Raw genomic sequence first — 113,473 nt, 5'->3', positions numbered from 1 at the left:
CGAGTCCGGCGGTCAGGTCGGTGACAGCGGTTATCTCGCTGCGCCGGGGCTGCGCTTTGACGTGCGCGATACCACCAAGGCCGGTGGCGCCTTCCTGCACCATGGTGTAGTGGCCAGCGGCGTGCTCAAGGCGGCCGCGGCTGTAACCGCGCAGGTGGATGCTTCGGTGCGCCAGGCAACGGCACTGAACCACTCGGCCACGCACCTGCTGCATGCCGCGCTGCGTCAGGTGTTGGGTGAACATGTGCAACAGAAGGGCTCGCTGGTCGACAGTCAGCGTCTGCGTTTTGACTTCAGCCACTTCGAGGCCATCAAGTCCGAGCAGATCAAGGCGCTGGAAGATCTGGTCAACGCTGAGATCCGCAAGAACAGTGCGGTGGAAACCGAAGTCACCGATATCGACACGGCCAAGCAGAAGGGGGCCATGGCCCTGTTCGGTGAGAAGTACGGCGACAGCGTGCGCGTGCTTACCATGGGCGGCGGCTTCTCGGTCGAGCTGTGCGGCGGTACTCACGTGGCGCGTACCGGTGATATCGGCGTGTTCAAGATCACCAGTGAAGGTGGTGTGGCCTCCGGTGTGCGCCGAATTGAAGGCGTGACCGGTTCCGCGGCGCTGGCTTACCTGAATGCGGCTGAAGAGCAGCTCAAGGAAGCGGCGACGCTGGTCAAGGGTAATCGCGACAACGTCCTGGAGCGCCTGGCTGGTGTTCTGGAGCGCAACCGTCAGCTGGAGAAAGAGCTGGAGCAGCTTAAGGCCAAGGCTGCCAGTGCGGCTGGTGATGATCTGGCGGGCTCTGCTGTCGATACCAAGGGTGTGAAAGTGCTGGCTGCCCGTCTCGACGGTCTGGATGGCGATGCCCTGTTGGCCCTGGTCGATCAGCTGAAGAACAAGCTTGGCAGTGCGTTGATCCTGCTCGGTGGCGAGCTGGACGGCAAGATCACGCTGGTTGCCGGTGTGACCCAGAACCTTACGGCGCAGCTCAAGGCCGGCGACCTGATGAAACAGGCTGCTGCAGCTGTGGGCGGCAAGGGCGGTGGTCGTCCGGATATGGCGCGCGGTGGTGGTACCGATGTTGCCAAACTGGACGAGGCACTGGCGTTGGCTAGGGCTTACGTCGAACAGACCGTTTAAACACCATTCAGCCAGGCTCGCAGCGCGTCCGACGAGCCTTGGCAGTGTGACCCGTTGTGGGTGTAATGGGCGCCCTCGCAGAATCAGGCGGCTTTGAAATGGCTTTGATCGTACAGAAGTTTGGGGGCACCTCCGTCGGCACCATCGAGCGTATCCAGCAGGTGGCCGACAAGGTGAAGAAGTTCCGCGAAAACGGCGACGACATCGTGGTCGTGGTTTCCGCAATGAGTGGTGAGACCAATCGCCTGATCGATCTGGCCAAACAGGCCAGTGACGGCAATCCGGAGCCGCGTGAGCTGGATATGATGGTGTCCACCGGTGAGCAGGTGACTATCGCTCTGCTGGCCATGGCGCTGATCAATCGTGGTGTTCCGGCGGTTTCCTACACTGGCAACCAGGTGCGCATTCTTACCGACAGTGCCTTCAACAAGGCGCGCATTCTGCAGATTGATGACGAGAAGATTCGTGCCGATCTGAGTGCCGGGCGTGTTGTTGTTGTGGCCGGCTTCCAGGGTGTGGACGAGCAGGGCAACATCACCACTCTGGGTCGTGGCGGTTCCGACACCACAGGCGTGGCTCTGGCGGCGGCGCTGAAGGCTGACGAGTGCCAGATCTACACCGACGTCGATGGCGTCTACACCACCGATCCGCGTGTTGTGGCCCAGGCGCGTCGCCTGGAAAAGATCACTTTCGAAGAAATGCTCGAGATGGCCAGTCTCGGCTCCAAGGTGCTGCAGATTCGTTCGGTCGAGTTTGCCGGCAAGTACAACGTGCCGCTGCGCGTCCTGCACAGCTTTCAGGAGGGTCCGGGCACCCTCATTACCCTTGATGACGAGGAATCCATGGAACAGCCGATCATTTCCGGTATCGCCTTCAACCGCGACGAGGCCAAGCTGACCATCCGTGGCGTGCCGGATACTCCCGGTGTGGCTTTTAAAATTCTGGGCCCTGTCAGTGGTGCCAATATCGAAGTGGACATGATCGTGCAGAACGTCTCGCACGATAACACCACCGATTTCACCTTCACTGTGCACCGCAACGACTACCAGAAGGCTCTGGATGTACTGAAGCAGACTGCAGAAGCTATCGGCGCTCGCGAAGTCAGTGGTGACACCAACATTGCCAAGGTTTCCATCGTCGGTGTTGGCATGCGCTCCCATGCGGGTGTAGCCAGTCGCATGTTCGAGGCGCTGGCAAAAGAGAACATCAACATCCAGATGATCTCCACTTCGGAAATCAAGATTTCGGTGGTGATCGAGGAGAAATACCTCGAGCTGGCGGTCCGCGCTCTGCATACTGCTTTCGAGCTGGATGCTCCGGCCCGACAGGGTGAGTAAGGTTTGACTCGAAAGGCGCGGCTAGTCCGCGCCTTTTGTCTTTTTTGGCTTGCTGGCGGAACTTTCTTTTTGCCAGTCGTGGTCAATACTTGGGTGAAGGACTTGGATGGTCTTGAGATCGCTGGGTTTGACACCATTTTTCTTGCAGATCGAACGTGTTGTCCTGAACAGATATCCGAAAGGAGAAAGGAATGCTTATTTTGACTCGTCGGGTTGGAGAAACCCTGATGGTGGGCGATGACGTTACTGTCACCGTTCTGGGTGTCAAAGGTAACCAGGTGCGCATTGGCGTCAATGCTCCCAAGGAAGTCGCGGTGCACCGCGAAGAGATTTATCAGCGGATCCAAAAAGAAAAGGATCACGAACCAAACCACTAATTTTTCTGCATTTTTTGCTTTGCAAACGGGGAAAAGCTGGTTATTATGCGCCCCGTGTTGCGGAGAGGTGGCCGAGTGGCCGAAGGCGCTCCCCTGCTAAGGGAGTACACCTCAAAAGGGTGTCGGGGGTTCGAATCCCCCCTTCTCCGCCATATTTGTTTTATAGGTGTTATCGATCATCTTTAAGTTGTTGAAATTTAAAGAAAAAGATTGAGATATGATTTAAAACACCTATAATTCATGCCCTCAGCGCACTCATAGCTCAGCTGGATAGAGTACCCGGCTACGAACCGGGCGGTCGGAGGTTCGAATCCTCCTGAGTGCGCCATTTTTCAAAAGGCTCGCAGTGATGCGGGCCTTTTGTTTTTCTAGCGTTTGCTTCTGACGCAGCCGTTTTCATCAAAGCTGACTTGCCGCTTTCGGCCGTTCTGGTCCTGATAGGTGTAGCGGGTCTGGCCATTTTGTTCGTTGCTGCTGTTGGGCTTGCCAAGCGCGCTCTCGATGTCACTGCGCGCCATGCCGCGCCGGACCTCTTTGCGGATGATGGCGCTGCGCTTTTCACTGCTGCTGAGCTGATTGCCGCAGCCGTCGTCTCGTGTTCCAACAACGGTGGGCTGCTGATTGTCTGAGCGTTCGCTTGTTCTTGTGCTTTTGCTTGGCGCTGCCATGAGGGTGGGGCGCCCTGAGCTGGGTGTGGGATTGTTGGCTTGCTGTATTGCCTGGTCATGGCTGGTTGGGCAGCCGCTCAGGGTATAGGTCACATGCCCATTGGCGTCCTGACAGCGAAACACGCTGGTGGCAAATGATGTTTGAGGGATGAGTAGGCTCAGACTGAGCAAGCCTGATTTCAGCGATCCGTGCATAAGGCGTCCTCCTGACGACAGTTTCAGCGTAGATCGGCTCAGGGTGCTGTCCAGTTCTTCTTGGTGCTTTAACTTTGCGTTGCAAATGCTTGTTCTTGCCGTGATTTTGACAAGCCTGTCTTCAGATGAGCTGTTATTATTGTCGTGTCAGCCCCGTCGGGGCTTGTGGAACCCAACCATGGACTTACCCAGTAGTCACTCAGAACCTCGATTGTTCAGCGTACTGACTGTTTGATTCCCTCTGTAGCGTGCTCGCCTACTGGGGGAGGAGCACGCTATGTCCGAAGTAGAATTCAAGAAGGCTCCAGATAGCCTGCAGGATCGTTTGGCCCAAGTGGTCGATCTCCTGCATCGGCATAAACTGGTCGAAGATCTCGCACACCGCCAGGAAGGCCATCAGCACGCGCGGGTAGAAAATCTGGTGCATCGGCAGAATCTGGCCGAGCTTCAGCGCAAGCTGGATGAGCTGCACCCTGCAGATATTGCCCACATTCTCGAAGCCTTGCCGCTTGGCGACCGTCTGACTGTCTGGCAGTTGGTCAAGGCCGAGCGCGACGGTGACATCCTCCTCGAAGTCTCGGATGCCGTGCGTGAATCACTGATCGCCGACATGGATGATCACGAGATTCTCGCCGCTGCGCGCGACATGGATGCCGATGAGCTGGCCGATCTTGCGCCAGAGCTCCCTCGCGATGTGGTTCATGAGCTGATGGACTCCCTGGATGCTCAGGATCGCGAGCGGGTCCGCTCGGCGTTGTCCTATGAAGAGGATCAGGTTGGCGCGCTGATGGACTTCGAAATGGTGACTATCCGTGAGGATGTCAGTCTCGAAGTAGTGCTGCGCTACCTGCGTCGTCTGAAAGAGTTGCCGGGTCATACGGACAAGCTGTTTGTCGTCGATTATGACGGCATCCTCAAGGGTGTTCTGCCGGTCAAGCGATTGCTGGTCAATGATCCGGAAAAGCTGGTTGTCGAGGTGATGGCCAGTGATCCGGTGATTTTCCATCCGGATGAGGATGCCCATGACGCAGCTCAGGCTTTCGAGCGTTATGACCTGATTTCCGCTCCGGTCGTTGATCGTACAGGCAAGCTCACCGGGCGTCTGACCATCGATGAAATGGTTGACCTGATTCGTGAAGAAAGCGAAACCGAAGTGCTCAACATGGCGGGTCTGCGCGAGGAGGAAGACATCTTCGCCTCGGTGTGGAAGTCTCTGGGCAACCGTTGGGCCTGGCTGGCGGTGAACTTGATTACGGCCTTCGTGGCATCGCGCGTGATCGGCATGTTCGAGGGCTCGATCGAGAAGCTGGTGGCGCTCGCGGCTTTGATGCCTATTGTCGCGGGCATTGGTGGCAACTCCGGTAATCAGACCATCACCATGATCGTGCGCGCGATGGCACTTGATCAGCTGGGCACCAGTAATACCTCGCGACTGCTGCGTAAGGAGCTTGCGGTGGCGTTGATCAATGGTCTTGTCTGGGGCGGGGTCATTGGTGTGGTGGCCTACCTGCTTTATGACAGTTGGTCGCTTGGCGTGGTGATGACAGGGGCCATGACCTTGAATCTGCTCTTGGCGGCATTGATGGGGGTTCTGATTCCCATGACGCTGGCGCGGTTGGGGCGTGATCCGGCGATGGGTGCCAGCGTGATGATCACGGCCATGACCGACAGTGGTGGTTTTTTTATATTCCTGGGTTTGGCCACGTTGTTTTTGCTTTAGGAAACAGAACAAAAAAGCCGCTCTGTGAGCGGCTTTTTTGTTCGTGTTAAATGTGTTCAGTCGTCACTAGCACTAATTTCAGCGTCGTGAGCAATCAGAGCGACCAAGGCGTTTTGCTGGCGGCGGCTGAGCTGGCGGAAGCGCTGCAGTAGTTCGCGCTCGGCCAGGGTCAGATCGCTGCTGTCCAGGGTTCGCGGGCTGTTAGCATCAAGTGCGCCTTCCTGTACGAGGCTTTGCTCTAGGCGCGAAATGATTTCGGAGTTCATGCTCCGGTGATGATCACGAGCCACGTCGGATATGCGCTCGCGCATACCTTCAGGGAGTCGAACCACAAATTTGTCAGCCGTACGGCTGGAGTAGGATGCCTGTTTCATAGGGCGCATACATTAAACCGGTTGGCAGGTTAAAGCGATACTGGCAATCCGCTACAGGGGTGTTATCGCTGTTAATTGCAGGGTCATTCCGTTGACGCCAACATATAGGCGGATTCTCGTTGGCATGGCGGCGATTGGCCAGCACCAATTGTCTGAAATGTGCTCAATCTGACAAATGCGCGGGCCTGACACTTATATGCGTGGTGTTGCTGCAGGCATGACAAATGCCCCGTGGGTCGTTACCATGCCGCACGTCCGGCGTCCGTCGGCGCCAGTGTCCCAGTAGCTCAATTGGATAGAGCATCCCCCTCCTAAGGGGAAGGTTGGAGGTTCGACCCCTCTCTGGGACACCAGTTCCCTCCCTTGCCTATTTTCTCCTGCACGTCTTGGTGCAAACTTGATACCTCAAGCATCCGCGGCATTTGCTTGAATTGCTGTGGGTACAGTCATTTCAAGGATTATCTGATGTTGACTAGCACAGAGTTGACCGCTTTGCGTGAACAGTTGTCTGGGGTCGTCGAGATCGAGTGCGTGACAGCGGATCTCAATGGTATCCCGCGTGGCAAGGTCATGACGGTCGAGGGTTTTCTCTCGGGGAGGCGCCTGCAGTTAGCGCGGGGCGTGATGTTGCAGTGTGTTATGGGTGGCTACCCGGCGGCGCGGTTCTATGGTGGTGATGACGGTGACTTGGTGCTCAATGCTGTGCCCGGGCAGGTGCATGTGCTGCCTTGGTCAAAGCCTTCGCGTGCCCTGGCCATTTGCGATGCTGATGAACTGGCAGGTCAGGGTTCCGGTCTGTCTACGCGCAATTTGCTCAAGCGCGTTGTGGCGAACTATCGGGCCAAGGGGTTGGAGCCTGTGGTGGCGACCGAGCTGGAGTTTTTCATTTTCGATCGGCATGGCGATCCGCAGCAGCCGTTCCTGCCTCCGGTAGGTGTCGATGGGCGGCGGGAGTCAGGGTTCTCTGCTTTCAGTGTCACTTCGGGCAACGGCTTGCGTCCTTTTTTCGAGGATGTCTATCGCTGTATGGATGCCGTAGGTATCCCCCGTGACACCTTTATGCATGAAATGGGCACCAGTCAGTTCGAGATCAATCTGATTCATGGTGAGCCCCTGCTGATTGCCGATCAGACCTTTCTGTTTAAGCACCTGTTGCGGGAAGTGGCGCTTCAACATGGCTTGCTGGCGGTGTGTATGGCCAAACCGCTGGCTCATACCGCTGGCAGTTCCATGCATATTCATCAGAGCGTGGTGGATGCGCAGGGGCGGAATATCTTTACGGCCGACGATGGAGAGGCGACGCCGGCGTTCTATCACTTCATCGGCGGGCTGCAGGCTTCTCTAGCCGACTTTACGTTGTTGTTCGCGCCGAACATCAATTCGTTCCAGCGTCTTTGCAATCCCTATGCTTCGCCCAATAACGCGTGTTGGTCGTACGATAACCGTTCGGCTGGGCTGCGCATTCCCGCCAGTGGGCCCGAGGCTCGTCGGGTGGAAAACCGTCTTCCGGGAGCGGACGCCAATCCTTATCTGGCGCTGGCTGCCAGCTTGGCTGGGGGGCTTTATGGGATGGAGCAGCAGCTGCAGCCATCTACACCTGTGAGTGGCGAGGTTGAGGCGCCATCGGAGTTGCTTCTGCCGGACAGCTTGCAGGAGGCGTTGCGCAGACTGCGAGGAAGTCTGCGAGCGCGCGAGGTGTTTGGTGAAGAGTTCATCGAAGGTTATCTGGCTTGCAAAACGATGGAGCTGGGTGATTTTCTCGGGGAAATCTCGCCCTGGGAGAGAAGGGTACTTGCGACGCAGATTTGATCTGTTGGCGACGCCCGCTCAGCGGGCGTCGCTATTTCAGTCGTCCAGTCCCGTGCGGCGGGATTCACGCTGCAACTGATAGACGAAGCGCTCGATATGGCGTTGATCGAGGCCGGCGACTTGGTGGAAGCGCACTCCGGCAAAGGTTGTATTGACCTTGAGTTGGAAGTCCAGATGGCGCAGTTCAATTGCGACATTCAGCTTGCCAAAAGGCGTGGCAAAGTGCAGGCATTCATAGATCTGCCCGGTTTGCAGGCGATCACCTAGGTTGCCTGGGAAGCGGAGGCGACAGCCGGTAGCGGAAATGTCCAGCATCTGTCCGCGTACGGGCATTCTGAGGTGTTTGCCAGACATTTCTACAGCAATCGACTGGCTATGTTTGATGCTGGCACGAAAGGCGTTTCTGCGTTGGTGATAGGTGATTTCTTTGGGGATCGTGGCCCAGAAACAGCGGCTCCCTTCATGTTCCCCGGCTTTCACCTGTGTGCACTCCCAGGCGATACGAATTCCTTCGTGGTAACCCTCGACGTGAAAGCTTTCGCCGCTGTTTAGCAGTCGCTCTGCGTCGGTAGGGAACATTTCATCCAGAGCCAACCGGCCGCGCTCGCGATCAAGGTGTACGAGGTAGCTCTGAAAGCGTTGGCTACGACCTTCAAAGGTGACGACCAGCGCATCATGATTCTGCTCAAGCATGCGTAAGCTGGCGCAGACCTCCAGCGGTGTTTTGAGGACTTTAGGCGGTTGAGGACCATCATCCTCGGCAAAAGGGCTGGACACGCTGCGAACATCTCCCAGAAAGCTAAGTCCCCGCACGCTTGTAGTGGGGCTTCTTAGTGCGTCGTCAGGCTTGGCTGATCGGTCTTTTGCTGGCGATTCTAGCTGCGCCACCGCGGCTATCATAGAGGCCTTGGCCATGAGTGCCGCGAATAATATTGAGTAGACTGGAGGTGCTGCTCTGGTTGGCCTTGATTAAGCGGCCGTTGCGCACATTCGCTTTCTGGCACTCACTGATCAATTCTGCCAAATGTTCGCTGTCTTGGATCAGTGGTTCACCGCTAGTGGACTGCTCTGCGTAACGCTTGAGGCCTGCAGCGTCGGGACTCAGGTGCTTCTCAATCAAGATGCGACTGCGTTGCTGGCTATGCTGATCGAGTGATGTGAGCAGAGGGAGTTTCTCAACTAGCAGCTTTTCTAGTGCCTGAAGGTCGCGCGCTTGCAGCGCCTCATATTCGGCATCTATTAGCTTGAGCAGTTGCTGTGCATGCTCAATGTCGTCGAGAAGGAGTTGATGCAGGGCATCGGTTGACATGGCTGCCTCGGGAAATAGGTTGTCACCAAGCGCAGCCAGAGGCTTAACGCTGGGATTCGAAGTCCAGAAGTTTGCTGGCAACTTTTTGGCTGTCTACTGCATAGCTGCCGTCAGCGATGGCTTGCTTCAAGCGAGCAACCTTTTCTTTATCAATGCTCGGCAGGTCGCGAAGCTTGTCTGCCACTTTCTGCAGTTGCTGCGCTTCGTTGCTTAACATCACGGATTCGCCACCCTTGCTACTGATCTTAGGCTCAGTCTGCGACTGGGTCTGAGTCGAAGGGATCTCAGCTTTCCCGCTACTTTGGTTGGCACCGGCTTTGCCAGCTTGGGCTGCGCCGCTGCCAAGGGGCCTATTGAAGTCGATGACCATGGTGTGAACCTCGAAGAATTGGACGCTTGCCACTGTTTCGGTTGCAGGCGGAAAAACTTTAGCGACAAGCTTCGTCAAAAATCAGTCTAAACAATTGGGCTGATTATGCATAACAAGATTCATGCCTACATGCTCACTTCAACTTGGCCAGGCCCTGTCACCCGAGCCTTGATTACCCTCTGTGAGCTCAGGTTACGCACCCTTATTTGCTCCCCTGGTGCTCCATCGGATAGTGCCTCGCCGGGCATTTTTACACTCATATTGTGGGTGCCTGCGCTTATAACTACCTGATCACCCTTGCTAATGACATCCGCCATTTCGACCATATTGGGGGTGAGTGCCTGATCTGCCAACAGTGGCCGAGTACTTTTGTTGCCAATAGCTTGCGTAAGCTCCGTCAGATATCCAGCGTTGAGAGTGCCCACATCGCGTTCGGCGAGGTGAACGTCCGCGTTACCCAGCAGCGTTTGCCTTTTCAGGGGGCGGCTGGCTACAACTATCTGTCTGTAGAGCTTGACTTGGGCGGGCACAAAGACCGTCCACTGTGTCGTGCTATCGCAGCGAACACGCAGGCTGATACGCCCAATAGGCTCACTGGGCGTTTCGAGCCGAATGCTCAAGGGAGTATCGCAAGCAGCCAGGCGCAGGCGGCTGTCGAGGCGATTGATCTCTATTTGGGGGCGGCCATCTATGCCGCCTTGTTGTAAATATTCGGCGACCCGTTGCTCAAGAAAGCTCTGGCTGGCGCCGATAAGCATTTCGCTGGTGGTGAAGGCAGGGCTTGCCTGAGCCAAATCCTCGAGCACGAAAGTGCTCAAGGCTCCGATAAGTAGTGCCAGGGCTGGCTGTCGACGTAAAACTGACGAATACTTTTTCATGCCGGTGAAAAAGCAAGCAGCGTGCCGCACTGCTACTCTCAATTGCGTGCAGACCATACATTCCCATTAAGGAGTCAGGGCATGGCCGGTATTTTGGACTCGGTTAACCAGCGAACTCAGCTGGTGGGGCAGAATCGTCTCGAGCTGCTGCTGTTTCGTTTGGACAGCTCTCAGCTGTATGGCATCAATGTGTTCAAGGTCAAAGAAGTCCTCCAGTGCCCCAAACTCACGATCATGCCGAAGTCGAGCCCGGTCGTTCGCGGGGTGGCCAATATCCGTGGGGGCACAATTCCCATTCTCGATCTGTCGATGGCAACCGGGCGCCGTGGGCTGGATGACCTGAAGAACAGCTTCGTCATCATTACCGAGTACAACTCGAAGATTCAGGGTTTCCTCGTTCAGTCGGTTGAGCGAATCGTCAACATGAACTGGGAGGAGATTCATCCGCCACCCAAGGGGACTGGTCGCGAGCATTACCTGACTGCTGTAACGCGGGTTGATAAACAGCTGGTTGAAATCATTGACGTGGAGAAAATCCTTGCCGAGGTTTCCCCGACTAATGAGGCCATTTCTGATGGCGTCGTAGATGTCGCGACCCAGAGCAAAGCAGTATCCAAGCGCGTGCTGATTTGTGACGACTCCTCCGTGGCGCGCAAACAGGTTGTGCGCTGCCTTGAGACGGTTGGCGTTGAGGTGGTGGCACTTAATGACGGTAGGGAGGCTTACAACTATCTGCTGAATATGGTGCAGGAGGGCAAATCACCGGAGCGTGAATTGCTGATGCTGATATCTGACATCGAGATGCCGGAAATGGATGGCTACACCCTCACGGCGGAGATTCGCAATGATCCGCGCATGCAGAAATTGCATATCATCCTGCATACTTCGTTGTCTGGGGTGTTCAACCAGGCCATGGTTAAAAAAGTCGGTGCAGATGATTTCCTGGCGAAGTTCAAGCCCGATGAACTGGCAGCACGGGTAATTGACCGCATCAATGCCGTGGATGGGGGCTGAGATGGATTTCTCGGCAGGTTTAAGCAGTGGGCGAGGCCTGACTAGTGTCTGTAAACGCTGATTTTGAGCTGTTCCGCGTATTTCTGGAAAAGGCCTGCGGTATCCTGCTGGGCAGCAACAAGCAGTATCTGGTGTCCAGTCGTCTGAATAAGCTTATGGAGCAACAAGGTATTAAAACCTTGGGTGAGCTTGTTCAGCGCATGCAGGCTCAGCCGCGTGGAGGTCTCAAGGAGCAGGTGGTCGATGCCATGACCACCAACGAGACGCTGTGGTTTCGAGATACCTATCCCTTTGAGGTGATGAAGACGCGCGTTCTGCCTGAATTGATCAAAGCCAATCCTGGCCAGCGATTGCGGATATGGTCTGCGGCCAGCTCCTCCGGCCAGGAGCCCTATTCGCTGTCGATGACGCTGGATGAGTTTGAAAGAACCAATCTTGGCCAGCTCAAGGCGGGTGTTCAGATTGTGGCTACTGATCTTTCCGGTTCCATGCTCAATGCTGCGAAGTCTGGTGAGTACGACAGTCTGGCAATGGGGCGTGGCTTGTCGCAGGAACGCTTGAATCGCTACTTTGATGCCAAGGGGCCTGGACGCTGGGTGCTAAAGCCTGCGATCAAGAATCGCGTCGAGTTTCGCGCGCTGAACTTGCTGGATAGCTATGCCAGTCTGGGCAAGTTCGATGTGGTGTTCTGCCGCAATGTGCTGATCTATTTCTCGGCTGAGGTTAAGAAGGACATCCTGACGCGCATCCATGCCACGCTGAAGCCGGGTGGCTATTTGTTCCTGGGGGCGTCTGAGGCCCTTAATGGTCTGCCGGACCATTATCAGATGGTGCAGTGCAGTCCGGGGATCATCTACAGGGTGAAATAACCGCTGCGGCGTGACACATGAGAACGGAAGGCTGAGCCTTCCGTTTTTTTTGCCGGCATTTTTCCGGCTTTGCCGGTGGGCGGATAAGGATTGCCGCTTTCCTTTGCTAAAACCAGTGAGATTTTATTAAGTTATTGAAATATATGGGAAAATAAAGATGGCACGGGGGTTGCTAAAGTCTTGTCGTCACCACAGAACGGCAGGTTGCGGCCATGAGCATCAGCTTCGACAAAGCACTCGGAATCCATGAGAAGGCGCTGAACTTTCGCGCTCAGCGTGCCGAAGTGCTGGCCAACAACATAGCCAATGCCGACACCCCCAATTTCAAGGCGCGCGATCTGGATTTCTCGGCTGTGCTGGCCGAGCAGGCTCAGCAGCGCGAGAGCGGCATGCGCATGCAGCGCACCCATGAGCAGCACTTTGCTCTGGAGGGCGTAGAGCTGGCAGACCCGGCTCTGCGCTTTCGCAGTCCGATGCATGCGGCCCTCGACCAGAACTCGGTGGATATGCAGCAGGAGCAGGCGCGCTATGCGGAGAATGCCGTGCAGTTTCAGGCCAGCTTTACCTTCCTCAACAGCAAGTTCAAGGGCCTGATGGGCGCCTTGCGCGGCGAATAACGGAGAGCAGTCATGTCCTTGTCGAGCGTCTTCAATATCGCGGGAACCGGCATGAGTGCCCAGAGCACTCGCCTGAACACCATCTCCAGCAACATCGCCAACGCCGAGACCGTCTCGTCAAGCATTGATCAGACCTACCGGGCGCGTCATCCGGTGTTTGCCACGGTATTTGATCAGGCGGCCAATGGTGATCGTGGCTCGCTGTTTGCCGATCAGGACAATTCCGGTGCCGGGGTGCAGGTGCTGGGCGTGATTGAGGATCAGGCCAGTCTGATGCCGCGTTACGAGCCCAATCACCCGGCCGCCGATGCCAATGGCTACGTGTACTACCCCAATGTCAACGTGGTGGAAGAAATGGCGGACATGATCTCTGCCAGCCGGGCTTTCCAGACCAATGTGGAAATGATGAATACCGCCAAGCAGATGATGCAGCGTGTGCTGACCCTGGGTCAGTAAACGTAAGGAGTTGAGCAGTCATGAGTATTAGTAGCGGCGTCAATGCAACCGGAAGCGTGCTGGATCAGTACCAGCTGAAAACCGAGAGCAAGACCAATAAGGATCTGGGCAAGAACGAGTTTCTCAACCTGCTGGTGGCTCAGCTCAATAACCAGGATCCGCTTTCGCCCCAGGAAAATGGCGAGTTCATTGCCCAGCTGGCGCAGTTCAGTCAGGTGGAGGGTATCGAGAAGCTCAATACCAGAATGGAGTCGCTGCTGTCTGGCTATCAGTCATCCCAGGCTCTTCAGGCATCTTCCCTGGTCGGGCGCAAGGTCATAGTTCCGACCGACAAGGCGCAAGTCGACACTTCGCAGACATTCAGGGCAAGTGCGGTTCTGCCCGCCAGTAGCGGCAATGTGTATGTCAATGTTTACGACAGCAAGGGTGTTCTGGTCAGTCGTGTGAATCTGGGGGCACAGGCGGCAGGAAATGTCAGCTTCATGTGGGATGGCAAAGACTCCGGCGGCAATACCTTGCCGCCTGGTTCCTATCGATTCGAAGCTCAAGCTTCCTACGGTAAAGAGACCAAAGGGCTTACCACGATGCTGCCTGCCAATGTCGATAGCGTCACTCTTGCTCAGGGTGGTGGAGAGCTCATGTTGAATCTGGCTGGGCTGGGTAGCATCGGCCTGTCGAAGGTACAAGTGATTGGTCAGTAATGACTGGTGAGCCGGTCTAGGAGTTTGCGATGTCATTCAATATCGGTTTGAGCGGCCTTAGGGCTGCAACCAGTGACCTCAATGTCACCGGCAACAATATTTCCAACGCGGGAACCGTTGGCTTCAAGCAGTCGCGGGCTGAGTTCGCCGACGTTTATGCGGCCTCGGTGCTGGGCTCGGGCTCCAACCCGCAGGGTAGTGGTGTGTTGCTGGCTGACGTTTCTCAGTTGTTCAATCAGGGGAACATCAACTACACCAAAAACTCCCTTGATCTGGCTATCAATGGCAATGGGTTCTTTACCGTCAGTAATAACGGGGCGGTCAGTTACACGCGCGCTGGTTATTTTGGTACGGATAAATCCGGCTATATCGTGGATAACTTCGGCTACCGCTTGCAGGGCTATGGGGTTGATGCGAACGGCAACCTGATTAACGGCGTGCAGACTGACTTGCAGGTCCAGACGGATAGTCAAGAGCCGAAACCGACCTCCGCCATTACGCAGAACTTCAACCTGAATTCGACCAGCTTGCGCCCAGCGAATGCGGCGACGTTCAATCCCAACGATCCGCTGTCTTACAACTCGTCGACGTCGGTTAATATCTACGACTCACAGGGCAACTCGCATGTGCTGACCCAGTACTTCGTCAAGAATGCTGCCCCAGCGACGAACCAGTGGACAATGCATGTGCTTATTGATGGCGTGAACCCGGCTACGCCAACTGTCGCAGGCCCGCCCGTTGCTGCAAACGTTTCTCCCTACAGTTATACAGTGAGCTTTGATTCCGCGGGTCAGTTGCAATCTATTGCGGCTATTGGTGGTGCTCCAGCTGTTAGCGACCCGGCAGGTATCTTTAATTTTCCCGCTGCTAGTTGGACGCCAACAGCACCTGATCCGGTCAATACAGGTTTACGTATCGCCAATGGTGCTGCGCCAAATGCAACAGGCTTCACGATGGACGTCAGGGGCTCAACGCAGTTTGCCAGTACCTTTGCGGTTAATAGCATTACTCAGGACGGCTATACCACAGGCCAGCTGGCTGGCTTGGAAATCGACGATACAGGAGTGATTTTTGCCCGCTACACCAATGGTCAGTCCAAGACCCAGGGGCAGGTGGTGTTGGCCAACTTTGCCAATGTTCAGGGTTTGACGCCTCAGGGCAAGACTCAGTGGGTGCAGTCATTTGAATCCGGAGAGCCTGTGGTAGGGACGCCTCGTTCTGGAACACTGGGTGCCTTGCAGTCCGGTGCACTGGAAGATTCCAACGTTGAGCTGTCGGACCAACTCGTCAATCTGATCGTGGCTCAGCGTAACTACCAGGCAAATGCCAAGACCATTGAGACCGAAAGCGCCATTACCCAGACGATCCTCAATATCCGCTGATGAGATTGCCGCCACCGGCAGGTGGCGGCAAAAACGTCTTGCCGCTGCCGGCATGTGCTGGCCGGTGACTTTCTTCTATCTAGAATATTTCCTTTTTAATCAATTGCTTGTGTTCTCATTCTGATGCTGGCACAGGCTTTGCTCATGTCTCTTTAACAGCACGGGGTCAGCCCCATTGCGGAGAGTGACATGGACAAGATGCTTTACCTCGCCATGAGCGGTGCCAGCCAGAACACCCTGGCTCAGCGCGCTCATGCCAACAATCTGGCCAACCTGTCGACCAGTGGGTTCCGTCGTGATTTCGAGCAGGCGCGCTCCATGCCGCTGTTCGGTGACGGCTACCCGGCGCGGGTGTACGCCATGAGTGAGCGGCCGGCCACCGATTTCACTCCGGGTACCCTGCAGGAAACCGGTAATGAACTGGATGTTGCGATCGAGGGGCAGGGCTGGCTGGCTGTGCAGGCGCCTGACGGCAGTGAAGCCTATGTACGCACTGCCAGCATGAAAATTGACGCTCTGGGTATGTTGCGCACCGGCAGTGGTTTGCCGGTGCTCGGCAATGCCGGGCCGATTGCCGTGCCGCCGCAGCAGCAGATCGAGATTGGCCAGGATGGCACCATCAGTATCCGCTCGCTGGGTGAGGCGCCTAACGTGGTGGCGCAGGTTGACCGCATCAAGATGGTCAATCCCGACCCCAAGAGTCTGGTCAAGGGTGAGGACGGCATGATCCGTCTGAAGGAGCCGGCTACCCAGCCGGCCGACGCCAATGTTCGGCTGACCTCGGGCTTTCTGGAAAGCAGCAACGTCAATGCGGTGGCCGAGATGACCTCGATGCTTGCGTTGGCCCGCCAGTTTGAACTGCACGTGAAGATGATGCGCACTGCCGAGGACAATGCCTCGGCGGTGGCACGGGTCATGCAACTTAGCTAATCAGTAGAAGAGGGCGCCATTAACTTGGCGCCCGAGGAGAGCTGCGATGTTACCGGCACTGTGGGTCAGCAAAACGGGTCTGTCCGCCCAGGACATGAACCTGACGACCATTTCCAACAACCTGGCCAACGTTTCCACTACGGGCTTCAAGCGTGATCGCGCCGAGTTCGAGGATCTGCTGTACCAGATCCGGCGTCAGCCAGGTGGCCAGTCGACCCAGGACAGCGAGCTACCGTCCGGGCTGCAGCTGGGTACCGGTGTGCGCATCGTCGGCACCCAGAAGATCTTCACCGAAGGCAGCCTGCAGACCACTGAGCAGCCGCTGGATATGGCGGTCAATGGACGCGGCTTCTTCCAGGTTTTGCTGCCCGATGGCACCACGTCCTATACCCGCGATGGCAGCTTCCATCTGAGTTCTGATGGGCAGATCGTCACTTCACAAGGTTTTGCTCTGGAGCCGGCCATCGTCATTCCGCCGGAGACCCAGACCTTCACCGTGGGTGAAGACGGTACCGTGTCGGTGACTACCTTCGGCAATCCGACGCCGCAGGTGGTGGGCAATATCCAGACTGCCGACTTCATCAATCCAGCCGGCCTACAGGCCATCGGCAACAACCTGTTCCTGGAGACCGGTTCCAGCGGTGCGCCGCAGGTCGGCACTCCGGGACTGACCGGTCTGGGTACGGTGCTGCAGAACACACTGGAGAACTCAAACGTCAGTGTGGTGGAGGAACTGGTCAACATGATCACCACCCAGCGCGCGTATGAAATGAACTCCAAGGTGGTTTCCACCGCCGACCAGATGCTCTCGTTCATCACGCAGAACCTCTGAGTCTGATCCCGTCGCAGTGAGGTAGGGGACATGAAACGGCTGACACTTTGCTCCACGCTCCTCGGCGCCAGCCTGCTGTTGGGCTGTGTGGCGCCGGCGCCAAAGCCGAATGACCCTTACTACGCACCGGTGCTGCCGCGCACGCCGCTGCCCGCTGCGCAGAACAACGGGGCGATCTTTCAGCCCGGCTTCGGCATGGATCTGTACAACGACCGCAAGGCGTTCCGCGTTGGTGACATCATTACCATCACCCTCAACGAGAAGACCCAGGCCAGCAAGAACGCCAACTCGGCAATGGCCAAGGACAGCACGGCGAATATCGGCCTGACCTCGCTGTTCGGTGGTTCGGTTTCCGTGGATAACCCGGATATCGGCCTCAACCCGATCAATGGCAGCAACCTCAGTCTGGGCGCGCAGTACAACGCCACCCGTGAGACCGAAGGCGACAGCAAGGCCGGGCAGAGCAACAGCCTGACCGGTTCGATCACCGTCACCGTTTCCGAGGTGCTGCCCAACGGCATCCTGGCCGTACGAGGCGAGAAATGGCTGACGCTGAATACCGGTGACGAACTGGTGCGTATCTCCGGGATGGTCCGCGCTGACGATATCGCCACCGACAATACCGTGGCTTCGACCCGGGTGGCGGATGCGCGGATCACCTATTCCGGCACTGGTGCCTTTGCCGATGCCAGTCAGCCGGGCTGGCTGGATCGTTTCTTCATGAGCCCGCTGTGGCCGTTCTGATCAGGTGCAGCTCATGAGCAGACAACCCCGTGCCGATCAAGATGGCATTTCCTACAGCCTGGTAGCCGTGCTCTGCCTGCTGTGGCTGCTGCTGGCGCCTCCTGCTCACGCCGAGCGGCTGAAGGATATCGCCAGTATCCAGGGCGTGCGCAGCAATCAACTGATCGGTTATGGCCTGGTGGTTGGTCTGAACGGCACGGGTGACCAGACGACCCAGACGCCGTTCACCCTGCAGACCTTCAACAACATGCTGGCGCAGTTCGGCATCAAGGTGCCGCCGGGTGGCAGCGTGCAGTTGAAGAACGTAGCGGCGGTGTCGATCCATGCCGACCTGCCGCCCTTTGCCAAGCCGGGCCAGCAGATCGATATCACCGTGTCGGCTATCGGTAATGCCAAGAGCCTGCGTGGCGGCAGTCTGCTGATGACGCCAATGAAAGGTATCGACGGCAATATCTATGCGGTGGCCCAGGGCAATCTGGTGGTCGGTGGTTTTGACGCCGAGGGCAGTGATGGTTCGCGCATTACCGTCAACGTACCGACGGCGGGCCGCATTCCTTCCGGGGCAACCGTAGAACGCCCGGTGCCGAGTGGTTTCGAGCAGGGCAATACCCTGACCCTGAACCTCAACCGCCCGGATTTCACCACGGCCAAGAACATCGTCGACAAGCTCAACGAACTGCTCGGACCGGGTGTGGCCACTGCCGTGGACGGCGGTTCGGTGCGGGTCAGTGCGCCGATCGATCCAAACCAGCGGGTCGACTACATGGCCATTCTGGAAAATCTGGAAGTCGATCCGGGCCAGGCTGCAGCCAAGGTCATCATCAATTCGCGTACCGGCACCATCGTCATCGGTCAGAACGTCAAGGTGTCACCAGCGGCGGTCACCCATGGCAGCCTGACCGTGACCATCACCGAAGACCCTATCGTCAGCCAGCCGGAAGCACTATCGGGAGGGCAGACGGCCGTGGTGCCGCGCTCCAAGGTGGATGCCGCGCAGGAGGCCAAGCCGATGTTCAAATTCGGTCCCGGCACCACGCTGGATGAAATTGTGCGGGCGGTCAATCAGGTGGGCGCAGCGCCCTCGGACCTGATGGCCATTCTTGAAGCTTTGAAACAGGCCGGCGCCCTGCAAGCCGACCTGATCGTGATCTGAGGAGGCCAGTATGGATTCTCGTCTGATGGCCGGAATCGGCGGTGGTGTCGACTCCGGCGCCTATACCGATCTCAATCGCCTGAATCAGCTCAAGGTCGGCAAGGACCGCGACAGCGAGGGCAACCTGCGCAAGGTGGCGCAGGAGTTCGAGTCGTTGTTTCTCAATGAAATGATGAAAGCCATGCGTTCGGCCAATCAGGTGTTTGCCGACGGCAACTTCATGAACAGCAAGGACACCCAGTTCTACGAAGGCATGCACGATCAGCAACTGGCGGTGACCCTGGCCAAGAATCAGGGCATGGGCCTGGCCGATGTGCTGGTACGGCAGATGTCGAAGATGAAGCAGGCCGACAGCCGGCCCAATCCGTTTGCTCAGGTGGCAGCCACCCAGAAGGCGGTTTGGCCAGAGAAGGGCAGTAAAGCCGAAACGGTATCCGACAGTTCTCGTGATGACTCCAAGCTGCTCAATCAGCGGCGCCTGTCGCTGCCCGGCAAGCTGACCGATCGCCTGCTGGCCGGTATCGTGCCGTCTGCCGGTGAGGCAACCGCCGGTTTGGCAGCGCAACCGCTAAGTGGCGCCGATTGGGTGCCGGCTCAGGCCTTTGCCGCACCGCAGAGTAAGCCGCTCAACGTCGCAGGCAGCGATGCCATCAGTGGCCGGCGTATTGCCCAGCCGCCGCTGGCGCCGGGTAAGGCCGCTTTTGCCTCGCCCGAAGAGTTCGTCGCCACCATGTTGCCCATGGCTGAAGAGGCAGCGCAAAGCCTCGGCATCGACCCGCGCTATCTGGTGGCTCAGGCCGCGCTGGAAACCGGCTGGGGCAAGTCGATCATCCGCCAGGGCGATGGCACCAGCAGCCACAACCTGTTCGGCATCAAGTCGCTGGGCGGTTGGGAAGGCGAGTCGGCACGGGTGCTGACCACCGAGTACAAGGGTGGCAAAGCCGTTCGTGAGGCCGCGTCCTTCCGTGCCTATGAGTCCTTCGAGCACAGCTTCAAGGACTATGTGAGCTTCCTTAAGGGCAATGAGCGTTATCAAGAGGCGCTGGAAGAGGCCGATAATAACCCCGAGGGCTTCGTGCGAGAGCTGCAGCAGGCCGGTTATGCGACCGACCCGCAGTACGCGCGCAAGATCTCCCAGATCGCCCGGCAGATGCAGGCCTACCAAGCGGTAGCCAGTGCTGATGCCGAGTCCACGCGCGGCTGAGGTGGCACATGGCTGATTTACTGAACATTGGCCTGTCGGGCCTGACGGTCAACAAGACGTCGCTGACGGTCACCGGCCATAACATCACCAACGTCAACACGCCTGGCTATAGCCGTCAGGATACTGTTCAGGCGACACGAATTCCGCAGTTCAGCGGGTCTGGCTACATTGGGTCTGGTGCGCAGACCGTTGAAATTCGCCGGCTGGCGAGCGAGTTTCTGTTCAATCAGTTGCGTAACAGCACCAGTCTGAACAGCGACCTGACAGCCTACCGCGGACAGATCGAGCAGATCGATTCCCTTTTGGCCAACACCCAGACCGGGGTGACTCCGGGCTTGCAGAAGTTCTTTGCGGCCCTGCAGACCGCGTCGGAGGACCCGGCCAATATTCCAGCCCGGCAATTGTTGTTGTCCGAAGCGGAAGGTTTGGCCAAGCGTTTCAACACGATTTATGACCAGATTGCCAAGCAGAACGAAACGCTCAACACCCAGTTGGGCGATCAGGTAGATCAGGTCAATCGCCTCGCGGCTGCCATCGGGCGCTACAACGATGCGATTGCCATTGCCAAATCCAATGGGTCTGAGCCCAACGATTTGCTGGATGCTCGTGAAGAGACGGTTCGTCAGCTGTCTCAGCTGATAGGTGTACAGGTGGTCGAACAGGATGATGCCACGCTGAACATTTTCGTTGGCAGCGGCCAGCCGCTAGTGGTCGGTAACTCGTCGGCTACCCTGAGCGCTGTTCCGGGCCTGGCCGATCCCAGTCGTTTCGACATCCTCTTCACTTCCGGGGCATCGGTGCAAAACGTTACGCCGTTGTTGTCCGGTGGGGAAATGGGCGGGTTGCTGAAGTTTCGCTCAGACGTGCTGGATAACACCTTCAATTCGCTGGGCCGGCTGGCACTGGCAATCAGCAATGAGGTGAATACCCAGCTGGGGCAGGGGCTTGATCTTCGCGGTCAGGCAGGTGCCGATCTGTTCAAAGACATCAACGATGCTCAGGCAGCATCTCTGCGTGTGATCGTTCCGCCGGGAAACACGGGCGACATTGGCGGTGTGCTGAATATCACGGATACCACGCAACTCACGACCAGTGATTATGAACTGGCCATTGAGGCTGGTCAGTACCAGCTGCGTCGTCTGTCAGACAGTCAGGTACTTCAGACTGGTGCTGTAGGCACCCTGCCGACGACGCTCAATTTCGATGGCGCAAGCCTGGTAGTGTCCGGTACCACTTTCAACAATGGTGACCGACTGACCATTCAGCCGACGCGTCGCGGTGCTACCGAGATTACTCGTGTACTGGATCAGTCGGATCAACTGGCGCTAGCCGGTGCTGCCAAAGCGGTGGCGACCCTGAACAATCGTGGCACCGGGAAAATCGGTCAGCCTGATCTGGCCTCCGGCCCCAGTCCGATTGATCCTGCAGCGCTCTCTGCACAGTTTGGAGCAGGTATTACTCTTTCCTACAACGCTGCGGCTGTGCCGCCGACGCTTACCGGTGCTCTCCCGGCTGGCGTCACGCTGTCCTATATCAGTCCGCTGGCGACTGGCCTTACACCAGGGCAGAGCAACCAGTTACGGCTGCAGATGACCAATGGCAGCGGCACTTATAATTTTGATTTCACACTCAGTGGTGTGCCGCAGCAGGGTGACAGTTTTACCCTGAGCTTTAATGCCAGTGGTGTGTCCAATAACAGCAATGCATTGAAGCTTGTGGCGTTGCAGTCAAAGGCCACCATCGGCGTAACCGTTCCCGGCACCACGGGTGTGAGTTTTACCGATGGTTACGGTGATCTGGTCGAGCGGGTGGGTACCTTAACCAGTCAGGCCCGTATCGACAATGAAGCGAGTGCCATTGTGCTCAAGCAGGCCAAGGACAACCGTGACTCGCTCTCGGGGGTCAGTCTGGACGAAGAGGCCGCCAAGCTGATCCAGTTTCAGCAGTATTATCAAGCATCAGCGCAGATCATTCAGACCGCGCGCAGTCTGTTTGACACCCTGATCAGCACGTTCCGTTAGAGGCCGCCAGCATGAGAATCTCTAGTATCCAGGCATTCAATAACGGTGTTACGGGTATCCAGCGTAATTACAGTAACGTGACCCGTACTCAGGAACAGATCAGTACCGGCAAAAAGATTCTGACCCCGGCCGATGATCCAGTGGCTTCTGCGCGTTTGCTGCAGTTAAGCCAGGAAAAGGCCCAGTACGAGCAGTATTCGTCCAATATCACGGCTGCCAAGAACAGCCTGACGCAGGAAGAGTCCATCCTCAATTCTGTGGGTAATGTCCTGCAGCGCGTTCGTGAAATTGCCGTTCAAGCCGGTGACGCTGCTCAGGACAAGACCGATAAGGCAGCCTTGGCCAAGGAGCTTGCTGAGCGTGAGGATGAGTTGCTGAATCTGCTCAACAGTCGCAATGCTCGTGGTGAATACCTGTTTTCGGGCAATCTGGGCAAAAATGTTCCTTTCATTCTCGATCCTGCGACCGGTGAGTACGCCTATTTGGGCGATGAGGGGCAGCGCGAGATTCAAATTGCGAGCAGCACCTATTTGCCGATCAATGATAATGGCAAGGTGTTGTTTGAAGATGTCACCAATGCCAATCGGGTGACGACCAGCAAGACGCCCAGTGCGAGCACAGCCTCGATTTCGCTCGGACTGGTTGAGGACAAGCTTGCATACGACTCAACGTTCCCGGATGCAACGCTGACGGCTACAGACGGGTTTGGCATACGCTTTACTTCGCCAACTGCTTATGAAGTGTTTGATCTCGCGGCTCCGGCTGTTGTGCTCAGCAGCGGGAGTGTGGACACAGATGCTACTACCAGTGATGTGATCCGTTATGCCGGCGTACGTGTCGCGATCGACGGCATTCCGGCGACAGGTGATAGCTTTGCTGTCAACCGTAACCCGGCAGTCGAGAAGCGCGGCATGCTGAATGTGGTGGCTGATCTGCGGCGCTCACTGGAGCAGGCGCAGGATAGTCCCCAGGGTGGACTGGTGGTCAGGGACAATGTGGCCGTGGCACTGAGCAACCTGGACGCCGTGCTGGGGCAGGTTCTTCAGGGGCGTGGTGAGATCGGCGCGCGCCTCAATGTTCTCGAGTCTACGGAGTCGTTCAACGAGGACGTCAGCCTGATCAACACCGCGGTGCAATCCGATCTTCAGGATTTGGATTACGCTGAAGCGCTCTCTCGTTTGTCATTCGAGAGCGTGATTCTAGAAGCAGCTCAGCAGAGTTACGTGAAGGTAGCGGGATTGAGTTTATTCGACCAGTTGCGCTGATTTTTTCAGTTTCAGTCAACAATGTTTCCATTTTGATTCGGCGGTGACATGACCGAGCAGACTCTGGGCTTTTCTACCAAAGCGGCCTCTCTTTCGCTGCTCCAAGGCCGTTTACAAAGCGCTTATCTGCTTCCGCAAATACTTTTCAGTGTAGCGCAGTGGCGGAGGGATGCTGATGCTTGTCTAGCTCAGGTGCGTCGTATGGGCTGGGGCAATATGGCGGTACGCAGCTGCAGTAACCATGAAGATGGTGAGCAGAGTTCTGCGGCGGGTGCTTTTGATTCTTGCCTAAACATTAGTGCCGAAGCGCTGCCGAATGCTATTGAGCACGTGCTCAAATCAATGGCAGGACCGCGCTCCAGTCCGGATGATCAGATATTCGTTCAGCCAATGATCACCGATGTGCGCATGGCGGGTGTTGGCTTCGGTCTTGATCCTGCGACGTTGGCTCCGTACTTCGTCATCAATTACGACGAAGGCAGTGGGCGTACCGATCTCGTCACATCGGGTTGTTCGAACGAGGTGCGTACTTTCTATGCCCATCACGCTGTTGATGAGTTGCCGCAGAACTTGGCGCCTGTTGTGACGTTGTTGCGTGAGCTGCAGGAATTGTTCGGGCGTCTGGCCATTGATATCGAGTTTGCGGTGGACTCACAGGAGCGGCTCTACTTATTGCAGGTCAGGCCGCTGGTTCTCACCGCTGAACCAGCTGATGCCAAAGCTCACGGCAAGCTGGTGCGCCTGATTCATGATCGCATCGCTCAGGGGATTCGCCCGCAGCCATTTCTGCATGGTGAGCGCACAGTGTTTGGCGTGATGCCTGACTGGAATCCGGCCGAGATCATCGGCGTGAGGCCACGACCGCTGGCGCTGTCCCTATATCGCGAATTGGTCACGGACATGATCTGGGCTTATCAGCGAAATAATTACGGCTATCGCAACTTGCGTAGTTTCCCGCTGATGCTGCATTTCCACGGGCTGCCTTACATCGATGTGCGTGTCAGCTTCAACTCCTTTATTCCCCGCGACATAGATGGCGTCCTGGCTGACAAGCTGGTCAACTACTACATTGAGCGCTTGTTGGCTGCCCCTAACCTGCACGACAAGGTCGAGTTCGAAATTGTCTTCTCCTGCTACACACTAGATCTGCCGCAGCGTCTGAAAACTTTGCAGGATGCTGGTTTCAGCGAGGCGGAATGTCAGCGTCTGGCCGATAGTCTGCGTGAGCTGACCAATCGGATCGTCCATAATGAGACCGGCCTGTGGCGCACTGACCGGCAAAAACTCGATGTGCTGCTGGCAAGGCGTGACGAGATACTCGGTGCCGATACCGATCCGGTCACGCGCATTTACTGGTTGCTGGAAGACTGCCGCCGCTACGGCACGCTGCCGTTTGCTGGGCTGGCACGGGCGGGCTTCATTGCTGTGCAACTGCTACGCTCGCTGGTCACTGTGGGCGTGCTCGACCAGAGCGAATACGATGCTTTTCTTAATGGGCTGTCCACGGTTAGTGGGCAGATGACCCAAGATCTGGCTCAGCTTGATCGCACCACGTTCTTGGCCCGATATGGCCATTTGCGCCCTGGTACCTATGACATCCTGTCGCCGCGCTACGACGAGGCTCCCGATCTCTATTTCGACTGGCATAACTTGGCAATCGAGCCGCGTCCCGATAGTGCCCGTTTTGCTCTGTCGCTGGCTCAGATGCGTGAAATCAGTCGCTTGCTCAGTGAGCACGGACTTTCCCACGATGTTGTGGGACTGTTCGATTTCCTCCAGGCTGGCATCGAGCTGCGTGAGTACGCCAAGTTCGTGTTTACGCGCAATCTGTCCGATGCACTGTCCCTTTTTCGCGAGCTGGGTCGTGACCTTGGCTTCAGCGCGGAGGACATGTCTTACGCCAACATTCAGGTGATCAAGGAGCTGCATGCTGCCAGTGCTGACCCCAAAGAATTGCTCGCCGCCAGCATTGAGGAGGGGCGTCGGCGCTACGGCGAAACTTGTCAGATCGTGCTGCCTCCACTGATCACCCGCGCTGAAGACGCGTTCTGTTTCCATCTGCCGCAGGCCGAACCCAACTTCATTACCCAGCGTCAGGTAACAGGTGCGGTGATGGACTACCATCAGCGCGACCAGTTACAGGGGGCCATCGTTATGATCCCCAGTGCTGATCCGGGTTTCGATTGGATTTTTTCTCATCGAATCGCCGGCTTTGTTACTGCCTATGGCGGCACCAATTCTCATATGGCTATCCGTGCCAACGAACTCGGCCTGCCTGCCGTTATCGGGGCGGGTGAGGTGCTCTACCGCAAGTGGGCTGCGGCGCAGATGCTCAACATCGACTGTGCCAACCGGCGTGTCGAGGTATTGCGGTGAAGCTGGTGCTGGTCAGCCAGCGTGTTGATGTGCTGGTTGACCGAGGCGAGCGCCGCGATGCGCTGGATCAGCGCCTGACTGACTGGTTAGCCAGTCATGGGTTTTTATCAGTACCGGTGCCCAATTGCCCAGAGCGAGTGGAGGCTCTGTGGACGCAATTGCAGCCGGCTGCAGTGGTACTAAGTGGTGGTAATGATCTGGCGAAGTATGGTGGTGATGCCCCGGAGCGTGATGCTGTCGAACGTGCATTGCTAGCGCGAGCTATTGCTGAGCGGGTGCCACTGTTTGCTTTGTGCCGAGGAGCGCAATTGCTGCTCGATGCCTTCGGCAACCGCCTCGAACGGGTAGCCGGGCATGTCGGGGCACGCCACCGCTTGGTGGTCGAGGGAGGTGAAGTGGAGGTCAACAGTTACCATCAATGGGGTTGTCGCTCGCTGGACGCGCCACTGGAGGTTTTGGCCCGTAGTGAAGATGGTGTGATTGAGGCCTTCTTCCACCCGCAACTGCCACTGCTTGGGGTTATGTGGCACCCCGAACGGGAGGACCCCTTCGCTGAGCTGGATGGCCTGCTTCTGAATCGCTGTCTGAACAAGGGATGAGCTTTAGATGACTCGTGCCATCATCCTCGCTGCTGGGCGCGGCAGCCGAATGGGTAATCTGACCGCAGAGCAGCCCAAGTGCTTTGCCCGGTTGCATGGTCGCCGTCTGCTGGATTGGCAGCTAGACGCGCTGCGCGGTGCCGGTATCGAACGTTTGGGCCTGGTGCGCGGCTATCGTGGCGAGTGCTTTGACGAGCCGCTGACCTACTTCGAGAACCCGCGCTGGCAACACAGCAACATGGTTCGCACGCTGCTGGCCGCCGATACCTGGCTGGCCACGGAGACCTGTATCGTCAGCTACAGCGATATCTTCTATAGCGCCGCTACCGTGGCTGCGTTAAACCGTGTTGAGGCGGATCTGGCGATTGCTTACGACCCGCACTGGCATGTGCTGTGGTCGCAACGTTTCACGGAGCCTCTGGCTGACGCCGAGAGTTTCCGTCTGGATGCCGCCGGCAATCTTGCGACCATCGGTGAGCGTTGCCAACGTGTTGACGAAATCGAGGGGCAGTACATGGGGCTGCTCAAGTTCACCCCGGCTGGCTGGGTGCAGGTGCGCCAGTTGTTGCAACGGCTCGGTGACGAGGAGGTTGATCGCCTGGACATGACCAGCCTGCTGCGGCTGCTGTTGCAGGCTGGTATGCCGATCGCGGTGTCGCCGGTGCAGGGATCTTGGGGGGAAGTGGATGCTGCCGATGACCTGGCGCTCTATCATCAACTTTTCACACCAGAAGCGCTGCGGGGCTGAACAGCCGTGAGTTCATTCTGCCTCGCCGGGCAGGCTGAGCAGTGCTAGGTGCTTAAGCACCGGGTGAATGACGTAGTAGGTGTTGCCCTGTCCGGCGTCCTGATGCTGCGCCAGGTCCAGCCTGCCGCAGGCTTGATAGCGGCGCAGCACCTCCAGCATCAGGTCGGCGCGGATAGCCGTGTCGTAGCGACGGTCAATGTCGGTGCCAAGTGGCGGTGCCGGGTAGCGCTTGCGTGCGAGCACCGGTCCTGTGTCGATGCATTTATCAAGCAGTATAGCGCTGGCAGCGCAGGCACCTTCCTCCAGCAGGCTGTAGTAGACAGTGGTACTGCCCCTGTAATCCGGTAACCAGCCACTGTGTACGTGCAACAGCGGGATGCCCAGTTCGATCAGCGGCTTCTTGACGATCTGCCCGCCATAGCCGGAGAAGATCACCAGGCGCGGCGCTCGTTGACACACGGCTTCGATGACCTGCGGATCGTTGATGTCGCGTGTCTCTATGCGGGTGACGGGCACCGCGCAGTCTGCCAGGGTACGGTCGAGGGAAACTCCCAGGTCCGGCAGTAGAACGCCCATTAGTTCGCATGCAGGTTCGCTTGGTACGCTCGGGGGGAGGGAGGGGGCACCCAGCAGAAGGGCGTATGACGGCATCAGCCCGTGAGTGGCTAGAGTCTGCACATAGGCTTGGCTGCGCGCGCTGTGCGCCGCAATCAGCAGGACGTCATCGAGGTAGATCACGGGGCGATCTCCACCTTGACCTGTTCGGCAACGCGTGCAACCCAGCTGTGCTCTGCTTCGATCAGCCAGGCAAGCTGAGCACCCTGGGTTGGGCTCAGGCGTGTTCTGATCGAGATCAGACTGTCAACGACCTTGAGCAGGCCATTGAGAAAGGGCAGGGCGCCGTGTTGGTCAGCCTGATGCAGGCACAGTGCAGCGAATTGCAGATAGAGGTTCAGATCGTCATAGCCGCTGTCAGCGATTGCCTTGAACTCGTTGTCGTAGCGACGGTGCAGGCGCTTGCTGACTTCAAAACGCTGCAGCAGGCGCTCGGCCAGGCGCCGTTTGTCGGGGGCATTCGCGGCCGCATTCAGCAGGTCGGCCAGAAGCGTGGCCGTATCCTCAGCGTTTTGTTCACGTTCGGTGGTCACGGGTAACTGCAATGCCCGTGCGGACGGTAACTGCGCCAGTGCTTCCTCACGGCTGGCGCGCCAGGCAGTGAAGAAGGCCATGCCGTGGTACTGGCTATAGAAGTATGTGTTTCGCTCTTCGAGCCGGTTGCCCTGGCTGTAGGGGTAGTCGACGCTGCTCATGTCATCGTTCCCAGTGCGCATCGGAGAATGTCACATGCTAGCTCGCGGATGTCGCTAGTCTGGCTGGTGTCGACTTCCATATCAGCCGTTTCGGGAGGAGGGAAGGGTATGTCCACTCCCACCATGTTGCTCATTTCGCCTGCCAGAGCCTTGCGATAGAGACCTTTGGTATCACGGTCGATCAGCGTCTGCATGGGTGGGTTGAGATAAACCTCATAGTAGTGTCGAAAACGGCTGCGGTTGAGCGTACGCAGATCCGGGAAGATTGAGAGGATGCTGCACACCACATTGATCTCTTGCGTATCGAGCCAAGCGCACAGTTCGAAGATGCGCTCCGCATTGATTCGGCGACCAGCCAGGCTGTAGTCCGCGGACTGAGTATCTTGGCGGAAGATACGCCGAACCTCGTCGCCATCGACCAGCAGGGTATTAGGCGCCTGCAGCTTCCATTGACGAGTAATTTCGCGTCCAAGCGTGGTCTTTCCAGAGCCGGAGAGGCCAATCAACCAGATGACCATTAGCCTCTCCAGGTCAGCGAGCGGGCGCTGTTGGCTATCGCCAAGGCAGCAACCTGACCTGCATAGCCGTAGAAAGGTGCAAAGTAATACTGGCTTAGGGTCTTGCGGATTGGTCGTTGGGCCTCCCACAGTTGAGTGTTATCCAGCAACTCCTCAAGATGGTCGCTTTGCTGTGCACTTATATGTGGTAAGTACTTGCGTAGCCAGATGTCCGAGGAGTCTTTGCCAGTCAGGGGGTCAGCCTCTGCATTCGGCAGATCAAGCAACAGCACGTTGCGATCAGTGTAGATACCGCCGAAGGCAGAACCGCCGTAATCGCATAGCAGGAAGTCGGCAAGCTGGAACAGTTCGACGTTGTCGATATGCTCGCGAATCACGCAGGCGAAACGCTCTAGTGCGTGCATACGTGCTACTTCATCGGTGATGGTGATCGGATGAGGTTTGACGATCACGTTGTAGCGTGTCTGCAGGCGTGCTATAGCAGTGGCGAACAAGTCGATCGAACTGAGCGTGCTCCAAGTCGGTAGCCATACAACTGTCTGGCGGCTGGGGTCGAGTTTTAACTCGGTGAGGCGCATGGCGCGATCTAGCGGCTGGTTAAAGAAGCGGTCGAAACGTGGATAACCCATCTGAATTTTCAGCGTATCGCGGCAGAACTCCAAGTTTTCGGCCTGGTAGGGGCCGAAGCAGAGAATGCTGTCGTACACTTGGTTCCAAGATTGGAAATTCCAGCCGGCTTTGCCATTGGCGTACATGAAACGCAGATTGTATCGGCCAATAGACTTGAGGTAATTCTGCGGAAAGCTGGACACCAGAGTGGTGTAGTACTCCTTGCGGCTTAGCATTTCGGCAGCGTCCCGCCACGGTAGTCGATATTTCTGACAACCGGCGATCACGGCGTCGATGTCATGCTGTGTCGTGCCTGTTACGGCAATCTCTACGCTACCTGCCGGCAGATGCTGCCAGACCGCATGGTAGTGATTGAACATCTCAGGGTTGTGAATCAGGAAACCGAAGCGTTCGAGTTCGCTAGCCATGCCGTCAAGTCCTGGCGATTACCGATGCGTCATGTTACTGGAAATTAACCGGTGGTTGAGATGCTTCTTCCGTGACGCTTTAGACTGGGCTTGCTACGCTCGGAACTTCTCTTAAAGGCAGTCCATACATGGCATCAATCCATCCGTCTGCGGACGTCAAAAGCCTAACGATCGGTGAGGGCACTACGGTCTGGCAGTTCGTGGTAATCCTCGCTCAGGCGCGTATCGGCCGCGACTGCAATATCAACGCCCACTGTTTCATTGAGAACGACGTAGTGCTTGGCGATCGGGTGACGGTGAAGTGCGGCGTGTACTTGTGGGATGGTTTGCGTGTTGCGGACGATGTCTTCATTGGCCCTAACGCTACCTTCACCAATGATCGACTGCCGCGCTCCAAGCAATATCCCGAAAGCTTCCCTATAACCGTGATTGAAAGCGGCGCTTCCATAGGCGCCGCGGCAGTCATCCTGCCAGGCCTGACCATAGGTGCTGGTGCCATGATCGGTGCTGGTGCGGTGGTTACCCACGATGTGCCTGCACGCGCGCTGGTGGTTGGCAATCCTGCACGTATCGTGCGTTATCTGGATGAGTGACATGTTTCCTTTTCTTGATCTGGCTGGAATCAACCTGCGCGATGAAGCAGCATTGACCGAGGCGTTTCAGCGGGTATTGCGTTCTGGCTGGTATGTGCTCGGCTCCGAGTTGGCCGCTTTCGAGACCGAATACGCGGCTGCGTGTGGGGTGAGACACGCCATCGGTGTGGGCAACGGCTTGGATGCGCTGACTCTGATCTTGCGGGGCTACCGGCAACTGGGTCGTTTGACCGAGGGAGATGAGGTGATCCTGCCCGACAACAGTTTTGTTGCTACCGCGCTGGCTGTCAGTGAGGCAGGGCTTACGCCAGTCTTGGTGGAACCCGACGCTGACACGTTCAACATCAATCCTACCTCTGTACAGGCAGCCATTAGTCCGCGCACTCGGGCGATTATCGCCGTGCATCTGTATGGACGGCTCGCTGATATGCAGCGTCTTCGAGTAATTGCTGACCAGCATCGCCTATTGCTGATTGAGGATGCGGCTCAGGCTCATGGCGCAGTGGATGCCCAGGGGGTGGCGGCAGGTGCTCTTGGCGATGCGGCGGGTTTTAGCTTCTTCCCGGTGAAGAACCTTGGTGCGCTCGGTGATGCTGGCGCCTTGACCACAAATGACGAAGCGTTGGCCGAGCAGGTTCGCAAGCTTCGCAACTATGGTTCCAGTCGTAAATATGTACATGAGCTCCAGGGCGTCAACTCGCGCCTAGATGAACTACAGGCTGCGTTCTTGCGGGTGAAACTTCTACGTATGGCTGGTGATGCACAGGCGCGCCGCGATCTGGCAGAACGCTATCTGACCGGAGTCAGCAATCCTTACCTTTACCTGCCTCAGGTGCCCCAGGTGGCCGGTAGCCATGTTTGGCATCAGTTCGTTCTGCGTTGCGAGCATCGAGAGGCGTTGCAAGCCCATCTCGAGCACAGTGGCGTGCCGAGCCTGATTCATTATCCGATCCCAATTCATCGGCAGGCTGCCTACCAAGAGTTTGCTGGGCAGGATCTGCCGATCTCGCAACGCCTGGCGAGCGAGGTGCTCAGCTTACCGCTATATCCGGGAATAGCGGATGAGTGGGTCGAGCAAACTATTAAGGCCTGTAACGCTTTCAGGCCTTGATGAGCAAGTGGTTCGAGTTTTGCTTTGCAGCCATAACATTCTGTTGATCATGTTTTTTTGACGCAGGAAAGGGTATGTGGCTCGGTTACCTGGAGGGTGATCGAGAGGCAGGTAGGAATGGGTTCCACCAGCGTATTGGGAGCGCTCTATGTCTCTTCAGCACTGCAAGATCATTGACCTGCCGATCATCGAGGATCGGCGTGGCAACCTCACTTTCATTGAAGGAGGGAAGCATATTCCCTTCGATATCCAGCGCGTGTACTACCTCTACGACGTACCCGGCGGCTCTCATCGTGGTGGCCATGCACACAAGGGATTGCATCAGTTACTGATCGCCATGTCGGGCAGTTTCGATATCTTGCTGGACGACGGTCGAACCAAGTTCAAATATCATCTCAATCGCTCCTATTACGGTCTTTATATTCCGCCAATGATCTGGCGTGAGATCGATAACTTCTCCAGTGGCTCTGTGTGCATGGTGCTTGCGTCCGAGCACTACTGCGAAGACGACTACTACCGCGACTACGACCAGTTCTGTCTAGCGGCCAACAAAAAGTAAATCGGTGCCGCGGCATCGGGTCGCGATGAGCCTGTTGGCTGTCTTTCTTTTTCGATCGGAGTTTTCTGCATGCACAGAGGAAGTCATATGCCGCCTCCAGTAGTTCGTGCCAAAGTTGTCCCTGTGCGTAGCGCTAAAGGCTGTATAGAGTTGATTGAGTTGGCTGCTGCAGAGAGTTGGTTACCACCAATGCTGGAAATGGTGGATTTCTCTTTGCCGCAGAGCGTGCGTGGAGCTGCTCAGGTTACGCTGGCTCAGTACCGCGGGCGTTTCGAGAATGTGCGTCTGGTTGCTGGTATGGCGGGTATTGGTGATATTGAAAATGGTGAATACATCTGCGATAGCATCCACGATAATCTCGGAAGGTCGAATAACGCTTGGTATGAAAAGTACGGGCTTGAGTTCGATGATGCTGGTAGTTGCATGTTCTACTGCGGAAAAACCGAGCCTGTTCGGGTTGCCAATGCAATCAGTTTCTTCGGATGGGCGAACTACAACTATGCGCATTGGTTGAGTGAGAAACTCCCTCGATTCTATTGGATTAAGCAGGCTGATCTGCCACCGGATACGGTACTGCTGATCGAGGCGGGTCTGCCAGCCTCGATCATGGATACATTGGCCTTGTTCTGGCCTAGAGATCGTATGCTCTGTGTGCAGCCAGGAAGTGGCTGCCAAGTGGAAACATTGCATTACTTCTCAGACGCAGCTGATATCTGGGAGCCTCGCGTCGGTTATATCTATCGTGGCGATGAATATCACTTGTATCCACCGGCTATCGCGTGGATGGCAAGTCAGGTCAAGGCTCTTTGCTCTGCAGTCGAAGGCAAGAACAGGGTTTATCTGATCCGTGCGCCAGGTGGTAACGGCCGCACAATTGTTAATCAGCAGGAGCTTATTCGCGAGCTCAGTCGCGATGGCTTCCAGGCCTTTCAGCCTGAAACACACGATTTCGCCTCACAGGTACGCGCGCTTGCAGGCTGCGAACTGGCGATACTGGGCTCTGGGGCAGCCGCTGCCAATCTATTGTGGATGCCCCGGGGCAGTACGCTGGTGATGCTGATTCAGGACAACCCGCAGATGTGGTACTGGTTCTTCCACGCGCTCGCAGCTGCTGTAGGCGTTCGCTTGGTCTATCACCCGGTCAAGGGTTTGCCTGGTACCCATAGCGTTGTTTTCCACTGGAGCGTGGAAGTTCCCATTGATTCATTGCGCCAATGGTTGACTCAGAACCTGCGGTCCGCCGACCAACAGCATCCAGCGCAACCGCTGGATGTTGCCACTCTGCAGAGCGAGCTCGCAGGGCGTCGCCGTAGAGCAATGCCCGAGATGCTGCCTGCCGAGTCTCATGAAGGTCTGGTCGACGTTACCGTGGCGGTCATGTCCTACAACAATGCTGCATTTCTGGCTCAGACCATCGATTCGATTCTGGCTCAAGAGGGGGTGCAGCTAGAGGTAGTGGTTTATGACGACTCCTCGACAGACAACAGCATTGAGGTGCTAAAAAGCTATTCCAACGAGCCGCGCCTGCACTTTGAAGTCAATGCCCATAACCTAGGTATGGCGGGTAATTACAACAAGTGCGTGGCGGCCGGGCGCGGACGCTACGTGGTGGTACTCGGTTCGGATGATCTTCTTTATCCAGGCCATCTGTCCTCGCTGGTTGAGGCTATGGATGCCAACCCGCACGTCGCTTTGGGTTACACCCAGTGCTACTGGATTGATGAGCATGGCGTACGTCAACATTATGCTGATCATCCTGGGCATCCGCCCTCTTCGTATGTGGGCGGGAGGGACGAAGTAATCGACCTGCTCAGCTTCGACAACTACATTACTCCTTCAGCTGCAATGTTGCGCCGCAGCGCTCTGCACCTTGTCGCATTACCGGAAGGTGGTATTCACCGTCACGATATGCTTGCCGGCGATTGGGAATTGTGGATTCGCCTGGCGCGCGTGGCTCCCGATTTTGTCTTCCTACGCCAGCCCAGCGTTGGCTATCGGGTGCATGGCGGGCAGATATCCAAGAGTTTCTATAGTAGTGACCGGCCGCTGCGCGAGCACACCGAGATTCTTGAAATGTGCCTGGATGACGCGCCGACCCGTGCACGCATGCAGGGCGCAGCACAGCCTATCTGGCAACTCTATCGTCAACGCTTCGATGCCTACCCGGCAGAGGTTAGGGCGCCATTGCAGGCACGCATTGATGCTATCCGCCGAGCATTGCTGGAGCAGAGTAATCATGGCTCGATCGTAAGCTGTCTTTTCTCCGTCATCCTCACCACCTACAACCGCCCCGATCTGCTTAAAGACGCACTGGCCAGTGTTGGCAGTCAAACCCTGCGCGATTTCGAAGTCATCCTGATCAATGACAATGGTGAGCCTGTCGAGCGCTTGCTGGCTGCCTACGATTTCCCAATCACTTATATCCGTCAGGGCCGCAATCAAGGGCTTTCAGCTGCACGCAACGCAGGGCTTGCTCTGGCTCGTGGGCGCTATGTGGTCTATCTCGACGACGACGATATTTACCTGCCCAATCACCTGGCGGTACTGGCTGAGGCTTTTGAGCAACATCCAGGGTGCGTCGTCTACACCGGTGTGGAGTACGTCAACGAGAAGCTGGAGGATGGGCAACGCATTGAGCTCGGGCGTGGCCAGCCTTTCAGGCACAAGGTATTCGATCGAGATCGCCTGTTCGTGCAGAACTACATACCGGTCAATACCTGGGCTCATCCACGGGAAATGTTGGCTGCCGTCGGAGAGTTCGATACGGGACTGGCCGCGTTTGAAGACTGGGATATGTTATTGCGTTTAGCCACGCGCTATTCGTTTGTGCATATCCCGACAGTGACCAGTGAGGTTCACACTCGGGTACCTGGCGCTGGTGGCGATCACATGCTGGGGCGTGAGCGTAAGAACTTTCCTGCGTTATACCGCGAGCTTTATGCGCGCTATGCCGGGTCGGCTAGTGAAGGGTTGCAGCGTGGCCGCGAAAAAATGCTCCAGAGTCTCGGATTGCGACCTAAGAGTGACGTGGAGGAGTGGCTGAGCAGGCGCTTACCAACTGCCGCAGAGAAGCGATTGATCGCTGATTATCTGGATAATCGTCAAGGCGGCCCCTCGATTGGTGTGGTGGTGCTCGATCCGGAAGGCCGGTCTGAGTCGCTCAGGGCTACGCTCGATAGTCTAATCGGGGAACGTTGCCTATACCCCAGATTGCATGTGTGGGTAATCACCAAAGAGACGGTTTCGACTACTTCGGCGGCCGAAAACCTGCATTTCCGGACGGTTAGTGATCAGCCGCTGGTGACACAGATCAATCATGTGATTGAGGCAAGTGATTGTCAGTGGTTCATGCTGCTGCGTGCCGGTGACGAGCTGACCCAGAGTGGGCTGCTGGTTGCGGCGCTTGAGCTGGATCGCAATCCGGAGTGTCGAGCCGTTTATGGCGATCAACTGCAGCGGTTGCCCGACGGCAGTCTGGGTGGCGTCTTCCTCCCAGGTTTCAACCTTGATCTGCTACTCAGTTTCCCTCTTGTGATGGCGCGTCATTGGCTCTATCGCCGGGATCTGTTCCTTGCTGTTGGCGGCTTCGACAGTGAGTACCCAGAAGCTTTCGAGTTTGAGTTGCTGACCCGATTAATTGAGCAGGAAGGTTTGTCTGGGCTCGGTCATATTGACGAACCACTGTTGATTACCGAAGCGCCTGGTTTGTGCGATAACCCTGACGAGCGTCGGGTAATCGAACGTCATCTGCACAATAGAGGCTATCAGGCTCAAGTCGTACCCGGTTTAGCCGCGCGTTATCGGATCAAATATGGTCATGCCATGAGGCCGTTGGTATCGATCATTATCTCTACGGATGTGCCGTTGGCTGCACTGCAGCGTTGCAGCGAGAGCCTGCTGGAAAAAACAAGCTACGCCCATTATGAGCTGCTTCTGGTTGATACTGGCACGCGTTCTGACGTTAGTGCCTGGTTGCGTGATGTCGCCGCTTTGAATGATGAAAAGGTTCGTGTGTTGCTGTCTGGCACAGGGCTACCTCAAAACTTGGCAGCTCAGCAGGCGCGCGGTGATTACTTGTTGTTCCTCTCTGGCGAGTCGGCCATCGTCAATCCGGACTGGCTGGATGAGCTGCTTAACCATGCTCTACGTCCCGAGGTTGGGGTGGTAGGAGCAAAGCTGCTTACTGCGAGTGGTCGTATTGCTCAGGCTGGCCTGCTGTTAGGCGTCGATGGTGTTGCGACGCCTGCATTTGCTGGTGAGCTGATGGAGGCAGCCGGTTACTTTAATCGACTTCAAGTGGATCAGAATTACAGCGCGGTTTCTGCTGCCTGTTTGATGATTAGAACAGCTATTTTTGCTGAGGCCGGAGGGTTCGATGAGAAGACCTCCAGCTTCAGTGATGTAGATCTGTGTTTGAAAGTTGGTCAGCAAGGCTATTTAGTCGTCTGGACGCCACATGCGGTAGTGATGCATGAGAGCGGTATCAGTCAGAAGGAACTGGAGTCAGGCGATCAGGAAGCCAAGCGCAAAACGTGCTTGGCCGAGCGCGATACTGTTTATGAAAAGTGGTTGCCCCAGCTGGCGCATGATCCGGCTTATAACGGAAATCTTGCGCTGAATGGCGGCGGTTTTTTATTGGAGCTTAACGTTGGTTTGACATGGCGGCCGTTATCTTGGCGGCCGTTGCCCGTGGTGCTGGCACATAACGCTGACCCGTGGGGGTGTGGCAACTATCGAATCATAAAACCGTTTGAAGCATTACGTGTAGAAGGTCTGGTCGACGGCACGCTTTCCGAGCGCTTGCTGAATCAGCCTGAATTGGCGCGCTTCTCTCCGGATGTGATTGTTTTCCAGCGCCAGACGAACCCTACTGCGCTTGAACTTATGGCGGGTGCTAAGCGTTTTTCGCCTGCATTCAAAATATACGAACTGGATGATTACCTGCCGAACACGCCGATGAAAAGTGTTCATCGTGCCAGCATGTCCAAGGACTTGGTAAGACTGCTTCGGCAGGGGTTGAGCGTTGTTGATCGGTTTGTCGTATCAACCCATGCATTGGCAGATCAGTTCAAGGGTTACCACTCCCGCATTCATGTGGTTGAAAACCGGCTGCCGCTGGATTGGTGGGGGAATTTAGTCCTCAGCGTCAATGATGGCGCGCGGCCTCGGGTAGGTTGGGCAGGTGGCGTTGGGCATCAGGGGGATCTTGAAATGATCGCCGACGTTGTTCGGGATCTGGCCAGTGAGGTTGATTGGGTTTTCTTTGGGATGTGCCCAGACAAACTGAGGCCGTATGTTGCTGAGTTCCATCCTGGTGTTGAAATCAGTAGTTACCCGCAGTTCTTGGCTAACTTGCGCTTGGACCTCGCCATAGCACCTCTAGAGGACAATGTATTCAACGCCTGCAAGAGCAACCTCCGCTTGTTGGAGTACGGTATTTGCGGATTCCCCGTAATTGCCAGCGATATTGTCAGTTATCGTGGTTCATTGCCTGTCACGCTGGTAAAGAATCGATATCGCGACTGGGTTGAGGCTATACGCGGCGCATTGGCTGAGCGTAATGCATTGCGTGTTGAGGGGCAGCGCTTGCAGACTGCGGTTAAACGAGAGTGGATGTTGTCAGGTGACAATCTGAAACTCTGGCAAAGGGCCTGGCTGCCTGACTAAAGGGCTAGATTTCAGTAAGTGTGTTAGTTGCTTCCGTCGCGTATTTGCAATGCCCGCGCTTGTCGTGGGCATTGTGCTTTCTAGGCGAGTCAATCAATGACTGTGATTGCCATAAGCGGCAACGGCTGGGTTGTCCGGCGTTGCAATGACCGGCAAAGGATTGCCGCTGTGACGCGTTTATTCTCTCAAGGTATTGAAAAATAAGAGTTAAATGGATTTGGCATGATCTTGGCTTGAGTGTGGTTGTCAGCACGTATGTGCTCGCTGATCTTCCAAGGTTTAGGCGCGGTGCCTGCCGGGGAGTACCAAGCACACATCTCTGGAGGAAGAGATCATGGCCCTCACGGTCAATACCAATGTTGCGTCACTGAATACTCAGCGTAACCTGAACGTATCGTCGAAAGCGCTTGATACTTCGCTTCAGCGACTTTCAACAGGTCTAAGAATCAATAGCGCCAAGGATGATGCTGCTGGTCTGCAAATCTCCAATCGCCTGACCAGCCAGGTAAACGGTTTGAATGTGGCTGCACGCAATGCCAATGATGGCATTTCTCTGGCTCAGACAGCCGAGGGTGCGCTGCAGCAGACGACCAATGTGCTCCAGCGTATGCGTGACTTGGCATTGCAATCCGCTAACGGTAGTAACGGTGCTTCTGAGCGGCAAGCACTCAATGAAGAAGTCGCACAGCTTCAACGCGAACTTGAGCGTATCAGTAATACCACTACATTTGGTGGGAAGAAGCTATTGGATGGCAGTTTTGGCACTGCGGCATTTCAGGTTGGAGCGGCGGCGAATGAAACTATCAGTGTCTCGTTGCGAGATGCTGGACCTGACCAACTGAAAGGTGATTATTTCACTCAGTCTGGTGCCGCTATTGGAGGCACCGCAAGCGGTGCTGGAACCGTTTCGTTCGTCATTAATACCAATCCGGCCGGCACTACCGTGCCAGTCACTGTCTCCTTCGAGGTGGCATCTGGAACAACTGCTGCTCAGGCCCAGGAGTTGGCGATCAAGGCGATCAACGATAGTAATAATGGCATCTTTGCTTATCAGACGGCGGGTGGTGGAATTGAGGTGCTGTCTCAGTACAATGATGCGGCAACTCCGGCAAACAACTTGGGCACGCCTGCTATAGACTTCACGAACACACTGGGACTGACCTTTACAGATATTGCTGCGGCAACAGTTCCTGTCAATAGTGATGTTGGACAAGTAGATATTCTGAGCGCGCCGAATGCACAGAAAGCTGTACTTGTCATTGATCAGGCGCTTGTGGTGATTGATCAGCAGCGTGCTGAGCTGGGAGCGGTGCAGAATCGCTTTGAGAACACCATCGCGAACCTGCAGAACATTTCCGAGAATGCATCAGCAGCTCGTAGTCGCATCCGAGATACCGACTTTGCGGCAGAGACCTCTGAACTGACCAAGAATCAGATCCTGCAGCAAGCTGGTACTTCTATCTTGGCCCAGGCGAACCAGTTGCCGCAGGCTGTGCTGGGGTTGTTGCAGTCCTGATACGCTAAGACGCTCGCGCCCCCTAGCCGCTCGGTATAGGGGGCGTAGTCCTAACGCAATGATTTGTAAGGAGATTAAAAAGTAATCAGTTTTTTTTGTGTGGCCGCCTAAAGTTGCTTGGTGAAAGGCCGATAGCTTGATCGAATGCGAACATTTGCGGGCGCCTGAGCCAGAGCCCACTGCTCGCATGCTCAGGCAAGTTATTCGGTCCACTGGAGGCAATCATCATGGCCCTTACCGTCAACACAAACGTAGCATCGCTGAATACTCAGCGTAACCTCGGTGTCTCTTCTAAAGCGCTGGATACTTCCTTGCAGCGCCTGTCTACCGGTTTCCGCATCAACAGTGCAAAGGATGACGCTGCCGGTCTGCAAATTTCCAACCGTCTGACCAGTCAGGTTAATGGTCTCAATATTGCGACTCGTAACGCCAACGACGGTATCTCGCTTTCGCAGACCGCAGAGGGTGCACTGCAACAGTCGACCAACATCCTCCAACGCATGCGCGATCTATCTCTGCAGTCGGCTAACGGGAGCAACAGTGATTCTGAGCGTAAGGCTCTGAACTCCGAAGTTGAGCAGCTGCAGAAAGAGTTGAATCGTATCAGTAGTACTACCACCTTCGGTGGTCGCAAGCTGCTGGATGGCAGCTTCGGTACTGAGGCCTTCCAGGTCGGGTCGGCCGCTGGTGAAACGATCAGCGTCAGTCTGAATAATGCCAGCTCTGCTGAGCTGAAAGGTGACTATTTCACACAATCTGGTGCTGCAGTGGCAGGTCCTGCGACTGCTTCTGGCACAGTAACCGTTGGTTTCTCGATCAATGGGACTGCCAAGACAGCGACCTTTGATATCGCTTCGGGTGCTACTGCAACAGAGATTCAGGAGCTGGCAATCAAGTCGATCAACGATACCAACGAAGGGTTGTTCGCCTATAAGAGCGGTACAAGTATTGCCGTCCTCTCTGGGTTGGATAAAGAGGGAGATGGTAATGCGCTGTCTGCCAATATCACCTTCACAGGTGAACCGTCTGGTGTGACTTTGGGCGACATTACGGCGACGACGTTTGCTAACAGAACCAAGAGTGATGTCGGCAAAATTGACATCTCTACAGCGGATGGCGCGCAGAAAGGTGTGCTAGTGATTGATCAGGCACTGAAGGAAATTGATGCTCAGCGCGCGGATCTGGGTGCGGTGCAGAACCGCTTCGAGAACACCATCAGCAACTTGCAGAATATTTCCGAGAATGCTTCGGCCGCTCGTAGCCGGATTCGGGACACCGATTTCGCAGCGGAAACCTCAGAGCTGACCAAGAACCAGATCCTGCAGCAGGCTGGTACTGCAATCTTGGCCCAGGCGAACCAGTTGCCGCAGGCGGTACTCAGTCTCCTGCAGTAATGTCTGGTTGATCGGCTAGACTGCGGGGAGGAGTGCCAGTAACTTCTCCCCGCTTTGCCATGCGAGGTAACTCACTATGGACGTTGGTTCTCTTAAATCGCCTGCGCCATTGATTACGGCGAACAGTAGGGCGCCTGTTGCGACTGCTCAGCAGCAAGTGTCGCTGAGCGGCACTGATCTTTCTCGAGAAGAGCGGCCGGTTGAGGAAGCTGGCTCCACCAAGGGGGCACAGGGTGAGCAGCAAGCTGCTTCTGCCGAGGAAGTGGCTGGAGCCGTTTCAGTCATCCGCGAGTTTGTACAGTCGGTGAAGCGTAACTTGGATTTTCGCTTGGATGATTCATCCGGAAGGGTGGTTGTCAGTGTCACTGATAGTGAGTCGGGCGATGTGGTGCGTCAGATTCCTTCTGAGGACGCCTTGAAGTTGGCAGAGAGTCTTGAAGAAGTGCGCAGTTTGCTGTTCCGGGCGGAGGCCTGAGCCAGGTGTGCTTTTTCCGGCACGGAAATTGATAGCTGATAGTCAGTTCTTATCAGCGTCAACCTATTGGCGAGGTGTGTGATGGCAGGTATCTCAGGCATAGGCTCAGGAATCGATATCGACAAGATTGTCGGTGCTCTCGTGAGTGCTGAACGGGCTCCGAAGGATGCTCAATTGGCTCGCCTGGAGAAGGCTACAACCACCAAGTTCTCCGCTTTGGGTCAGTTCAGGGGGGCGCTTGGGGAGCTACAGACAGCCATCGGCTCGCTCAAGGATCCAACTCTGTTTCAGAAGATCAGTGCAACGGTTGCTGACACCTCCCGCCTGACTGCTACTGCTACCCAAGGTGCTGCGGCGGGAACATACGCCATACAGGTCAAAGCTCTGGCAACCAGCAGTAAGGTTGCCACGGCTTCTGTGAGTTCGGCGTCGAGTGCCACTTTCAATGCAGGGCAATTGACGGTTTCTCTCGGAGGTGTTGCCCAGGGTGTCGTCGATATTGCTCAAGGTGCCAAGCTGCAAGACGTCGCAACTGCTATCAATGCGAAAGTCGCTGGCAAGGGTATCTCAGCATCGGTTGTAACCGATCCTGCTAACGGTTCAGGTCGACTGGTATTGAGCTCGACCAAGACAGGTGCAGGGCAGGGGCTGACCCTGGAAGCTACCAGTCTTACAGGTTCTTCACCTAGCCCAGTTAAGAATCTCGATAGCCTCAATATCTCTGCAGGTATCGGTGCGCTGGCGTCTTCTGGTGCTGCTGCGGGATTCATCAGTCAGGCTGCCAATGCTCAGATTGAGGTTGATGGGATTCAGATCAATCCGCCTACCAATACCGTTTCTGATGCTGTTGGAGGCGTAACGCTGAACTTGCTGAAGGCTGAAGTGGGAGTTGAAACCAAGTTGACCGTAGGCGTTGACAAGGGTGCAGCTACATCGGCGATCAAGAAGTTTGTTGAGTCGTACAATAAGCTCATCAGTACGACAAATCAGTTGACTTCCGTGGTTAGCGCGGGTGATGGGAAACCCCCAGTTGTGGGTGGGCTTGTTGGTGACTCCTCTGTTCGCTCTGTACTGTCTGGTCTGCGCGCCGAGTTGGTCTCTCCGCAGAGTGGTGGTGACATCAATGTTTTGGCTGACTTGGGTATAACCACTCAGAAGGATGGGACTCTCAAGGTCGACGATGCCAAGCTGAACAAAGCTATAGGAGATAACTTTACTGCTGTGTCGTCATTTCTGACTGGTAGTGACGGCCTCATGAGCCGTTTGGCCTCACGAGTTGATGGTTACACAAAAAGTGGTGGTGTTCTTCAGCAGAGAATGGATGGCTTGCAGGGAACCCTGCGCTCCGTGGAAAAACAAAAGTCGGCGCTGGAGTTGCGGATGACTCAGGTTCAGGATCGTCTCTACGCCCAGTTCCAGGCTATGGACTCTTTGGTGTCGCAGCTGAACAAAACCAGCGAAAGACTGACGCAGGCGTTGGGCAGCTTGCCCGGCGTCGTTAAGAAGAATTCTTGAAGATGCAGCAAAATTTCATCCAGGCGAGTAAAGAATCTATGTCAACTGATGAGCTTTCTCCTTACCAAGCAGTCCGCTATTTGCTGGATGGCGCGGCTAAACACCTTGCGGCTGCTCGCTTGGCCGTAAAGGAAGGAAATGTTGCTGAGCGGGGGCAGGCTGTTGGCTCCAGCTTGAGCATTCTGGGTGTGTTGCAGGCAAGTCTGGATAAAGAGCAGGGTGGGGACATTGCAGCCAATCTGGATGCGCTCTACGACTATATGGTCAAGCGGCTGGCTCGTGTTCCCTTTGAGCCTGAGGCGCAGAGTCTGGATGAAGTAATCGAGATTCTTGATGGTATTCGGCAGGCATGGCTTGCCATTGGTCCAGAGGTTGAGGTTTGCTCTGAAAGTTGATTAAAGCTGTGGGAGAGGCGGCCGATATGAATACTAGGTCAAGGCAGTTACCTCCCGGAGTTGACATGAACGCAGCTACAGCCCTCAGGCAATACCAGCGAGTAGATACCCAGGTTCAGGTGGCGGAGGCGTCTCCGCATCGGCTGATCCAGATGCTTCTTGAGGGCGCCATGGCTAGATTGTTTAAAGCCAGGGGGGCAATGGAGCATGGGCAGATTGAGCTGAAAGGGCCCCTGATCAGCAGTGCGATTTCGATCATTGGTGGTTTGCGAGAGGCTCTTGATCTTTCTCAGGGTGGAGAGGTTGCGGAGAATCTGGCCTCGCTCTATGACTACATGTCCATGCGCCTGGTGCAGGCTAACGTGCATAGCAGTATCGAAACGATTGACGAGGTACTGGGGCTTTTGCGGAATATTAAAACTGCGTGGGATGCCATCGAGCCAGATGGGGAGTAATTCTTATGAAGCCTGCCGCCGATTTACTAGAGCTGACTGGCGAAGCGTTGCGTGAGGCATTGGCGCGTCGCGATTGGCTGGCTATCGGTGAGTTGGATCGCCAGTGCCGTGAAGCAGTTGAGGCTGCAATGGTTGAGCCGCTGGATGCAGATGCTCTTCAGCTGCGGATGCAGGAACTTTTGGCTCTGTATCGTCAGCTGGTGACGACCTGTCAGCAGGAACAGCAACGCCTTGCTGGGGAGCTGACTCAACTCAACCAAGGCCGGCATGGTGCGAAGGTCTATCAGCTGTTTGGCTAATAGTGTCGACCAACTTGACCATTCATCATGGCTGGTCTTTGCTTCAGGGGCTTGCCCCCGTCTTTCAGCGACTTAGTCTCGCTGCCAAAACATCAAAAAAATCACGCCATTAAATTGACTAATGTCGAGTTTTTGACTTAACTAGTGGCAATGTGCCGCAATAGTGCTTTTCAAGAGCACTACTGCGCCTCCAGTTTTCCACATGAGTCAGAAAAATAAGATGTGGCGTGAAACCAAGATTCTTCTGATTGACGACGATGCGGATCGCCGTCGTGACCTGAGTGTCATTTTTACCTTCCTTGGCGAAGAGCTGATTAGCAGTGACAGCGCCAACTGGCAAACGCACTGCGAAAGTCAGGAGTCGTTGCGGGGGCTGCTCTGCGTATTGCTGGGAACTATCCAAAGCAAGGGCGGGGCCTTGGAGCTGCTCAAGGAGTTGGGCGAGCGTGATGAGTTCCTGCCGGTGTTGCTCCTAGGGGAGCAGGTACCCGGCGACTGGCCTGAAGATCTGCGCCGGCGCGTGCTGGCCAGTCTGGAAATGCCGCCGGGCTACAACCAGTTGCTTGATTCGTTGCATCGCGCCCAGGTTTACCGCGAGATGTATGACGAGGCCCGTGAGCGTGGCCGGCAGCGCGAAACCAATCTGTTCCGCAGTCTGGTTGGCACCAGTCGGGCCATCGGTCAGGTGCGGCAGATGATGCAGCAGGTCGCCGATACCGATGCCAGTGTGTTGATCCTGGGTGAGTCTGGTACTGGCAAGGAAGTGGTGGCGCGTAACCTGCACTATCACTCCAAGCGCCGCGAAGGCCCGTTTGTGCCGGTTAACTGTGGTGCTATTCCGGCTGAACTGCTGGAAAGCGAACTGTTCGGCCATGAGAAGGGGGCGTTTACCGGTGCCATTACCAGCCGTGCCGGACGCTTTGAGCTGGCCAATGGCGGCACGCTGTTTCTCGATGAGATTGGCGATATGCCGCTGCCCATGCAGGTCAAGCTGCTGCGTGTGCTGCAGGAGCGTACCTTCGAGCGTGTTGGCAGCAACAAGACGCAGAATGTGGATGTGCGCATCATTGCCGCTACCCACAAGAACCTCGAGCAGATGATCGAGCAGGGCACCTTCCGCGAGGATCTGTACTACCGCCTGAATGTCTTCCCGATCGAGATGGCGCCGCTGCGCGAACGTGCCGAAGACATTCCCCTGCTGATGAACGAGTTGATCTCACGCATGGAGTTCGAGAAGCGCGGTTCGATTCGCTTCAACTCGGCTGCGATCCTTTCCCTGTGCCGTCACGACTGGCCGGGTAACGTGCGTGAGCTGGCCAACCTGGTTGAGCGTATGGCGATCATGCATCCCTATGGCGTGATTGGTGTGGCCGAGCTGCCGAAGAAATTCCGCTATGTCGAGGATGAGGACGAGCAACTGGCTGCCTCGTTGCGCGAAGACATCGAAGAGCGCGCGGCCCTGTCTTCCAGTGTTCCTCAGGGGCTTGTGTCAGGTGCTTTGCTGCCGACCGAGGGTCTGGATCTCAAGGAGTATCTGGGCAATCTGGAGCAGAGTCTGATTCAGCAGGCGTTGGACGATGCAGGTGGGGTGGTGGCGCGTGCGGCCGAACGTTTGCGCATCCGTCGCACTACTCTGGTGGAGAAAATGCGCAAGTACGGCATGGGGCGTCGCGACGACGAAATGGCTGACGATTTTTAGTCGCCCTCCAGTCGCAGCCCTCTGAAAAAGGCCGAAGGATTGACACATCCTTCGGCCTTTGTTTTTAACTGATTGAAAAATATAGATAATTTTTTGGGCACGCAGATTGCTATGTCTTGTTGCAACGACCGTCCTTTGACGCACGCGACAAGAGAACACAGGCATGAATGCGCTGGTCACTTCCACATCAACTCCCGCAGGCCTGGCCCCGGCTGAGCTGGAAAGCCGTGCCAGCCTGGAGCAGGCTTTTGCCCTGTTCAATCAGATGTCCAATCAGCTCAGCGAGTCTTATGGGCTCCTTGAGGCGCGGGTCAATGAGCTGAAGGGCGAGCTGGCTCTGGTCAGTGCCCAGCGGATGCAGGAGTTGGCGGAAAAGGAGCGCCTGGCCAATCGGCTGCTGAGTCTGCTCGATCTGTTGCCAGGCGGTGTCATCGTCATCGATGGTCAGGGTGTGGTGCGCGAGGCTAATCCAGCCGCCTGCCTGCTGCTGGGCAAGCCGCTGGAAGGCATGCTCTGGCGCGAAGTGATCGCCCGCTGCTTTGCGCCGCGCGAGGATGACGGCCACGAAATCTCCCTCAAGGATGGCCGGCGCCTGTCCATTGCCACCCGCTCGCTCAATGGTGAGCCGGGTCAGTTGGTGCTGCTCACCGATCTCACCGAAACCCGTCGCCTGCAGGATCAGTTGGCCCGTCATGAGCGCCTGTCTGCTCTGGGGCGGATGGTGGCGTCACTGGCTCATCAGATTCGCACGCCGCTGTCGGCGGCCATGCTGTATGCCAGTCACCTCAGCGAGCAGGCGCTACCCTTCGAGCAGCAGCAGCGTTTTGCCGGGCGGCTCAAGGAGCGTTTGCACGAGCTGGAGCATCAGGTGCGCGACATGCTGGTGTTTGCCCGTGGTGATCTGCCGCTGCCGGACCGTCTCTCGCCACGGCAATTCTTCAGAGCTCTGCGTGAGGCAGCCGAGCCGCATGTCGAGGGCTTGAGTGTGCGCTGGCAGTGTGAGGGGGAGCGTGGCGAGTTGCTGTGCAACCGCGACACCTTGGTCGGCGCTGTGCTCAATCTGATCGAGAACGCGATTCAGGCCGCCGGTTCGGCGGTGCGCCTCAAGGTTCATCTTTACGGTCGCGGGAGCAGCCTGCGCCTTTCCATCAGTGACAACGGCGCCGGCATTGATGCGCAGACCCTGTCGCGCCTGGGCGAGCCCTTCTTCACCACCAAGACCACCGGTACCGGTCTCGGTCTGGCGGTGGTCAAGGCTGTGGCGCGGGCGCATAACGGCGAGTTGCAGCTGCGCTCGCGTCCGGGGCGCGGCACCTGCGCCACCCTCATTCTGCCGCTGATTCCCGCGGCTCAGACTATTGCTCAGGAGTAATCCGCATGCCTGCCAAAATTTTGCTGGTCGAAGACGACCGCGCCCTGCGTGAAGCCCTGGCCGACACCCTGAGTCTGGGTGGTCATGACTACCGGGCAGTGGACTGCGCCGAGGCGGCGCTGGTTGCTATGGGCGAGGAGAGCTTCAGCCTGCTGATCAGTGACGTGAACATGCCGGGGATGGATGGTCATGAGTTGCTGGCGCTGGTGCGTCAGCGCTATCCGATGTTGCCGGTGCTGCTGATGACGGCCTACGGTGCCGTTGAGCGGGCGGTACAGGCGATGCGTCTGGGGGCGGCCGATTATCTGGTCAAGCCGTTCGAGCCGAAGGTACTGCTCGAGCTGGTCAACCGTCATGCCCTGGGGCAGCTTGGCAGTAGTGCCAGCGAAGGACCGGTGGCGCTGGAGCCGGCCAGCCGCCAGTTGCTCGATCTGGCTGCGCGGGTGGCGCGCAGTGATTCCACGGTGCTGATCTCGGGCGAGTCCGGTACCGGTAAGGAAGTGCTGGCGCGCTACATCCACCAGCAATCGCCGCGCGCCAGCAAGCCGTTCATTGCCATCAACTGCGCAGCCATCCCGGATAACATGCTTGAGGCGACCCTGTTCGGTCATGAGAAAGGCGCCTTTACCGGGGCGATCGCCAGCGCGCCGGGCAAGTTCGAGCTGGCCGACGGTGGCACCATTTTGCTCGACGAGATTTCCGAGATGCCGCTGGGCTTGCAGGCCAAACTGCTGCGGGTGCTGCAAGAGCGTGAGGTTGAACGCGTGGGCGCGCGCAAGCCCATCAGTCTGGATATCCGCGTGCTGGCTACCACGAACCGTGATCTGGCAGGCGAGGTGGCTGCCGGGCGCTTCCGTGAGGACCTCTATTATCGGCTGTCGGTTTTCCCGCTGGCGTGGCGTCCGCTGCGTGAGCGTCCCGCCGATATTCTGCCGCTGGCCCAACGCCTGCTCGGCAAGCACGTCAAAAAAATGAATCACGCTCCGGTCAGTCTCTCCCCGGCGGCACAGCAGGCGCTGGTACAGCATGCCTGGCCAGGCAATGTGCGGGAGCTGGACAACGCACTGCAGCGCGCTTTGATCCTGCAGCAGGGTGGTCTGATTCAGCCTGAGGATCTGTGCCTGCACGCGCCGATCGGCCTTAATCAGGCTGTGCCAGTGCCGACGCCTGTGCTTCAGGTGGTTTCCGCGCCGGCGGCGCCAGTCGGTCACGAGGTCGCGCTGCCGGCCAGTGCTGATGCGGGTGGGCTGGGAGAGGACCTGCGTCGCCGCGAGTTCCAGCTCATCATCGATACCCTGCGTGCCGAGCGTGGTCGCCGCAAGGAAGCTGCCGAGCGGTTGGGTATCAGTCCGCGTACGCTGCGCTACAAGCTGGCGCAGATGCGTGATGCCGGGCTGGATGTGGAAGGCTATCTGTTCGCCAGCTGAGTATCGGCAGTTGCTTGAGAAAAGGCGCGCACCTCCGGGTTCGCGCCTTTTTCATTGGGGCTCAGAGGCTGGCACCCTTGTTGCAATCTTCCTGCTATCGAGTCGCGCAGCGTCAAAAAAATCGCGACCATGGAGGTAGATCATCATGAGTCAGGGTGTCGAGTTCAATCGCCTGATGCTGGAAATGCGAGCCATGCAGATGGATGCCATGGCCCGCCCGAAGCCGGCTGCGGCTCCACAGGAGGCTGGCGCGCCGAGCTTCGCCGAGATGCTGGGCAATGCGGTGAACAAGGTTAGCGAAACGCAGAGTGCCGCCAGCGATATGTCCAGTGCCTTCGAGATGGGGCAGAAGGGCGTCGACCTGACGGATGTGATGATTGCCTCGCAGAAAGCCAGCGTATCCTTCCAGGCCATGACCCAGGTACGCAACAAGCTGGTTCAGGCGTATCAAGACATCATGCAAATGCCGGTCTGAGGTGAATCATGGCTGAAGCAGTTGCGGGTAACGTACCGGCCAAGGTCGATGAAGAGGCGAATAAGAAGCCGCTCTTCGGTCTTGTTTTTCTGGAGAATCTTGCCGCCATGCCGATGCTGCGGCAGGTTGGCCTGCTGGTCGGTCTGGCTGCCAGCGTAGCAATCGGTTTTGCCGTGGTGCTCTGGTCGCAGCAACCTGACTGGCGACCATTGCAGGCCAACCTCTCGGCAGGCGATACCGCGCAGGTGGTTGATGCGCTGACAGCCGCCGATATTGCCTACACCATCGAGCCGAATTCTGGTGCTTTGCTGGTCAAGAATGAGGACCTGGCACGGGCACGCCTCAAGCTGGCTGCCGCCGGCGTGGCGCCCAGTGATGGTTCCGTTGGTTTCGAGATCCTCGACAAGGAGCAGGGCCTGGGTTCCAGTCAGTTCATGGAAACCACCCGCTATCGCCGCGGTCTGGAGGGTGAGCTGGGGCGCACCATCAGCAGCCTGAACAACGTCAAGGCGGCTCGCGTACATCTGGCCATTCCGAAGAGCTCGGTGTTCGTTCGTGATGAGCGCAAGCCCAGTGCTTCGGTACTGGTCGAGGTCTATCCGGGGCGCACCCTGGAGCCGAGTCAGGTGCTGGCGATCGTCAATCTGGTGGCTACCAGCGTGCCGGAGCTGGATAAGTCGCAGGTCACCGTGGTTGATCAGAAGGGCAATCTGCTGTCCGATCAGCAGGAAATGTCCGAGCTGACCATGGCCGGCAAGCAGTTCGACTACAACCGCCGCGTCGAGGGCGTGTTGACTCAGCGCGTGCACAGCATCCTCCAGCCGGTGCTCGGAGAGGGGCGCTACAAGGCGGAAATTTCTGCTGATATCGATTTCAGTGCGGTGGAGTCCACCGCCGAGATGTTCAACCCTGACCAGCCGGCGCTGCGCAGTGAGCAGTTGCTCAAGGAGCAGCGTCAGAGTGGTCTGCCGCCTCAGGGGGTGCCGGGCGCACTGTCCAATCAGCCGCCGGGCGCCGCAGCTGCACCCGAACAGGCCGCTGCCGCTCCGGTACCGCCTGGGCCGATTGCCGCTGGCCAGCCGTTGCTCGATGCCAATGGTCAGCAGGTGATGGATCCGGCAACAGGCCAGCCCATGCTCGCGCCTTACCCGGCCGACAAGCGTGATCAGACCACGCGTAATTTCGAGCTGGACCGGTCGATCAGTTATACCAAGCAGCAGCAGGGCCGCCTCAAGCGTCTGTCGGTGGCGGTGGTGCTGGATGACAAGGTGGCTATCAATGCTGAAACAGGCGAAGTGACCCGCACGCCTTGGGCTGCAGCCGATATCGAGCGCTTCAAGCGTCTGGTGCAGGATGCTGTTGGTTATGATGCCAGTCGTGGTGACAGTGTCAGTGTGATCAATGCGGCCTTCACTGACCAGCAGGAGGAAATCTTTGAGGTTCCCTTCTATTCGCAACCCTGGTTCTGGGACATCATCAAACAGGTGCTGGGAATTCTCTTCATTCTGGTTCTGGTGTTTGGTGTGCTGCGCCCGGTGCTCAATACCATCATCAGTGGTGGCAAGTCCGGCGAGGCTGGTGCGGCCGGTGGTCGGGGTGGTGATGTGGAACTCGGTGACATGGGCGGCATCGGTGGCGTCGGTGGTCTGTCCGAGGATCGGGTCAGTCTCGGTGGTCCGGCGAGCATCCTGCTGCCGAGCCCGAGCGAAGGTTACGATGCTCAGTTGAATGCCATTAAGAGCCTGGTCGCTGAAGACCCGGGCCGGGTGGCGCAAGTCGTGAAAGAGTGGATCAACGCCGATGAGTGATAATCGCGCCCCCGCCAAATTGAGCAAGGTCGACAAGGCCGCCATTCTGCTGCTCTCGCTGGGCGAAACCGATGCCGCGCAGGTGCTGCGCCACATGGGGCCCAAGGAAGTGCAGCGGGTCGGTGTGGCCATGTCGCAGATGCGTAATGTGCAGCGTGAGCAGGTCGAGCAGGTGATGGGCGAGTTCGTCGAGATTGTCGGCGACCAGACCAGCCTGGGGGTCGGAGCCGATACCTACATTCGCAAAATGCTGACTCAGGCACTGGGCGAGGATAAGGCCAACAACCTGATTGACCGCATTCTCCTGGGCGGTAGTACCAGCGGTCTGGATAGCCTCAAGTGGATGGAGCCCCGCGCTGTTGCTGATGTGATTCGCTACGAGCATCCACAGATTCAGGCCATCGTGGTGGCTTATCTGGATCCGGACCAGGCTGGCGAGGTGCTGAGCCATTTTGATCACAAAGTACGGCTGGATATCGTGTTGCGCGTATCCTCGCTCAATACCGTTCAGCCAACTGCTCTGAAGGAACTCAACCAGATTCTGGAGAAGCAGTTTGCAGGCGGCGCCAATGCCACGCGCACCCAACTGGGAGGCGTCAAGCGTGCGGCGGATATCATGAACTTCCTCGACAGCTCGATCGAAGGCCAATTGATGGATTCGATCCGCGAAGTCGACGCAGACCTGTCGACACAGATCGAAGATCTCATGTTCGTCTTCGACAACTTGGCTGATGTTGATGATCGCGGTATTCAGGCGCTGTTGCGCGAGGTCTCTTCCGAGGTGCTGGTGCTGGCGCTCAAAGGGGCTGACGACACGATCAAGGAAAAGGTATTCAAGAATATGTCCAAGCGTGCCGCCGAGTTGCTGCGTGACGACCTCGAGGCCCGCGGGCCGGTCAAGGTCAGCGAAGTGGAAGGGGCGCAGAAGGAAATCCTCACCATTGCACGGCGCATGGCCGAATCTGGCGAGATCGTTCTCGGCGGTGCCGGTGGCGAGGCGATGATCTGATAGCCGGCTGGCAGGCTGTTGTGAACCACGGCCAGATGACGCCGGTAGTTTTTCAGCGGCCTGCTAAGGGGTAGTAATGGCCAACAAGGAAACCTCCGAACTGATTCGCCCGGGCACGGCAGCCTTTGACCGATGGATGTTGCCAAGCTTCGGCGAGAGCGCCCATGTAGTGGCCATCAGCGACGAGCCACCCCCCGAGGAAGTTTCTGCGCCGCCTGCCGGAGCCGAGGCGCTGCCTGACAGTGTCGTGGAGGTGGCTGAAGAATCTGTGCAGCCGCTGACGCTTGAGCAGCTTGAGGCTATACGTCAGGAAGCCTACAACGATGGTTTCGCAACGGGTGAAAAAGACGGTTTTCATGCCGGCCAGCTCAAGGCTAAGCAAGAGGCCGAGACCGTTCTGGCAGCACATGTGGTCCAACTTGAGCAGTTGATGCGGCACTTGCTTGAGCCGATTCAAGAGCAAGATCAAGCCATCGAGGTGGCGTTAGTACAGTTGGTCAGTCAACTGGCTCAAGAGGTCATCCGTCGTGAGTTGAGTCACGATTCCAGCCAGATTCGTCAGGTGGTGCAGGGGGCGCTCAAACTACTGCCAATGGGCGCGCAGAACATCCGGATTCACCTCAATCCGCAGGACTTCGAACAGGTCAAGCAGCTGCGCGAGCGGCACGAGGAAAGCTGGCGTCTGTTTGAGGACGAGTCGCTGGCGCCCGGAGGTTGTCGTATCGAAACCGAGCACAGTCTGATCGACGCCAGTGTGGAAACTCGTCTTGAGCAGGCGCTCAAACAGCTTTTCGAGCAGCAGCGGCAGCAGGCTACGCAGCCATTACCGGCGGACATCAGTCTGGAGCTGGGGCAGGAACTGGACAACTCCGATGCGCCTTGAACGTTCAAGCTTCGCTCAGCGCCTGGCCGGTTACAGTGAGGCACTGCAACTGCCGGCTCAGCCGGTAGTCGAGGGGCGCTTGCTGAGGATGGTCGGCCTGACTCTGGAAGCCGAAGGGCTGCGCGCTGCCATGGGCAGTCGCTGTTTGGTGATCAATCAAGACGGGCAACAGGCCGTCCAGGTCGAGGCTGAGGTGATGGGCTTTGCCGGCAGCAAACTCTATCTGATGCCGGTTGGTAGCTTGGTTGGTATTTCTCCAGGTGCCCGTGTTGTACCGCTTGCCGAAACCGGCAGTCTGCCGATGGGCATGAGTATGCTGGGGCGGGTGCTTGATGGCGCCGGGCGGGCGCTGGATGGCAAGGGTCGGATGAAGGCCGATGACTGGGTGCCGATGGACGGGCCGACCATCAATCCGCTCAAACGCCACCCGATCAGCGAGCCATTGGATGTCGGTATTCGTTCAATCAACAGTCTTCTGACCATTGGTCGTGGTCAGCGCATCGGCCTGTTCGCCGGTACCGGCGTGGGTAAGTCGGTGCTGCTGGGGATGATGACGCGCTTTACCGAGGCCGAGATCATCGTCGTTGGCCTGATCGGCGAGCGGGGGCGCGAGGTCAAGGAGTTCATCGAGCACATTCTTGGCGAGGAAGGTCTCAAGCGTTCGGTCGTAGTGGCTTCGCCGGCGGACGACGCGCCGCTGATGCGCCTGCGTGCCGCCATGTACTGCACGCGGATCGCCGAATATTTCCGCGACAAGGGCAAGAACGTTTTGCTGCTGATGGATTCGCTGACCCGTTTCGCCCAGGCCCAGCGCGAGATTGCCCTGGCCATTGGTGAGCCACCGGCGACCAAGGGTTATCCGCCTTCGGTGTTTGCCAAGTTGCCCAAGCTGGTGGAACGGGCCGGTAATGCGGAGGAAGGTGGCGGCTCAATCACCGCTTTTTACACCGTGCTTTCCGAAGGCGATGACCAGCAGGACCCGATTGCCGATGCCGCGCGTGGTGTACTTGATGGCCACATCGTGTTGTCCCGTCGTCTGGCCGAGGAGGGGCATTATCCGGCCATCGATATCGAAGCCTCGATCAGCCGGGTCATGCCTCAGGTGGTCACCGCAGAGCATCAGCGCGATGCCCAGCGCTTCAAGCAGTTGTGGTCACGTTACCAGCAGAGCCGCGATCTGATCAGTGTGGGCGCCTATGTGGCCGGTGGCGATGCTGACACTGACTTGGCTATTGCTCGACAACCAGTGATGTCAGCCTACCTGCGGCAGGCTCTCAATGAGAGCGAGCAGTTGCCAGGCAGCGTTCAGAAACTGGCGCAGATTCTGCGCCCGGCAGCAGGCTGATAACCCGTGGCACGAGATCGTGCCAGTCGTCTGGCGCCCGTGGTTGACATGGCCCAGCGTGCTGAAAGGGCCGCTGCAGTGCAGTTGGCGCGCGCCCAGAGCCAGTTGACCCAAGCTGAAGTCAAGCTTGGTGAGTTAGAGCGTTACCGCAGTGATTACCAGCAGCAGTGGCTGCAGTCGGGCCGTCAGGGGGTCAGTGGTCAATGGCTGATGAACTACCAGCGCTTCCTTTCCCAGCTGGAGCAGGCGATCAGTCAGCAGGCGCAGGCACTGGCATGGCATCAAGGAGTTGTAGATAAAGCACGTTTGCAATGGCAAGAACGCTATGCACGCCTGGAAGGCTTGCGTAAGCTGGTTCAGCGCTACCGAGATGAAGCTCGGCTGGCTGAAGATAAACGCGAGCAAAAACAACTCGATGAGCTGGCGCAGCGTTTAGCCTCGGTGCAGTCGTTATAGACCTTGAGCTTGCCGGTCTGATGACGGGCTGCTACATCTTCACAGAGCGCCTGACAACAATAAGGAGAGCCGCATGGCCATTACTGCTAATTCTTCTGCCGATGGTCAGGAGCTGACCATCCACGTGGAAGGGCGTTTCGACTTCGGGGCTCATCAGGAGTTTCGCGATGCTTATGAGCGCATCGACAGCTCGCCACGACGTTATGTTGTGGACTTGAAGAACACAACTTATCTCGACAGCTCCGCGCTGGGCATGCTTTTGCTCCTGCGGGACCATGCAGGTGGTGATCACGCGCAAGTACGCCTGGCCAACTGTAATGGCGATGTGCGCAAAATTCTCTCGATCTCTAACTTCGAGCAGCTTTTTCAGATCGCCTAGGTTTCGCCTGTGAGCGAGCCACTGACTATCTTGATCGCCGAGGACAGTCCGGCTGATCGATTGCTGCTGTCGACCATTCTGACTCGTGAAGGGCACCGGGTTCTGACGGCAGCCAATGGTCAGGAAGCTGTCACATTGTTTGAGCAGGAAAAGCCTGACCTGGTTCTCATGGATGCCATGATGCCGGTCATGGACGGCTTTGAGGCGGCTCGTCAGATCAAGCAATCCGCCGGTCAGCAGCTAGTGCCGCTGATCTTCCTCACCTCCCTGACGGGCAGTGAAGAGCTGGCGCGTTGCCTGGAAGCCGGCGGTGATGACTTCCTGGCAAAACCTTACAATCGTCTTATTCTGCAGGCCAAGATCAATGCCATGGCGCGCCTGCGCCGACTGCAGGCAACGGTGCTGGAACAGCGCGATCTCATTGCCCGGCATAATGAGCATTTGCTCAATGAGCAGCGTGTCGCTAAGGCTGTGTTCGACAAGGTGGCACATTCGGGTAGCCTGAATGCGGCCAATGTGCGTTATCTGCAATCGCCCTTTGCCCTGTTCAATGGCGATCTTCTCTTGGCCGCCTTCAAACCCTCTGGCGGCATGCATGTGCTACTGGGTGACTTCACTGGCCATGGCCTGCCGGCAGCTATCGGTGCTATGCCGTTGGCTGAGGTCTTCTATGCGATGACCGCCAAGGGTTACAGCATGGCTGAGATCCTTCGGGAGATGAATGCCAAGCTCAAACGCATTCTGCCGGTTGGGGTGTTTTGCTGCGCGACAATGCTCAATCTGAGCTTTCAGCGACGCTTAGTCGAGGTCTGGAACGGTGGACTACCCGATGGTTATCTGTTGCGTCTCGATGGTGAGTTGCAGCCATTAGCCTCGAGACATGTGCCACTGGGCATCCTCTCTGCCGATGCCTTCAAGGATGCGTGTGAGGTATATCCGCTCGAGCTTGGTGAGCGCATCGTGCTGTTATCCGATGGGGTCCTGGAAACCGGCAATCAGCATGGTGAAATGTTCGGCGAACGACGCTTTCTCGATGTGCTGCGCAGTAATAGCGAGCGAGGAAAGCTGTTCGAGGAGATCCAGCAGGCTCTGACTCGGTTCAACGGCAGTGTGCAGGACGATGTCACGCTGCTTGAGGTCAGCATGGTAGATGGTGCCAGCCTGCAGCGTCCCCTGCTTGATGCCGAGCAGGGTGGCCCGCGAGGCCCGACTGATTGGCGCGCGCAGTATGAATACCGTGCGCAGACCTTACGGCACTTCAACCCGTTGCCGCAGCTTATGCAGATGTTGATGGCCGTGGATGGCCTGCGTCTTAAGGGGGGCGTGCTCTATACAGTGTTGGCCGAGCTTTACTCCAATGCTTTGGAGCATGGGGTCATGGGCTTGGATTCGGCGATGAAACAAGGCGCCAGTGGCTTTGCCCAGTACTATCAGGAGCGCAACCGCCGCTTGCAGACTCTTGAAGATGGTTTTGTCTGCTTCTGCATTGATGTCAGTCCTACTGCTGACGGCGGTCGGTTAAGGCTGGAGGTCAGTGATAGTGGTGCGGGTTTCAATGTAGAGCAGCATATGCCTTGCACTACAGTTAAGGAGAGCCTATCCGGTCGAGGTTTGTCTTTGATTCGTCAGTTGGCGGATCACTGTGCCTGGTCTGAGGATGGCAAACGCGTATGCGTGGAGTTTTACTGGTCTTGCGATGCATAATCGGCGAAGAACGGCTCAAGGAGTGATGCAGTAGTGTCCGAGGCGCATATCGATAATCAGGTCTTGGCCTCCTTGCGTGAGGTGATGGAAGAGGAGTATCCGATTCTGCTGGATACCTTCCTTGTCGACTCCGATGAGCGCCTGCGCTTGCTGCGAGAGGCTCTTCAGAATGGTGATGCAGCAGCTATGCGCCATGCTGCTCACAGCTTCAAGGGTAGCTGTAGCAACATGGGGGCGCCGTTGCTTGCCAGCCTGTGTAAACAGCTCGAAGAGGCTGGCCGCCGTGAGCAGCTCGAGCAAGCTCATGACTTGATCGAGCAGGTGGAGCGTGAATTTGCCATCGTGCGCATTCTGTTCAAGAGCGAGCGCCAGCGTCACTCCGGCGCTTAGGGCTTTTAGGCAGATCTGGCCCGCCCCTTGCTAGCCTCCACTCACCAGCCCCTCTTGAGTGGAGAGCATCATGGCCGTAGCACCTGATCTGCTGCTGCAGACCATTTCCGATCTTAAGCTCAAGGCGACCCCTGCCAAGGCGTCGTCACGCAGCGACAAACCCAGTAACGACGATGCTTCTAGCTTCGCCAAGGTCTATGCGCGCGAGCGTCGGGAGCCTGCCGGTGAACCGGCGCGCGCCAAACCGGCGAGTCACGAGCGAGCAGCCGAGGACCGCGAGGCGCCGGCTGAGCCGGCAGTTGCCGACGGCAGTGACGAGGTCGCTATTGCCGGGGGCGGCAATGCCTTGCCGGCCGACGGCGATACTGCAGTGACTGATGGTGATCAGGTCGAGTCAGAGGAGCCCGGAGAGGAGGCCGCGCTGTTGTTTGCCCTGCTGCCTGGCAGTGAGCTGCCCGAACAGGCCAAGGGCCTGGCGGTTGGTCTGAACGGCGAGTTGCCGGAGACCGCTGCCGAGCCGGCGCAGCTGCATGCGGCGTCGCAGGGGGCTTCAGCCGCCAAAGCCAGCGGCTCGGCCAGTGCGGCGCCGGCGACCTTGACAGTCGCCAGCAGCGATCCGCAGATCGAGGCGCTCAATAGTCTGGCTGCCCTGCAGATCGATCTGCAGGGTGAGGCGGCAGCCAAGCCCGCAGTGGCACAGCCCGGTCAGGCAGCCCAGGGCGCGTCAGCCACTCAGCCGGCGGCTCTGTTCGGCCAGGCCATGGCTGCTCTGCAGGCTCAGGCTGAAGGGCAGGCCGCTGAAGGGGAGAGCGCCGAGAGCGGGCTGCTGGAAGTGTCTGCATACACCTTGGAGAACTCCGCTGGCAACAAGGTTCAGGCGCAGCCGGAAAGCTTCGCTGGCCGGCTCAATGCGCTGGCTCAGGCCATCACTCAGCAGACCGGGCGCAGCCCCAGTCTGCTGGTCCCCGGCCAGCCGCTGGCCGTGCAGCAGGGTGGGATGAGTGAGACCTTGGTGGACAAGGTGATGTGGCTGTCCAGCCAGAATCTCAAGTCGGCCGAGATTCAGCTCGATCCGGCTGAGCTTGGGCGCCTGGAGGTGCGCATCGAACTGACCAAGGATCAGGCTGCTCAGGTTACCTTCGTCAGCCCCAATGCTGCAGTGCGCGAGGCACTGGAAGCCCAGCAACATCGGCTGCGTGAGCTTTTTGCCCAGCAGGGAATGGGGCAGCTGGATGTGAATGTCTCGGATCAGTCGCTCAATCGTGGCTGGCAGGGGCAGCAGGCCGAGGAGCATGCTCGTGGTTCGGCCCGTCACACTGATGACGATGGTTTGGGCAGCGAGTCCATGATCGCCCAGGGGCAGCTGGATATTCGTTCGCGCCAGGCCGGAGGTGGATCGGGGCTGGTCGACTTCTATGCCTGATTCGCTGCAGCGCTGATCTAGAATAGGCACAATGAACCGCTGCTATGGCAGCGGTTTGTGTGTGTCCGTTGCTCACCGGAGTGCCACTGACTGGCATAACACTTGCTCTGGGTGAGTGGCGGACGCTTATTCGAGCGATCAGTGACAGGAATTTGGCATGGCAAAGAAAGAAGCACCCAAGGACGCCGCTGAAGGCGCGCCCGCAGGTAAAAGTAGGCTCAAGCTGATCATCATCGTGGTGGTAGCTTTGCTGCTGGTCATCGGTGCCTCGGTGGGGGCAACCTGGTTCCTGCTTGGCGGCAAGAGTGACAAGAAGGCCGATGCTGCCAAAGAAGAAGCGGCTGCCGTTGAGGGTGAGGAAAAGGCACCGAAGAAAAAAGAAGCCATCTATCAGTTCATCGCTCCCGCCTTTGTGGTCAATTTCACTCATGCCGGCCGACCTCGCTATATGCAGGTGACGGTCAGCCTGATGGGCCGCGACGAGAAGCAGATGGAGGCGCTCAACGCGCATATGCCGCTGATTCGCAACCGTCTGGTCATGCTGTTTTCTTCTCAGGACTTTGCCAGCCTGCTGACGCCTGTAGGTAAGGAAATGCTGCGCCAGCAGGCCACTGCCACCGTGCAGGAACTGGCCAAGAAGGAGCTTGGCGAGGTGGTCATTGAGCAGGTGCTGTTCACCAATTTCGTACTGCAATAGGGGTTAGTCATGGCAGTGCAGGATCTGCTTTCCCAGGACGAGATTGACGCGTTACTGCATGGCGTCGACGACGGTCTGGTCGAAACGGAAAGTGATGCCGAACCGGGCACGATCAAGTCCTATGACCTGACGAGCCAGGATCGAATCGTCCGTGGCCGCATGCCGACCCTGGAGATGATCAACGAGCGTTTTGCCCGTTACACCCGCATCAGTATGTTCAACCTGCTGCGCCGCTCGGCTGATGTCGCCGTCGGCGGGGTTCAGGTGATGAAGTTCGGCGAGTACGTGCACTCGCTGTACGTGCCGACCAGTCTCAATCTGGTGAAGATGAAGCCGCTGCGCGGCACGGCGCTGTTCATTCTGGATGCCAAGCTGGTGTTCAAGCTGGTGGACAACTTCTTCGGTGGTGACGGTCGCCACGCCAAGATCGAAGGGCGTGAGTTCACACCCACTGAGCTGCGTGTGGTGCGTATGGTGCTGGATCAGGCCTTTATCGACATGAAGGAAGCCTGGCACGCGGTGCTCGATATCAACTTCGAGTACATCAACTCGGAGGTCAACCCGGCTCTGGCCAACATCGTCAGTCCCAGTGAAGTGGTGGTGGTGTCGACCTTCCACATCGAGCTCGATGGTGGTGGCGGTGATCTGCACATGACCCTGCCGTATTCGATGATTGAACCGATCCGCGAAATGCTGGATGCCGGCTTCCAGTCGGACGTCGACGATCAGGACGAGCGCTGGGTCAAGGCCCTGCGTGAAGACGTACTGGATGTGAAGGTGCCACTGGATACCACGGTTGTACGCCGCCAGCTCAAGCTGCGCGACATCCTGCACATGCAGCCGGGTGACATTATCCCGGTGGAAATGCCCGAACAGATGGTGGTGCGCGCCAATGGCGTGCCGACTTTCAAGGTCAAGCTGGGCGCACACAAGGGCAATCTGGCCCTGCAGATTCTGGAACCGGTTGAGCGCAGCCGCTAAGCGGGCTCAATCGAACTCGCCGGCCGAGTAATGCCGAGGCATGAGGAATAGTGATGGCAGACGAAAACGAAAGCAGTTCACCGGAAGAACAAGCCCTGGCGGATGAGTGGGCTGCGGCCCTGGCAGAGGCGGGTGATGATGCCTCGCAAGCCGATATCGACGCGCTGATGAATCAGGGGGCGGCTGCCAGTCCGCCGCCAGCGGCACCCCGGGCGCCCATGGAGGAGTTCGGGGCGGGTGCGCCACTGAATATTCCGGCGGGTCTGGAAGGCCCGAATCTGGATGTGATTCTCGATATTCCGGTCACCATTTCCATGGAAGTGGGCAGTACCGACATCAGCATCCGCAACCTGCTGCAGCTCAATCAGGGCTCGGTGGTCGAGCTGGACCGCCTGGCTGGTGAGCCTCTGGATGTGTTGGTAAACGGTACCCTGATCGCCCACGGCGAGGTGGTGGTGGTCAACGAGAAGTTCGGCATCCGGCTGACCGATGTGATCAGTCCGAGCGAACGCATCAAGAAGCTGCGCTGATGAGCAAATACAGCCTTTGCCTGTGGTTGCTGGCGGCCCCCGCGCTGGCTGAAGAAGTTGCGCCGGCCAAGCTGGCAACCGCCGGTAGTGGCGTCGCCGGGCAGGTGGTGCAGATGCTGTTGGGCCTTGGCCTGGTGGTTGGGCTTATTTTCCTGCTGGCGTGGCTGCTGCGTCGTGTACACCAGCACAGCGGCATGCGTGGCAATGGCCTGATTCGCCTGCTGGCCAGTCAGGCCATTGGTCCGCGTGAACGGCTGCTGCTGGTTCAGGTTGGTACCGAGCAGGTGCTGCTGGGGCTGACGCCGGGACAGATCAGTCCGCTGCATGTACTCAAGGATCCGGTGCATCTGCCTGAGGCGGAAGCTGCCAGCCCAGAATTCGCTCAGCGCCTGATGGAAATGCTGGGCAAGGATCAGAAGGACCCGACCTGATGGCTGCCGTGCGTACCCTGTTGGCGCTGCTGTTGCTCGTATTGGCGCCGATGGCGCTGGGCGCCGATGATCCGCTGAAGATTTCGGCCATTACCCTGTCGACCAATGCCGACGGTCAGCAGGAGTATTCGGTCAGCCTGCAGATTCTGCTGATCATGACTGCGCTGAGCTTCATTCCAGCGTTCGTCATGCTGATGACCAGTTTCACGCGCATCATTATTGTCTTCTCCATTCTGCGTCAGGCACTGGGTCTGCAGCAGACGCCGTCGAACCAGATCCTCATCGGCATGGCGCTGTTCCTGACCCTGTTCATCATGGCGCCGGTATTTGACCGGATTAACAACGAAGCGCTGCAGCCCTACCTGAATGAGCAGCTGCCGGCGCAGCAGGCGATCGCCAAGGCCGAGGTGCCGATCAAGGAGTTCATGCTGTCGCAGACCCGGGCCAGCGACCTGGAGCTGTTCGTGCGCCTGTCCAAACGTACGGATATCACCACGCCCGAAGCAGCACCGCTGACCATCCTGATTCCGGCGTTTGTCACCTCGGAGCTGAAAACAGCCTTCCAGATCGGCTTCATGATCTTTATTCCGTTCCTGATCATCGACCTGGTGGTTTCCAGTGTGCTGATGGCCATGGGCATGATGATGCTCTCGCCGCTGATCGTTTCCCTGCCGTTCAAGATCATGCTGTTCGTCTTGGTTGATGGCTGGGCGCTGATCATGGGCACCCTGGCGGCCAGTTTCGGAGGAACCTGACATGACCCCGGAAATCGCGGTTGATCTGTTTCGCGAGGCGCTCTGGCTGACGTCCCTCATCGTGGCCGTAATAGTAATGCCAGGATTGGTCATTGGTTTGCTGGTGGCGATGTTTCAGGCTGCCACGCAGATCAACGAGCAGACACTAAGCTTCTTGCCTCGTTTGTTGGTTACGCTATTGACTTTGATCGTACTGGGCCCCTGGCTGACCCGGGAGCTTACCGACTATATGCAGAACCTTATCCAGAACATCCCGCAGCTGATCGGCTGACATGCTTGCCCTGACGGATGCACAGATAGGCGGTTGGGTGGGCAGTTTCATGCTGCCGCTGTTCCGCATTGCTGCGGTGCTGATGACCATGCCGGTGATCGGTACGCAACTGGTACCGGTGCGCGTTCGTCTGTACCTGGCGCTGGCATTCACCCTGGTGCTGGTGCCGGTTTTGCCTGCGATGCCGGAGGTGGATGCGCTGAATCTGCGCAGCAGTCTGCTGGTGGCCGAGCAGGTGCTGATTGGTGTGGCCCTGGGGTTTTCTCTGCAGCTGTTCTTTCATGCCTTTGTCGTCGCCGGGCAGATCATTTCGACCCAGATGGGCCTGGGTTTCGCCTCGATGGTCGATCCTACCAATGGCATTTCGGTGCCGGTGCTCGGCCAGTTCTATCTGATGCTGGTGACCCTGCTGTTTCTGCTGATGAATGGCCATCTGGTGGTTTTCGAGGTGATTGCCGAGAGCTTTGTCACCCTTCCGGTGGGTGAGGGACTGCTCACCGATCACTACTGGCTGCTGGCGGGAAAACTGGGCTGGGTGCTGGGGGCCGGAATGTTGCTGTCGCTGCCGGCGATCACCGCCTTGCTGGTGGTCAACATCGCCTTCGGCGTGATGACCCGTGCTGCGCCGCAGCTGAATATCTTCTCCATCGGTTTTCCGCTGACCCTGGTGGTTGGCCTGTTCATTGTCTGGATCGGCATGGCCGATATTCTCAGTCAGTTCCAGCTCTTGCTGCGCGAGGCTCTGGACCTGTTGCGTGAACTGGCGCGGATTGGTTGAGCCATGGCTGAGAGCGAAAGCGGCCAGGACCGCAGCGAGGAACCCACAGAGAAACGCCTGCGTGAATCGCGCGAGAAGGGCCAGATCGCCCGCTCCCGAGAGCTCAGTACGCTGGCGGTGGTGCTGGCAGGCTGTATTACGCTGCTGGCTACCGGAGCCAGCCTGGCTGTCGGACTCTCCGATCTTATGCGCGCCAATTTCGAACTCAGCCGTGAAACGGTGATGGACGAGCGCAGCATGGCGTTGTACCTGCTGGCGTCCGGTGAGATGGCAATGATCCTGCTGATTCCGCTGTTTGTGGTCTTGCTGGCCGCCTCCATCATCGGGCCGATCGCATTGGGTGGCTGGCTGTTTTCGGCGCAGGCGATGCAGCCCAAGCTCAGCCGGATGAACCCGTTGGCGGGCCTCAAACGCATGTTTTCCATGCATGCGCTGGCCGAGCTGCTCAAGGCGCTGGCCAAGTTTATTGTGTTGCTCGGTGTCGCCTTGCTGGTTCTGAAGGCTGATCAGGATGACCTGCTGGCGTTAGGGCATGAGGCGCTGGAACCAGCTTTTCAGCACAGTGCTTTGATCGTGGCGAAAAGCGCGATCTGGCTGGCTTGTGGCCTGATTCTGATTGCTGTCGTGGATGTGCCATTCCAGCTCTGGGATAACCGTCAGAAGCTGATGATGACCAAGCAGGAAGTACGTGACGAGTACAAGGACAGCGAAGGCAAGCCCGAGGTCAAGTCGCGTATTCGCCAGTTGCAGCGTGAAATGGCCCAGCGTCGGATGATGGAAGCGGTGCCGCAGGCCGATGTGGTGATCACCAACCCTACGCACTTTGCCGTTGCGCTCAAGTACGACCCGGCGAAGGGGAGTGCGCCGGTGCTGCTGGCCAAGGGCGGGGATTTCCTGGCGCTGAAGATTCGCGAGATCGCCCAGGAGAACAAGGTCATGGTGCTGGAGTCGCCAGCGCTGGCGCGGGCGGTGTATTTCTCCACGGAAATGGACCAGGAAATTCCAGCCGGTCTGTATCTGGCGGTGGCCCAGGTGCTGGCCTACGTCTATCAGATCAAGCAGTACCAGGCCGGCAAGGGCAAGCGCCCGGCGCCGCTGTCAGACAACCTGCCCATTCCGCCCGACCTGCGCCGCGACGAATAAGCCGGGCCAGCGGCTACCCGCAACGCCTTGCTGTGTCTGCGCGTTGTGCTTTGTGGAACGCTTCTTGCCATTACCCCTGCATGACGCCATTTCGCGTCAAAAGATTGAATTGGCTGGGGAAAACACGTGGCACTGGATCGCGCACAACTTATCGGTGATGTTCGCAGCAACCTGTCCGGATTGCGTCACGGCAATCTGGGCATTCCGCTGCTGCTGCTGGTCATGCTGGCCATGGTCATGCTGCCGATTCCGCCATTCCTGCTGGATGTGCTGTTCACCTTCAGCATCGCCCTGTCGATTGTCGTGCTGCTGGTGGCGATCTATGCATTGCGGCCGCTGGATTTCGCTGTTTTCCCTACCGTTCTGCTGGCAGCGACCCTGCTGCGGCTGGCCCTGAACGTTGCCTCCACCCGTGTGGTGCTGCTGCATGGTCAGGAGGGGCATGGCGCCGCGGGTAAGGTGATTCAGGCCTTCGGTGAGGTCGTGATCGGTGGCAACTACGTGGTGGGTATCGTGGTGTTCGCCATCCTCATGATCATCAACTTCGTGGTGGTGACTAAGGGTGCCGGGCGGATTTCCGAAGTCAGCGCACGCTTCACCCTGGATGCGATGCCGGGCAAGCAGATGGCGATCGACGCCGACCTCAACTCCGGGCTGATTGACCAGGCCGAAGCCAAGCGCCGACGTCTGGAAGTCTCGCAGGAAGCAGACTTCTATGGCTCGATGGACGGTGCCAGCAAGTTCGTCCGCGGCGATGCCATCGCCGGTCTGCTGATCCTGTTCATCAACCTGATCGGCGGTATTGCCATCGGCGTTCTGCAGCATGACCTGCCTTTTGCCGAAGCGGGCAAGATCTACACCCTGCTGACCATCGGTGATGGTCTGGTGGCGCAGATTCCTTCGCTGCTGCTGTCGACTGCTGCCGCGATCATGGTGACTCGTGTATCGACCTCGGAAGAAATGGGCGCTCAGGTCGGCCGGCAGATGTTCGCTTCGCCCAAGGCATTGGCCGTATCGGCCGCGATCATGATCGCCATGGGGCTGGTGCCGGGCATGCCGCACTTCTCCTTCATCAGTCTGGGTTTGGTGGCGGCCGGAGCGGCCTACTGGATTGCCAACAAGCAGCGTGTTGCCAAGGATGAAGAGGTCAAGGCGGTGGCGCTGCAGCAAGAGCAGTTGCCTGCGCAGCGCCAGCAGGAAACCAAGGAGCTGGGCTGGGATGACGTGCCGGCGGTGGACATGGTCGGCCTGGAAGTGGGCTATCGCCTGATTCCGCTGGTGGATCGCAATCAGGGCGGGCAGTTGCTCACGCGAATCAAGGGCGTGCGCAAGAAGCTATCTCAGGAACTGGGCTTTCTCATGCCTTCGGTGCACATCCGCGACAACCTCGATCTGTTGCCCAATGCCTATCGCCTGACACTGATGGGGGTTTCCCTGGCGGAAGCTGAGGTGTATCCGGACCGTGAGCTGGCAATCAACCCCGGACAGGTATTCGGGCCCATCAACGGGATCGCCGCCAAAGATCCGGCGTTCGGCCTGGAGGCTGTATGGATCGAGACGGGCCTGCGCGATCAGGCTCAGTCGCTCGGCTACACAGTGGTGGACGCCAGCACGGTGGTGGCCACCCACCTCAATCAGGTGTTGAACAAGCATGCTCATGAGCTGATCGGCCATGAGGAAGTCCAGCAACTGCTGCAGCTGCTGGCCAAGAGCTCGCCCAAGCTGGCCGAGGAGCTGGTGCCGGGCATGCTGTCGCTGTCGACCCTGCTCAAGGTGCTGCAGGCGCTGCTGCAGGAGCAGGTGCCGGTGCGTGACATCCGTACCATCGCCGAAGCCATCGCCAATGTGGCTGGCAAGAGTCAAGATCCCGCCGCCATGGTCGCGGCGGTCCGGGTCGCGCTGAGCCGCGCCATCGTGCAAACCGTTGTGGGGCTTGAGCCGGAGCTGCCTGTGATCACGCTGGAGCCAAGGTTGGAACAGATATTGCTCAACAGTATCAACAAGGCCGGACAGGGCAGTGAGGAGGGCATCCTCCTGGAGCCCGGAATGGCCGAAAAGCTGCAACGCTCCCTGGTGGATGCGGCGCAGCGTCAGGAGATGCTCGGCAAACCAGTGATCCTGCTGGTGGCTGGTCAGATCAGAGCCATGATGGCGCGGTTTGCCCGGATGGCGGTACCCAGCATGCATGTGCTGGCCTACCAGGAAATTCCGGACAACAAACAGGTCACGATTGTTGCCACCGTTGGTCAAAACGGTTGAGCCAGTGAGGTCACAGCATGCAAGTCAAACGCTTCTTCGCCGCCGATATGCGCCAAGCCATGAAACTGGTTCGCGATGAGCTGGGCGCCGATGCTGCCATCATTGGTAACCGTCGGGTGGCCGGCGGTGTGGAGCTGACTGCTGCTTTGGATTACCCGATGCCAGCGGCTGCACCGAGCAAGCCTAATCCACAGTTGGAAGCTGAGCTGCGCAAGACCCAGACCCGCATTGCCCAGGCGCACGCCGAACTGAGTGCTCCGGTGAGTGTGCCGGACAGTCAGGACCGCCAGTTGTTTACCCCAGGCGTGGCTGCCGTAAAACCCGTGAGCAAGCCGCAGGCGGTGGCCGCCCCGGCAATGGACCAGCGCGCTCTGGACGCCATGCGCTTTGAGCTGCACGGCCTGCGCGAGCTGATCGAGAGCCAGCTCGGTTCGCTGGCGTGGGGGCAGATGCAGAACCGCCGTCCGCAGCAGGCCAGCCTCTGGCGCCGTCTGCAGCGCATGGGAATCCCCGCTGACCTGGCCCGCCCGCTGCTAGACAAGGTGGCCGGCATCAGTGATGCACGTCAGGCCTGGCGCATGCTGCTGGCGCATCTGGCGCATGCCATCCGTACACCGGAACAGGAGCCGCTGGAGGAGGGAGGCGTGATTGCCCTTGTGGGTCCGGCCGGCATGGGTAAAACCACGACCCTAGCCAAGCTTGCGGCACGCTACGTACTCAAATACGGCGCGCAGAGCATTGCTTTGGTCAGCCTCGATAGCTACCGCATCGGGGCGCAGGAGCAGCTCAAAACGCTTGGCCGCATCCTTGGTGTGTCAGTGACCCCGGTCGATCCGGGTCAGTCACTTCTGCAGGCTCTGGCGCCACTGGCGCGTAAGCGGGTGGTGCTGATCGATACGGCAGGTCTGCCCGCCAACGACCCTGGGCTGCGTCTACAGTTGGAGATGCTGGCCTCGAGAGGGGTCAAATCGCGTAATTACCTTGTCATGGCTGCGACCAGTCAGGGGCAAGTGCTGAAAGCGGCCTACCATAGTTATAAGCAGTGTGGTCTTTCCGGCTGCATTCTGACCAAGCTCGACGAGTCGGCGAGCCTCGGTGAAGCATTGGGGCTGGCGATCAGCCAGCGTCTGCCGGTAGCCTATCTGGCTGATGGGCCTAGAATTCCTGATGATCTTCAGGTCTGGCGAAGCCATCAGCTGGTTAGCCGTGCAGTAAGTCTGCAAAGTGCACAAGACCCAAGTGAGGATGCTATGGCCGAGCTGTTTGCCGGCCTGTATCAGCAGCAGGCGCGGCAAGCCGGCTAAGCGAATGGCCAGTGCAATGGCATCTGGCCCGATAATGAAAGACAAGGTGTAAGAATCAATGGCAAGCATGCACCCCGTACAGGTGATTGCTGTAACCGGCGGCAAGGGTGGCGTCGGCAAGACCAACGTGTCGGTGAATCTGTCACTGGCATTGGCTGATCTTGGCCGGCGCGTCATGCTCATGGATGCCGATCTCGGTTTGGCCAACGTCGATGTGCTGCTTGGGCTGACGCCCAAGCGCACTTTGGCCGACGTGATCAGCGGTGAGTGCGACATCAAGGATGTGCTGCTGCAGGGGCCGGGCGGCATTCGTATCGTGCCTGCTGCGTCCGGCACTCAGAGCATGGTGCATTTGTCGCCGATGCAGCATGCTGGTCTGATCCAGGCCTTCAGTGAGATCAGCGAAAATCTCGATGTACTGATCATCGATACCGCCGCGGGCATCGGCGATGGTGTTGTCAGTTTTGTCCGCGCGGCTCAGGAAGTGCTGGTGGTGGTGTGCGATGAGCCGACCTCGATCACCGATGCCTATGCCCTGATAAAACTGCTAAATCGTGATTTCGGGGTGAATCGCTTCCGCGTGCTGGCCAATATGGCCCACTCCCCGCAGGAAGGTCGCAACCTCTTTGCTAAGCTCACCAAAGTAACTGATCGCTTCCTTGATGTGGCCCTGCAGTATGTTGGCGCGATTCCTTATGACGAGTCCGTGCGCAAGGCCGTGCAGAAGCAGCGAGCGGTTTACGAAGCTTTCCCCCGGTCGAAGTGTTCCCTGGCCTTCAAGGCCGTGGCGCAGAAAGTGGACAGCTGGCCTCTGCCAGCTAACCCTCGTGGCCATCTGGAGTTCTTCGTCGAACGCTTGGTGCAACAGCCGGTTGTGGGAAGTTCGATATGACAGCAGCCAGCGGACTCCGTATGTATAGCAAGGCGCAAGCTCAAGAGTCACAGCAGATGTTGATTGAGCGACATGGCCCTTTGGTCAAGCGCATTGCCTATCATCTGCTGGCCCGCTTGCCCGCTAATGTGCAGGTCGAAGACCTGATGCAGGCCGGTATGATCGGACTGCTGGAGGCCGCAAAGAAATATGACGCCAGCAAGGGCGCCAGCTTCGAAACTTACGCCGGCATCCGCATTCGCGGTGCCATGTTGGATGAAGTGCGTAAGGGGGATTGGGCGCCTCGCTCGGTGCATCGCAACAGCCGGATGGTCAGTGAAGCAATTCGTACCGTTGAAGCCAGATTGGGTCGAGACGCTAAAGATCAAGAGGTTGCGGCCGAACTTGAATTGAGTCTCGAGGAATACTACGGCATTCTCAACGACACTCAGGGGAGCCGCCTGTTCAGTTTCGATGACTTGTTACAGGACGGTGAGCACGATGATGCCAGCCATCAGGGGGAGCCAGCGCACGGTCTGGAAGATGAGCGTTTCCAAAAAGCTCTAGCCGAGGCCATTGCCCAGTTGCCTGAGCGCGAGCGCCTAGTGTTGGCGTTGTACTACGACGAAGAGCTGAATCTGAAGGAAATCGGTGCGGTGCTTGGTGTCAGTGAGTCCCGGGTGAGTCAGTTGCACAGTCAGTGTGCTGCAAGATTGCGTGCACGACTGGCGGACTGGCGTCTAGGCTGAGATAAGGCCGATCAAGAATTGACGGCGTTTCCTCAGGGAAGCGTTAGAGACTGTACGGAGGTCGACTTGGACAAGAATATGAAAATCCTCATCGTGGACGATTTTTCGACGATGAGACGGATCATCAAGAACCTGTTGCGTGATCTGGGTTTTACCAACACGTCGGAGGCTGATGACGGCACCACAGCGTTGCCGATGCTGCAGAGCGGCAGTTTCGACTTCCTGGTCACCGACTGGAACATGCCCGGGATGACCGGCATTGATCTGCTGCGTGCGGTGCGCGCGGATGAGCGCCTGAAGGGTTTGCCGGTGCTGATGGTGACTGCCGAGGCGAAGCGCGACCAAATTATCGAGGCGGCCCAAGCCGGGGTGAATGGCTACGTGGTCAAACCCTTTACGGCCCAGGTGCTCAAGGAAAAGATCGACAAGATTTTTGAGCGGGTCAATGGCTGATCAGCCTCGAGGATGCTATGGAGCACAACGAATCTTCGCAGGGTGAGCTTGAGACAACCCTGAAAGATCACGCAAACAAGTTGGTGAACAGCTTGGAACGCGGCAATTTTGCCGAGGCAATTCAGGTTATTTACGAACTCAATCAGGTGCGTGATCGTGGCTTGTACCAGGAAGTGGGCAAGCTGACCCGTGAGTTACACAACGCAATCGTCAACTTTCAGATCGACATCCACGGCAAGCATGCCCAGGAAATGTCACAGATCAACGATGCTACTCACCGCCTTAACTACGTGGTTGAGATGACCGAAAAAGCGGCCAATCGCACCATGGATTTGGTCGAGCTGAGCGCGCCCCTGGTCAATGGCCTCTCTGATGAGTCCCAGCAGTTGCGGGAAGAGTGGGGGCGCTTTATGCGTCGTGAAATCAGTGCCGATGGCTTCCGTGATCTTGCCAAAAAGGTCGACAACTTTCTTGGTCGTGTCGACCAGGATGGTACTCAGCTATCCAGCTATCTGAATGACATCCTCTTGGCTCAGGACTTTCAGGATCTCACTGGCCAGGTGATCAAACGTGTCACTGCGCTGGTGACTGAAGTGGAAAGTAATCTGGTCAAGCTGGTGATGATGGCCAGTCATGTCGATCGCTTCGCGGGTATCGAGCATGACCAAGCCGCGATCCAGGAAGAAGCCAAACAACAAAAAGTTTCATCCCAGGGTGAAGGTCCGCAGATGCATGCCGATAAGCGTGATGATGTCGTATCCGGACAGGTCGACGTCGATGATCTGCTTTCCAGTCTGGGCTTCTAAGGAGCACCTACATGAGCTTCGACGCCGATGAGGAAATTCTCCAGGACTTCCTGGTAGAGGCCGGCGAGATTCTTGAGCTGTTATCCGAACAATTGGTTGAGCTGGAAAGCCGGCCTGATGATATGGATCTGCTCAACGCCATCTTCCGGGGCTTTCACACCGTTAAAGGTGGGGCGGGCTTCCTCCAACTCAATGCTCTGGTTGAGTGCTGCCACATTGCCGAGAATGTGTTCGATATCTTGCGCAAGGGCGCTCGCCGGGTCGATGCGGAGCTGATGGACGTAGTGCTTCAGGCACTGGATACGGTTAACGAAATGTTCAGCCAGGTGCGTGAGCGTACCGAGCCAATTCCAGCCTCACCAGACTTGTTGCAGGCGCTGGCGCGGTTGGCTGAACCTCAGGGAGAGGCGCCCAGTGCACCACCTCCTGCTGCTCCGGCACCCGCTCCGGTAGTAGAAGAGCCTGTTTCAGTTGTCGTCGAGACTGCAGCTGTCGCTTCCGGTGACATCACCGACAGTGAGTTCGAGCAGCTTCTCGATGCTTTGGGCCCCGCTGAAACTAGTCCAGTCGAAGGCCCTGCGAGCAGCGTTGCTAGTGATGAGATCAGCGACGACGAGTTTGAAAAGTTGCTCGATGATCTGCATGGTCCAGGCAAGTTCGCGGCTGCGCCTGTAGCTGCTGAGCCGGCACCTGTGGCTGTTGGAGGCGGCGACGAAATAAGCGACTCGGAATTTGAGGCGTTACTTGATCAGTTGCATGGCAAGGGCAAGTTTGTTCCTCCGGCCGCTGAGCAGAGTATCAGCGTGGCCCCTGCAGCAGCCTCTGATGAACATATTACTGACGATGAGTTTGAGGCGCTTCTCGATCAGTTGCATGGCAAGGGTAAGTTTGTTCCCCCAGAAGAGCCTGCTGCCGCTGTGCCTCCCGTTACTAGCAAGGCCGCCGTCAGTGAGCCGGTTCCGGAACGGGTAGAGCCTAAGGCACCAGTAGCTACTGCTGCACCTTCACCCGCGCCAGCATCAGCTTCTGTACCGGCCAGAGCTGCGGCAGCACCTGCAGCCGCTGGTGACAAGGCCGGAGCTGCCAGTGAGGCGGAAACCACGGTTCGGGTGGACACTGCGCGTCTCGACGAGATCATGAACATGGTCGGCGAGTTGGTGCTGGTGCGAAACCGTCTGGTTCGTCTGGGCCTGAATAGCGGCGATGAGGCGATGTCCAAAGCCGTGTCCAACCTCGATGTAGTCACGGCTGATCTGCAGACTGCGGTGATGAAAACGCGGATGCAGCCGATCAAGAAGGTCTTTGGTCGATTCCCCCGATTGGTTCGTGACCTGGCGCGTAACCTTAAGAAAGAAATCAATTTGGAGCTGGTCGGCGAAGAAACCGATCTCGACAAAAACCTTGTAGAGGCTCTGGCTGACCCGCTGGTGCACTTGGTGCGCAATGCCGTTGACCACGGCGTGGAAACTCCGGAAGAGCGTGAGGCGGCCGGTAAACCACGTGCCGGTAAGGTCGTGCTGTCCGCCGAGCAGGAGGGGGATCACATCCTGCTGTCGATCTCCGATGATGGCAAGGGTATGGATGCTGATGTGCTGCGTGCCAAGGCTGTGGAAAAGGGCCTGCTGGACAAGGATGCGGCGGATCGCCTCAACGAACTGGAATGCTACAACCTGATTTTTGCCCCAGGCTTCTCGACCAAGACGGAGATTTCCGATGTGTCCGGTCGTGGGGTGGGCATGGATGTGGTCAAGACCAAAATTTCCCAGCTGAACGGTACGGTTAACGTCTATTCAGTCAAAGGGCAGGGTTCGAAGATCATCATCAAGGTGCCGCTGACCCTGGCGATCATGCCGACCCTGATGGTCATGCTGGCCAATCAGGCGTTTGCCTTCCCGCTGGTCAACGTCAACGAGATCTTCCATCTCGATCTGTCCAGAACCAACGTGGTTGATGGGCAGGAAGTGGTGATTGTGCGCGACAAGGCACTGCCACTGTTTTATCTCAAGCGCTGGCTGGTGCCCAATGCCGCCTATGATGAGCGTGGCGAAGGGCATGTTGTGATTCTTTCTGTCGGCACGCAGCGAATCGGTTTCGTGGTTGATCAGTTGGTTGGCCAGGAAGAGGTTGTTATCAAGCCGCTTGGCAAAAAGCTGCAAGGTACGCCTGGTATGGCGGGTGCGACCATCACCGGCGACGGTCGCATTGCTTTGATTCTCGATGTTCCCAGCATGCTTAAACGCTACGCTCGGCGTGGTTGAAATGCGCCAGCCACTGTTGGCTGGCGATGAGGAGTCTGTATGGCAGTAAAAGTGCTGGTGGTGGACGATTCGGGCTTTTTTCGCCGCCGCGTATCGGAAATCCTCTCTTCGGACAGTGGTATCGAGGTTGTTGGCACTGCTACCAACGGTCGCGAAGCGATCGATCAGGCAATGGCACTCAAGCCTGATGTGATCACCATGGACTACGAGATGCCGATGATGGATGGCATCACTGCTGTTCGTAACATCATGCAGCGCTGTCCCACTCCTGTACTGATGTTTTCCTCGCTGACTCATGAGGGTGCGCGGGTTACCTTGGACGCTCTGGATGCTGGCGCTGTTGACTTTTTGCCGAAGAACTTCGAAGACATCTCGCGTAATCCCGCTAAGGTAAAACAGTTGCTGTGCGAGAAAATTCTTTCTATCGCTCGCAGCAATCGTCGCACAACAAATTTTAGTGCTGCGCCTGTCGCAGCACCTGCTTCCGTGTCCAGTCACGCCTCTACGGCGCCTTCGCCATCGCCGCGTGTGCCTGTTACTCCTCCTTCTGCGTCAGTGCGTCGAAAAGCCTATCGCTTGGTCGCAATTGGAACATCTACGGGCGGCCCGGTAGCTCTGCAGCGAGTTCTGACTCAGTTGCCGGCTAATTTTCCGGCACCCATCGTCCTGATTCAGCATATGCCGGCGGCTTTCACCAAGGCATTTGCCGAGCGGTTGAATAGCCTCTGCCGCATTAATGTGAAGGAGGCCGAGGATGGAGATCTGCTGCGGCCGGGTGTGGCCTTACTGGCGCCTGGTGGTAAGCAGATGATGATTGATGGGCGCGGGCAGATCAAAATTCTGCCGGGCGACGAACGTCTCAACTACAAGCCCTGCGTCGATATCACATTTGGTTCTGCGGCCAAGGCCTATGCCGATAAAGTGCTGGCTGTGGTACTGACTGGTATGGGGGCAGATGGCCGTGATGGGGCTCGGATGCTCAAGGAAGTTGGTAGTCAGGTCTGGGCGCAGGATGAAGCCAGCTGTGTGATCTATGGAATGCCAATGGCTGTTGTCAAAGCCAATCTGGCTGATGCGGTATACCCCCTCGATGACATCGGCCGCCATTTGGCCGAGGCCTGTAGCTGATGGATGTACTGAGTCTCATCGGCGTTATTCTGGCCTTCATTGCCATTATCGGTGGGAACTACCTTGAAGGCGGTCATGCTGGGGCTCTCCTTAATGGGCCAGCGGCGCTTATTGTAATTGGTGGCACACTTGGTGCTGCCTTTTTGCAGACGCCACTGCCCGCTCTGAAAAGAGCTTCCGTGATTTTGCGCTGGATCATTTTTCCACCCGCCGTCGATATGCTTGGTGGCATCAGTCAAGTTGTTACCTGGAGCATGAAGGCTCGTAAAGAGGGGCTGCTTGGCCTGGAGTCAATTGCTGACAGCGAGCCTGATCCATACGCGCGTAAAGGTCTGCAGTTGCTGGTTGATGGTGCCGAACCAGAAGCTATTCGAAGCATCCTCGAAGTTGATCTGTATACCCAGGAAAGTCGTGATCTTCAGGCCGCCAAGATGTTCGAAAGCATGGGAGGCTACGCCCCCACTATCGGCATTATCGGTGCGGTGATGGGGCTTATTCATGTCATGGGAAATCTGGCTGATCCCAGCCAGCTAGGGAGTGGTATCGCGGTAGCCTTTGTGGCCACTATCTACGGTGTGAGTTTTGCCAACTTGTTGCTATTGCCAATAGGTAACAAGCTCAAGACGCTGGTACTGCAACAGTCGCGTTATCGTGAAATGTTGCTCGAAGGTATTCTTTCCATTGCCGAAGGGGAAAACCCGCGCGCTATCGAGATGAAGCTGCAAGGCTTCGTGGAGTAGGGTTGTGAGTCGGCGTCGGCGTCATGAAGAGCATGAGAACCATGAGCGTTGGCTGGTTTCATATGCCGACTTCATTACTCTGCTATTTGCTTTCTTCGTTGTGATGTATTCGATTTCCTCGGTCAATGAGGGCAAGTACAAGGTACTGTCCGATACCCTTGTTGGCGTTTTCAATCAACCTGAGCGTTCGACCAAACCCATTGCGATTGGCGAAGAGCAGCCTCGTACTATTTCGCCAGATCTGGATGCAGCGCCAGAAGGTGAGGAGAGTACAGGGACCACGGACTCGTTGAACCAGATTGCCCTGAGTGTGCAGCAATCTTTTGGTGATCTGATCAAGTCCAACCAGTTGACTGTAAGGGGCAATGAGCTTTGGGTTGAAATCGAGCTCAACTCCAGTCTGTTGTTTTCGAGTGGCGATGCAGTGCCTAGTGAGGGGGCTTTTGCCATCATTGAGAAGATCGCAGCGATCCTCGCACCTTACGAGAACCCTATTCACGTTGAAGGGTTTACCGATAACGTTCCGATCAGTGCCGGCCCCTATCCAAGCAACTGGGAGTTGTCTACAGCGAGGGCTGCGAGCATTGTCAGAATGTTGGCGCTTGATGGTGTAAGACCAGGGCGCATGGCGGCAGTTGGGTATGGAGAGTTTCAGCCAATTGCCGAAAATGACACTGCTGAGGGGCGTGGACGTAATCGGCGTGTGGTGCTTGTGGTTTCGCGTAATCTGGAGATACGCCGCAGCGTGAGCGGTGTGGGTAGTGCCCATGCCAAGCCGGATGCTGCTCTGCAGCGTGCTGGCACGCAACCTGCAGAAACACCTCAGTTACCGGCGCAGCCTGCGGGCGCCGTCAATTCTTTGCCTCCGGCCAATTGACTGGCCGAGTATCTTGGTAAGCCAGGTCGCTGCCGAGAGGATCATTATCATGAGAGTGTGGGCTGTTGCGAATCAGAAAGGTGGTGTCGGCAAAACCACCACGTCGATTGCCTTGGCGGGCCTCTTGGCCGACGCCGGCAAGCGCGTGGTGGTTGTCGATCTTGACCCCCATGGTTCGATGACCAGCTACTTTGGCCATGATCCTGACGGACTTGAACACAGTAACTACGATCTTTTTCTGCAACAGGGCAATGTTCCAAATGGCCTGCCGCAGCGCCTACTGTTACCCACTAGCAATGAGCGTATAGCGTTGCTGCCGTCCAGCACGGCGTTGGCTACTCTAGAACGACAGTCCCCAGGGCAGAACGGCCTGGGGCTGGTTATTGCCAAAAGCCTGGCGCAGCTCTGGGGGCAGTTTGATCATGCCATCATCGACAGCCCGCCATTGCTCGGTGTTCTGATGGTCAATGCGCTCGCTGCCAGTCAGCAGTTGGTGATTCCTGTTCAGACTGAATTTCTGGCGGTAAAAGGCTTGGAGCGTATGACCAATACGCTGACTATGATCAATCGCTCGAGAAAACAGGCTTTGCCTTACACCATAGTGCCTACTTTGTTTGACCGTCGAACACAGGCGTCGATGACAACACTGCGTCTGTTGCGTAACACCTATCCTGAGCAGCTGTGGCAAGCCTATGTGCCAGTGGACACGCGGCTGCGTGATGCCAGTCGGGCGGGTTTGACGCCCTCTCAGTTTGATCCCAATAGTCGCGGTGTGATTGCCTATCGGGCCTTGCTCAAGCATCTGCTAAGCCATCAACCGGCTACCCAGGTGGCGTGATGATCTGCTTTGTTGCCTTTTGGCGCTCAAGTTGCCGATGCTTGCAGCCGATAGTTTGCACAGCTATGGCTAAAAGGTTTTTCCAATGAATCGTCCGCAGCGCCTCAATACCCGTTCTCAGCTGGCTCTTCAGAGTTATCTGGATGCGTTGTTGCAGGATGCTGCGAGCGAGCTGGAAGCAGCCCGGGGGGTTGAGTTTGAGCCAGCGATGCCAGGTTCTCCCCACCGCGTAGCCATTCAAACTGATATGGATGATTTTGCGGCGGCGGTACTGGAGGAGGAGGTGCGTGATGCCCGCCGACAGCCTCAGCCCTCTGCACGGGTAGTGACTTTGGCGGAGCGTTTGCCGCCTGTTAAAAGCGAGCTTGGCTTGCCTTCGTTGTTGCCCAGTTTTTTGCCGGTGGTTGAGCCAGTTGTTGTAACAGAAACAACACCTGCGGTGAGCGAACCCTCCATCGAGCCGCCTGCGCCAGTAGTTGCAGTGGTTGTCGAGGAAAAAGCGCCAACAGCCAGTGCTCCCTGGGTTGGGCGGCCGAGTTGGGCAGATGAGCCCTTTGAGTGCTTGTTGTTCGATGTGGCTGGTTTGACGCTGGCAGTGCCTCTTATTTGCCTCGGTAGTATTTGCCCTCTGGAAGGACAGGAGTTAACGCCCTTGTTCGGCCAGCCTGATTGGTTTCTCGGCATCCTGCCGGTGCCCGCAGGCAACCTCAAAGTCATTGATACGGCGCGCTGGGTAATGCCAGAGCGCTATCGTGATGAGTGCCGTGAGGGGCTGCAGTACGTTATCTCCATTCAAGGTTGTGAGTGGGGGCTGGCTGTGCATCAGGTCAGTCGCTCGATTCGCCTTGATCCGAGTGAGGTCAAGTGGCGTAGTCAGCGTACTCAGCGGCCTTGGCTAGCTGGAACAGTTATCGAGCATATGTGTGCGTTGCTTGATGTTTCGGCGTTGGCAGAGCTGATTGCTGCCAGCGACAGACGCAAGACAAAGGTTTGACGAGCCCAATCAGAATTGGGCTTCTATAGTGATAACAAGCGGGTAGACCCGTATTTGCCGCCACTGGTGGTTTTGACGAGGCGAGGGAACAATGAAAAAGTCTTCTGCACAAGGTTCCGAAGATCCGATTCTGCAGTGGGTGACGTTCCGACTGGATAACGAAACCTATGGCATCAACGTGATGCAGGTGCAGGAAGTGCTGCGCTACACCGAGATCGCGCCGGTGCCGGGCGCGCCCAGCTACGTGCTGGGCATCATCAACCTGCGCGGCAACGTGGTCACGGTGATCGATACCCGTCAGCGCTTTGGCCTGATGCCGGCGCCGGTGACCGACAACACGCGCATCGTGATCATTGAAGCGGACAAGCAGGTGGTCGGCATCCTGGTCGACAGCGTGGCTGAGGTGGTTTACCTGCGCCAGTCCGAGGTGGAAACCGCGCCGAATGTTGGCAATGACGAGTCTGCCAAGTTCATCCAGGGCGTGTGCAACAAGAATGGCGAGCTGCTGATTCTGGTCGAACTGGACAAGATGATGAGCGAAGAAGAGTGGTCTGAGCTGGACGGCATCTGATGCTCGAGATCGCGCTGGGTCTGCTGGGGTTGACGTGTGTCGGCCTTATCGGCGCCTGTGTGTGGCTGGCAGGACGCCTGCGTGAGCAGGCGGTGCTGCAGGCCGAGCGGGCTGCTGCCTATGACCAGCGGCTGAAAGAGTTGTCCCGGCGTCTGGATGCTTACCTCACCGGGAGCATCCGCATGGGCGAAGAACTGCACGAGCTGCGCCGGGTGGTGGCCCCGTTGCCGGATAAACTCAGTCAGATCGAACAGCGTGATCCGACGTCGCTGTCCTTCACCCAGGCCGCCCGTTTGGTTGGCATGGGCGCCAGCGTTGATGATCTGACGCACTCCTGTGGCCTGACCAAAGCCGAGGCTGAACTGGTCAGTCGCCTGCATCAAGCACGCAAAGCGTGATCTCCCGCCGTCGCTGATAGTGCTGCGCGCTCTTAGCAGACGTTTTGCTCCTGCCAATGGTTCCAAGCTGTGCATGTTGCCTTGCCTACGCTCAAGAAAGACGCGGGGAGGGCCGGATCATGCTGCGCTTGTGTGGGTTGTTGCTGGTGCTGGTAATGAGTTCACTGCACGCGGCCGAGGCGCCTGTCGAGGTGGCGGGCGCCATGACGGTCAATAGCGCGCAGGCCAAGCGCCTGCACGAGCTGGGCGCGGTGTTTGTCGATGTGCGACCGACCCGTGAGTGGTCGTGGGGGCATGTCTGGGGCGCTGTGCATCTGGATCTGGCGGGCAATTTCGCGGAAATGGGCAATCAGGCCTGGCCGCGGCAGGTACCGCTGGTGGTCTACTGCGACAGTGAGGTGTGCCCGCGCAGTGCAGTCGCTGCAGAGATGCTGGTCAGTTGGGGCTACACGCAGGTCTATTACTACCGCGAGGGCTTCTTTGCCTGGCAGTTGCTGGACATGCCTCAGGGCCGTGGACTGAAAGGTGAGCAGGTGGCCTTCAGGCCTTTGGCGGCGCCAGCCGTGGCAGGTCTGGAGTGACATCCCGTTCACTGCTGCCTGTGGGGGTGAAACCTGGCGGGCATTGCCCCTTGAGGTGCCAGGCAAAGGCAATGATCTCGGCAATGCAGCGGTACAGCGCCTCGGGAATGGCATCGCCCAGCTCCAGGCGAGCCAGCAGCTTGACCAGATCGGCATTCTCGTAGATCGGCACTTCATGCTCGCGGGCCAGGGCGAGGATTGCCTCGGCCAGCTCGTCATCGCCCTTGGCGGTCAGGCTGGGGGCATTGCTGCCGTCATATTGCAGGGCAATGGCCTGGCGGTTCGGATGCTTGCTCATGCTTTCTCGTCAATCCAGCGTTGCTGCAATTGGGTTCGCGGGCCTTGTGGCGGCACGCCTTGCTGGCAGGCCAGTTCACCCACGCTGAAGCCGGCTGCGTTGAGACGCTCACGCAGCCAGGGCAGTTCGGCGTTGGCCAGCTGCGCGGTGCTGGCACGCTCGGCCCACAGCTGGCTGCTGAAACAACCGCGCAGCAACTGTGCCTGTACCTGCAGAGCGCCCAGCGGTTCCAGGTTGAAGGCCAGATCAACCCGCCAGAGGGTTTGAGGTTGGCTGTTCTTCTGCTGCGCCGGGCTCTGTTCCTGCTCGATCTTCACCTGCAGGCTGGTAAAGCCCTCCGCCTGGCGTAGCGGAATTTCCATCTGCCAGGTGGTCAGTTGGCTTCCGTCGGCCAGTGTCTGGCTTTGTCCGAGGCTGGACAGCTGGTGTGTCTGCAGGCGAGATACGGCGGCCGCGGCGAGCTTGAGCAAGGCCTCCAGATCGGCATCTTCGCCGCCTTGTGTCAGCAGCCTGGCCGGTAGCGGAAAGCCTGCAGTGCTGGCTTTGCCAGGTGCTGCACCACCGAGCATGCCGCGCAAAAGGGTGGGCAGGGCCTGGGTCAGCAGATTGACGTTGAGACTGGCGCCCAGCGGGCTGCTCAGCGGTGATCCTGCAGGCAATTGCGGCAGCAGTTGGGCGATCAGGCGCAGCAGGTTACCTTTGAGATCCTGGGGCAGGCTCTGTTGGGCATTAGGGCTTAGCAGGTGCGCTTCGAAAAAGCTGCCACTGCCGGCCATGGCTTTGCTCAAGTGTTCCGGGTTCTGCAGTTGCTTGAAGTCCGGCAGTTGATTGAGCAACTGGCTGGCGGTCTTTTGCAGTTCCGGCGTCAGCTTGTTGCCGGAGATCAGGTCGCTAAGGGGTTTGAGCAGCGCCTCCAGGGAAGTTTGGCGGCTTTGCTGCTGATTGAGTTGTTGCTGGATTTCCAGGCTGTCGAGCTGGGCACTGGGTGGCAGGAACTGCAGGGTCTGGCTGTCGATCACCCGGGCGCTGAGCAGGCTGCCAATGGGCAGGGGTTGCGGACTGTCGAGCTTGATCTGCTGGCCGGCCAGCTGTCCGGTGAGCAGGCTGGCCAGTACCCGGTACAGGTTTTGTCCACTCTTGCCCGCCGCCTGCAACTCGCTGCTGATCACCCGGGCCTGCAGCAGGCTGCCGGTTGGCGCGGCCTGACTGTTCAAACGGGTCAGTGCCGTGTCCAGCCCGGCCTGAAGAGTGGCCGACAGGCGCTGTTCGGAGACGGCGGTGAGGGTCAGGCGCGTACCTTCGGGCAAAGGCTGGTTGCTGGTGGCGGGCAGGGTGGCCTGGCGGCCATTGGCCAAGGTCATCTTCAGCAATACCTGGAAGCTTTGCTGCTGCTCGCGCAGGGTGATGACTTCTGCCTGTACCTGCTCGCCGGTAGCCAGCAAGCCCTGCAGGGGTTGCAGCAGCTTGATCGCCAGTTCGGCCGCAGCGCTGGAGGGCGGGCGGCTGCTGGTCGGTGGCAAGGGGCGGGTGGCGCCGATCTCGGAGGTCATCGGGTTACAACCTGTTGAAAATGCCGGCTTCGGCGGTACAAGTGCGCTGTGTATAATCGCGCCCCGAGCATAGGCCGCCAGCGGTCTGTCTGGTTCGACCGCGCTAGAGCGGCACCTTGGGTGCGGCTTCAGTATAGCGGCCATGCCCCATCCGACTTGAGTGCAAAACGCCGTGCCAGCTACCTGTCGTCCTCTTCTCGAAGCCGTGGCACTCGCCTGTGAGCGCGACTGGCGCATGCTGTTCGAGGACCTTGCGTTCAGTCTGGCCGAAGGCGACATGCTGCAGATAGTCGGCCCCAACGGCAGCGGCAAGACCAGTCTGCTGCGTCTGATTGCCGGACTGATGGAACCCAGCAGTGGCGAACTGCGACTGTTCGGGGAACCGCTGGCGCGCCAGCGCCATGAGCTGACCCGCAACCTGTTGTGGATTGGTCATGCACCGGGGGTCAAGGGCCTGCTGACCGCCGAGGAGAACCTTGCCTGGCTCTGCGCCCTGCATCAGCCGGTCGAGCGCGAGGCCATCTGGCAGGCCCTGGCCGCCGTTGGCCTGCGCGGCTATGAGGATGTTGCCTGCCATCGCCTGTCAGCCGGCCAGCAACGCCGTGTGGCACTGGCCCGCCTGTATCTGCCGGCACCACCTTTGTGGGTGCTGGATGAGCCGTTCACCGCGCTCGACAAACAGGGCGTCGCCCAGCTGGAACAGCATCTGGCGCGCCATTGCGAACAGGGCGGTTCGGTGGTCTTCACCACCCACCACAGCCTGGGGCACAAACCGGCCAGCTACCGTGAACTTGACCTGGGGCAGTGGGCCGCATGAGCAACTTCTTTACCCTGCTGCTGGCCCGGGAAGCACGTCTGCTGTGCCGGCGACCGGCTGAACTGGCCAACCCGCTGGTGTTCTTTGCCATTGTCATCGCCCTGTTTCCGCTGGCGGTTGGTCCGGAAAGCCAGCTGCTGCAGACCCTGTCACCCGGGCTGATCTGGGTAGCGGCGCTGTTGGCCGTACTGCTGTCACTGGACGGCTTGTTTCGCAGTGATTTCGAGGACGGTTCGCTGGAGCAGTGCGTCCTTTCGCCGCAACCCCTGCCACTGCTGGTATTGGCCAAGGTACTGGCACACTGGCTGTTCTCCGGATTGGCGCTGGTGCTGCTGGCGCCGCTGCTGGCCCTGATGCTGGGGTTGCCGGGACGTTGCCTGCCGGTGCTGCTGCTGTCGCTGCTGCTCGGCACGCCGGTGCTGAGCCTGCTGGGCGCGGTTGGTGCGGCGTTGACGGTAGGCCTCAAACGCGGTGGTCTGCTCCTGGCGCTGCTGATTCTGCCGTTGTACATCCCGGTGCTGATTCTCGGCACGGGCGCCTTGCAGGCCTCCCTGCAGGGATTGCCGGCAGCCGGGCAGTTGCTGTGGCTGGCCAGCCTGGCGGCGCTGGCCGTTACCCTGACACCTTTTGCGATTGCTGCCGGGCTGAAAATCAGCCTGGCCGAATAGAAGAGTGAAGTCCCAGATGAATTGGACGTGGTTTCACAAGTGGGGTTCGCCCAAGTGGTTTTATGAAATGAGCGGCCGCTGGCTGCCCTGGCTTACTGTGGCTGCCGTGCTGCTGCTGGTTGTCGGTCTGGTCTGGGGTCTGGCCTATGCGCCGCCTGAGAAATACCAGGGCAACAGCTACCGGATCATTTATATCCACGTGCCGGCGGCGTTTCTCGCCCAGTCCTGCTACCTGATGATGGCCATTGCCGGTGCAGTCGGCCTGATCTGGAAGATGAAACTGGCGGACGTGGCCCTGCAGCAGGCGGCGCCCATTGGCGCCTGGATGTGCTTTATCGCGCTGATCACCGGGGCCATCTGGGGCAAGCCGACCTGGGGCACCTACTGGATCTGGGATGCCCGGCTGACCTCGATGCTGATTCTGCTGTTCCTCTACTTCGGCATCATCGCCCTGGGCAATGCCATCAGTAACCGCGACAGCGCGGCCAAGGCCTGCGCGGTGCTGGCGCTGGTGGGCGCGGTGAACATCCCGATCATCCAGAAGTCGGTGGAGTGGTGGAATACCCTGCACCAGCCGGCCACCTTCAAGATCACTGGTAAGGCCAGCATGAGTGCCGAGATGTGGCTGCCGCTGCTGATCATGGTGCTGGGCTTCTACTGCTTTTTCGGCGCCGTGCTTCTGATGCGCATGCGCCTGGAAGTGTTGCGCCGCGAGGCGCGGGCACGCTGGGTCAAGGATGAAGTCGCAGGTCTGGTCAACGCGGGGAACAAGTGATGAGTTTTGCCTCGTTCGGCGAATTCCTGGCCATGGGTAATCATGGCCCTTATGTCTGGTCGGCTTACGGCATCAGCCTGCTGGTGCTGGCGTTGAATGTGGTGCTGCCGATTCTGGCCCGGCGCCGTTACCTGCAAGACGAGGCGCGCCGTCTGCGCCGGGAGGAAGCGAAGTGAATCCGGTACGCAAGAAGCGCCTGTATATCGTCCTGGTCATTCTGGTCGGCGTGGGCGCGGCGGTGGCGCTGGCGCTGAGTGCGCTGCAGGAGAACATCAACCTGTTCTACACCCCGACCCAGATCGCCAATGGCGAGGCGCCGCAGGACACGCGCATCCGCGCCGGCGGCATGGTAGCCAAGGGTTCGGTCAAGCGTTCGGCCGACTCGCTGGATGTCGAGTTCGTGGTCACCGACTTCGCCAAGAGCGTGACCATTCGCTACCGCGGCATCCTGCCGGATCTGTTCCGTGAGGAGCAGGGCATCGTAGCCCTCGGCAAGCTGGATGCCGACGGTGTACTGGTTGCCGATGAAGTGCTGGCCAAGCACGACGAGAATTACATGCCGCCGGAAGTGACCAAGGCCCTGAAGGAAAGCGGTCAGCTGGACGCCAATGGTCAACCGGCCGCAGCGGCCAAGGGAGAATAAGTGATGAACCCGACTCTGGTGCCGGAACTCGGCCACCTGGCACTGATTCTCGCCCTGTGTTTTGCCCTGGTGCAGTCGATTTTCCCGCTGGTCGGCGCCTGGCGTGGCGATCGGCAGTGGATGAGCATGGGCGTGCCGGCGGCCTGGGGCCAGTTCGCCATGCTGGCGTTCTCCTTCGCCTGCCTCACTCAGGCCTTTCTGGTCGATGACTTCTCGGTGGCCTATGTCGCCAGCAACTCCAACACAGCGCTGCCATGGGTGTACAAGATCAGTGCGGTATGGGGTGCCCACGAGGGTTCGCTGCTGTTGTGGGCGCTGATTCTCGGTGGCTGGACCTTCGCCGTGTCGGTGTTCTCGCGGCAATTGCCGGAACCGGTGCTGGCCCGCGTGCTGTCGGTCATGGGCATGATCAGCATCGGCTTCCTGCTGTTTATGATCATCACCTCCAACCCCTTTATGCGTTTGCTGCCGGATACCCCGGCTGATGGCCGCGACCTCAACCCGCTGCTGCAGGATTTTGGTCTAATCGTCCATCCACCGATGCTGTACATGGGTTATGTCGGTTTCTCCGTGGCCTTTGCCTTTGCCATCGCCGCGCTGCTCGGCGGTCGTCTGGATGCGGCCTGGGCGCGCTGGTCGCGGCCGTGGACAATCGTGGCCTGGGCTTTCCTCGGTATCGGTATCGCGCTGGGCTCCTGGTGGGCCTATTACGAGCTGGGCTGGGGCGGCTGGTGGTTCTGGGATCCGGTGGAAAATGCCTCGTTCATGCCCTGGCTGGTGGGCACGGCCCTGATCCACTCGCTGGCGGTGACCGAAAAGCGTGGCGTGTTCAAGAACTGGACCGTGCTGCTGGCGATTGCCGCCTTTTCCCTCAGTCTGCTGGGGACCTTCCTGGTCCGCTCCGGTGTGCTGACCTCGGTGCATGCCTTTGCCACCGACCCGGAGCGCGGGGTGTTCATTCTGGGTTTCCTGCTGGCGGTGGTCGGTGGCTCGCTGACCCTGTTCGCCCTGCGGGCGCCGGTGGTCAAGAGTAATGTCGGCTTTGCCCTGTGGTCGCGGGAAACCTGGCTCTTGGTCAACAACCTGGTGCTGGTGGTAACGGCGGCGACGATCCTGCTGGGTACTCTCTATCCGCTGATTCTCGATGCGCTGACTGGCGCCAAGCTGTCTGTCGGCCCGCCATACTTCAATGCCCTGTTCCTGCCGCTGATGGCCCTTCTGATGGCGGTGCTGGCGATCGGCCTGCTGGTGCGCTGGAAAGACACGCCCGTGAAGTGGCTGGTGGGCATGCTGACGCCGGTGTTGCTGACGAGTGTGGCGCTGGCCGTGGTCGCCAGCCTGCTGTTCGGCGAGTTCAACTGGGCGGTGCTGGCGGTATTCCTGCTCTCGGCTTGGGTGGTACTGGCCGGTGTGCGCGATCTGCTCGACAAGACCCGCCACAAAGGTCTGTTCAAGGGGATGCGCAGCCTGTCCTCCAGTTACTGGGGCATGCAGCTGGCCCACGCCGGTATTGCCGTGTGCGCCATCGGCATCGTGCTGGTCAGCCACTTCAGTGCCGAGCGTGACCTGCGCATGGAACCGGGTGATTCGGCCGAGCTTGCCGGTTACCGCTTTGTCTTCGAGGGAGCCGAGCACCACGAAGGGCCGAACTACACCTCCGACCGTGCCACGGTGCGCGTGCTGCAGGGCAGTGAGGAAATTGCCGTGCTGCACCCGGAGAAGCGCCTGTACACCGTGCAGCGCATGCCCATGACCGAAGCCGGCATCGATGCCGGGTTTACCCGCGACCTGTATGTCGCGCTGGGTGAGCCACTGGAGCAGGGCGCCTGGGCCGTGCGTCTGAACGTCAAGGCCTATGTGCGCTGGATCTGGCTGGGCGGTCTGATGATGGGCCTGGGTGGCTTGCTGGCGGCATGCGACCGGCGCTACCGGGTGAAGGTGAAAACGCGCGTGCGCGAGGCGCTGGCGCTCAATGGAGCTTCTGCATGAAACGGGCAATCCTGCTGCTGCCGCTGCTGGTCTTTCTCGGCATGGCGGTGTTTCTTTACCGCGGCCTGTTTCTCGATCCATCGGAGTTGCCGTCGGCCCTGATCGACAAGCCGTTGCCGGCCTTCAGCCTGCCGGATCTCCAGGATGCGCAGCGGACCCTGACCCAGGACGACCTCAAGGGGCGCCCTGCGCTGGTCAATGTCTGGGCAACCTGGTGCCCTACCTGCAAGGCCGAGCACCAGATGCTCAACCGCCTGGCGCAGCAGGGCGTGGTCATCCATGGCGTCAACTACAAGGATGACGCCGCGGCGGCCCGTCAGTGGCTCACCAATTACCGCGATCCCTACACGCTGAACGTGATGGATACCGATGGCTCGCTGGGCGTCAATCTGGGTGTTTACGGCGCGCCGGAAACCTTCCTGATCGATGCCAAGGGCGTGATTCGCCACAAGTATGTGGGGGCCATTGATGAGCGCGTGTGGCGCGAGGAACTGGCGCCACGCTATCAGGCACTGCTCGACGAGGTGCAGCCGTGAAGAAACTACTTTGTGGTTTGCTGCTGGCGTTCGGCCTCAGTGGCGCCGTGCTGGCAGCCATCGATACCTACGAGTTCAAGAACGAGAGTGAGCGTCAGCGCTTCCGCCAGCTCACCGAAGAGCTGCGCTGCCCCAAGTGCCAGAACCAGAACATCGCCGATTCCAATGCGCCGATCGCCATGGACCTGCGCCGCGAGATTTACCGCATGTTCGCCGAGGGCAAGAGCAATGCCGAGATCGTCGACTTCCTGGTTGACCGCTATGGCGACTTCGTCCTCTACAACCCCCCTCTGTCGAGCAAAACCCTGCTGCTCTGGTACGGTCCGGCCGGGTTGCTGGGGCTGGGCGTGCTGACCCTGGGTGTGATCGTCTGGCGTCGTCGCCGCAGCGTGACGAGTGCCGCTACCACTGAACTGTCGGCCGAGGAGCGCGAGCGCCTGGCCCAATTGCTGGATAAGAAGTGATGATCGATTTCTGGTTGCCCGCCGGCCTGCTGTTGCTGGTGGCGTTGTCCTTTCTGCTGGTTCCCCTGCTGCGTGGTCGTAAGGCTCAGGCCGAAGAGGATCGTACAGCCCTGAACGTGGCGCTCTATGAGGAGCGGGTGGCCGAGCTGCAGGCGCAGCAGGTAGCCGGAACGCTGACCGACGAGCAACTGACCGCCGGAAAGGCGGAAGCGGCCCGCGAGCTGTTGGCCGATGCCGAGCGTGATGAGGCCGCGCAGCGCCGTCTGGGGCAGTGGCTGCCGCTGGCCGCCGCACTGATGGTGCCGCTGCTCGGTCTGGGTCTGTACCTGCACTGGGGCGGTCTGGATCAGGTGAATCAGACCCGCGAGCTGGCGCAGATGGCGCCACGCAGCATGGCGGAGATGACCGAGCGTCTGGAACAGAGCGTGAAGAGCCGCCCGGAAGACCCGGAAGGCTGGTATTTCCTCGGTCGTACCTACATGGCGCAGGAGCGTGCCGCGGATGCCGCCAAGGCGTTTGCCGAAGCGGTCCGGCTGGCCGGGCGTGAACCGGCACTGCTGGGCCAGTGGGCGCAGGCTCAGTACTTTGCCCAGAACAAGCAATGGAGCGAGAGTCTGCAGCAACTGACCGATGAGGCACTGCAGGCCGATCCGGAAGAAGTGACCAGCCTCGGGCTGCTCGGTATCGCCGGTTACGAGGCCGGCCGCTATGCCGATGCGGTGCGCTACTGGGAGCGTCTGGTGGCGGTACTGCCGGCCGAAGACCCGTCGCGCGAGGCTATTCAGAGCGGTATCGCCCGTGCCCGTGAGCAACTGGGTGCTGCGGCGCCGGCTGTGGCGGCAACGCCGGCACCGGCAGCGGCCAGCCTGAAGGTCAGGGTCGAGCTGGATGCGGCGCTCAAGGACAAGGTTCAGCCGGGGGATGCGGTGTTCGTCTTCGCCCGGGCATTGTCCGGCCCGCCCATGCCGCTGGCGGTCAAACGCCTGACGGTGGCCGATCTGCCGGCCGAAGTGAGCCTGAGTGACAGCGATGCGATGATGCCGCAGCTGAAACTGTCGAAATTTCCTGAAGTGCAGCTGGTGGCGCGGGTTTCGCGAGCCGGCAATGCCACGGCCGGTGAGTGGATCGGCCGCAGCGCCGGAGTTTCCAGTCAGAGCACCGAGCAGCAGTCCGTACGCATCAGCGAGGCGGATCAGCGCTAACCTGTCCTCACGAAGAAGCCCGCCAATTGGCGGGCTTTTTATGCCGTGTCAGGCCGGCGGCCGCGTGAACAGGGCACTGCCGCAGCGGCTGCAGAAGCTGGCGTTGGCCTCGTGCTCGGCTTTCGGACAGCACGGGCAGGGCTGCTTGAGCACACCATCGCTGCGCATGGCGTTGCTCAGCTCGGCGGTGAAGATGCCGGTGGGTACGGCGATCACGGCGTAACCGGTGATCATCACCAGACTGGCGACGGCCTGGCCGAGTGGCGTCTTGGGGGTGATGTCGCCAAAACCGACGGTGGTGAGGGTGACGATGGCCCAGTAGATGCTCTTGGGAATACTGGTGAAGCCATTGCCCGGGCCTTCGATCACGTACATCACGGCGCCGAACACCACCACCAGACTGGCGATGCTGACAAAGAACACGGTGATCTTCTGCCGGCTGCTGCGCAGGGCGGTGAGCAGGAAGTTGGCCTGGATCAGGTACTGGCGCAGCTTGAGCACGCGGAAGATGCGCAGCAGGCGCAGGATGCGCACCACCATCAGGTATTGCGAGGCGGGGAAGAACAGTGCCAGCAGGCTGGGCAGCACGGCGAGCAGGTCGATCAGGCCGAAGAAGCTGAAGGCGTAGCCAAGGCGTTTGGGTGAGCAGTACAGGCGGGTCAGGTACTCGACCGCGAAGAACAGGGTAAATCCCCATTCCAGCAGGGTGAGGAGGGTGCCAAAGCGCTGCCGGTAATCCTCCACGCTGTCGACCAGCACCACGGCCAGACTGGCCAGAATGATCACGAACAGCCAGGTATCGAAACGCCGGCCGGCGGCTGTGTCGTATTCGAAAATGATCTTGTGCAGACGTTCGCGCAGCGGCAGTTCAGTCATGGTCGAGTGTCGGTCAGCGGGACATCCGGTAAGACTAACCCCGGCCTTGCCGGATTGCCTATGTGATTGCGCCTGGCCGGAGCCAGGCGCAATTGACCAGCATCAAGTGAGCTTCAGATGGCTTGCTGCCCGGCCTTGAGCTGGTGTTCCTCGCCGGCGTAGTAGGCGCGGACACGCGGGTTCATCACGGCAAACCACAGCGGGGGAATCAGGGCCAGTACCACCATGCCGGCATAGCCGTTGGGCAGTTGCGGGCTCTCGTCGTAGTGGCGCAGCACCTGGTAGCGGCGCTTGGCATAGGCGTGGTGGTCGGAATGGCGTTGCAGGTGGAAGAGGAACAGGTTGGTCAGCAGGTAGTTGCTGTTCCACGAATGGTTGGGGTTGGTCCGCTCGTAGCGGCCGTTGTCCAGCTTGCGCCGGTGCAGGCCGTAGTGTTCCAGATAGTTGACGATTTCCAGCAGGGTGAACGCCACGAAGCTCTGGCCCAGGAAGAACAGCGCGCCCAGCCATCCAAAGGCGATAGTGAAACCCAGCAGGAAAACACCGCTCAGGGCATACCACCAGATCAGCTCATTGTGCCGCGACAGCGGGCTCAGGCCTTTGCGCTTGAGACGTTCGGCCTCGAGTTTCCAGGCGTTGAGGAAGTTGTGCTTGTAGGCATGCGGCAGGAAGCTGTAGAGGCTCTGGCCGTAGCGGGACGAGGAGGCGTCCTCCGGGGTCGATACGTGCACATGGTGGCCGCGGACATGCTCGACCTTGAAGCCCGCGTAGCAGACGGCTGCGAGCAGCAGGCCGCCGGCATTCTGCTCCAGGGCGGAGTCCTTGTGCACCAGCTCATGGGCAACGGTGATGCCGATGCCACCCATAATGATGCCCACCGAGAGCACCCAGCCCAGTTGGCCGACCCAGCTCCAGGCGCTGTAGGTCGCCAGAATCCAGGCCGACCACAGGAGTATGCCGAGCAGACCGGCAACGCTGGCCAGCGTCAGCCAGCGGTAATACGCCTGCCGCTCCATAACTGGAACCTGCTCTGCCTCGTCCGGATTGGCCGGGTCGCGGCCGATGATGGCGTCCAGAACCGGAATCAGGCCGAAGATCACCAGCGGTACGAGGAAGGCCCAGGCATCGGGATTAGCGCTGTTCAGGGAGAGGCTGTAGCTCAGTGGCAGCAGAGCAACCGGGATCAGCCAGAACCAGTAGCCGATGCTTTTCAGGGCAAGCATCCAGTTGGAAGGCAGGCGTTCGAACATGGTGGCAGGTCTCCAGTCTTTTATTATTGGAATTGTTAGATTGTCCGACAATCCTACAAATATCCATCGGGTTTGTGCAAACCTTCGATGGGCGGTCGCCAGACTTGGTCGGGCAGGGGCCTGTGATAAACTGCGCGCCACTCCAGAAGGCCCCTCCAGTAAGGAACAGCATGACCTTCAAGGCACCGGACAGCCTCGCCGAACAGATCGCCCAACACCTGGCCGAGCGCATCATTCGCGGTGAGCTCAAGGAACGTGAGCGCATTCAGGAGATCAAGGTGACCCAGGCGCTGAATGTCAGCCGCGGCTCGGTACGCGAGGCCCTGCTGATTCTGGAGCGGCGCCACCTGATCAACATCCTGCCGCGCCGTGGCGCCCAAGTGTCCGAGCTGACCCCGCAGCATGTGACCAGCCTCTACGAACTGGTGATCTACCTGTACATCAAGCTGGGTCTGGCTGTGGCCCGCGGCTGGCAGCAGCAGAGCGACCTGCAGCCGTTTCTCGTCATCCAGCAGCGTCTGGTGGAGAACATGCAGCGCGAGGACATCAACGCCTTCGTCGAGAGCAGCTTCGATGTGATGCGCGCGTCCTTCCCGTTTGCCAACAACCTGTATCTGCAGGAAACCCTGGAAAACCTGTTACCGGCCATCAGTCGCACCTATCACCTGGCGCTGGAGCGGCGAAAGGGCGAGATGGCGCAGTTCGTCAACACCTTTGCCAGTCTGCTGCAGGCCGTGATCGCCCGCGACGAGGTGGCGGTGCACGATGTGCTGAACGCCTACGGCGAGCACAACAGTGCGCTGGTGCTGATGGCACTGGCCGAGCGCTGAGGTCGGTATGCGCCTCAAATGCATCAAGCTGGCGGGCTTCAAGTCCTTCGTCGACCCGACCACGGTAAACTTTCCCAGCAACATGGCGGCGGTGGTCGGCCCCAACGGCTGCGGCAAGTCCAACATCATCGACGCCGTGCGCTGGGTGATGGGTGAAAGCTCGGCGAAGAACCTGCGCGGCGAGTCGATGACTGACGTCATCTTCAACGGCTCCAATACCCGCAAGCCGGTGACCCAGGCCTCCATCGAGCTGATCTTCGACAACAGCGACAACTCGCTGGTGGGCGAGTACGCGGCTTTTGCCGAAATCTCCATCCGCCGCCGGGTGACCCGCGACGGACAGAACACCTATTTCCTCAACGGCACCAAGTGCCGGCGCCGCGACATTACCGACATTTTCCTCGGCACGGGCCTCGGGCCGCGCAGCTACTCGATCATCGAGCAGGGCATGATCAGCAAGCTGATCGAGGCCAAGCCGGAGGATCTGCGCAATTTCATCGAGGAAGCCGCCGGTATCTCCAAGTACAAGGAGCGCCGCCGCGAGACCGAGAGCCGTATCCGCCGTACCCACGAGAACCTGGCGCGCCTGACCGACCTGCGCGAGGAGCTGGAGCGTCAGCTCGAACGCCTGCATCGTCAGGCCCAGGCCGCCGAGAAATATCAGGAATACAAGGCCGAGGAGCGTCAGCTCAAGGCCCAGCTGGCTGCGCTCAAGTGGCAGGCGCTGAACCAGCAGGTTGGCAACCGTGAGGCGGTGATCGGCGATCAGGAAGTGGCCTTCGAGGCGCTGGTGGCCGAGCAGCGCAGTGCCGATGCCAGCATCGAGCGTTTGCGCGACGGGCATCACGAGCTGTCCGAGCGCTTCAATCAGGTTCAGGGCCGTTTCTACTCGGTGGGCGGTGATATCGCCCGGGTCGAGCAGAGCATCCAGCACGGCCAGCAACGTCTGCGTCAGCTGCAGGACGATTTGCGCGAGGCTGAGCGCGCTCGTCTGGAAACCGAATCGCACCTGGGTCATGACCGCACGCTGCTGGCGACCCTCGGTGAAGAGCTGGACATGCTCGCCCCCGAACAGGAAATGAGCGCCGCAGCGGCCGAAGAAGCCAGCGCCCAGCTGGAAGAGGCCGAAGGCGCCATGCACGCCTGGCAGGAGCAGTGGGATGGCTTCAACCAGCGCAGCGCCGAACCGCGGCGGCAGGCCGAGGTGCAGCAGTCGCGCATCCAGCAGCTGGAGCAGGCCCTTGAGCGGGTGCAGGAGCGTGAGCGACGCCTGCAGGACGAGCAGGCGCAGCTGGCGGCCGACCCGCAGGATGCGGCGATTCTCGAACTCAGCGAACAGCTGGCGTGCGGCGAGCTGACCCTGGAAGAGCTGCAGCAGGCCGAAGAACAGCAGGCCGAACGCCTGCACACCCTGCGTGAAGAACTGCAGCAGGCCCAGCAGGCCCAGCAGCAGGCGCAGGGCGAGTTGCAGCGCCTCAATGGCCGCATTGCCTCGCTGGAGGCCTTGCAACAGGCCGCGCTGAACCCCGGCAAGGGCGCCGCCGAGTGGCTGCGTGAGCAGCAGTTGGCCAGCCGGCCACGTCTGGCCGAAGGGCTGCGTGTGGAAAGTGGCTGGGAGCTGGCGGTGGAAACCGTCCTCGGCGCCGATCTGCAGGCGGTACTGCTGGACGATTTCAACGGTCTCGACCTCAAAGGCTTCGATCAGGGCGAGTTACGTCTGGTCAGTGCACCGCGCCACGGCGCCCGGGTGGCCGGCAGTCTTTTGGACAAGGTAGAGGCCAGTCTGGATCTGAGCCCGTGGCTGGCCCGGGTGCGTCCGGTCGAGACCCTGGACGAAGCACTGGTCCAGCGCGGTCAGTTGGCCGAGGGCGACAGCCTGATCAGCCGCGACGGCTACTGGGTTGGCCGGTATTTTCTGCGGGTGCGCCGCGCCTGCGCGGCCGAGAGCGGCGTGCTGGCCCGTGGTCAGGAACTTGAGCGCCTGCAGGCCGAGCGCGATGAGCGGGAAATGGCCCTGGCCGAACTGGATGAGCGCCTGCAGAGCCTGCGCAGCCGCCAGCAGCAGCAGGAACAGCAGCGCGAGGAGCAGCGTCGTCGACTGCAGGACGAGTCTCGCCGTCATGGCGAGCTGAAGGCGCAGCTGTCGGCGCAGCAGGCCAAGGTCGAGCAACTGACCCTGCGTCGCCGCCGCCTGCAGGAAGAACTGGCCGAGCTGGGCGAGCAGCGGGCACTGGAGCACGAGCAACTGGGCGAGGCGCGACTGACCCTGCAGGATGCGCTGGATGCCATGGCCAGTGACACCGAGCAGCGCGAGTTGCTGTTGGCTACCCGTGATCAGTTGCGTGAGCGCCTCGATCGTGTCCGCCAGGAGGCGCGCCAGCACAAGGATCACGCCCATCAGTTGGCTGTGCGTCTGGGCTCGATCCGCGCCCAGCACGAATCCACCCGTCAGGCGCTGGAACGCCTTGAGCTGCAGTTCGAGCGCGCCATCGAGCGCCGGGAGCAGCTCAGCCTCAATCTGGAGGAGGGCGAGGCGCCGCTTGAAGAGCTGCGTATCAAGCTCGAAGAACTACTGGAACGGCGCATGAGCGTCGAGGAAGAGCTCAAGCTGGCGCGTCTGGCTCTGGAAGATGCTGATCGCGAACTGCGCGATGCCGAGAAGCGCCGCAGTCAGGCCGAGCAACAGGCACAGCTGCTGCGTGGTCAGCTCGAGCAGCAGCGGATGGACTGGCAGGCCCTGAATGTGCGGCGCAAGGCCCTGGCCGACCAGTTGGCCGAGGATGGCTATGACCTGCACGGCGTGCTGGCCAGCCTGCCAGCCGAAGCCAGCGAAAGCCTCTGGGAGCAGCAGCTGGAACAGCTGGCCGGGCGCATTGCCCGTCTGGGTGCAATCAACCTGGCGGCCATCGACGAATATCAGCAGCAGTCCGAGCGCAAGCGCTATCTGGACGCGCAGAACGACGATCTGGTCGAGGCACTGGAGACGCTGGAAAACGTCATCCGCAAGATCGACAAGGAAACCCGCAACCGCTTCAAGGAAACCTTCGATCAGATCAACGCGGGCCTGCAGGCGCTGTTCCCCAAGGTGTTCGGTGGCGGCCACGCCTACCTGGAACTGACTGGCGAAGACCTGCTCGATACCGGTGTGGCGATCATGGCGCGACCGCCGGGCAAGAAGAACAGCACCATTCACCTGCTGTCCGGCGGCGAGAAGGCGCTCACCGCACTGGCGCTGGTGTTCGCCATCTTCAAGCTCAACCCGGCGCCGTTCTGCATGCTCGACGAAGTGGACGCACCTCTGGACGACGCCAACGTCGGCCGCTACGCGCGCCTGGTCAAGGAAATGTCGGAGACGGTGCAGTTCATCTATATCACCCACAACAAGATCGCCATGGAAATGGCCGATCAGTTGATGGGCGTGACCATGCACGAACCTGGCTGCTCGCGCCTGGTCACGGTCAATGTCGAGGAAGCGGTGGCGATGGTGGAGGCCTAAAGCCACATCGGGAGGCCGGCAAAGGTTCCTAAGCGGGTGGGTGGCGTGCTAGCTTATTGCGCAAATCTATTTATCGTGGAAAACGCCTGAGAGAACAGGGATTTGGCGACACGTGTGAGGGGCAGGATGCCCTTGTTCAGCGTATTTTTGACTAGGGGAAACAGATTCACATGGATATCGGTCTGCGCGAGTGGCTGATTGTCATCGGCATCATCGTCATTGCCGGCATTCTGTTCGATGGCTGGCGCCGTATGAGTGGTAACAAGGGCAAGCTCAAGTTCCGTCTGGACAACAGCTTCGGCAATCTGCCCGACGAGGATGTCGACCCCAATCTGCTGGGCCCGGTTCGGGTCAAGGAAAAACATGCCGAGCCGCAGCTGGACGAGCATGATCTGCCTTCGATGACTGCGACCGACGGTGGTAAGAAGCGCAGTGAGCCATTCCAGGGCGATCTGAGCCTCGACGAGCCGGTACCAACCCTGCTTAATCCGGTCGACGATGAGGTCAAATCTGAGTCGCCGCGCGAGCAGGTACCGGTCGACGAAGTGCTGGTCATCAACGTGATCGCCCGTGACCCGGAAGGCTTCAAGGGCCCGGCCCTGCTGCAGAACATTCTGGAAAGCGGTCTGCGTTTCGGCGAAATGGATATCTTCCACCGCCACGAAAGCATGGCCGGCAACGGCGAAGTGCTGTTCTCCATGGCCAATGGCGTCAAGCCGGGTACCTTCGATCTGGATGACATCGACCTGTTCAGTACCCGTGCGGTGAGTTTCTTCCTCGGTCTGCCGGGGCCGCGTCATCCGAAACAGGCCTTCGACCTGATGGTGGCGGCGGCGCGCAAGCTCTCCAGCGAGCTCAATGGCGAACTGAAGGACGAACAGCGCAGCGTGATGACGGCCCAGACCATCGAACACTACCGTCAGCGCATCGCCGACCACGAGCGGCGCAAGCTGACCCAGAAACGCTGAATTGAGCCAGCGCCCGTTACCCTCAAGAGCAGCCTCGGCTGCTCTTGTCGTTTTGCGAGATCACTGCCATGACCGATAGCGCCGCGCGCATCCTGCAACTGCGTGCCGAACTTGAACAGCACAATCACCGTTACTACGTGCTGGACGAGCCCAGTATTCCCGATGCCGAATACGACCGCCTGTTCAACGAGCTGAAGGCGCTGGAGGCTGCCCATCCGCAGCTGATCACGGCCGACTCACCGACGCAGCGGGTCAGCGGCACACCGCTCAGCGCCTTTGCCGAGGTGCAGCATGAGGTGCCCATGCTCAGCCTCGGCAACGCCTTTGCTGAAGAGGATCTGCTGGATTTCGACCGCCGCGTGCGCGAGGGGCTGGATCTGCCGGCGGGCGATCTGTTCGGCGGCGGCGCGGAGATCGACTACTGCTGCGAACCCAAGCTCGATGGTCTGGCGGTCAGTCTGCTGTATGTCGATGGCGTGCTCACGCGCGGCGCCACTCGCGGCGATGGCAGCACGGGTGAGGACATCAGCAATAACGTGCGGACCATCCGCAATGTGCCGCTGAAACTGCAAGGCAGTGGCTGGCCGGCGATCCTCGAGGTGCGCGGCGAAGTGTTCATGGCCAAGGCCGGCTTCGACGCCCTGAACGAGCGTCAGCTGGCCAGTGGCGCAAAGCCTTTTGCCAACCCGCGCAACGCCGCCGCCGGCAGCCTGCGCCAGCTGGATGCCAAGGTTACCGCCAGCCGTCCGCTGGAGTTCTGCTGCTATGGCGTCGGCCAGGTGGTCGGTGAGTTGCCGTCAACCCAGGTGGCGGTGATCCAGTCGCTCAAGCAGTGGGGGCTACCGATCAGCAAGGAGCTGCGTCTGGCTCATGGAGTCGAGGAATGTCTGGCGTATTACCGTGACATCGGCGCGCGGCGCCAGGCGCTGGCCTACGAGATCGATGGCGTGGTGTTCAAGGTCAATGACCTAGGCTATCAGCGTGAGCTGGGCTTCCGCGCGCGCGAGCCGCGCTGGGCGATTGCCCACAAGTTTCCGGCCATGGAAGAGCTGACCGAGCTGCTCGACGTGGAGTTTCAGGTTGGCCGTACCGGCGCTGTCACGCCGGTGGCGCGTCTGAAGCCGGTACAGGTGGCCGGCGTTACGGTGTCCAACGCCACCCTGCACAACATGGATGAAGTGGCACGGCTGGGGCTGATGGTCGGCGATACTGTGATCATCCGCCGCGCCGGTGACGTGATTCCCCAGGTGATGGCGGTGGTGGCCGAACGTCGCCCGGCCGATGCGCGGCCAGTGGCCATTCCGCAAAGCTGCCCGGTGTGCGGTTCGCATGTCGAGCGTACGCAACTGGTCAAGCGCGCCAAGGGCCGCGAGACCATCAGCGAAGGCGCGGTTTACCGCTGCGTCGGGCGCCTGTCCTGCGAGGCTCAGCTGAAGCAGGCGATCATTCACTTCGTATCGCGCCGCGCGCTCGAAATCGAGGGGCTGGGCGACAAGATCGTCGAACAGTTGGTCGATGTCGGTCTGGTGCATTCACCCGCCGATCTGTACACCCTGCGCTACGAACAGGTTGTAGTGCTGGACGGTTTTGCCGACCTCTCCACACGCAATCTGCTGGCCGCCATTGAGTCGAGCCGGCAGCCGGCGCTGGCGCGTTTTATCTATGCCCTGGGCATCCCCGATGTCGGTGAGGAAACCGCCAAGCTGCTGGCCCGTGCTCTTGGTTCGCTGGCGCGGGTACAGGTGGCGCTGCCTGAGGTACTGACCTGGCTGCCGGATGTCGGCCTTGAAGTCGCCCATGAAATTCACAGCTTCTTCGAAGACGAGCACAACCGTACGGTGATTGCCCAGTTGCTCGAGCGCGGCCTGCAGCTGCAAGGGGAAGGGGAGCTGCATGCCGAGTTTTCCGCCTGCGCCAGCCTGGCCGAGCTGATCGACAAGCTGAACATTGCCGGCATTGCCGCCACCGGTGCGAAGAACCTGGCGGACAAGGCGGGCAGCCTGCAGGCGGTGATTGCGCTCAGTCAGGACTGGCTCGAGTTGTCGGTCATGAAGGGCCTGACCGAGAAGGCCAAGCAGTCGCTGCGCGACTACTTCGCCAATCCGGCCAATGTGCTGCGCGCCGAAGCCATCGAGCAGCAGTTGCGCGACTTCGGCATGCACTGGGACAGCGAGAAGAAACAGGCAGAAGGCCTGCCACTGGCGGGGCAAACCTGGGTGCTGACCGGTACTCTGGAACTGATGAGCCGCGACCAGGCCAAGCAGCAGCTGGAAAGCCTGGGAGCCAAGGTGGCCGGCTCGGTGTCGGCCAAGACCCAGTGCGTGGTGGCCGGTCCCGGTGCGGGCTCCAAGCTGGCCAAGGCCGGTGAACTGGGGATACCGGTTCTCGATGAAGCGGCCTTTGTCGAGCGACTGGCCGGTTACGGCATCGTCCTATAAACGACAAGGCCGCCATCAGGCGGCCTTGTCGTAAGACTATCCGGCTCAGCTGTTCAGGCTGTCGCTCAGTGCCTTGGCCGGTACCAGCTTGATCACTTTCTTGGCGGCAATCTCGATCGTCTTGCCGGTCTGGGGGTTGCGGCCGGTGCGTGCCGGGCGCTCGCTGACCTTCAGCTTGCCGATACCCGGCAGAGTGATTTCACCGTCGTTTTCCAGTGCATCGGCAACGATCTGGCTGAGTTGCTCAAGCACGTTGCGGACGCTGCTCTTTTCCAGATCGGTGGCTTCGGCGATATCGTCAATCAGTTGGTCTTTGCTCAGGGCCATGGTCGGAGATCCTTGTTCAGTGACGGGGCGCCGGATGGCGCGTGGCGCGCATTTCAACACTCAGGCACTGCCGATGCCAGCGCATTCTTGTCGAAGACCAGCATCTGCCGTTTGGCGGACTATGCTGGAAGGGTGTAATCCCTCTTCAGCTACGCAGGTGTTCAGTCATGATGCAGTTGCTCTCTAACCTGGGGTTTCGCAAGAAGCTCGCGTTGCCGATCATCATTCTTGCGCTCTTGCTGCTGTTGATCGGCATGCTGGGTATCCGTGGTGCCGGCGAGCTGCAGGACGTGGCGACTGACCTGGCCGAGCAGCACATGCCGGCGGCTGTGCTGCTGCTGGATGCCGATCGTGACATGTACCAGGCCTTTCTGGCCGAGCGCAGTCTGATTCTGGCCGATGACCCGCAGATCCAGCAGGCCATCCGCGGCGAGCACAGCGAGAACCTGCAGCAGGCCCGCGAGCGGGTGGCCAGTGCGGCGAAGATGGAAAATCAGCCCGAGCTGAGTCAGCGTTTTCGTGATTTCGAGCGCCAGTTCGATCAGTGGCAGAAAACCTCCAGCGAGGTGGTGGCCGTGGCGACTACCGACCGGGCGGCGGCACAGGCGCTGACCATGGGGCGCAGCTATGACCAGTTCAGCGTGGCGCGTGAGGCGCTGGACCAGCTGTCGGGCTTGGTGGGCGAAATTGCCGACAAATCCGGCAAGCAGGCTGTCGAAATCGCTTCCGAGCGTATCTGGCAGCAGAGTGTGGCCATCGTTCTGGGCCTGGTGCTGTGCGTGGTGCTGGTGGTCGCCTTTCCGTTGTTTGTCACCCGGCCGCTTGAACGCATGCTGGAGCGGGTGCGGGACATCGCCGAAGGCGATGGCGACCTGACGGCGCGTATCGATGTGCGCGGCAGCGACGAGCTGGGCCAGCTGAGCGATGCCCTCAACCGTTTTCTGGAGCGTTTACAGGGCCTGATTCGCGAGGTGAGGGATACCACCTCCGATGTGGAAGCGTCGGCTGGAAGCATGGCCAGCATGGCCAATGAAAACAGTTCCCTTATCCGCCAGGAGCATGCCTCGATCGATCAGGTGTCGACGGCCGCCGCGCAGATGAGCGCGGCCATCCATGAGGTGGCGCGCAGCGCCCAGCAGGCAGCGCAGGCATCGCAGGATGCGGAAAAGCTGTCGCGCGAAAGTGCCCGGGTGGTGACCGACAACATTGCCTCTATGCGGGCCCTGGCGGCCGAAGTGGAACGTGCCTCTGAAGTGATTGGCAGTCTGGAGCAGGAGACCAACAACATCGGTGCGGTGCTGGCGGTGATCAAGGGCATTGCCGAGCAGACCAACCTGCTGGCGCTGAATGCGGCCATCGAAGCGGCACGCGCCGGCGAGCAGGGGCGTGGCTTTGCGGTGGTCGCCGATGAAGTACGGGCGCTCGCCGCCCGTACGCAGGAGTCGACCAAGGACATTCAGGAAATGATTGAGCGTCTGCAGAGCGGTGCGCAGAATGCGGTCAAGGTGATGCAGGGTGGCTCGGGGCGGGCTCAGGAAAGCGTTGACCGTGCGGCAACGGTCGAGTCGACCCTGGCTCAGGCCGCGCAGGGGGTTGATTCGATCAACGAGATGGCTGCGCATATTGCCGCCGCATGTGAGCAGCAGAGCACTGTGACTGAAGAAATTACGCGCAATATCACCGATATCCGTGATCTCTCTGATCGGTCGGCGCACACCTCCGCCCAAGGTGTAGATTCCAGTCAGCAGCTCTCGGCTACTGCTGGGCGTCTGGCTACGCTGGTGGCGCGCTTCCGCGTCTGAGCAACATAAGTGCTTGAAGCGGTTGTAAGTTCTCCGCAAGCCGTTACAATGACGCCGCTCGCTGCAATGGCGAGTGGCGTTATGGCGGGCCCTGTCGGTCCCCTCGCAACGATCAGCCGTGAACCCGGTCAGGCCCGGAAGGGAGCAGCCGCAGCGGTGACATCGTGTGCCGGGGTGTGGCTGGCGGGGTTCGCCTCCAGTAACTCACGCTACTGATTCTGAAGGGTTTTCACTCCAATCCACGCAGTGGTACAAGGAGTGATGCACCCGTGTCTACTGTCCCGTCCTACCTTCTGCTCTCGCGCCATTCGGTTTTCTATTTCTGAATCGTGATGCATGAAGTTGTTCGTACCACTAATCACCAAGCATATGATTCTTCTTCTGGGTATACAGAGTTATAGCTTCGTTGCTGTTCACATGTAACGTCTGAAATCAGCCCACAGAACGTTGGTGCTACCGCAAATTTCATCGGGGCCATTCGAGCCAAAAAAGAGCCCGGCCGGAGCCGGACTCAAGACCTAGCAGGAGCGAAGGGGAAATCAGGCGCTCTTAGCCAGCAGGGCTTGGGCCTGCTCGGCGGCGACTTCACCGATAACCAGAATGGCCGGGCTTTTCAGCTGAAAATCCGCCGCATCCTGTTGCATAGCGGCCAGAGTACTGCGGCATTCGCGTTGCTGCGGTAGCGAGGCGTTTTCGATCATCGCCACCGGCATGTCGTCACGCATGCCGCCGGCCAGCAGGCTTTCACGGATTTCAGGAAGCTTGGCCACGCCCATGTAGACCACCAGAGTGGTGCCACCCTGGGCCAGGGCCTGCCAGTTCAGGCTGCTGTCGTCCTGAGTGTGGGCGGTGACCAGCGTCACGCCTCGGGCTACACCGCGCAGGGTCAGGGGGATGCCGCAATTGGTCGCGCCGGCCAGGCCGGCGGTGATGCCGTTGACCATCTCCACGCTGATCCCATGTGCACTCAGCCAGTCGGCTTCCTCGCTGCCGCGGCCGAAGATGCAGGGGTCACCACCCTTCAGGCGCACCACGCACTTGCCCTGGCGGGCGTAGCGCAGCATCAGGCGGTGGATGAACTCTTGCGGCGTGGAGCGGCAGCCGCCGCGCTTGCCCACCGGGATGACCCTGGCCTGCGGGCTGTGTTCCAGCACCGCCGGATTGACCAGATCGTCGATCATCACGATGTCGGCTTGCTTCAGCGCCTTTACCGCTTTGAGGGTGAGTAGCTCGGGATCTCCTGGGCCAGCGCCCACCAGCCAGACTTTACCGTGCATGGAGTTCTCCTCAGGCATTGACGGCCACTGACTGTGTGGCCAGCAGACGTTTGATTTCCGGTACGCACGAGCCGCAGCTGGTGCCACATTTGAGTTCGTTTTTCAGACCATCCAGGTCCAGGCCGCGGGCGATACCGGCGCAGATGGCCTGTTCGCTGACGTTCAGGCAGTTGCACAGAGTCTTTTGTGGTTTCTGTTGGTTGGTTGCCCCAGGGGGAGTTGCCATCGGGGCCAACAACCAGCGGCGCAGATCAGCATCCGCTTTGCCCTCCAGCCACAGGCTTTTCAACCAGTCGCGGGCCATGGTTTCGCCGGCCAGTCGCAGTGATGTGATGCGACCATCCTCGATGCGTACGCGCTTGCCTACGGTCCGGCGTGGGTCGTCATAGGACAGCACCGGGCCATGGTCGAGATCGAGTAGGGCGTCGATCTGTGCTAGCAGATCGGGGGGCGGTGCAACCGCGCTGGCAGCTCGGATCTGCAGTGCGGGGCGTTCACGCCCCGTGGGTGTGAGGCTGGTGAATGCGAAATCATTGAACAGCGGCCGCAACTGGCTGAGACGATGTTGCACATCTCCTTCGACCAGAGCGAACAGTTGCCAGGGCAGGTCTACCTTACTCACCTCGATGGTGCTGAGCTTCAGCTCGGGCTGCTTGGACAGCGGGTCGAATGCTGGTTGGGTTAGCACGTTGCTGCCCAGACCCTTGAGAAAACGATCGCCCCAGTGCATTGGCAACCAAGCCTGGCCAGACCGAATACTGGCATCGGCCACGACCGGCAGAATCAGGCTGCCACGGCGGCTACGTGCGGCGACCAGATCACCGCTGTTTAGCTGACGCCGACGCATTTCATCCGGGTGCAGGCTGAGTTGGGCTTCCGGGGCATGACTGAAAAGGCGTGCGGCCGTACCGGTTCGGCTCATGCCATGCCATTGATCACGAAGGCGGCCAGTCAGCAAACTCAGCGGGTAACGGGCTTCCCGCTTGTCGCGAGGTGCCTGGTAGGCGTCGGCGACGAATTGGGCGCGGCCGCTCTCGGTGGGGAATTGGCCATCACTGTAAAGACGTGAACGGCCACTGCGTGCGCCTGTTGGGAATGGCCACTGTTGCGGGCCATCAGTATCGAGGATGCCGTAGGACAGGCCTGACAGATCGAGATCGCGCTCGCGAGTCAGTTGTTTGTACTCGTCGAACAGGCTTTCGGCGCTGTCGAAGTCGAACAGGCTGGGCAGGCCGGGGCGCAGATGGCGTTCCAGGCGGCGGGCGAAATCACAGGTGATCGCCCAGTCCGGCCGCGCCTCTGCGGGCGCTGGCACGGCGCGGCGCACATGGGTGATGCGCCGCTCGGAGTTGGTCACGCTGCCTTCCTTCTCGCCCCAGCTTGCAGCGGGTAGGAGCAGGTCGGCATAGGCACAGGTTTCGGTGGTGGCGAAGGCTTCCTGAACCACCACGAAGGGGCAGTTGCGCAGCGCTTCGTGCACCTTGCTCTGGTCGGGCAGGGACTGCGCAGGGTTGCTGCAGGCGATCCACAGAGCCTTGACCTGGCCGCTGCGCACCGCGTCGAACAATTCCACGGCGGTCAGGCCGCTGCTCTCCGGCAGGCTGTTAACCCCCCAGTAGCCGGCGACTTCGGCGCGGTGCCCGGCATTGCCGGCTTCGCGGTGGCCGGGCAGCAGGTTGCTCAGGCTGCCGGTTTCACGGCCGCCCATGGCATTGGGCTGGCCGGTGAGGGAGAAGGGGCCTGCGCCGGGCTTGCCGATCTGTCCGGTGGCCAGATGCAGGTTGATCAGGGCGCTGTTCTTGGCCGAGCCTGCGCTGGACTGGTTCAGGCCCATGCACCACAGCGAGAGGAAGCTCGGCGCCTTGCCGATCAGATCGGCGGCTTGCAGCAGGTCGGCCTGGCTGATGCCGCAGATATCGGCCACGGCGGCCGGGGTGTAGTCGCGAACCAGCGTCTTGAGGGCGTCGAAGCCTTCGGTGTGGGCGTCGATGTAGCGGCGGTCGATCCAGCCTTCCCACAGCAGCAGGTGCAGGATGCCGTGAAACAGCGCAACGTCGGTGCCCGGCAGGATCGCCAGGTGCAGGTCGGCCAGATCGCAGGTGTCGGTGCGACGTGGGTCGACCACGATGACCTTCATCTCGGGGCGGCGCGCCTTGGCTTCTTCCAGGCGGCGGAACAGCACCGGGTGGGCGTAGGCCATGTTGGAGCCTGCGATCAGCAGGCAGTCACTGAGCTCGATGTCCTCGTAGTTGCACGGCGGTGCATCGGCGCCCAGGCTGCGCTTGTAGCCGACCACGGCAGAACTCATACACAGGCGCGAGTTGCTGTCGATATTGTTGGTACCGACCAGCGCCCGTGCCAGCTTGTTGAAGGCGTAGTAGTCCTCGGTCAGCAACTGGCCGGAGATGTAGAAGGCCACGCTGTCCGGGCCATGTTCGCGAATGGTCTCGGCAAACACGCTGGCGGCATGGTCGAGCGCGCTGTCCCAGTCGGTGCGTGCACGGGCCAGTTGTTTGCCAAGGCGTAGTTCGGGGTAGAGCGCACGGGCATCGAGGTCGCCGGTCAGGTGCAGGGTCGAGCCCTTGCTGCACAGCTTGCCGTAGTTGGCCGGATGTTCAGGGTCACCACAGACTCCGAGAATCCTAGCGCCGTCATGTTCAATCAAAACGCCACAACCTACGCCGCAATAGCAGCAGGTCGACGCTGTGACTTGAGTCGTGGCTGGGGTTGTCATGGCCCGCTTCCTGTCGAAGACCGCCACCTCACATCGCTTCGGATTGCGGGTGGCGCTTACATAAATCGGGAGTGCAGCAGCACTGCACGCCCTGGCCGCGTTACGCGCAGTCGCTGAGGGTCTTGAGGGCCAGCAGCACGCGGCCGCCTTCCACCTTTACCGGGTACTTGTGCGAGCAGCCGACGTCAGGTGCCAGCGCTTCGCCGCTTTCCAGATCGATCTGCCAGTTGTGCAGCGGGCAGGCCACACGCTTGCCATAGATCAGCCCCTGGGACAGCGGCCCGCCCTTGTGCGGGCAGCGGTCGTCGAGCGCGAATACCTCATCAGCGGAAGTCCTGAAAAGCGCGATGTCGCCTTTAGGCCCGCTGACAATTCGGGAGCCCAATACATTGATCTCTTCCAGGGCACAGATATCCAGCCAGTTCATACAGCGGCCTCCTCGACGGCAACAACCGGAATGCGGTCGAATTCTTTCTTCAGCACCGGGGTTTCGATGCGTTCTTTCCACGGGTCCTGCTCGAACGACAGGGCGTATTGCAGGCGGGCAGCCAGGGCCTTGCGGTTGGCTTCGTCTTCCAGCACGGCCTTCTTGATGTGGTCCATGCCGACGCGCTGCATGTAGTGCACGGTGCGCTCCAGGTAGAAGGCTTCCTCGCGGTACAGCTGGAGGAAGGCGGCGTTGTATTCGCGTACTTCCTCGGCGGTTTTCACCTTGACGAAGAACTCAGCCACCTCGGTCTTGATGCCGCCGTTACCGCCGATGTACATCTCGAAGCCCGAGTCCACGCCGATGATGCCGACGTCCTTGATGCCGGCCTCGGCGCAGTTGCGCGGGCAGCCGGAGACGGCCAGCTTGACCTTGTGCGGCGACCACATGTTGAACAGGTCGTGCTCTAGGTCGATGCCCAACTGGGTGGAGTTCTGCGTGCCGAAGCGGCAGAACTCGCTGCCCACGCAGGTCTTCACGGTACGGATGGACTTGCCGTAGGCGTGTCCGGAAGGCATGTCCAGATCCTTCCACACGCCCGGCAGGTCTTCCTTCTTGATGCCCAGCAGGTCGATACGCTGGCCACCGGTAACCTTGACCATCGGCACGTTGTACTTGTCGGCCACGTCGGCAATGCGGCGCAGCTCGGACGGGTTGGTCACGCCGCCCCACATGCGCGGCACCACCGAGTAGGTGCCGTCCTTCTGGATGTTGGCGTGGGCGCGTTCGTTGATCAGGCGCGACTGCGGGTCGTCCTTGGCCTCGCCCGGCCAGGTGGAAATCAGGTAGTAGTTCAGCGCCGGGCGGCAGGTGGCGCAGCCATCCGGGCTGGTCCAGCCAAGCTCGCTCATGGTCTGCCTGAGGTTGGTCAGGTGCTTCTCGCGGATCAGCTTGCGCACCTGACCGTGGTTCAGCTCGGTGCAGCCGCACACGGCTTTTTCGCTCTTCGGCTTCACATCGGCGGCGCCGCCGACGGTGCTGATCAGGATCTGCTCGACCAGACCGGCACAGGAGCCGCAGGAGCTGGCCGCCTTAGTGTGCTTTTTCACGTCATCGACGCTGAACAGGCCGTTCTCCTGAATGGCCTTGACGATGGTGCCCTTGCACACGCCGTTGCAACCGCAGACTTCCATGCTGTCGGGCATGTTGGCGGCGCTGCTCTGGCCCTGGTGGCCGACGTCGCCAAGGGCGCTTTCACCGAACATCAGGTGGTCGCGGATCTCGCTGATGTTGGCGTTTTCCTTGATCTGCCGGAAATACCAGCCGCCATCGGCGGTGTCGCCATACAGGCAGCCACCGACCAGGATGTCGTTCTTGATCACCAGCTTCTTGTACACGCCGCCGATGGGGTCGGAGAGGGTGATGGTCTCGGTGCCTTCGCCGCCCATGAAGTCACCGGCGGAGAACAGATCGATGCCGGTGACCTTGAGCTTGGTCGAGGTGACCGAGCCCTGATAGCGGGCGAAGCCGAGCTGGGCCAGGTGGTTGGCGCAGACCTTGGCCTGCTCGAACAGCGGAGCGACCAGACCGTAGGCGATGCCGCGGTGGTTGGCGCACTCGCCGATGGAGTACACGCGCGGGTCGTAGGTCTGCATGGTGTCGTTGACCAGGATGCCGCGGTTGCACGGAATACCGGCTTTCTCCGCCAGTTCGGTATTGGGGCGGATACCGGCGGCCATCACCACCAGGTCGGCGGGGATCACGTCGCCATCCTTGAACTGCACGGCGCATACGCGGCCATCGCCGTTGTCCATCAGCTCGTCGGTCACGGTGTTCAGGCGGAACTTGATGCCACGCGCTTCCAGCGCGCTCTGCAGCAGCTTGCCGGCGGTCTTGTCCAGCTGGCGTTCCAGCAGCCAGTCGGCCAGGTGCACCACGGTCACGTCCATGCCGCGCATCTTCAGGCCGTTGGCCGCTTCCAGACCGAGCAGGCCGCCACCGATGACCACTGCGTGGCTGTGGGTCTTGGCGGTGGCCATCATCATTTCGGTGTCGGCGATATCGCGGTAGCCGATCACGCCCTCGAGCTTGTTGCCCGGTACCGGCAGGATGAAGGGATTGGAGCCGGTGGCGATGAGCAGGCGGTCGTATTCGGCGCTGCTGCCGTCATCGGCGATGACCACGCGCTTGCGCCGGTCGATATCCACGACCTTGCGTCCCAGACGCAGGTCGATGCCGTTGTCCTGGTACCAGGCGAGGTCGTTGAGGACGATTTCCTCGAAGGTCTGCTCGCCGGCCAGCACCGGCGAGAGCAGGATGCGGTTGTAGTTCGGATGCGGCTCGGCACCGAAAACGGTGATGTCATACAGGTCGGGGGCGAGCTTGAGCAGCTCTTCCAGGGTGCGTACCCCGGCCATCCCGTTACCGACCATCACCAGCTTGAGCTTCTTCATGGGTTTTCTCCAATCACCTGTGCCGAGTTTTTCCGGGAAACAAAAAAGGCGTCCCGCAGTTATGCGAGGACGCCTTTGTCCTGATCCCGTTCAGCCGGGCCGCCCGTCTTTCACCGTTGAAAGACCGTGCGCTATGTGTGTTGCTGGTCATTAAGCAGATGGCGTGCCAAGTTGTCGTGTGCCGCGCCATTGCTGGGCTTGTTCAGTGCCGCGTGGCACCTTGCGGAGGTAAGTTGCACTCGATTGAGGCTTTGCGCACCAGGCTGGTGCTGCTTCAGCCCTTGAGCAGAACGATCACCAGCAGCAGATTAAGCAGCAGCGAGCCCAGGGCCAGGGTGCGCCAGACCTTCAGCGGTTCGCGCTCCAGCAGCGGTCGGGGACGCAGCGACAGGGGCTGGCGCTCGGCCTGCTCAAGCTGCAGCAGCCATTGCTCGGCGGTCTCGAAGCGTTGGGCAGGGTCGCTGGCCACCGCGCAGTTCAGCAGCTCTTCCAGCCAGGTCGGCACATCCGGCCGGTAGCGACTGAGTGGCGTGGGCTGGCCGAAACGCGGGTGCTGGAAAGGTTCTATCTCGCCGTAGGGGTAGTGGCCACAGAGCAACCGGTACAGGGTTACGCCGGCGGCATAGAGGTCCTGACGGGCGTCGGGCGCGGCACCCTGGAAACTCTCCGGTGCCAGATAGCTGGGGGTGCCGGGCAGCTGGTGGTCGTGGTCGCTGCTCAGCCCCGGGCAGTAGGCCAGACCGAAGTCGAGCAGGCGCAGCTCACCGTCGCAGCCCAGATGCAGGTTTTCCGGCTTGATATCGCGGTGCAGGATGTTGCGCCGGTGTAGCATGCCGAGTCCGCGCAGCAGGCGGCTGGCCAGCTGCTGCCATTGCCCCAGTGGCAGCGGGCCGTTCTGTTTGAGCAGCTCTGCCAGGGTCTGCCCGGCATATTCGCGCTGCACGTAATACAGGTGCTGGCGCTGCGGCAGGGCATGCAGCTCGGGGAAATGCCGGCCGGCCACGCGGCGCAGGAACCATTCCTCCAGCAGCAGGCTTTGTGCGGCATCCGGCTCGTCGGCGCGGCTGGCGGGGAGGGTTTTCAGCAGCCAGGGCTGGCCCTGTTCGTCACGGACCTTGTAGAGCAGCGACTGGCGCGATTCGGCCAGCACGCCCTCGATCTGCCAGCCCTCGAACGACTGACCCGCTCGCAGGCGTGGTGGCAGCGGCCAGTCGCGCAGGTGGGCCAGGGTGTCGCCGAGGTTGTTCTCCGGCAGGCTGTCGACGCGCACCATCAGGGCGCTGGCGTTGTCCTGGCTGCCGGCCAGGTGCGCGGCGTGCACCAGAGCGTTGACCGCAGCCTGCGGCTCGGGCTCGTCGCGCAGGATGCCACGGATACGGTCGTCGCCCAGTGCGGCCCAGACGCCATCGCTGAGTAGCAGGAAGAGTTCGCCGGCCTGCAGCTCGCCTTCGCTGTAATCCACCACCAGATGCTGGTCCAGCCCCATGGCGCGCTTGAGCACATGCTGCATGCCCGGTTGTTCCCAGACGTGGTCTTCGCTGAGCAGTTCCAGGCTGCCGTGGTTAAATCGGTAGGCACGGCAGTCGCCAACATGCGCCAGGGTATAGCGCCGCCCGCGCAGAACCAGGGCGGTGAGGGTGGTCAGCAGCGGCTGGCCGCCGCCATTGGCCTGCAGCCAGCGGTTCTGCGCCACCAGCAGGCGATCCAGGGCCTGGGCCACCGGCCAGGTTTCCGGCGTGGCGTAGTAGTCCAGAGCCAGTGCCTGCAGGGTGGCGCGGGCTGCCAGGCCACCGTCGGCGCATTGGCTGACGCCGTCGGCCAGAGCGAACAGACTGCCCTTGCTGACCGCCAGCGCCGGCGCCGGGGTGACTGCCCGCAGGGCATCCTGATTTTCGCTGCGCGGGCCGATGGCGCTGGCTTGGGCAAAGGTCAGTTGCAGGCTCATGGGGGTTCCGTTCAATGGACAAAGCCCGGCAGGGCCGGGCTTTGTGGGTGGGTGGGAGCTTAACCCGGTATCAGACGCGTGCGGCAGTCATGGCTGCGCTGCCCCAGGTGGTGCGCCAGCGGCTCTTGACGCTGAGCAGGCCGACCCAGGCCAGCAGGCCGAGGCTGGCGAACAGCCACAGGCCCAACTGGTAGTCGCCGGTGGACTGCTTGATCGCGCCCAGGCCAGCGGCCAGGCAGAAGCCGCCGATGCCGCCGGCCATGCCGATCAGACCGGTCATTACACCGATCTCGCGATGGAAGCGCTGTGGCACCAACTGGAACACCGAGCCGTTGCCCGCGCCCAGGCAGAGCATGGCAACTACGAACAGGCCCAGAGCGGCGGTGGCACTGGAGAGATTAAGGCCGACCACGGCGATCGACAGCGAAGCCACGGTGTACATCACCAGCAGGGCACGGATGCCGCCGATACGGTCGGCCAGGGCACCGCCCAGCGGGCGCATCAGGCTGCCGGCGAAGACGCAGGCGGCGGTGTAGTAACCGGCCTTGACCGCGTCGAAGCCGTACTGGTCGTGGAAGTAGCCGGGCAGGGCGCTGGCCAGACCGAGGAAGCCGCCGAAGGTGACGCTGTAGAAGAACATGAACCACCAGCTGTCCTGATCGCCCAGGGCTTTCAGGTAGTCGGCCAGAGCTTTGGGCGCCGGGCGGGTGGGGGCGTTCTTGGCTACGCCAGCGAAGATCAGCAGGGTCAGTACCAGCGGAATCAGCGCCAGACCGAACACATTGTTCCAGCCGAAGGCTGCGGCCAGGCCCGGGGCGAACAGGGCGGCCAGCACAGTGCCGGAGTTCCCGGCACCGGCGATGCCCATGGCCTTGCCCTGGTGCTGCGGCGGATACCACTGGGAAGCCAACGGCAGGGCGACGGCAAAGGAGGCGCCGGCGAAGCCCAGGAACAGACCCAGCAACAGTGCCTGCTCATAACTGTGGATGCCATGCAGCCAGGCTACGGCCAGCGCGGCGATGACCACCACCTGACCGAACAGGCCGGCAGTCTTCGGTGAAGTACGGTCGGCGAGGATGCCGAGGAGGAAGCGCAGCACGGCGCCAGCGAGGATCGGCGTGGCGACCATCAGCGAGCGCTGCTGGGTAGACAGCTGCAGGTCTGCCGCAATCTGAACGCCCAGCGGGCCGAGCACGTACCAGACCATGAAGCTCAGGTCGAAGTAGAGAAAGGCGGCGAACAGCGTCGGTGCGTGGCCGGCTTTCCAGAAACTTGTATTCATCTCTCACCTCAATCGGCAGTGATTAAAAGAGCCCCCGCCAGCCGGCACAGCGTGGAAGGCCGGCGGCGAGGGAAGCAGTGGGCTTATGGCCCGCCGCGGATGGCCAAGGCCATCAAGGAGCAAAGAGTCAAACGCGCCGCTGGATCACAGTCGGCATGCCGGCCCCGACAACGGAGCAGAAACGAAAAAGGCGCCGCCTCAACGCGGTACCTGACCGACCGGTTGAATGCGACGCCTTTGCCGTATGGGGCAACCATCATTGGCTGCCGTCAAAAGGGCTTTAGCAAGTGCCGGGCCAACTTTGCCAATATACTCCCTAGCACTGTTCTGGGGCTTTTTGTGGCCTGAGCAGACCCAGGCTGGCTGCAATCTGGAGCGTTGTGCTGCTCGTGCGCGCGTTCTTGGTGCGCAATTACAGCCGATTGGCCTGAGGAAACTTGATGCTGAACGACTCGGCCATCGGCACGACCCTGGAGGCACGGTAGTCAAAGAACACGAAGCCGGATTTGGCCAGTGCGATCAGCCTGCCGTCAGCGGGGCGGGTGATGCGGAAGATGATGTCGCCGCCGTACTTGTTCAGGTCCATTACCCCGACCTCAAACAGCAACTGGTCGCGGGCGTGGGCTTCGGCCTTATAGGTGGTGGCGAGGTCGGTGACGATGATGCCGATGCCATCCTCGCTGGTTTCTTCCACGCCCATTTCGAACAGAAAGCGCGCCCGCGCTTCGGAAATCATCGAGATCATCGAATCGTTGGCCAGGTGGTTGGCAGCGTTGATGTCGGTGATACGCACGGTGAGATGGGTCTGGTAGCAAAACAGCTCATCGGCAAAGTGCAGGTCTAGGCGGGCCATGGCAAACCTCGGGTGATCTAAGCGGAGGCGCAGTGTACTGCGGCGGGCTAACGGTCAGGCAATAAAAAGCCCGGCGCTGGGCCGGGCTTTCGGGGCCGCTTGGGCTTAGCCCAGGTGCTGCTTGTCCAGCTCGATGGCAGCATCCAGGGTTTCCAGGAAGGCCTTGCGGGTTTTCAGCTTGGTGTTCTTGTGCGCGGTCATGTTGACCTTCTTCATCTGCGTGGCCATGGCCTTGGCCGCGTTCATCAGCTCATCGGGCGCCACAACCGCATCCAGGAAGCCGGCTTCCAGCGCTTGCTGCGGGTTGAACATTTCGCCGTTGATTACCGAACGGTTGAAGAAGTTCTTGCGCAGACGGTCACGGGCCAGTTCGATGCCGACGTGGTGCATGGTCATGCCGATTAGCACTTCATTGAGGCCGATGTTGAACGGGCCTTCGACGCCGACGCGGTAGTCGGCAGAGAGCAGAATGAAGGCGCCCTTGGCCACGGCATGGCCGGAGCAGGCCACGATGATCGGGTAGGGGTGCGACAGCATGCGGCGCGCCAGCGTGGAACCGGCAGCCACCAGATTGATGGCGTTCTGCGGGCCTGAGGTCATTACCTTGAGGTCGTAGCCACCGGAGAGAATGCCCGGCTGGCCGGTGATGATGACGATGGCGCGATCGGCTTCGGCCTGGTCCAGGGCGGCATTGAAGGAGGCGATCACGTCCGGGGAAATGGCGTTGACCTTGCCGTTGCTGATAGTCAGGGTGGCAATGCCGTCTTCGAGTTGATAGCTGATCAGGTCGCTCATATCTGTGTTCCTAGGTTGCGGCCGATGCCGAAAGGTCGGCAGACCTTACTCAGCCTGATGGCGGAGGACAAGCCTTGAGGCTGACCAGCTGGTCGCGTGAACAGCTGTACACGACCCCGCGCTGGCAGGGTAAGCACATGAAAAAACTGCAAAAAGAGGTTGCCAAGGGCGGACTGTTCGGATAATTTAGCGCGCCTCGGCGGGGTGCAAGCCCAGCGAGATCCGGTGAAGTGTCCGAGCGGTTGAAGGAGCACGCCTGGAAAGTGTGTATACGGGAAACCGTATCAAGGGTTCGAATCCCTTCTTCACCGCCAGACCTTAGAAAAAGCCCAGCCTAGCGCTGGGCTTTTTCGTTTCCGGGTTTTGGTGGCGTGGCGAGTCGCAAGGCGCCTTCATCAGCCCCTGAATGAGGTGGTTTTCATAAGTGGCCTGACGTTGTACATGAGGCGCTAGCCCCTTGGGCGTCCCTCTCGATGGAAGGTTTAGCCGTCTTCACGTGAACTGCCCGAGAGTCTTGGTTCGGTCTGGATGCGTGACGCAGCCGAAGAGGTAGAACGTTCCCCTGTGGAAGGCCTTCTTGCTAATGAGCGTGCCGGGCAGTTGCAGGACGAGATGCATTCTTTTTCGGCACTCATCGCAAGTCTGGTGCTCAGGATCCTGGACCCATGCCGGACTAGTACCGATGCGAGCTTGATCGATGGGGTCGAACTCGAAGCTCGCCCTGCCGACGCACAAGAGGTAGCACAGCAGTTCGGTTGGGTACTCAGGGCATGCGGTGCTCAAAGCCACAGACAACTCTTCACTGCTGGCAACGTACCGTTCTGGTGAGAACGTGTTTCTTTGTTTGGTCAAACTCTTCGTTTCATGGCGAGGGACTTGCACCGGGCGATACACATGACCCAAGAGAGAAGGCTCGAAGGCTGTGGCCTCAACGAACTGGAGTTCGACTGTGTTGGATACCGTGGCCTCGACGACTCTCCCGGCCCAGGGAAACTGTGACAGTTCCTTTGGAATTGGTACAAGGCACCTTGTTTCGGTGGTCGTCTTGTTTGTGCGAGCCAAGACATAGCCGTTGGCGGCGGTAGTACCGGTTTGCTCGACAAGCGAATAGATGCACTCGAGTTGCTCTGGTGTAAGCGTTGCAGCGCAACGCGCAACGAACAGCCGTTTGCGATTGAAGCGCACAAGAACCACCGCCAAAGCCAATGCGGCAGTCGAAGCGGCGATTATTCCAAACGCTGCAAGTGGTGACATGAGATGGCTACCGTTTGGTTAAGGGGCGGGCTTTAGCCGGTCCCGAGTGAGCGAAGCGAACGGCTTGAACCAATTGTTATGCGCTTATTGCTGGTTTTTACGAACCTCAGCAATTACGGCATGGCCTGCATGAAAAAGCTCTGAGAGCTTTTCGCGCCCTTCGCCGAGGTCAACTTCTTTTGCTGAGTATGAGCGAATGCCGCTATTGGTTAGAAAGTAGAAGGTAGTCAGACCGTCTGGTGGTAGCGGCTGTGCTGTTGAAGGCTTAGCCACATACACATAGCGGTTAGCCAGGCCAATGAAGGAGCCTGCTGGCTGCCTGACGCTTTCATGCTCACCAGCACCGATAATTCCGCCGCCTGTACTGAAGTAGATACTGACGGTTCCGTCGGCCAGAACCACCAAAGTGAATGCTCCGCTGTCATAGCCCGTTTCCATTAGGACGCCCCACACCTCATGCGGGAACGTTGCTGCGGAAATACCAATGTCGCTTGGCTTCAGCGAAAGGGCCATCTGTCGAAGGCTGGCAACCATTTCTGCTTCAGATTTCTCGACTTCCTTGGCCATCGATCCAGATCCCATTATCAGCATTGAAATGAACAGAAGAATTCCGCGCATATGTCTCCTAAGCGCCTAATGTTTGACGTGAGGAGCCGCCGTAGCGGCGAAGCCGCGAAGGGAACCCACAAGCGCAGCTTGTGGGCGGTCCCTCTCGACGGAATGGTTATGCGTTTTTGTATCTTTCTTTGAGGTAGTCTGCAGTCGTATCCATTTCCGGATAAATCTTATCCCTTGAAAACCCCAGTAACTCAAGTTG

The 113,473-nt window shown here is 59.2% G+C and carries 108 protein-coding genes, 4 tRNA genes, 1 other RNA gene and 1 pseudogene (2 of these 114 cut by a window edge); 88 read left to right on the top strand and 26 right to left on the bottom strand.

What is annotated here, in order from left to right; genetic code table 11:
• From alaS to CK486_RS05090, 5 genes are all read left to right on the top strand, one after another.
• A protein-coding gene (gene alaS / locus CK486_RS05110; RefSeq protein WP_095939207.1) for an alanine--tRNA ligase crosses the window boundary here: on the top strand, positions 1 to 1,132 show its 3' portion. It extends 1,493 nt beyond the left edge of the window; the window shows 1,132 of its 2,625 coding nt (coding positions 1,494–2,625); the start codon falls outside the window, past its left edge; it ends in the stop codon at positions 1,130 to 1,132.
• A 98-nt stretch (positions 1,133 to 1,230) separates the two neighbouring features.
• Positions 1,231 to 2,469, top strand: coding sequence for an aspartate kinase (locus tag CK486_RS05105; protein WP_095939206.1), 1,239 nt, complete (start codon positions 1,231 to 1,233; stop codon positions 2,467 to 2,469).
• A gap of 191 nt (positions 2,470 to 2,660) precedes the next feature.
• Positions 2,661 to 2,846 carry a carbon storage regulator CsrA gene (csrA, locus tag CK486_RS05100; protein WP_095939205.1) on the top strand — a complete coding sequence of 62 codons (186 nt, stop codon included), beginning with the start codon at positions 2,661 to 2,663 and terminating at the stop codon, positions 2,844 to 2,846.
• Positions 2,847 to 2,907: 61 nt separating this feature from the next.
• A tRNA-Ser gene (locus CK486_RS05095) sits at positions 2,908 to 2,998 on the top strand.
• A 99-nt stretch (positions 2,999 to 3,097) separates the two neighbouring features.
• A tRNA-Arg gene (locus CK486_RS05090) sits at positions 3,098 to 3,174 on the top strand.
• 40 nt (positions 3,175 to 3,214) lie between these two features.
• Here CK486_RS05090 and CK486_RS05085 read toward each other — a convergent pair.
• Entirely contained in the window at positions 3,215 to 3,709 is a 495-nt protein-coding gene (locus CK486_RS05085) for a DUF4124 domain-containing protein (RefSeq protein ID WP_095939204.1), read from the bottom strand.
• Between the two features lie 277 nt (positions 3,710 to 3,986).
• Here CK486_RS05085 and mgtE point away from each other — a divergent pair, with 277 nt between their 5' ends.
• Complete coding sequence (gene mgtE, locus CK486_RS05080; protein WP_095939203.1) at positions 3,987 to 5,429, top strand: magnesium transporter; 1,443 nt, start codon at positions 3,987 to 3,989, stop codon at positions 5,427 to 5,429.
• 56 nt (positions 5,430 to 5,485) lie between these two features.
• On the opposite strand, the gene CK486_RS05075 is transcribed toward mgtE, so the two are convergent.
• Entirely contained in the window at positions 5,486 to 5,812 is a 327-nt protein-coding gene (locus CK486_RS05075) for an Arc family DNA-binding protein (protein ID WP_095939202.1), read from the bottom strand.
• A 267-nt stretch (positions 5,813 to 6,079) separates the two neighbouring features.
• On the opposite strand from CK486_RS05075, the gene CK486_RS05070 reads away from it, so the two are divergent.
• Positions 6,080 to 6,156 (top strand) — tRNA-Arg (locus CK486_RS05070).
• Between the two features lie 112 nt (positions 6,157 to 6,268).
• Complete coding sequence (locus tag CK486_RS05065; RefSeq protein ID WP_095939201.1) at positions 6,269 to 7,612, top strand: glutamine synthetase family protein; 1,344 nt, start codon at positions 6,269 to 6,271, stop codon at positions 7,610 to 7,612.
• A 36-nt stretch (positions 7,613 to 7,648) separates the two neighbouring features.
• Here CK486_RS05065 and CK486_RS05060 read toward each other — a convergent pair whose 3' ends face one another.
• From CK486_RS05060 to flgA, 4 genes are all read right to left on the bottom strand, one after another.
• Complete coding sequence (locus tag CK486_RS05060) at positions 7,649 to 8,389, bottom strand: flagellar brake protein (protein ID WP_256574367.1); 741 nt, start codon at positions 8,387 to 8,389, stop codon at positions 7,649 to 7,651.
• Positions 8,390 to 8,453: 64 nt separating this feature from the next.
• A complete protein-coding gene (locus CK486_RS05055; RefSeq protein ID WP_095939199.1) occupies positions 8,454 to 8,921 on the bottom strand; it encodes a flagella synthesis protein FlgN in 468 nt (155 codons plus the stop codon).
• A 43-nt stretch (positions 8,922 to 8,964) separates the two neighbouring features.
• Positions 8,965 to 9,291, bottom strand: a complete 327-nt coding sequence (gene flgM, locus CK486_RS05050; RefSeq protein WP_095939610.1) for a flagellar biosynthesis anti-sigma factor FlgM — start codon at positions 9,289 to 9,291, stop codon at positions 8,965 to 8,967.
• 125 nt (positions 9,292 to 9,416) lie between these two features.
• Complete coding sequence (gene flgA / locus CK486_RS05045; protein ID WP_095939609.1) at positions 9,417 to 10,169, bottom strand: flagellar basal body P-ring formation chaperone FlgA; 753 nt, start codon at positions 10,167 to 10,169, stop codon at positions 9,417 to 9,419.
• Between the two features lie 81 nt (positions 10,170 to 10,250).
• On the opposite strand from flgA, the gene CK486_RS05040 reads away from it, so the two are divergent.
• The 16 genes from CK486_RS05040 to CK486_RS04965 all read left to right on the top strand — a co-directional run bounded on the left by CK486_RS05040 (position 10,251) and on the right by CK486_RS04965 (position 27,080).
• A complete protein-coding gene (locus tag CK486_RS05040; RefSeq protein WP_095939198.1) occupies positions 10,251 to 11,183 on the top strand; it encodes a chemotaxis protein CheV in 933 nt (310 codons plus the stop codon).
• Between the two features lie 44 nt (positions 11,184 to 11,227).
• The gene (cheR, locus tag CK486_RS05035) at positions 11,228 to 12,052 is read left to right on the top strand and encodes a protein-glutamate O-methyltransferase CheR (protein WP_095939197.1); all 825 of its coding nucleotides are present in this window, start codon (positions 11,228 to 11,230) and stop codon (positions 12,050 to 12,052) included.
• A 212-nt stretch (positions 12,053 to 12,264) separates the two neighbouring features.
• Entirely contained in the window at positions 12,265 to 12,669 is a 405-nt protein-coding gene (gene flgB / locus CK486_RS05030) for a flagellar basal body rod protein FlgB (protein ID WP_095939196.1), read from the top strand.
• A 12-nt stretch (positions 12,670 to 12,681) separates the two neighbouring features.
• Positions 12,682 to 13,125: a flagellar basal body rod protein FlgC gene (gene flgC / locus CK486_RS05025; RefSeq protein ID WP_095939195.1), complete on the top strand. Its 444-nt coding sequence runs from the start codon at positions 12,682 to 12,684 to the stop codon at positions 13,123 to 13,125.
• Positions 13,126 to 13,145: 20 nt separating this feature from the next.
• Positions 13,146 to 13,826, top strand: coding sequence for a flagellar hook assembly protein FlgD (flgD, locus tag CK486_RS05020; RefSeq protein ID WP_095939194.1), 681 nt, complete (start codon positions 13,146 to 13,148; stop codon positions 13,824 to 13,826).
• 29 nt (positions 13,827 to 13,855) lie between these two features.
• The gene (gene flgE, locus CK486_RS05015) at positions 13,856 to 15,208 is read left to right on the top strand and encodes a flagellar hook protein FlgE (protein WP_095939193.1); all 1,353 of its coding nucleotides are present in this window, start codon (positions 13,856 to 13,858) and stop codon (positions 15,206 to 15,208) included.
• Between the two features lie 189 nt (positions 15,209 to 15,397).
• Positions 15,398 to 16,138 (top strand): flagellar basal body rod protein FlgF, encoded by a 741-nt coding sequence (locus CK486_RS05010; RefSeq protein ID WP_095939192.1) that lies wholly within the window; start codon positions 15,398 to 15,400, stop codon positions 16,136 to 16,138.
• Positions 16,139 to 16,184: 46 nt separating this feature from the next.
• Positions 16,185 to 16,970, top strand: a complete 786-nt coding sequence (gene flgG, locus CK486_RS05005) for a flagellar basal-body rod protein FlgG (RefSeq protein ID WP_095939191.1) — start codon at positions 16,185 to 16,187, stop codon at positions 16,968 to 16,970.
• 30 nt (positions 16,971 to 17,000) lie between these two features.
• The gene (gene flgH, locus CK486_RS05000) at positions 17,001 to 17,714 is read left to right on the top strand and encodes a flagellar basal body L-ring protein FlgH (RefSeq protein ID WP_095939190.1); all 714 of its coding nucleotides are present in this window, start codon (positions 17,001 to 17,003) and stop codon (positions 17,712 to 17,714) included.
• A gap of 13 nt (positions 17,715 to 17,727) precedes the next feature.
• Positions 17,728 to 18,867 (top strand): flagellar basal body P-ring protein FlgI, encoded by a 1,140-nt coding sequence (locus tag CK486_RS04995; protein ID WP_305885193.1) that lies wholly within the window; start codon positions 17,728 to 17,730, stop codon positions 18,865 to 18,867.
• A gap of 10 nt (positions 18,868 to 18,877) precedes the next feature.
• A complete protein-coding gene (gene flgJ / locus CK486_RS04990) occupies positions 18,878 to 20,071 on the top strand; it encodes a flagellar assembly peptidoglycan hydrolase FlgJ (RefSeq protein ID WP_095939189.1) in 1,194 nt (397 codons plus the stop codon).
• Positions 20,072 to 20,079: 8 nt separating this feature from the next.
• Positions 20,080 to 22,092 carry a flagellar hook-associated protein FlgK gene (flgK, locus tag CK486_RS04985; protein ID WP_095939188.1) on the top strand — a complete coding sequence of 671 codons (2,013 nt, stop codon included), beginning with the start codon at positions 20,080 to 20,082 and terminating at the stop codon, positions 22,090 to 22,092.
• Positions 22,093 to 22,103: 11 nt separating this feature from the next.
• Positions 22,104 to 23,357, top strand: a complete 1,254-nt coding sequence (flgL, locus tag CK486_RS04980) for a flagellar hook-associated protein FlgL (protein ID WP_095939187.1) — start codon at positions 22,104 to 22,106, stop codon at positions 23,355 to 23,357.
• Positions 23,358 to 23,405: 48 nt separating this feature from the next.
• Positions 23,406 to 25,733, top strand: coding sequence for a PEP-utilizing enzyme (locus tag CK486_RS04975; protein ID WP_095939186.1), 2,328 nt, complete (start codon positions 23,406 to 23,408; stop codon positions 25,731 to 25,733).
• Entirely contained in the window at positions 25,730 to 26,332 is a 603-nt protein-coding gene (locus tag CK486_RS04970) for a gamma-glutamyl-gamma-aminobutyrate hydrolase family protein (protein ID WP_256574366.1), read from the top strand. The genes CK486_RS04975 and CK486_RS04970 overlap by 4 nt, the downstream gene beginning before the upstream one ends.
• A 7-nt stretch (positions 26,333 to 26,339) precedes the next feature.
• The gene (locus CK486_RS04965) at positions 26,340 to 27,080 is read left to right on the top strand and encodes an NTP transferase domain-containing protein (protein ID WP_095939185.1); all 741 of its coding nucleotides are present in this window, start codon (positions 26,340 to 26,342) and stop codon (positions 27,078 to 27,080) included.
• A gap of 12 nt (positions 27,081 to 27,092) precedes the next feature.
• Here the strand turns inward: CK486_RS04965 and CK486_RS04960 are convergent, their stop codons facing one another.
• The 4 genes from CK486_RS04960 to CK486_RS04945 form a co-directional block, all read right to left on the bottom strand.
• Positions 27,093 to 27,656 carry a formyltransferase family protein gene (locus tag CK486_RS04960; protein WP_176481653.1) on the bottom strand — a complete coding sequence of 188 codons (564 nt, stop codon included), beginning with the start codon at positions 27,654 to 27,656 and terminating at the stop codon, positions 27,093 to 27,095.
• Between the two features lie 158 nt (positions 27,657 to 27,814).
• Positions 27,815 to 28,390 (bottom strand): hypothetical protein, encoded by a 576-nt coding sequence (locus CK486_RS04955; protein WP_095939183.1) that lies wholly within the window; start codon positions 28,388 to 28,390, stop codon positions 27,815 to 27,817.
• Positions 28,387 to 28,908 carry an adenylyl-sulfate kinase gene (locus tag CK486_RS04950; RefSeq protein ID WP_095939182.1) on the bottom strand — a complete coding sequence of 174 codons (522 nt, stop codon included), beginning with the start codon at positions 28,906 to 28,908 and terminating at the stop codon, positions 28,387 to 28,389. Before CK486_RS04950 ends, CK486_RS04955 begins: the two co-directional genes overlap by 4 nt.
• Positions 28,908 to 29,945, bottom strand: a complete 1,038-nt coding sequence (locus tag CK486_RS04945; protein WP_095939181.1) for a CDP-glycerol glycerophosphotransferase family protein — start codon at positions 29,943 to 29,945, stop codon at positions 28,908 to 28,910. Before CK486_RS04945 ends, CK486_RS04950 begins: the two co-directional genes overlap by 1 nt.
• Before the next feature lie 128 nt (positions 29,946 to 30,073).
• Here CK486_RS04945 and CK486_RS04940 point away from each other — a divergent pair, with 128 nt between their 5' ends.
• The 47 genes from CK486_RS04940 (at position 30,074) to CK486_RS04710 (ending at position 78,707) form a co-directional block, all read left to right on the top strand.
• A complete protein-coding gene (locus tag CK486_RS04940; protein ID WP_095939180.1) occupies positions 30,074 to 30,538 on the top strand; it encodes an acyltransferase in 465 nt (154 codons plus the stop codon).
• Between the two features lies 1 nt (position 30,539).
• The gene (locus tag CK486_RS04935; RefSeq protein WP_095939179.1) at positions 30,540 to 31,649 is read left to right on the top strand and encodes a DegT/DnrJ/EryC1/StrS aminotransferase family protein; all 1,110 of its coding nucleotides are present in this window, start codon (positions 30,540 to 30,542) and stop codon (positions 31,647 to 31,649) included.
• 148 nt (positions 31,650 to 31,797) lie between these two features.
• Entirely contained in the window at positions 31,798 to 32,208 is a 411-nt protein-coding gene (locus CK486_RS04930; RefSeq protein WP_095939178.1) for an FdtA/QdtA family cupin domain-containing protein, read from the top strand.
• A gap of 87 nt (positions 32,209 to 32,295) precedes the next feature.
• The gene (locus CK486_RS04925; protein WP_256574365.1) at positions 32,296 to 37,875 is read left to right on the top strand and encodes a glycosyltransferase; all 5,580 of its coding nucleotides are present in this window, start codon (positions 32,296 to 32,298) and stop codon (positions 37,873 to 37,875) included.
• Positions 37,876 to 38,209: 334 nt separating this feature from the next.
• A complete protein-coding gene (locus CK486_RS04920; RefSeq protein WP_095939176.1) occupies positions 38,210 to 39,391 on the top strand; it encodes a flagellin in 1,182 nt (393 codons plus the stop codon).
• Between the two features lie 227 nt (positions 39,392 to 39,618).
• Positions 39,619 to 40,785 (top strand): flagellin, encoded by a 1,167-nt coding sequence (locus CK486_RS04915; protein WP_095939175.1) that lies wholly within the window; start codon positions 39,619 to 39,621, stop codon positions 40,783 to 40,785.
• A 76-nt stretch (positions 40,786 to 40,861) separates the two neighbouring features.
• A complete protein-coding gene (locus tag CK486_RS04910; protein WP_095939174.1) occupies positions 40,862 to 41,260 on the top strand; it encodes a flagellar protein FlaG in 399 nt (132 codons plus the stop codon).
• A gap of 81 nt (positions 41,261 to 41,341) precedes the next feature.
• A complete protein-coding gene (gene fliD / locus CK486_RS04905) occupies positions 41,342 to 42,775 on the top strand; it encodes a flagellar filament capping protein FliD (protein ID WP_095939173.1) in 1,434 nt (477 codons plus the stop codon).
• 2 nt (positions 42,776 to 42,777) lie between these two features.
• Positions 42,778 to 43,170, top strand: coding sequence for a flagellar export chaperone FliS (gene fliS / locus CK486_RS04900; RefSeq protein ID WP_095939172.1), 393 nt, complete (start codon positions 42,778 to 42,780; stop codon positions 43,168 to 43,170).
• Between the two features lie 65 nt (positions 43,171 to 43,235).
• Positions 43,236 to 43,625, top strand: coding sequence for a flagellar export chaperone FliS (fliS, locus tag CK486_RS04895; protein ID WP_095939171.1), 390 nt, complete (start codon positions 43,236 to 43,238; stop codon positions 43,623 to 43,625).
• Positions 43,626 to 43,630: 5 nt separating this feature from the next.
• Positions 43,631 to 43,924: a flagellar protein FliT gene (gene fliT, locus CK486_RS04890; protein WP_095939170.1), complete on the top strand. Its 294-nt coding sequence runs from the start codon at positions 43,631 to 43,633 to the stop codon at positions 43,922 to 43,924.
• Between the two features lie 220 nt (positions 43,925 to 44,144).
• On the top strand, positions 44,145 to 45,623 hold the full coding sequence (locus tag CK486_RS04885) for a sigma-54 dependent transcriptional regulator (protein ID WP_095939169.1): 1,479 nt from the start codon (positions 44,145 to 44,147) through the stop codon (positions 45,621 to 45,623).
• A 163-nt stretch (positions 45,624 to 45,786) separates the two neighbouring features.
• Positions 45,787 to 46,995, top strand: a complete 1,209-nt coding sequence (locus CK486_RS04880; protein WP_095939168.1) for a PAS domain-containing sensor histidine kinase — start codon at positions 45,787 to 45,789, stop codon at positions 46,993 to 46,995.
• 5 nt (positions 46,996 to 47,000) lie between these two features.
• Positions 47,001 to 48,422, top strand: a complete 1,422-nt coding sequence (gene fleR / locus CK486_RS04875; RefSeq protein ID WP_095939167.1) for a sigma-54-dependent response regulator transcription factor FleR — start codon at positions 47,001 to 47,003, stop codon at positions 48,420 to 48,422.
• Positions 48,423 to 48,567: 145 nt separating this feature from the next.
• Positions 48,568 to 48,897: a flagellar hook-basal body complex protein FliE gene (fliE, locus tag CK486_RS04870; RefSeq protein WP_095939166.1), complete on the top strand. Its 330-nt coding sequence runs from the start codon at positions 48,568 to 48,570 to the stop codon at positions 48,895 to 48,897.
• Between the two features lie 8 nt (positions 48,898 to 48,905).
• The gene (gene fliF, locus CK486_RS04865; protein ID WP_095939165.1) at positions 48,906 to 50,705 is read left to right on the top strand and encodes a flagellar basal-body MS-ring/collar protein FliF; all 1,800 of its coding nucleotides are present in this window, start codon (positions 48,906 to 48,908) and stop codon (positions 50,703 to 50,705) included.
• Entirely contained in the window at positions 50,698 to 51,714 is a 1,017-nt protein-coding gene (fliG, locus tag CK486_RS04860) for a flagellar motor switch protein FliG (protein WP_095939164.1), read from the top strand. Before fliF ends, fliG begins: the two co-directional genes overlap by 8 nt.
• Positions 51,715 to 51,790: 76 nt before the next feature.
• A complete protein-coding gene (fliH, locus tag CK486_RS04855; RefSeq protein ID WP_095939163.1) occupies positions 51,791 to 52,597 on the top strand; it encodes a flagellar assembly protein FliH in 807 nt (268 codons plus the stop codon).
• The gene (gene fliI, locus CK486_RS04850; protein ID WP_095939162.1) at positions 52,587 to 53,942 is read left to right on the top strand and encodes a flagellar protein export ATPase FliI; all 1,356 of its coding nucleotides are present in this window, start codon (positions 52,587 to 52,589) and stop codon (positions 53,940 to 53,942) included. Before fliH ends, fliI begins: the two co-directional genes overlap by 11 nt.
• A 6-nt stretch (positions 53,943 to 53,948) precedes the next feature.
• Positions 53,949 to 54,398, top strand: a complete 450-nt coding sequence (fliJ, locus tag CK486_RS04845; protein ID WP_095939161.1) for a flagellar export protein FliJ — start codon at positions 53,949 to 53,951, stop codon at positions 54,396 to 54,398.
• 73 nt (positions 54,399 to 54,471) lie between these two features.
• Positions 54,472 to 54,777 (top strand): STAS domain-containing protein, encoded by a 306-nt coding sequence (locus CK486_RS04840; protein ID WP_095939160.1) that lies wholly within the window; start codon positions 54,472 to 54,474, stop codon positions 54,775 to 54,777.
• A 9-nt stretch (positions 54,778 to 54,786) separates the two neighbouring features.
• Positions 54,787 to 56,481, top strand: coding sequence for a fused response regulator/phosphatase (locus CK486_RS04835; protein ID WP_095939159.1), 1,695 nt, complete (start codon positions 54,787 to 54,789; stop codon positions 56,479 to 56,481).
• A gap of 33 nt (positions 56,482 to 56,514) precedes the next feature.
• Complete coding sequence (locus tag CK486_RS04830; RefSeq protein ID WP_095939158.1) at positions 56,515 to 56,871, top strand: Hpt domain-containing protein; 357 nt, start codon at positions 56,515 to 56,517, stop codon at positions 56,869 to 56,871.
• Between the two features lie 70 nt (positions 56,872 to 56,941).
• Complete coding sequence (locus tag CK486_RS04825) at positions 56,942 to 58,294, top strand: flagellar hook-length control protein FliK (RefSeq protein ID WP_095939157.1); 1,353 nt, start codon at positions 56,942 to 56,944, stop codon at positions 58,292 to 58,294.
• 157 nt (positions 58,295 to 58,451) lie between these two features.
• Positions 58,452 to 58,991 (top strand): flagellar basal body-associated protein FliL, encoded by a 540-nt coding sequence (gene fliL, locus CK486_RS04820; RefSeq protein ID WP_095939156.1) that lies wholly within the window; start codon positions 58,452 to 58,454, stop codon positions 58,989 to 58,991.
• A gap of 9 nt (positions 58,992 to 59,000) precedes the next feature.
• Positions 59,001 to 59,972, top strand: a complete 972-nt coding sequence (gene fliM, locus CK486_RS04815) for a flagellar motor switch protein FliM (RefSeq protein ID WP_095939155.1) — start codon at positions 59,001 to 59,003, stop codon at positions 59,970 to 59,972.
• Between the two features lie 53 nt (positions 59,973 to 60,025).
• A complete protein-coding gene (gene fliN / locus CK486_RS04810) occupies positions 60,026 to 60,502 on the top strand; it encodes a flagellar motor switch protein FliN (RefSeq protein ID WP_095939154.1) in 477 nt (158 codons plus the stop codon).
• Entirely contained in the window at positions 60,502 to 60,933 is a 432-nt protein-coding gene (gene fliO, locus CK486_RS04805; protein ID WP_095939153.1) for a flagellar biosynthetic protein FliO, read from the top strand. The genes fliN and fliO overlap by 1 nt, the downstream gene beginning before the upstream one ends.
• Positions 60,933 to 61,688, top strand: coding sequence for a flagellar type III secretion system pore protein FliP (fliP, locus tag CK486_RS04800; RefSeq protein ID WP_095939152.1), 756 nt, complete (start codon positions 60,933 to 60,935; stop codon positions 61,686 to 61,688). The genes fliO and fliP overlap by 1 nt, the downstream gene beginning before the upstream one ends.
• Before the next feature lies 1 nt (position 61,689).
• Positions 61,690 to 61,959, top strand: coding sequence for a flagellar biosynthesis protein FliQ (fliQ, locus tag CK486_RS04795; RefSeq protein ID WP_095939151.1), 270 nt, complete (start codon positions 61,690 to 61,692; stop codon positions 61,957 to 61,959).
• Between the two features lies 1 nt (position 61,960).
• Positions 61,961 to 62,737: a flagellar biosynthetic protein FliR gene (fliR, locus tag CK486_RS04790; protein WP_095939150.1), complete on the top strand. Its 777-nt coding sequence runs from the start codon at positions 61,961 to 61,963 to the stop codon at positions 62,735 to 62,737.
• 3 nt (positions 62,738 to 62,740) lie between these two features.
• The gene (flhB, locus tag CK486_RS04785; RefSeq protein WP_095939149.1) at positions 62,741 to 63,880 is read left to right on the top strand and encodes a flagellar biosynthesis protein FlhB; all 1,140 of its coding nucleotides are present in this window, start codon (positions 62,741 to 62,743) and stop codon (positions 63,878 to 63,880) included.
• Between the two features lie 132 nt (positions 63,881 to 64,012).
• The gene (gene flhA / locus CK486_RS04780) at positions 64,013 to 66,139 is read left to right on the top strand and encodes a flagellar biosynthesis protein FlhA (RefSeq protein WP_095939606.1); all 2,127 of its coding nucleotides are present in this window, start codon (positions 64,013 to 64,015) and stop codon (positions 66,137 to 66,139) included.
• Positions 66,140 to 66,156: 17 nt separating this feature from the next.
• Positions 66,157 to 67,443: a flagellar biosynthesis protein FlhF gene (flhF, locus tag CK486_RS04775; RefSeq protein WP_095939148.1), complete on the top strand. Its 1,287-nt coding sequence runs from the start codon at positions 66,157 to 66,159 to the stop codon at positions 67,441 to 67,443.
• Between the two features lie 58 nt (positions 67,444 to 67,501).
• Complete coding sequence (gene fleN, locus CK486_RS04770) at positions 67,502 to 68,335, top strand: flagellar synthesis regulator FleN (protein ID WP_095939147.1); 834 nt, start codon at positions 67,502 to 67,504, stop codon at positions 68,333 to 68,335.
• Positions 68,332 to 69,063, top strand: coding sequence for an RNA polymerase sigma factor FliA (gene fliA, locus CK486_RS04765; RefSeq protein WP_095939146.1), 732 nt, complete (start codon positions 68,332 to 68,334; stop codon positions 69,061 to 69,063). Before fleN ends, fliA begins: the two co-directional genes overlap by 4 nt.
• Before the next feature lie 78 nt (positions 69,064 to 69,141).
• A complete protein-coding gene (locus CK486_RS04760; RefSeq protein ID WP_176481651.1) occupies positions 69,142 to 69,516 on the top strand; it encodes a chemotaxis response regulator CheY in 375 nt (124 codons plus the stop codon).
• Positions 69,517 to 69,533: 17 nt separating this feature from the next.
• Complete coding sequence (locus tag CK486_RS04755) at positions 69,534 to 70,322, top strand: protein phosphatase CheZ (RefSeq protein WP_095939144.1); 789 nt, start codon at positions 69,534 to 69,536, stop codon at positions 70,320 to 70,322.
• 11 nt (positions 70,323 to 70,333) lie between these two features.
• Positions 70,334 to 72,580: a chemotaxis protein CheA gene (locus tag CK486_RS04750; RefSeq protein ID WP_095939143.1), complete on the top strand. Its 2,247-nt coding sequence runs from the start codon at positions 70,334 to 70,336 to the stop codon at positions 72,578 to 72,580.
• A 39-nt stretch (positions 72,581 to 72,619) separates the two neighbouring features.
• Entirely contained in the window at positions 72,620 to 73,708 is a 1,089-nt protein-coding gene (locus CK486_RS04745; protein ID WP_095939142.1) for a chemotaxis response regulator protein-glutamate methylesterase, read from the top strand.
• Positions 73,708 to 74,448 carry a flagellar motor protein gene (locus CK486_RS04740; protein WP_095939141.1) on the top strand — a complete coding sequence of 247 codons (741 nt, stop codon included), beginning with the start codon at positions 73,708 to 73,710 and terminating at the stop codon, positions 74,446 to 74,448. The genes CK486_RS04745 and CK486_RS04740 overlap by 1 nt, the downstream gene beginning before the upstream one ends.
• A gap of 4 nt (positions 74,449 to 74,452) precedes the next feature.
• Entirely contained in the window at positions 74,453 to 75,325 is an 873-nt protein-coding gene (motD, locus tag CK486_RS04735) for a flagellar motor protein MotD (RefSeq protein WP_095939140.1), read from the top strand.
• 49 nt (positions 75,326 to 75,374) lie between these two features.
• The gene (locus tag CK486_RS04730) at positions 75,375 to 76,163 is read left to right on the top strand and encodes a ParA family protein (RefSeq protein ID WP_095939139.1); all 789 of its coding nucleotides are present in this window, start codon (positions 75,375 to 75,377) and stop codon (positions 76,161 to 76,163) included.
• An 85-nt stretch (positions 76,164 to 76,248) separates the two neighbouring features.
• A complete protein-coding gene (locus CK486_RS04725; RefSeq protein WP_095939138.1) occupies positions 76,249 to 77,157 on the top strand; it encodes a CheW domain-containing protein in 909 nt (302 codons plus the stop codon).
• 91 nt (positions 77,158 to 77,248) lie between these two features.
• Positions 77,249 to 77,728 (top strand): chemotaxis protein CheW, encoded by a 480-nt coding sequence (locus CK486_RS04720; RefSeq protein ID WP_095939137.1) that lies wholly within the window; start codon positions 77,249 to 77,251, stop codon positions 77,726 to 77,728.
• On the top strand, positions 77,728 to 78,126 hold the full coding sequence (locus CK486_RS04715) for a DUF2802 domain-containing protein (RefSeq protein ID WP_095939136.1): 399 nt from the start codon (positions 77,728 to 77,730) through the stop codon (positions 78,124 to 78,126). Before CK486_RS04720 ends, CK486_RS04715 begins: the two co-directional genes overlap by 1 nt.
• A gap of 119 nt (positions 78,127 to 78,245) precedes the next feature.
• The gene (locus CK486_RS04710) at positions 78,246 to 78,707 is read left to right on the top strand and encodes a rhodanese-like domain-containing protein (protein WP_095939135.1); all 462 of its coding nucleotides are present in this window, start codon (positions 78,246 to 78,248) and stop codon (positions 78,705 to 78,707) included.
• Here the strand turns inward: CK486_RS04710 and CK486_RS04705 are convergent.
• Both CK486_RS04705 and CK486_RS04700 read right to left on the bottom strand, forming a co-directional pair.
• A complete protein-coding gene (locus CK486_RS04705) occupies positions 78,667 to 79,005 on the bottom strand; it encodes an EscU/YscU/HrcU family type III secretion system export apparatus switch protein (RefSeq protein WP_095939134.1) in 339 nt (112 codons plus the stop codon). The genes CK486_RS04710 and CK486_RS04705 overlap by 41 nt on opposite strands.
• Positions 79,002 to 80,555, bottom strand: coding sequence for a flagellar hook-length control protein FliK (locus CK486_RS04700; RefSeq protein WP_095939133.1), 1,554 nt, complete (start codon positions 80,553 to 80,555; stop codon positions 79,002 to 79,004). Before CK486_RS04700 ends, CK486_RS04705 begins: the two co-directional genes overlap by 4 nt.
• A gap of 172 nt (positions 80,556 to 80,727) precedes the next feature.
• Between CK486_RS04700 and ccmA the strand changes: the two genes are divergently transcribed.
• From ccmA to ccmI, 9 genes are read left to right on the top strand one after another with little or no spacing between them, the layout of a single operon-like run.
• Positions 80,728 to 81,372: a cytochrome c biogenesis heme-transporting ATPase CcmA gene (gene ccmA, locus CK486_RS04695; RefSeq protein ID WP_371915478.1), complete on the top strand. Its 645-nt coding sequence runs from the start codon at positions 80,728 to 80,730 to the stop codon at positions 81,370 to 81,372.
• The gene (ccmB, locus tag CK486_RS04690; RefSeq protein ID WP_095939131.1) at positions 81,369 to 82,040 is read left to right on the top strand and encodes a heme exporter protein CcmB; all 672 of its coding nucleotides are present in this window, start codon (positions 81,369 to 81,371) and stop codon (positions 82,038 to 82,040) included. Before ccmA ends, ccmB begins: the two co-directional genes overlap by 4 nt.
• Positions 82,041 to 82,056: 16 nt before the next feature.
• Positions 82,057 to 82,815: a heme ABC transporter permease gene (locus tag CK486_RS04685; RefSeq protein ID WP_095939130.1), complete on the top strand. Its 759-nt coding sequence runs from the start codon at positions 82,057 to 82,059 to the stop codon at positions 82,813 to 82,815.
• Positions 82,815 to 82,991, top strand: a complete 177-nt coding sequence (gene ccmD / locus CK486_RS04680) for a heme exporter protein CcmD (protein ID WP_095939129.1) — start codon at positions 82,815 to 82,817, stop codon at positions 82,989 to 82,991. The genes CK486_RS04685 and ccmD overlap by 1 nt, the downstream gene beginning before the upstream one ends.
• The gene (ccmE, locus tag CK486_RS04675; protein WP_095939128.1) at positions 82,988 to 83,458 is read left to right on the top strand and encodes a cytochrome c maturation protein CcmE; all 471 of its coding nucleotides are present in this window, start codon (positions 82,988 to 82,990) and stop codon (positions 83,456 to 83,458) included. Before ccmD ends, ccmE begins: the two co-directional genes overlap by 4 nt.
• 15 nt (positions 83,459 to 83,473) lie before the next feature.
• The gene (locus CK486_RS04670) at positions 83,474 to 85,447 is read left to right on the top strand and encodes a heme lyase CcmF/NrfE family subunit (RefSeq protein ID WP_095939605.1); all 1,974 of its coding nucleotides are present in this window, start codon (positions 83,474 to 83,476) and stop codon (positions 85,445 to 85,447) included.
• Positions 85,444 to 85,983, top strand: coding sequence for a DsbE family thiol:disulfide interchange protein (locus tag CK486_RS04665; RefSeq protein WP_095939127.1), 540 nt, complete (start codon positions 85,444 to 85,446; stop codon positions 85,981 to 85,983). The genes CK486_RS04670 and CK486_RS04665 overlap by 4 nt, the downstream gene beginning before the upstream one ends.
• Positions 85,980 to 86,447, top strand: a complete 468-nt coding sequence (locus CK486_RS04660) for a cytochrome c-type biogenesis protein (protein ID WP_095939126.1) — start codon at positions 85,980 to 85,982, stop codon at positions 86,445 to 86,447. The genes CK486_RS04665 and CK486_RS04660 overlap by 4 nt, the downstream gene beginning before the upstream one ends.
• Positions 86,447 to 87,649 carry a c-type cytochrome biogenesis protein CcmI gene (gene ccmI, locus CK486_RS04655; RefSeq protein WP_095939125.1) on the top strand — a complete coding sequence of 401 codons (1,203 nt, stop codon included), beginning with the start codon at positions 86,447 to 86,449 and terminating at the stop codon, positions 87,647 to 87,649. Before CK486_RS04660 ends, ccmI begins: the two co-directional genes overlap by 1 nt.
• A 48-nt stretch (positions 87,650 to 87,697) precedes the next feature.
• Here ccmI and CK486_RS04650 read toward each other — a convergent pair whose 3' ends face one another.
• Positions 87,698 to 88,525 carry an ion transporter gene (locus CK486_RS04650; RefSeq protein ID WP_095939124.1) on the bottom strand — a complete coding sequence of 276 codons (828 nt, stop codon included), beginning with the start codon at positions 88,523 to 88,525 and terminating at the stop codon, positions 87,698 to 87,700.
• A 113-nt stretch (positions 88,526 to 88,638) separates the two neighbouring features.
• On the bottom strand, positions 88,639 to 89,775 hold the full coding sequence (locus CK486_RS04645; protein WP_095939123.1) for an alkane 1-monooxygenase: 1,137 nt from the start codon (positions 89,773 to 89,775) through the stop codon (positions 88,639 to 88,641).
• 170 nt (positions 89,776 to 89,945) lie between these two features.
• On the opposite strand from CK486_RS04645, the gene CK486_RS04640 reads away from it, so the two are divergent.
• The 4 genes from CK486_RS04640 (at position 89,946) to ligA (ending at position 97,507) form a co-directional block, all read left to right on the top strand.
• A complete protein-coding gene (locus tag CK486_RS04640) occupies positions 89,946 to 90,605 on the top strand; it encodes a GntR family transcriptional regulator (protein WP_095939122.1) in 660 nt (219 codons plus the stop codon).
• A 7-nt stretch (positions 90,606 to 90,612) separates the two neighbouring features.
• The gene (gene smc, locus CK486_RS04635) at positions 90,613 to 94,101 is read left to right on the top strand and encodes a chromosome segregation protein SMC (protein WP_095939121.1); all 3,489 of its coding nucleotides are present in this window, start codon (positions 90,613 to 90,615) and stop codon (positions 94,099 to 94,101) included.
• A gap of 170 nt (positions 94,102 to 94,271) precedes the next feature.
• Positions 94,272 to 95,069 carry a cell division protein ZipA gene (zipA, locus tag CK486_RS04630; RefSeq protein WP_095939120.1) on the top strand — a complete coding sequence of 266 codons (798 nt, stop codon included), beginning with the start codon at positions 94,272 to 94,274 and terminating at the stop codon, positions 95,067 to 95,069.
• Positions 95,070 to 95,137: 68 nt separating this feature from the next.
• Complete coding sequence (gene ligA / locus CK486_RS04625; protein WP_095939119.1) at positions 95,138 to 97,507, top strand: NAD-dependent DNA ligase LigA; 2,370 nt, start codon at positions 95,138 to 95,140, stop codon at positions 97,505 to 97,507.
• A gap of 45 nt (positions 97,508 to 97,552) precedes the next feature.
• Here the strand turns inward: ligA and CK486_RS04620 are convergent, their stop codons facing one another.
• On the bottom strand, positions 97,553 to 97,834 hold the full coding sequence (locus CK486_RS04620; protein ID WP_095939118.1) for an HU family DNA-binding protein: 282 nt from the start codon (positions 97,832 to 97,834) through the stop codon (positions 97,553 to 97,555).
• A gap of 167 nt (positions 97,835 to 98,001) precedes the next feature.
• On the opposite strand from CK486_RS04620, the pseudogene CK486_RS18475 reads away from it, so the two are divergent.
• The 3 genes and pseudogenes from CK486_RS18475 to ffs form a co-directional block, all read left to right on the top strand.
• Positions 98,002 to 98,778, top strand: a pseudogene (locus tag CK486_RS18475) (MCP four helix bundle domain-containing protein); the annotation flags it as partial.
• 69 nt (positions 98,779 to 98,847) lie between these two features.
• Positions 98,848 to 99,636, top strand: a complete 789-nt coding sequence (locus CK486_RS18470; RefSeq protein WP_371915483.1) for a methyl-accepting chemotaxis protein — start codon at positions 98,848 to 98,850, stop codon at positions 99,634 to 99,636.
• 92 nt (positions 99,637 to 99,728) lie between these two features.
• Positions 99,729 to 99,825: signal recognition particle sRNA small type (gene ffs / locus CK486_RS04610), an RNA gene on the top strand.
• A gap of 350 nt (positions 99,826 to 100,175) precedes the next feature.
• Here the strand turns inward: ffs and cobA are convergent.
• The 8 genes from cobA to CK486_RS04570 all read right to left on the bottom strand — a co-directional run bounded on the left by cobA (position 100,176) and on the right by CK486_RS04570 (position 111,402).
• Positions 100,176 to 100,913, bottom strand: a complete 738-nt coding sequence (gene cobA, locus CK486_RS04605) for a uroporphyrinogen-III C-methyltransferase (protein WP_095939116.1) — start codon at positions 100,911 to 100,913, stop codon at positions 100,176 to 100,178.
• Between the two features lie 10 nt (positions 100,914 to 100,923).
• A complete protein-coding gene (locus CK486_RS04600; protein ID WP_095939115.1) occupies positions 100,924 to 103,647 on the bottom strand; it encodes a nitrate reductase in 2,724 nt (907 codons plus the stop codon).
• A gap of 100 nt (positions 103,648 to 103,747) precedes the next feature.
• A complete protein-coding gene (gene nirD / locus CK486_RS04595; RefSeq protein ID WP_095939114.1) occupies positions 103,748 to 104,074 on the bottom strand; it encodes a nitrite reductase small subunit NirD in 327 nt (108 codons plus the stop codon).
• Positions 104,071 to 106,527 (bottom strand): nitrite reductase large subunit NirB, encoded by a 2,457-nt coding sequence (nirB, locus tag CK486_RS04590; protein WP_095939113.1) that lies wholly within the window; start codon positions 106,525 to 106,527, stop codon positions 104,071 to 104,073. Before nirB ends, nirD begins: the two co-directional genes overlap by 4 nt.
• A 274-nt stretch (positions 106,528 to 106,801) precedes the next feature.
• Complete coding sequence (locus tag CK486_RS04585; RefSeq protein ID WP_095939112.1) at positions 106,802 to 108,472, bottom strand: bifunctional protein-serine/threonine kinase/phosphatase; 1,671 nt, start codon at positions 108,470 to 108,472, stop codon at positions 106,802 to 106,804.
• Between the two features lie 70 nt (positions 108,473 to 108,542).
• A complete protein-coding gene (locus CK486_RS04580) occupies positions 108,543 to 109,754 on the bottom strand; it encodes a nitrate/nitrite transporter (RefSeq protein WP_095939111.1) in 1,212 nt (403 codons plus the stop codon).
• Positions 109,755 to 110,166: 412 nt separating this feature from the next.
• Positions 110,167 to 110,607: a thioesterase family protein gene (locus CK486_RS04575; protein WP_095939110.1), complete on the bottom strand. Its 441-nt coding sequence runs from the start codon at positions 110,605 to 110,607 to the stop codon at positions 110,167 to 110,169.
• A 105-nt stretch (positions 110,608 to 110,712) separates the two neighbouring features.
• Positions 110,713 to 111,402, bottom strand: a complete 690-nt coding sequence (locus tag CK486_RS04570) for a crotonase/enoyl-CoA hydratase family protein (RefSeq protein WP_095939109.1) — start codon at positions 111,400 to 111,402, stop codon at positions 110,713 to 110,715.
• A gap of 224 nt (positions 111,403 to 111,626) precedes the next feature.
• Here CK486_RS04570 and CK486_RS04565 point away from each other — a divergent pair.
• Positions 111,627 to 111,716: transfer RNA gene (locus CK486_RS04565), tRNA-Ser, on the top strand.
• Positions 111,717 to 111,894: 178 nt separating this feature from the next.
• On the opposite strand, the gene CK486_RS04560 is transcribed toward CK486_RS04565, so the two are convergent.
• From CK486_RS04560 to CK486_RS04550, 3 genes are all read right to left on the bottom strand, one after another.
• Positions 111,895 to 112,656 (bottom strand): hypothetical protein, encoded by a 762-nt coding sequence (locus CK486_RS04560; RefSeq protein ID WP_095939108.1) that lies wholly within the window; start codon positions 112,654 to 112,656, stop codon positions 111,895 to 111,897.
• An 84-nt stretch (positions 112,657 to 112,740) separates the two neighbouring features.
• Positions 112,741 to 113,274 (bottom strand): hypothetical protein, encoded by a 534-nt coding sequence (locus CK486_RS04555; protein WP_095939107.1) that lies wholly within the window; start codon positions 113,272 to 113,274, stop codon positions 112,741 to 112,743.
• A 106-nt stretch (positions 113,275 to 113,380) separates the two neighbouring features.
• Positions 113,381 to 113,473 carry the 3' portion of an FRG domain-containing protein gene (locus CK486_RS04550; RefSeq protein ID WP_095939106.1) on the bottom strand. The gene runs 768 nt beyond the window's last position, so the window shows 93 of its 861 coding nt (coding positions 769–861); its start codon lies off the right edge, out of view — the gene reads right to left on this strand; its stop codon occupies positions 113,381 to 113,383.

The sequence above is a fragment of the Pseudomonas sp. HAR-UPW-AIA-41 genome, assembly GCF_002304225.1.
Classification (GTDB): domain Bacteria; phylum Pseudomonadota; class Gammaproteobacteria; order Pseudomonadales; family Pseudomonadaceae; genus Aquipseudomonas.
Note: the sequence above shows the minus strand (reverse complement) of the source record. Positions and strands in the feature narration are given on the sequence as shown.

Bases quoted from the DNA above. Each gene is read 5' to 3' on its own strand.
- CK486_RS05105 (WP_095939206.1), top strand. From the start codon at position 1,231: ATGGCTTTGATCGTACAGAAGTTTGGGGGCACCTCCGTCGGCACCATC.
- csrA (WP_095939205.1), top strand. From the start codon at position 2,661: ATGCTTATTTTGACTCGTCGGGTTGGAGAAACCCTGATGGTGGGCGAT.
- CK486_RS05085 (WP_095939204.1), bottom strand. From the start codon at position 3,709: ATGCACGGATCGCTGAAATCAGGCTTGCTCAGTCTGAGCCTACTCATC.
- mgtE (WP_095939203.1), top strand. From the start codon at position 3,987: ATGTCCGAAGTAGAATTCAAGAAGGCTCCAGATAGCCTGCAGGATCGT.
- CK486_RS05075 (WP_095939202.1), bottom strand. From the start codon at position 5,812: ATGCGCCCTATGAAACAGGCATCCTACTCCAGCCGTACGGCTGACAAA.
- CK486_RS05065 (WP_095939201.1), top strand. From the start codon at position 6,269: ATGTTGACTAGCACAGAGTTGACCGCTTTGCGTGAACAGTTGTCTGGG.
- CK486_RS05055 (WP_095939199.1), bottom strand. From the start codon at position 8,921: ATGTCAACCGATGCCCTGCATCAACTCCTTCTCGACGACATTGAGCAT.
- flgM (WP_095939610.1), bottom strand. From the start codon at position 9,291: ATGGTCATCGACTTCAATAGGCCCCTTGGCAGCGGCGCAGCCCAAGCT.
- flgA (WP_095939609.1), bottom strand. From the start codon at position 10,169: ATGAAAAAGTATTCGTCAGTTTTACGTCGACAGCCAGCCCTGGCACTA.
- CK486_RS05040 (WP_095939198.1), top strand. From the start codon at position 10,251: ATGGCCGGTATTTTGGACTCGGTTAACCAGCGAACTCAGCTGGTGGGG.
- flgB (WP_095939196.1), top strand. From the start codon at position 12,265: ATGAGCATCAGCTTCGACAAAGCACTCGGAATCCATGAGAAGGCGCTG.
- flgC (WP_095939195.1), top strand. From the start codon at position 12,682: ATGTCCTTGTCGAGCGTCTTCAATATCGCGGGAACCGGCATGAGTGCC.
- flgD (WP_095939194.1), top strand. From the start codon at position 13,146: ATGAGTATTAGTAGCGGCGTCAATGCAACCGGAAGCGTGCTGGATCAG.
- flgE (WP_095939193.1), top strand. From the start codon at position 13,856: ATGTCATTCAATATCGGTTTGAGCGGCCTTAGGGCTGCAACCAGTGAC.
- CK486_RS05010 (WP_095939192.1), top strand. From the start codon at position 15,398: ATGGACAAGATGCTTTACCTCGCCATGAGCGGTGCCAGCCAGAACACC.
- flgG (WP_095939191.1), top strand. From the start codon at position 16,185: ATGTTACCGGCACTGTGGGTCAGCAAAACGGGTCTGTCCGCCCAGGAC.
- flgH (WP_095939190.1), top strand. From the start codon at position 17,001: ATGAAACGGCTGACACTTTGCTCCACGCTCCTCGGCGCCAGCCTGCTG.
- CK486_RS04995 (WP_305885193.1), top strand. From the start codon at position 17,728: ATGAGCAGACAACCCCGTGCCGATCAAGATGGCATTTCCTACAGCCTG.
- flgJ (WP_095939189.1), top strand. From the start codon at position 18,878: ATGGATTCTCGTCTGATGGCCGGAATCGGCGGTGGTGTCGACTCCGGC.
- flgK (WP_095939188.1), top strand. From the start codon at position 20,080: ATGGCTGATTTACTGAACATTGGCCTGTCGGGCCTGACGGTCAACAAG.
- flgL (WP_095939187.1), top strand. From the start codon at position 22,104: ATGAGAATCTCTAGTATCCAGGCATTCAATAACGGTGTTACGGGTATC.
- CK486_RS04975 (WP_095939186.1), top strand. From the start codon at position 23,406: ATGACCGAGCAGACTCTGGGCTTTTCTACCAAAGCGGCCTCTCTTTCG.
- CK486_RS04965 (WP_095939185.1), top strand. From the start codon at position 26,340: ATGACTCGTGCCATCATCCTCGCTGCTGGGCGCGGCAGCCGAATGGGT.
- CK486_RS04960 (WP_176481653.1), bottom strand. From the start codon at position 27,656: ATGGGCGTTCTACTGCCGGACCTGGGAGTTTCCCTCGACCGTACCCTG.
- CK486_RS04955 (WP_095939183.1), bottom strand. From the start codon at position 28,390: ATGAGCAGCGTCGACTACCCCTACAGCCAGGGCAACCGGCTCGAAGAG.
- CK486_RS04950 (WP_095939182.1), bottom strand. From the start codon at position 28,908: ATGGTCATCTGGTTGATTGGCCTCTCCGGCTCTGGAAAGACCACGCTT.
- CK486_RS04945 (WP_095939181.1), bottom strand. From the start codon at position 29,945: ATGGCTAGCGAACTCGAACGCTTCGGTTTCCTGATTCACAACCCTGAG.
- CK486_RS04940 (WP_095939180.1), top strand. From the start codon at position 30,074: ATGGCATCAATCCATCCGTCTGCGGACGTCAAAAGCCTAACGATCGGT.
- CK486_RS04935 (WP_095939179.1), top strand. From the start codon at position 30,540: ATGTTTCCTTTTCTTGATCTGGCTGGAATCAACCTGCGCGATGAAGCA.
- CK486_RS04930 (WP_095939178.1), top strand. From the start codon at position 31,798: ATGTCTCTTCAGCACTGCAAGATCATTGACCTGCCGATCATCGAGGAT.
- CK486_RS04925 (WP_256574365.1), top strand. From the start codon at position 32,296: ATGCCGCCTCCAGTAGTTCGTGCCAAAGTTGTCCCTGTGCGTAGCGCT.
- CK486_RS04920 (WP_095939176.1), top strand. From the start codon at position 38,210: ATGGCCCTCACGGTCAATACCAATGTTGCGTCACTGAATACTCAGCGT.
- CK486_RS04915 (WP_095939175.1), top strand. From the start codon at position 39,619: ATGGCCCTTACCGTCAACACAAACGTAGCATCGCTGAATACTCAGCGT.
- CK486_RS04910 (WP_095939174.1), top strand. From the start codon at position 40,862: ATGGACGTTGGTTCTCTTAAATCGCCTGCGCCATTGATTACGGCGAAC.
- fliD (WP_095939173.1), top strand. From the start codon at position 41,342: ATGGCAGGTATCTCAGGCATAGGCTCAGGAATCGATATCGACAAGATT.
- fliS (WP_095939172.1), top strand. From the start codon at position 42,778: ATGCAGCAAAATTTCATCCAGGCGAGTAAAGAATCTATGTCAACTGAT.
- fliS (WP_095939171.1), top strand. From the start codon at position 43,236: ATGAACGCAGCTACAGCCCTCAGGCAATACCAGCGAGTAGATACCCAG.
- fliT (WP_095939170.1), top strand. From the start codon at position 43,631: ATGAAGCCTGCCGCCGATTTACTAGAGCTGACTGGCGAAGCGTTGCGT.
- CK486_RS04885 (WP_095939169.1), top strand. From the start codon at position 44,145: ATGTGGCGTGAAACCAAGATTCTTCTGATTGACGACGATGCGGATCGC.
- CK486_RS04880 (WP_095939168.1), top strand. From the start codon at position 45,787: ATGAATGCGCTGGTCACTTCCACATCAACTCCCGCAGGCCTGGCCCCG.
- fleR (WP_095939167.1), top strand. From the start codon at position 47,001: ATGCCTGCCAAAATTTTGCTGGTCGAAGACGACCGCGCCCTGCGTGAA.
- fliE (WP_095939166.1), top strand. From the start codon at position 48,568: ATGAGTCAGGGTGTCGAGTTCAATCGCCTGATGCTGGAAATGCGAGCC.
- fliF (WP_095939165.1), top strand. From the start codon at position 48,906: ATGGCTGAAGCAGTTGCGGGTAACGTACCGGCCAAGGTCGATGAAGAG.
- fliG (WP_095939164.1), top strand. From the start codon at position 50,698: ATGAGTGATAATCGCGCCCCCGCCAAATTGAGCAAGGTCGACAAGGCC.
- fliH (WP_095939163.1), top strand. From the start codon at position 51,791: ATGGCCAACAAGGAAACCTCCGAACTGATTCGCCCGGGCACGGCAGCC.
- fliI (WP_095939162.1), top strand. From the start codon at position 52,587: ATGCGCCTTGAACGTTCAAGCTTCGCTCAGCGCCTGGCCGGTTACAGT.
- CK486_RS04840 (WP_095939160.1), top strand. From the start codon at position 54,472: ATGGCCATTACTGCTAATTCTTCTGCCGATGGTCAGGAGCTGACCATC.
- CK486_RS04825 (WP_095939157.1), top strand. From the start codon at position 56,942: ATGGCCGTAGCACCTGATCTGCTGCTGCAGACCATTTCCGATCTTAAG.
- fliL (WP_095939156.1), top strand. From the start codon at position 58,452: ATGGCAAAGAAAGAAGCACCCAAGGACGCCGCTGAAGGCGCGCCCGCA.
- fliM (WP_095939155.1), top strand. From the start codon at position 59,001: ATGGCAGTGCAGGATCTGCTTTCCCAGGACGAGATTGACGCGTTACTG.
- fliN (WP_095939154.1), top strand. From the start codon at position 60,026: ATGGCAGACGAAAACGAAAGCAGTTCACCGGAAGAACAAGCCCTGGCG.
- fliO (WP_095939153.1), top strand. From the start codon at position 60,502: ATGAGCAAATACAGCCTTTGCCTGTGGTTGCTGGCGGCCCCCGCGCTG.
- fliP (WP_095939152.1), top strand. From the start codon at position 60,933: ATGGCTGCCGTGCGTACCCTGTTGGCGCTGCTGTTGCTCGTATTGGCG.
- fliQ (WP_095939151.1), top strand. From the start codon at position 61,690: ATGACCCCGGAAATCGCGGTTGATCTGTTTCGCGAGGCGCTCTGGCTG.
- fliR (WP_095939150.1), top strand. From the start codon at position 61,961: ATGCTTGCCCTGACGGATGCACAGATAGGCGGTTGGGTGGGCAGTTTC.
- flhB (WP_095939149.1), top strand. From the start codon at position 62,741: ATGGCTGAGAGCGAAAGCGGCCAGGACCGCAGCGAGGAACCCACAGAG.
- flhF (WP_095939148.1), top strand. From the start codon at position 66,157: ATGCAAGTCAAACGCTTCTTCGCCGCCGATATGCGCCAAGCCATGAAA.
- fleN (WP_095939147.1), top strand. From the start codon at position 67,502: ATGGCAAGCATGCACCCCGTACAGGTGATTGCTGTAACCGGCGGCAAG.
- fliA (WP_095939146.1), top strand. From the start codon at position 68,332: ATGACAGCAGCCAGCGGACTCCGTATGTATAGCAAGGCGCAAGCTCAA.
- CK486_RS04760 (WP_176481651.1), top strand. From the start codon at position 69,142: ATGAAAATCCTCATCGTGGACGATTTTTCGACGATGAGACGGATCATC.
- CK486_RS04755 (WP_095939144.1), top strand. From the start codon at position 69,534: ATGGAGCACAACGAATCTTCGCAGGGTGAGCTTGAGACAACCCTGAAA.
- CK486_RS04750 (WP_095939143.1), top strand. From the start codon at position 70,334: ATGAGCTTCGACGCCGATGAGGAAATTCTCCAGGACTTCCTGGTAGAG.
- CK486_RS04745 (WP_095939142.1), top strand. From the start codon at position 72,620: ATGGCAGTAAAAGTGCTGGTGGTGGACGATTCGGGCTTTTTTCGCCGC.
- CK486_RS04740 (WP_095939141.1), top strand. From the start codon at position 73,708: ATGGATGTACTGAGTCTCATCGGCGTTATTCTGGCCTTCATTGCCATT.
- CK486_RS04730 (WP_095939139.1), top strand. From the start codon at position 75,375: ATGAGAGTGTGGGCTGTTGCGAATCAGAAAGGTGGTGTCGGCAAAACC.
- CK486_RS04725 (WP_095939138.1), top strand. From the start codon at position 76,249: ATGAATCGTCCGCAGCGCCTCAATACCCGTTCTCAGCTGGCTCTTCAG.
- CK486_RS04720 (WP_095939137.1), top strand. From the start codon at position 77,249: ATGAAAAAGTCTTCTGCACAAGGTTCCGAAGATCCGATTCTGCAGTGG.
- CK486_RS04715 (WP_095939136.1), top strand. From the start codon at position 77,728: ATGCTCGAGATCGCGCTGGGTCTGCTGGGGTTGACGTGTGTCGGCCTT.
- CK486_RS04710 (WP_095939135.1), top strand. From the start codon at position 78,246: ATGCTGCGCTTGTGTGGGTTGTTGCTGGTGCTGGTAATGAGTTCACTG.
- CK486_RS04705 (WP_095939134.1), bottom strand. From the start codon at position 79,005: ATGAGCAAGCATCCGAACCGCCAGGCCATTGCCCTGCAATATGACGGC.
- CK486_RS04700 (WP_095939133.1), bottom strand. From the start codon at position 80,555: ATGACCTCCGAGATCGGCGCCACCCGCCCCTTGCCACCGACCAGCAGC.
- ccmB (WP_095939131.1), top strand. From the start codon at position 81,369: ATGAGCAACTTCTTTACCCTGCTGCTGGCCCGGGAAGCACGTCTGCTG.
- CK486_RS04685 (WP_095939130.1), top strand. From the start codon at position 82,057: ATGAATTGGACGTGGTTTCACAAGTGGGGTTCGCCCAAGTGGTTTTAT.
- ccmD (WP_095939129.1), top strand. From the start codon at position 82,815: ATGAGTTTTGCCTCGTTCGGCGAATTCCTGGCCATGGGTAATCATGGC.
- CK486_RS04665 (WP_095939127.1), top strand. From the start codon at position 85,444: ATGAAACGGGCAATCCTGCTGCTGCCGCTGCTGGTCTTTCTCGGCATG.
- ccmI (WP_095939125.1), top strand. From the start codon at position 86,447: ATGATCGATTTCTGGTTGCCCGCCGGCCTGCTGTTGCTGGTGGCGTTG.
- CK486_RS04650 (WP_095939124.1), bottom strand. From the start codon at position 88,525: ATGACTGAACTGCCGCTGCGCGAACGTCTGCACAAGATCATTTTCGAA.
- CK486_RS04645 (WP_095939123.1), bottom strand. From the start codon at position 89,775: ATGTTCGAACGCCTGCCTTCCAACTGGATGCTTGCCCTGAAAAGCATC.
- CK486_RS04640 (WP_095939122.1), top strand. From the start codon at position 89,946: ATGACCTTCAAGGCACCGGACAGCCTCGCCGAACAGATCGCCCAACAC.
- smc (WP_095939121.1), top strand. From the start codon at position 90,613: ATGCGCCTCAAATGCATCAAGCTGGCGGGCTTCAAGTCCTTCGTCGAC.
- zipA (WP_095939120.1), top strand. From the start codon at position 94,272: ATGGATATCGGTCTGCGCGAGTGGCTGATTGTCATCGGCATCATCGTC.
- ligA (WP_095939119.1), top strand. From the start codon at position 95,138: ATGACCGATAGCGCCGCGCGCATCCTGCAACTGCGTGCCGAACTTGAA.
- CK486_RS04620 (WP_095939118.1), bottom strand. From the start codon at position 97,834: ATGGCCCTGAGCAAAGACCAACTGATTGACGATATCGCCGAAGCCACC.
- CK486_RS18470 (WP_371915483.1), top strand. From the start codon at position 98,848: ATGGCCAGCATGGCCAATGAAAACAGTTCCCTTATCCGCCAGGAGCAT.
- cobA (WP_095939116.1), bottom strand. From the start codon at position 100,913: ATGCACGGTAAAGTCTGGCTGGTGGGCGCTGGCCCAGGAGATCCCGAG.
- CK486_RS04600 (WP_095939115.1), bottom strand. From the start codon at position 103,647: ATGACAACCCCAGCCACGACTCAAGTCACAGCGTCGACCTGCTGCTAT.
- nirD (WP_095939114.1), bottom strand. From the start codon at position 104,074: ATGAACTGGCTGGATATCTGTGCCCTGGAAGAGATCAATGTATTGGGC.
- nirB (WP_095939113.1), bottom strand. From the start codon at position 106,527: ATGAAGAAGCTCAAGCTGGTGATGGTCGGTAACGGGATGGCCGGGGTA.
- CK486_RS04585 (WP_095939112.1), bottom strand. From the start codon at position 108,472: ATGAGCCTGCAACTGACCTTTGCCCAAGCCAGCGCCATCGGCCCGCGC.
- CK486_RS04580 (WP_095939111.1), bottom strand. From the start codon at position 109,754: ATGAATACAAGTTTCTGGAAAGCCGGCCACGCACCGACGCTGTTCGCC.
- CK486_RS04575 (WP_095939110.1), bottom strand. From the start codon at position 110,607: ATGGCCCGCCTAGACCTGCACTTTGCCGATGAGCTGTTTTGCTACCAG.
- CK486_RS04570 (WP_095939109.1), bottom strand. From the start codon at position 111,402: ATGAGCGACCTGATCAGCTATCAACTCGAAGACGGCATTGCCACCCTG.
- CK486_RS04560 (WP_095939108.1), bottom strand. From the start codon at position 112,656: ATGTCACCACTTGCAGCGTTTGGAATAATCGCCGCTTCGACTGCCGCA.
- CK486_RS04555 (WP_095939107.1), bottom strand. From the start codon at position 113,274: ATGCGCGGAATTCTTCTGTTCATTTCAATGCTGATAATGGGATCTGGA.